Origin of the sequence: Sanguibacter massiliensis (assembly GCF_900240335.1) — a bacterium.
Lineage (GTDB): Bacteria > Actinomycetota > Actinomycetes > Actinomycetales > Cellulomonadaceae > Flavimobilis > Flavimobilis massiliensis.
Window position 1 is genome coordinate 1,517,371 of sequence record NZ_LT964979.1, and the last position, 112,280, is coordinate 1,629,650.

The following is a 112,280-nucleotide window of genomic DNA, read 5'->3' on the forward strand; positions in this document are numbered from 1 at the left end:
GCGACCGCGTCGACCTCCGCGAGGTCGACGTCCGCCTCCGCGAGCGCCCGGCGGATCGTCGGCACCATGGCCTCGAGGTGCGCGCGCGACGCGATCTCGGGGATGATCCCGCCGAAGCGCGCGTGCTCGTCCATCGACGACGCGACCGCGTCGAACAGCAGCTCGCGGCCCCTCACGAGGGCCACCCCCGTCTCGTCGCAGGACGTCTCGATACCAAGGACGAGGGGTTCGCTCATGCCCTCCAGGATACGGCGCGCACGCCAGTGACCTGCCTCACGACCGGGCACGTCCGGGAAGACCCCCTCCCCGCCCGAGCGTTCTTCCCAGCATGACCACGACGCTCGACACCGCCGCCGTACCCCTGACGATCGACGACGCGGCCGCGGACCTCCTGTTCCGCGAGGCGCGCACCGTCAAGCGCTTCACCGACGAGGAGGTCACGGACGAGCACATCGCCGCGGCCTACGACCTCATGCGCTGGGGCCCGACCAGCATGAACATCTCCCCGCTCCGCTACCTCGTCGTCCGCGGCACCGAGGCGAAGGACCGCCTCTGCGCCTACACGATGGAGGGCAACCACGCGGGGATCCACGCGGCGCCGCTGACGCTCGTCCTCGCCGCGGACCTCGACTTCCACGTCCACATGGACCGACTCACACCGCACGCCCCCGGCATCGGTGACCACTTCGCGTCCCAGCCCGCGCTCGCCGACAGCATGGGCCGTATGAACGCAACCCTCCAGGCCGGATACTTCATCACGGCGCTGCGTGCCGCAGGACTCCAGGTCGGCCCCATGGGCATCTCCGACGCCGAGGGCCTCGACGCCGACCTTTTCGCGGGCACCGCGTGGAAGTCGCTCTTCATCGTCAACGTCGGCCACGCGGTCGCCGACGTCGAGGGCGCGACGCACCCCCGTGCCGCCCGTCTCGAGGCGCACGAGGTCTCGCGCGTCCTCTGACGCTCCCGCACGCACGAGCGCCCGGCACCCCGTGAGGTGCCGGGCGCTCGTCGTCGGAGGCTCAGGCTCCCGTCGCGACCTCGCGGTCAGGGTCGTTCGACCACTGCGACCACGAGCCCGGGAAGAGCGTCGCGGTGACGCCGACGCTCGCGAGGGCCGCGGCCTGGTGCGCGGCCGTCACGCCCGAGCCGCAGTAAACGACGACGGGAAGGTTGGGCCGCGGATCGCCCGGCTGCCACGCGCCGACGTCGACGCCGAGGCCCTCGAAGCGTGCCCGCAGTGCCGCGTCGTCGAGGAAGCGCCCGTCGGGACCGAGGTTCTCCGCCGTCGGGGCGCTCACCGCACCCGGCACGTGGCCCGCCCGTGGGTCGACCGGCTCGACCTCGCCGCGGAAGCGTTCGCCCGCACGCGCGTCGAGGACGATGCCCGCCGAGCGGTCCGCCGCGAGCGCGCCCGTGCCGTCGGCGTCGGTCACGGGCATCTGCCCGCTGCGCAGGACGATCGTGCCGGGCTCCGGGATGCGCTCCCCTGCCTCAAGGCCTCCGCCTGACGCGGTCCACGCCGCGAGCCCCCCGTCGAGGAGGCGCACGTCCTCGACGCCGGCCCACCGCAGCAGCCACCAGGCTCGCGCCGCGCTCATGCCGCCCGCGTCGTCGTACACGACGACGGTGACGTCCTCCGACACGCCCCAGCGGCGCGCGGACGCCTCGAGGTCGTCGAGGGCCGGCAGCGGATGCCGGCCCTCGGCGGCCGACGGCGGTGACGCGAGCTCGGTGTCGAGATCGACGTACACAGCGCCTGGCACGTGCCCCGCAACGTACTGCTCGTGCCCGTCGGTGCGACCGAGCGCCCATCGGACGTCGAGCAGCACGACCGGCCGCGCGGAGTCGAGCAGGCCGCGCAGGGCCGCAGGACCGACAAGAACCTCGTCACGTACCGACATCTGGACCTCCGTCAGGAACCGGCCGCCCCCTCGCGGAGCGGAAGCTGCATCGTGTAGGCGTCGACGTCCTCGGGCTGGTAGTAACGCTTGCGCAACCCGATCGTCGTGAAGCCTCGCGACGTGTACATGGCGATCGCACGCTCGTTGTCGACGGCGACCTCGAGCAGGAGTGAGATCGCGTCGATCTCCCGGGCGCGCTCGATGAGCGCGTCGAGCATGGCACCGCCGAGACCGTGGCCCGCGACGCGCGGGTCGACACCGATCGTCATGAGGTGGCAGCTGTCGCCGTCGAACCACAGCCCCGCGTAGCCGACGAGTGGTGCGGGCACGCCCTCGCCGTCCGGCTGGGCTGCGATGTACCAGCGGCCGCGGCCGCGGAGCTCCTCGGTGAGCATGCCCATCGTCCAGGCGCTCGCGCCGAAGAGCTCGACCTCGAGCGCGGCGACGCGCGTGATGTCCGCCCAGGCGAGCGGACGCAGATGGTAGCCGGCCGCGATGGGGCTGTCGTCGGCGACGGCGGGGCGGGCGCGTCGCGGGGTGACCTCGAGCGTCTCCTCGGGGACCGTGCCAGCCGCATCGTGCTCCGCGTACGCCGCCTCGACGACTTCGCGGCGCGCGCCGAGGTCGATCGTCATCTCGAGGTCGTCGGGGGGCGTGACCTCGCTCATCCGGTCGCCCGCTTGCTCGCGCCCGGCACCTGCGCGTCAGGTCGGCGTAGGTAGAGAGGGGCAGGATCGAGGTCGTCGCCGCGTGCGGCGGCGGCCGACGCGAGGCGCACGAGCACCGCGGGGTCGGGCTGCGTCACGGCGTCCGCGTGGACGGCGGCGCTGCTCGGCGCGAGGACGTCGCCGTAAAGGGAAGCCCCCGGGCCGACGACGACCGCGCCGGCGGTCGTGCCGTCCTCCACGAGCGCCGCGGGCAGGGCGACGCCCGGCCCGGCCGTGCGGACGAGCGTCGCAGCGTCGACGCCGACGGAGTACCGGCCCCAGTAGACCTCGCGCCGCTTCGCGTCCGTGACGACGAGCACGGACGTGCCGGGCTCGAGGCCGAGCGTCGACGCGGCCTGCAGCGCGAGCGCGTCGAGGGAGCACACGCCGTGCACGGGGGCGTCGATCGCGAGGGCGAACGTCTGCGCGGACACGAGCCCGACGCGCAGGCCCGTGAAGGGTGCGGGACCCGTGCCGACGACGACCTTCGCGACGTCCTGCGGGACGGCGCCTGCCTCCGCGAGGACCTCCGCGAGCAGCGGAGCGAGCCGCTCCGCCTGGAGGCGAGCGGCGTCAGACGATCGCTCGGCGAGGACGGTGCCGTCGGTGCGCGTGAGCGCGACTGCGACGGCGACCGACGTGTCGATGCTGAGGACGAGCTGCGCGGGCATGGTGCTCAGCCTACGTGGGGACGCGGGACGACGACGCCGGACCACCGTTCCCCGACCGCCCGGACGCTCACGTGCCGGACACCTGCCGACGCGTCGGCGTTCTCGTCGAAATCGCCGCGCGGGCGTGCGAGCGTCACCTCGAGGCGGTCGTCGGCGAGCCCTTCGACGAGCCCCTCGCCCCACTCCACGATCGTCACGGAGTCCTCGAGCGACGTGTCGAGGTCGAGCGCGTCGACGTCGTCGAGGGACCCGAGCCGGTACGCGTCGACGTGGACGAGCGCGGGTCCGTCGTGCAGCGGCGGGTGGACGCGCGCGATGACGAAAGTCGGGGACGCGACCTGGCCGCGGACGTCGAGGCCCGCGCCGATGCCCTGCGTGAGCGTCGTCTTGCCGGCACCGAGGTCGCCGGTGAGGACGACGAGGTCACCCGCGCGCAGGAGGCCCGCGAGCGCGGTCCCCCACGCGCGCGTCGCGGCGGCGTCGGGCAGGTCGAAGGTCGTCGTGGTCGTCGCGGTCACGCGGGGTTCTCCTCGGCGTGGAGGTGGACGCGCGGCACGCGCGCGCCCAGGCGGGTGGTGATCTCGTAGCTGATGGTGCCGCACGCGTCGGCCCAGTTCTGCGCCGTCGGGGCGCCCGTGGCTCCGTCGCCGAAGAGGACGACGGTGTCGCCCGCGCGCTCGGTCGCGTCGGGCCCAAGGTCGACCATGAACTGGTCCATGCAGACGCGCCCCGTGACGTGGAGCGTGCGCGCGGCAGGTCCTGACCCGACACGGAGGGGCGCTCCGGGGACGTCCTGTGTGCCCGACGCGTGGCGCGGGATGCCGTCGCCGTAGCCGAGCGGGACGTCGCCGAGCACGGTGCCGCGCGGCGTCCGGAAGGCGTGACCGTAGGAGACGCCCTGCCCCGCGGGAACCGCCTTGACGGTCGCGAGCCGCGCCTCGAGGGTCATCGCGGGCCGCAGCCCGAAGGCGTCGGGGCCGCCGAGCTGCGGCACGGGCGAGAGACCGTAGACAGCGAGGCCTGGTCGCACGAGCTCGTGGTGGACGTGCGGCGTCGTGAGGGTCGCGGCCGAGTTCGCAAGGTGCCGCACCTCGAGGTGCGCGCCCGCACGCTCGGCGACCTCGACGGCGCGGTCGAAGACGTCGGCCTGCCCACGAACCGTCGGGTGGTCGGGCTCGTCCGCGAACGCGAGGTGCGACCACACGCCGACGAACTCGAGCAGCCCGTCGCCCTGGAGCGCGACGAGGCGGGCGACGACCTCGGGGAGCTGGTCGGGCATGACGCCCGAGCGGCCGAGCCCCGTGTCGACCTTGAGGTGAACGCGGGCAGGCCGCCCGGCCGCGCGGGCCGCGGCCGCGACCTCCTCGACGGCCCAGGGAGCGTGCACGGACACGTCGACGTCAGCCGACACGAGCTCGGCGAGCGGCGCGCCGGGCGCGTAGAGCCACGTGAACGTTCGTGCCGTGATGCCGGCCGCGCGCAGCGCGAGCGCCTCGGCGGGCTGGGCGACGCCGAGCCACGTCGCACCCGCCGCGAGCGCTGCGCGTGCGACGGGGAGAAGTCCGTGACCGTAGGCGTCAGCCTTGACGACAGCCATGACGGCTGCTCCCGGGGCGGCGTCGCGGAGCGCTCGGACGTTGCCGCGGACCGCGTCGAGGTCGACGACGGCCCGCGCGGGGTACCAGGGCTCGTTCACCCAGTCATTCTCCCACTACGCGGGGAGGGCGAGCAGCCGGGCGACGGTCCGGGGCAGCTGCGCGAGGACGGCTGACGCGCTCACGGGCCCGCCCGGGTTGGCGTCGTGCGCTGCGCGTCCGTGGACGAGCGCGGCAAGCGCCGCGAGCCGTGCGACGAGCGCAGGGTCCCGCACCGCGTCCGCAGCGCGCCCCGCGAGCAACGTGCCGAGCAGCCCGGCGAGGACGTCTCCGGCACCCGCGGTCGCGAGCCACGCTGGGGCGTCGGCCTGCGCGAGCACGCCGCCGCGTCCGACGACGACGGTCGTCGCGCCCTTGAGGAGGATCGTCGCTCCGGTGAGCCGGGCTGCCTCCGCGGCATGCTCGGCCGGCGCGGCCTCGACCGCGGACCGGGAGACGGGTCGACCGCGGGACGTGAGGAGCCGCGCGAGCTCGCCCGCGTGCGGGGTGAGGACGACCCACGGCGCACAACGCGTCGGCAGGAGCGCGAGCGCTCCCGCGTCGACGATGACAGGGACGACGCCGCCGTCAGTGGCACCGGCTCCCGAGCCCCACACGCCGGTCGCGGCGAAGTGGGCCTCTGAGCCCGCCCCCGCGCGCCCGAGCGCCGCGCGCACGAGCCGCTCGGCGTCCTCGTCGTCGGGTTCGAGCCCCGGCCCGACCACCCACGCCTGGGCGCGTCCGTCGCCCGGCACGACCTCGGGGTGCGCGGCGAGCACGAGGTCCTCCGCGCGACGCGGGCCGACGTACCTCACCATGCCGGCGCCCGACGCGACGGCAGCGCCCGCGCACAGCACGCCCGCGCCCGGGTACGTGCGAGATCCGGCGACGATCGCGACGACGCCCCGCGCGTACTTGTCGTCGGTCGCGTGCGGGACGGGCCACAGCGCTCGGACGTCCGCGTCCTCGAGACGCCTGACAACCTGCTCGCCGGGGTCGGGCACGTCGACGCCGAGGTCGAGGACCTCGACGACGGGCGCGAGGCGCGCAGCGGGAGGAAGGAGGAGCCCTGCGACGGGACCGCCGCACGCGAGGACGAGGTCCGCGGCGAGCACGGGGCCGGGGACGACGCCGTCGTCGACCCCGATGCCGCTCGGCACGTCGACCGCGACGACGAACGTGCCCGAGCCGTCCCGACCTCGGTTGATCTCCCGCACGACGCGCGCGGCCGAGCCCCGGAGCGCGCCCCGTGCGCCGATGCCGCACAGCGCGTCGACGACGACGTGCGCGGCGAGCGACTCGCGCGCGACCGCGACCTGCGCGGCCCGCGGCACGTCCGGCACCGCAGACGGACGGTCCTTGCCCGGGGAGGCGACGAGCCGCACCCCGGCAGCGCGTGCCGCGGCGACCCCGCCCGCGTGCGCTCGCTCGGCGAGAAGAGCGGCCGTGACCCGCGCGCCGCGGCGCGCGAGGAGCGCGGCCGCGTGCAGCCCGTCGCCGCCGTTGTTGCCGGCTCCGGCGAGGACGACAACGCGCGCACCAGCGACCGCACCGGCACGGGCCCGGAGGACGTCCGCGACCCGGCGCGCCACCTGGTGGGCCGCACGTTCCATGAGAGGCGTGCCCGCAGCGAGCAGCGGTTCCTCGGCTGCACGGATCCTGTCGCTCGTCACTGCCTCGATCATGCGTCCATCCTCACCCACGACGACCCGGCGCGCGCGGGCGGTCCGCCGCGGGGCGCGCGGCTACGGTGTGACCATGGACTTCGGACTCTTCATCCCCCAGGGCTGGCGCCAGGACCTCACGGGCATCGCGCCGGCCGACCACTGGTCGGTCATGTCGGGCCTCGCCCGCCGTGCCGACGAGGGCGACCTCTTCTCCTCGATCTGGGTGTACGACCACGTGCACACCGTTCCTGAGCCGGTCGAGGAGGCAACGCACGAGGCGTGGTCGCTCATGGCCGCGTTCGCCGCGTCGACGTCGCGCGTGCGCCTCGGCCAGATGTGCACGTGCATGGGCTACCGCAACCCCGCCTACCTCGCGAAGGTCGCGGCGACGGTCGACGTCGTCTCGGGCGGACGCGTCGACATGGGGATCGGCGCGGGCTGGTACGAGCACGAGTGGCGCGCGTACGGCTACGGCTTCCCGCGTGCGGGCGAGCGTCTCACGATGCTCGACGAGGGCGTCGAGATCATGAAGCAGATGTGGGAGACGGGCTCGGCGACGTTCGCGGGCGAGCACTACACGGTCGACGGTGCGATGTGCTACCCGCAGCCCCTCGCGGGCCGCCTGCCGACGTGGGTCGCGGGCGGCGGCGAGAAGCGCACGCTGCGCACTGCGGCGAAGTATGCGGACTACACGAACTTCGCGGGCGAGCCCGAGGCGTTCGCGCACAAGAGCACCGTGCTCGAGGGCCACTGCCGTGACCTCGGCCGCGACTACGCCGAGATCACGCGCTCGGCGAACTTCAACGTCGTCCTCGGCGAGACCGACGGCGAGGTCGAGGAGACGATCACGCGCTACGAGGAGCACCTGCGCCGCACGGTCTCTCCCGAGGCCGCGGCCCAGGAGATCGCCAGCCTCCGGGACACGCCGGGCGTCGGGACGCCCGAGCAGGTCGTCGAGAAGCTCGGCGCGATGGGCGCGCTCGGGATGGGCTACGCAATCTTCTACGTGCCGCTCATCTCCTACGAGACGCGTTCGCTTGACCTCCTCGAGCAGCAGGTCCTACCGGCGCTGCGCTGAGCGCTCCCTGACGACGGCCGCGCTCCCCGACCGGGGTGCGCGGCCGTCGCGCGTCACGACCTCACTCGACGGTGACGGACTTCGCGAGATTGCGCGGCTGGTCGACGTCGAGGCCCTTCGCGGTCGCGAGTTCGCACGCGAAGATCTGCAGCGGCACGACCGCGAGCAGCGGCGAGAGGAGCGTCGGTGACGCCGGGATGCGGAACACCTCGTCGGCGAACGGCAGGACGTCGTCGTCGCCGTCCTCCGCGACGACGAGCGTGCGGGCGCCGCGCGCCCGCACCTCCTGGATGTTCGAGACGACCTTCGAGTGCAGCGAGTCCCGGCCCTTCGGCGAGGGGACGACGACGATGACGGGCTGCCCCTCGTCGATGAGCGCGATCGGGCCGTGCTTGAGCTCACCCGCGGCGAAGCCCTCAGCGTGGATGTACGCGAGCTCCTTGAGCTTGAGCGCACCTTCCATCGCGACGGGGTAGCCGACGTGGCGGCCGAGGAAGAGCACGCTCTTCTCGTCCGCCATCGACCGTGCGACGTCACGCACCTTCTGTGCGCGGTCGAGGATGATCTGGATCTTCGCGGGCATCTCGCGCAGCTCGGCGAGCGTCTGGCGGATCTCGTCGGGGAACTTGTTGCCCCGCAGCTGTGCGAAGTAGAGGCCGAGGACGTAGGCGGCGGTGATCTGCGAGAGGAACGCCTTCGTCGACGCGACGGCGATCTCGGGGCCCGCATGCGTGTAGAGGACGGCGTCGGACTCGCGCGGGATGGTCGAGCCGTGCGTGTTGACGATCGCGACGACCTTCGCGCCCTGCTCGCGGGCGTGCCGCACGGCCATGAGCGTGTCCATCGTCTCGCCCGACTGTGAGACGGCGACGACGAGCGTGCGCGGGGTAACGATCGGGTCGCGGTAGCGGAACTCGTGCGCGAGCTCGACCTCGACGGGGATGCGGCACCAGTGCTCGATCGCGTACTTAGCGACGTGGCCCGCGTAGGCTGCGGTCCCGCACGCGATGACGATGATCTTGTCGACGGACCGCAGCGTCGCCTCGTCGATGCGCAGGTCGTCGAGTTGGAGCCGGCCTCGCTCGTCGAGGCGGCCGAGGAGCGTGTCCGCGACCGCCTTGGGCTGGTCGTGGATCTCCTTGTCCATGAAGGACCCGAAGCCGCCCTTCTCGGCGGCGGACGCGTCCCAGTCGACCGTGTACCGGCGCGCCTCAGCGGGGTTGCCATCGAAGTCGGTGACGGTGACGGCGTCGGGCGTGATGGTGACGACCTGGTCCTGGCCGAGCTCGAGCGCCTCGCGCGTGAAGGCGATGAACGCGGCGACGTCGGAGCCGAGGAAGTTCTCACCCTCGCCGAGCCCGACGACGAGCGGAGAGTCGTGACGCGCACCCACGACGACGTCAGGGTGGTCGGCGTGCACCGCGAGGAGGGTGAACGTACCTTCGAGGCGTCGTGCGACACCCCGCAGCGCGGCCGTGAGGTCCCCCGACGCCGCATACTCGCGCGCGAGGAGGTGGGCCGCGACCTCGGTGTCGGTCTCGGACGCGAACTCGACGCCCTCAGCGAGGAGCTCGGCCTTGAGCGGCACGAAGTTCTCGACGATCCCGTTGTGGATGAGCGCGAGGCGGCCGCCGTCGGCGACGTGCGGGTGCGCGTTGACGTCGGTCGGCGCACCGTGCGTCGCCCACCGGGTGTGACCGATGCCCGCGGTCGCTGCGGGGAGCGGGTGCTGCTCGAGCGCGGCGCGCAGGTTCGCGAGCTTGCCGGCACGTTTGGCGGTCGCGACCTTGGGTGAGTCCGGGACCGCGAGCGCGACGCCCGCGGAGTCGTACCCGCGGTACTCGAGACGGCCGAGGCCTTCGAGGAGCACCTCGAGGGTCCGGCCGGAAGGCTGCTGGGACGTAACGTGTCCGACGATTCCGCACATGGGTCAAGATTTTAGGGGCTGCGCTCCCATGCTGCGCGTGCGTTTCGCGTCACAGCCCTCCGGGGTGGACAATCGCACGGTGACTCCGACCCCTCCGGTACCACGGTCCCCCTACGTGGAGATGGACCGCACCGCCTGGAGCCGACTCGCCGCATCGACGCCGCTGCCGCTCACCGCTGCCGACCTCGACGGCCTGCGCGGCCTCGGCGACCCCATCGGGCTTCCCGAAGTCGAGGCGATCTACCACCCCATCTCGCGTCTGCTCAACCTCTACGTCACGGCAACGCGCGGCCTGCACGCCGCGACGTCGACGTTCCTCCACGAGGACGCACCACCGACGCCGTACGTCATCGGCGTCGCGGGCTCAGTCGCGGTCGGCAAGTCCACGACGTCCCGTGTCCTGCGCCACCTCCTGGCCCGCTGGCCCGAGACGCCCAACGTCCAGCTCGTGACGACCGACGGCTTCCTCCTGCCCAACGCCGAGCTCGAGCGTCGCGGACTCATGGAGCGCAAGGGCTTCCCCGAGTCGTTCGACCGGCGCGCTCTCGTGCGGTTCCTCACGAAGGTCAAGGCGGGCCACGCGGAGGTCCGCGCTCCCGTCTACTCGCACCTCACCTACGACATCGTCCCGGACGAGCACGTCGTGGTGCGCCGCCCCGACGTCCTCATCGTCGAGGGGCTCAACGTCCTCCAGCCGGCGCGGCCCTCGGTCGACAGCGCGTCGAGCCTCGCGGTGAGCGACTTCTTCGACTTCTCGATCTACGTCGACGGACGCACGTCGGACGTCAAGCAGTGGTACATCGACCGCTTCCTCTCGCTGCGGGAGACAGCGTTCGCGCGGCCCGAGTCGTACTTCCGCCGCTACGCCGAGCTCACGGACGACGAGGCGATCGCGAAGGCGGAGTCGATCTGGGACACGATCAACGCGCCCAACCTCGTCGAGAACATCCTGCCGACGCGCTCACGCGCGACGCTCGTGCTCACGAAGGGACCGAACCACTCGATCCAACGGGTGCGGCTGCGGAAGTTGTGACGGGCTCACGCGCACCGGCACGTCCCGCCCGCCGGCGTGCGACCCTCGCCATGACCCGGTCGATGGCGAAGCCCGTGAGGACACCGCCGACGACACCGACGCCCATCGCGAGGAGCGTCGAGTGCCCGAGCCACGTCGCCGCGGCGAGCCCGATGAGCACCGAGTAGACCGCCCACATGATCGCGGCGACGGTCGTCACCGCAACGAAGCGCTCTCGGCGGTACCCGACCGCTCCCGCCGTCATGTTGACCGCGACGCGGCCGATTGGCACGTAGCGCGCACCGAGGATGAACGACGCCCCGCGGTGCGCGATGGCCCGCTCGGCACGCTCGACAGCTCTGCGGCCGCGCTGGGTGCGGAGCCACGGGATGCGGTCAGTGCTGATCCAGCGGCCCAGTGAGAACGCGATCTGGTCGCCGCACCATGCCCCCGCCATCGCGACGACGAGCACGAGCCAGATGTTCGGCATTCCGGTCGTGTGCGCGGTGACGGCCAGCGTGATGACGATTGACTCGCTCGGCACCGGCGGGAAGAACCCGTCGATCGTGCACAGCGCGAACAGCGCGACGAAGACCCACCACGACGATGTGAGGGCGAGGATCCATGCCTCGACGTCGGCGGCGATCTGCGTGACGAGCTCGATCATGAGGTCCTGTCGTCCGGCGGGATGGTGCCCTCCACGCTAGGCGCGGCGAGCGGGGCGCGGCACGGGGAAAGGTCCTCGCCGTCCGAGTGCCACGACCATCGTCGGCGACACTGCCACGCCACACATCATCCCACGGACGGAATCGCGCTCCGTCGCTCGTCGGACGCGACCTCGAGCGGGAAACCGAGCTCGCGGGCGGCCCTGGCGGGGACGGCCTCGTCGGCCCACAGTGACGCGTACGTCGCCGTCGCGCAGAGCGAGCGCGTTTCGGCGCGGTCGACGTAGAGGGTGCCGTGGAGATGGTCGGTCTCGTGCTGGATGATGCGCGCGGGCCAGCCGCGGACGACCTCGTCGACGGTCGTGCCGGTCGCGTCGAGACCGCGCACGCGGACGCTCCGGTGCCGGGCCACGGCCGCCTGATAGCCCTCGACGCTCAGGCAGCCCTCGTAGAACGTCACACGCTCGTCGTCGACGGGCTCGTAGACCGGGTTGACGAGGACGCGCAGCGGCAGGGTCGCACGCTCGCGGGCGTCCGCGGCGGCCTCGTACCCGGCGGGGAGGCCGGGATCCTCGAGCACGGCGATCGCGAGGCCCACGCCGATCTGCGGCGCGGCCAGCCCGACGCCGGGCGCGGCGCGCATCGTCGCGACCATCGCGGCGAGGAGGTCGTCGAGCACGTCACCGAGCTGCCCGGTGTAGGGCGCTGCTTCCTGCCGCAGGACGGAATGCCCCGCCTGGACGATCGGCAGGACCCCGTCGGGGTGGGCGTCGAGGAGCGCGCGGACCGCGTCACGGACGTCGGGGACGACGGTGCCGGGGAAAGCAGTCACAGAGTGAGCCTGTCACGCACGACGTCGGCGAGCCGAGCCGCGACGCCGTCGGCCTGCTGCTGGGTCGCGGCCTCGACCATGACGCGGACGAGCGCCTCGGTGCCCGACGGCCGCAGGACGACGCGCCCCGTCCCACCGAGGAGCTTCTCGGCGTCGTGGACGGCCGAGAGCAGACCCTCGTCCGTCGCGGCGCGTGCCTTGTCGACGCCCGGCACGTTGAGGAGCGCCTGCGGCAGGCGCGGGATCGCCGCGGCAAGCTCGTCGAGCGGCCGGCCGGTCGCCATGACACGGTGCGCGAGCGTGAGCGCCGTGAGCACCCCGTCCCCCGTCGACGCGTTCTCGGCGAGGATAATGTGCCCCGACTGCTCGCCGCCGAGAGAGTAGCCGCCCTCGCGCATCGCCTCGAGGACGTAGCGGTCGCCGACACCTGTCTGCACCGTGGCGATGCCCGCGTCTCGCATGGCAAGGATGAGCCCGAGGTTGCTCATGATCGTCACGACGAGCGTGTCCTGCGCGAGACGCCCCTCGTCCTTGAGCGCGAGGGCGAGGACGCCCATGATCGCGTCGCCGTCGACGAGGTTGCCGCGGCGGTCGACCGCGAGGCAACGGTCCGCGTCGCCGTCGAACGCGACGCCGAAGTCGGCGCCTGACGCGACGACGACAGCCTGGAGCTGCTCCGGGTGCGTCGAGCCGCAGAGCTCGTTGATGTTCCGCCCGTCGGGGCTCGCGTTGATGACGACGACATCCGCTCCTGCGGCACGCAACGCCGCGGGGCCGACCTCGCTCGCTGCGCCATTGGCGCAGTCGACCGCGATGCGCAGGCCCTCGAGCGGGGTGTTGTCGCCGTCGGCGCCGATCGCGGCGATGAGGTGCTCGACGTAGGACTCGAGCGCCGTCCCACGGTCCGTGGTGATGTACCCGACGCCGGCGCCCGTCGGACGCTCCCACTCCTCGTGGAGCCTGGCCTCGATCGCGTCCTCGACGTCGTCGGCGAGCTTGAGCCCGCCGCGCGCGAAGAACTTGATGCCGTTGTCCGGCATGGCGTTGTGCGACGCGGAGATGACGACGCCGAGGTCGACGTTCCCGGTCGCGGTGAGGTACGCGACCCCCGGCGTCGGCAGGACGCCGAGGTTGACGACGTCGACCCCCGCGCTCGCGAGGCCCGCGCACAGCGCGGAGGAGAGGAACTCGCCCGAGATCCGCGGGTCACGTCCGACGACAGCGCGGGGTCGAGATCCCTTGAAACTACCCGACGTGCCGAGGACATGCGCTGCGGCCGCCCCGAGGTCGAGCGCGAGCTCTGCGGTGATGTCCCGGTTGGCGAGCCCTCGCACGCCGTCGGTCCCGAACAGCCGACCCATGGGTCGCTCCTTGCCCCGCGGGCCCTCGGAGGACCGCGTGTGTCGCTGGTGGCCCGGTCGTCCGGGTTCTGACGGCGCCATCGTGCGCGGTATCCCTCCGCGCACCACCCCGTCCCGCTCCTCGTGGGACGACATGGCCGGGCGCCGCCCACCAGCGTACCGCCCGAGGTTGCGCTCCCATGCGGCGCTCCACGCTGCTGGGCCCTGGTCGCTAGCCCAGATGAAGCCCGAAGGGCCCGACGGAAACCGTCGGGCCCTTCGAACGATGCAGCGCGGGGCTGGCTCAGCGCTTGGAGTACTGAGGAGCCTTGCGGGCCTTCTTGAGACCGGCCTTCTTGCGCTCGACGGCGCGGGCGTCACGCGTGAGCAGCCCGGCCTTCTTGAGCGCGGGGCGGTTGGCCTCACGGTCGATCTCGTTGAGCGCACGGGCGATGCCGAGGCGCAGCGCGCCGGCCTGGCCCGAGGTGCCGCCACCCGCGATGCGGGCGATGACGTCGAAACGGCCCTCGACGTCAACGGTCGTGAACGGCGAGCTCACGAGCTGCTGGTGCACCTTGTTGGGGAAGTAGTCCTCCAGGGTGCGGCCGTTGATCTTCCACTGACCCGTGCCGGGGACGAGGCGCACGCGCGCGATCGCCTGCTTGCGGCGACCGAGGGCCTGACCAGGAGCAGTGATGCTCTGGCCGCGGCCCTGCTGCGCAGCGGGGGTCTCGGAGGTGTAGCTGCTGGGCACGTCCTCGCCCAGGGTGTCGTTGTCGACGGTGGTGTCGGCCACTGTAGGTGTCCTCGCGTCCTTGGATGCGTCCGATCAGCAGGCGGGAGCCTACTGAGCGACCTGGGTGATCTCGTACGGCTTGGGCTGCTGCGCGGCGTGCGGGTGCTCGGCACCCGCATAGACCTTGAGCTTGCCGAGCTGCTGACGGCCAAGCGTCGTCTTGGGGAGCATGCCGCGGACGGCCTTCTCCACGGCGCGCTCGGGGTTCTTCTCGAGCAGCTCGGAGTAAGAGGTGGCCGAGAGGCCACCCGGGAACCCGGAGTGACGGTAAGCCAGCTTCTGCTCCCGCTTGTTGCCCGTGAGGGCAACCTTCTCGGCGTTGATGATGACGACGAAGTCGCCGCCATCGACGTGCGGGGCGAAGGTGGGCTTGTGCTTGCCACGCAGCAGGGTTGCCACCTGGCTGGCGAGACGGCCCAGGACGACGTCGGTCGCGTCGATGACGTACCAGTCGCGCTGGACGTCGCCGGGCTTCGGGGTGTACGTACGCACGGTCGTAGCCTTCGTTTCGGTTGCTGTGTCTTCTCCGGCACATCAGAACGTGCCGGCGAGGTCGGTTGAAGGCTTCTCTCACGACCTGGCGAGTGGGAGGCACCGGTCACGGCTGGAAGCACAACGACTTGCAAGGATACCTGCCGCCACGGGGCGGGGTCAAAGCGTGAGGGGAGACACGTGCGTCACACCCGCGCGCGCCGAGCAGCACCACCGTCCCGGCACGCCGCCCGGGCTCACCGAACCCCGACACCCTCCCGGGCGACCCACCCCGTGGGGCGCTCCACCACGCACGTCGGGCAGCGCTCCCCCGCCGTCACGGCCGCGCAGCCCTCGCACACGAGCCGCTCCGTGCGACACCCGGCGTCCGCGCAGTTCTCGAATCGCGCCGTCGACGCCCCGCACCGCTCGCACGTCCCAAGAGAACGGGCGCCCGCCGCCTCGACGTGCCCGCGGCCGTCAAACACGTAGAGCGACCCATCCCACAACCCCGAGGCACCCCGCGCCTCGACGTAGCGGACAATGCCGCCGTCCATCTGGTAGACCTCGGCGAATCCCCGGTCCTTGAGCAGCACCGAGAGGACCTCGCAGCGCACGCCACCCGTGCAGTACGTGACGACCGCACGGTCCTTGAGGTGGTCCCAGCGCCCGGCCTCGATCTCGCCGAGGAAGTCGCGGCTCGTCGTGACGTCGGGCACGAAGGCCCCACGGAAGCGCCCGATGCTCGCCTCGTACGCGTTGCGGCCGTCAAGCATGACGACGTCCCCGCCCCTCTCGGCGACGAGCGCGTCGAGCCCGTCGGCGTCGAGGCGCGTCCCGCCGCCCTCGATCCCGTCGGGCCCCAGCCGCACCGCGTCGGGAGCGCCGAACGCCACGAGCTCGGGCCGCACCTTGACGCTGAGCCGCGGGAAGTCCTCGCCAGTGCCCGCCGCCCACTTGACGTCGAGCCGCTCGAACCCCGGGTACTGCCGCGTCCCTTTGACGTACTGCTTGAGGTCCTCGACGCGCCCGCCGAGCGTCGCGTTGATGCCGTGCGGCGCGACGATGACACGTCCCGTGAGGTTCCAGCGGCCGGCGAGCTCACGCTGCCAGAGTCTCACCGCCGCCGGGTCGGCAACAGGGGCGAACGCGTAGAAGAGAACGGTGCGGAAGGTGGCCACACGACCAGACTAGGCCGTGCGCGTGACGTTCAGCGTGCGCGCTCGACCCGCCCGGAGTCCCACACCGGCACGTCGGACTCGAGCACAACCCCGTCGGCCCCGAAGACGAGGAACCTGTCGAAGCCGCGGGCGAACCAGCGGTCGTGCGTCACCGCGAGCACCGTGCCGTCGAACGCCGCAAGACCACGCTCGAGGGCCTCGGCCGAGTGGAGGTCGAGGTTGTCGGTCGGCTCGTCGAGGAGGAGGAGCGTCGCGCCGCCGAGCTCGAGCAGGAGGATCTGCAGGCGGGCCTGCTGCCCGCCCGAGAGCGTCTCGTAACGTTGCTCGGCCTGCTCGACGAGTTCGTACCGGTCGAGTGCCTTCGACGCCTGCTCACGCCCCATGCCCGCACGATGCCCCTCACCGCGGTGGAGGATGTCGAGAAGCGTCGTGCCGACGAGCTCCGGGTGCGGGTCGTTCTGCGCGAAGAACCCGGGCCTCACGCGCGAGCCGAGCGTCGCGCGTCCCGTGTGCTCGACGCGGGCGACGCGCCCCTGCTCGACGGGCGCCTGATCGGGCCCGGGATCCGTGCCACCGCCCGCGAGCAGCCGCATGAAGTGCGACTTGCCCGAGCCGTTCGACCCGAGCACCGCGACGCGCTCGCCGTACCAGACCTCGGTCGAGAACGGCCGCATGAGCCCCGCAAGCTCGAGGTCCTCGCACACGACCGCTCGCTTGGCGGTACGCCCTCCGACGAGCCGCACCCGCACGTCCTGCTCGCGTGCGACGAGCTGCGGCGGCCCCGCCTCCTCGAACTTCCGCAGGCGCGTCTGAGCTGCCTGGTAACGGCTCGCGAGCCCGTCGTTGAACGCCGAGCGCGTCTTGAGCGTCATGACGAGGGTGCGGAGCTTCGCATGCTCCTCCTCCCACCGCCGCCGCAACTCCTCGAGCCGCGCGGTCCGGTCCTTGCGCGCCTCGAGGTACGTGTCGAAGCCCCCGCCGTGCACCCACACGTCGCCGCCGAGCGACGTCTGCTCGATCGTCGCAACCGCCGTCGCGGTCCGCGCGAGGAGCTCACGGTCGTGCGTGACGTAGAGGATCGTCTTCGGGGACGCGACGATTTGCTCCTCGAGCCAGAGCTTCGTCGGGACGTCGAGGTAGTTGTCCGGCTCGTCGAGCAGCAGGACCTCGTCGGGACCGCGCAGCAGCGCCGTGAGGACGAGCCTCTTCTGCTCGCCTCCCGACAGCGTCCGCAGCTCGCGGTGCTGCGCCCTTTCGAACGGGATCGAGAGGACCTCGTCCGTCACCTCGTCCCACGTAGCCTCGGCCTCGTAGCCGCCGACGTCCGCCCAGTCGGCGATCGCCTGGGCATAGCGCATCTGCGTCGGCTCGTCGTCGTGCTCCATCATGAGCGTCTCGGCCGCGTCGAGCTCCCTCGACGCGGCCCGGATCGCGTCGTGCGCAAGCTCCGCGAGGACGTCGCGCACGGTGCGCGCGTCGTCGACCCGCCCGATCATCTGGTCCATGACCCCGAGCCCGCCCGAGCGCGACACCTTGCCCGCGTGGGGTGCGAGCTCCCCCGTGACGAGGCGCAGCAGGGTGGTCTTGCCGGCACCGTTGGGCCCGACGAGCGCGACCTTGGCGCCGTCACCCACGCGGAACGAGACGTCCGCGAGCAGTTCGCGGCCGTCGGGAAGCGTGTAGGAGACCCCGGAGACGTCGACATGACCCATGAGTGACATCCTCCCACCCGGCCGGCGCACGGCCGTGCGCTGGCCGGGCCCGCTCCGCCGTGGCACCGTGGGAAGGGACACGAAGGAGGCCATCATGACGGACTCGATCGTCCCCGAGGGCGCCGAGAAGGGCGCGGAGCAGCCCGCGCCCGAGGACATGCTGCTCGACGAGAGCGCCGACGTCGCCGAGGCGAGCTACGACCCTCCCCTCACCGACACGACACGACGCTGGGGCTCCTCGGAGTGGGAGACGGCCCACGACGAACCGCTCGACCGGCGGCTCGCCCAGGAGGTCCCCGAGGATGCGCGGGAGAGTTCCCGCGACGAGAACCTCGCAGGTCGGCTCGTCGCCGACGACGGCGGCATGCCGGAGCGTGAGAACGACGTCTACGCGACCGCTGCCGGCGTCGACGGTGGCGCTCCCACGGAGGAGGAGCTCGCGGTGCACGTCGTCACCGGGGACGGCCTCGAGGCGGACGACGCCCGCACGGCGGGCGAACCCGTCGCCGACCCCGATGACGATGCCGCGCTCGACGGGCGCGACGAGGGCGCCTGACCGGCTACCGGGTCAGTCGCCGGTCGGTGCGCCCGGCACGACGTTCCCGGCCGCGTCGAGGACCTCCTCGTCGAGCCGGCGCGCTCGGACGCGCTCGGCGCGCGCCGCGAGCTCGGCGTCCGGCGGGTAGACGACCTCCTCGAGGACGAGCCCGTGGGGCGCGACGACCGTCGGACCACCGACGCGTGAGCGTGCCTCGAGCACCTCGAGCGGCCACGACTCCGGGCGCCGCCCCTCCCCCACGGCGAGGGACGCGCCGACGAGCGCACGCACCATGTTGTGGCAGAAGGCGTCCGCCCGGACCGACGCGAGAAGAAGGCCGGCCTCAGGGCCGGACGTCTCGCGACGCCACGTGAGCTCCTGGAGCTCCCGGATCGTCGTCGCGCCCGGACGCGGCTTGCAGTACGACGCGAAGTCACGCAGCCCGATGAGCGGCGCCATCGCCCGGTCCATCGCCTCGACGTCGAGCGGTCTGCGGTGCCACAGGACGTGGTCGCGCGCGAGGGGGTCGAAACGCGCGGCGTCGTCCGCGACCCGGTACGTGTAGCGACGGGCGAGCGCCCCGAAGCGCGCGTCGAAGCCATCCGGCGCTCGCGCGGCCCTGCGGACGACGACGTCGTTCGGCAGGACGCCAGCAAGACGCGCGACGAGAGCGTCTCCGGGCGGGCGTCCCGAACGTCCGGGCAGCGCGTCCCATGCGGCGTCTGGCACGTCGAGGTGCGCGACCTGACCGCGCGCGTGGACGCCGGCATCGGTGCGGCCCGCGACGGTGAGGCGCACGTCGTCGAGCCGGAGCACCCGCACCAGCCCCTCCTCGAGCGTGCCCTGCACGGTGCGGAGCGCAGGCTGGCGAGCCCAGCCCGCGAAGTCGGTGCCACGGTAGGCGAGGTCGAGTCGGACGCGGATCACGCCGTCCATCATCGCGCACCGCGCTGCCTCGCCCCACCGCCGCACTACCGTGAACCCATGGCGCACAACCACGGACCGCTCACCCTCACCGTCGACTGCGGGGGCGGCGGGCTCAAGGCCGCGGTCCTCGACGACGCCGGCACCCAGCACGCACCGGCGACACGGGTCCCGACCTCCTACCCGCTGCCCCCCGCGCTGCTCGTCCGCACGATCGTCGAGATCGCCGCATCACTCCCTGCGGCCGACAGGCTCTCTGTCGGGCTCCCCGGCATGATCCGGCGCGGGGTCGTCGTCGCGACACCCCACTACGTCACCGTCGACGGCCCCCGCACGCGCGTCGACCCGCGACTCGTCCAGGCGTGGGACGGCCACGACCTGCGGGCTGCCCTCGCGGATGCGACAGGGCTGCCGACGCTTGTCGTCAACGACGCGGAGCTCCACGGCGCGGGCGTCGTCGCCGGTGTCGGCCTCGAGCTCGTCCTCACGCTCGGTACCGGGCTCGGCTCGGCGCACTTCGACGGCGGTGTCCTTGCGCCGCACCTCGAGTTCTCGCACGCGCCGGTGAGGCGCGGGACGACCTACGACCAGTACCTCGGCGAGCAGGAACGCCGTCGCCTGGGCGACGGCCTGTGGTCACGCCGCGTCCTGCGGGCCGTCGAGGGGCTCGCACCCGTCTTCCGCTGGGACCGGCTCCACCTGGGCGGCGGCAACGCACGTCGCCTCACGCCGACCGTGCTCGAGCGGCTCGGCCCCGAGGTCGTCGTCGTCCCGAACTCCGCGGCCCTCGTCGGAGGTGTCCGCGCGTGGCAGCTCTGGGGCTCGGCGGGCGCCTGAGCAGGGCTCTTGCCGAACGGACGTGGCGGGCGCCCCGGCGGAAATCGCGTCGGTCGGGCACGCGGGCGACTGAGCGGGCGGCACCGAACTTGCCGGGCACGAGACTGGCCGCGACCACTCACCTCGTTACCTGACCCGGTCCCGCCCCCAGACGCACGAGAGCCCGTGCACCTTCCGGTGCACGGGCTCTCGACGACGGGACTCAGGCTCAGGCCTTCGTCTCCTCCGCGGTCTCCTCGGCCGAGGCAGCCGACGGCGCCGAGTCGGGCGAGTCCGCCGACTCGGGCGAGTCAGCCGACTTCGCGGACGCCGGGGTCGGAACCTTGGCGGCCTTCTCAGCAGCCTTGGTCGCCTCACGGACGACGGCCTGCTTCGGCGACACGGGCTCGGTCACGAGCTCGATGACGGCCATGGGGGCGTTGTCGCCCTTGCGCGGCGCGATCTTGATGATGCGGGTGTAGCCGCCCTGACGCTCCGCCATCTGCGGTGCCACCTCGGTGAAGAGGATGTGGACGACGGTCTTGTCCGTGAGCGTCCGCAGCACGCGACGACGTGCGGCGAGGTCGCCACGCTTCGCGAACGTGATGTGACGCTCAACGACGGGACGCAGGCGGCGGGCACGCGACTCGGTCGTCGTGATCTGGCCGTGCGTGATGAGCTGCGAGGCGAGGTTCGCGAGGATCTTGCGCTCGTGCGACGGGCTGCCACCGAGCCGTGCGCCCTTGCTGGGGGTAGGCATTGAAGTTGCTCCTAGAGATGGGTTCGGTCGCCGCGGCGCGCGTCAGGCACCGGGCGGACCACGTCAGTACTGCGCGGAGTCGTAGTCGCCCGCGTCACCGTCGCCGTAGACGCCGGTCTGGTCGAAGTCGACAATCGAGTCCTTGAGAGCGAGGCCGAGACCGGCCAGCTTCTCCTTGACCTCGGTGATCGACTTCGAGCCGAAGTTGCGGATGTCGAGGAGGTCAGCCTCGCTGCGCGACACGAGCTCGCCCACGGTGTGGACGCCCTCACGCTTGAGGCAGTTGTACGAGCGGATCGTCAGCTGGAGCTCCTCGATGGGCAGCGCGAGGTCCTGCGCGAGCGCGGCGTCCGTCGGGGACGGGCCGATCTCGATGCCCTCGGCCTCGACGTTGAGCTCACGGGCGAGGCCGAAGAGCTCGACCAGCGTCTTGCCGGCGGACGCGAGGGCGTCACGCGGCGAGATCGCGGGCTTCGTCTCGACGTCGACGATGAGCTTGTCGAAGTCCGTGCGCTGCTCGACACGCGTCGCCTCGACCTTGTAGGTCACCTTGAGGACGGGCGAGTAGATCGAGTCGACGGGGATACGACCGATCTCGGCGTCGAACGACTTGTTCTGCGCTGCCGAGACGTAGCCACGGCCACGCTCGACGGTGAGCTCGATCTCGAGCTTGCCCTTCTCGTTGAGGGTCGCGATGTGGAGGTCGGGGTTGTGCACCTCGACGCCCGCCGGCGGGACGATGTCCGCAGCGGTCACCGCACCGGAGCCCTGCTTGCGCAGATACATGACGACGGGCTCGTCGTTCTCGGACGAGACGACGAGACCCTTGATGTTGAGGATGATCTCGGTGACGTCCTCCTTGACCCCCGGCACCGTGGTGAACTCGTGGAGCACACCGTCGATGCGGATGGAGGTCACGGACGCGCCCGGGATCGACGACAGGAGCGTACGGCGCAGCGAGTTGCCGAGCGTGTATCCGAAGCCGGGCTCGAGCGGCTCGATGGAGAAGCGCGAACGGTTCTCCGAGATGACCTCTTCGGTCAGCGTGGGGCGCTGTGCGATCAGCACTGGTTCTGTCCTTTCAGTGAGCGTCCGCCATATGACGTCTCACGGATGAAGAGCTGCCTGACGGGTGGACCCGCGAGACAAACGACGTGGTAAGTCGTGTGCCGCACCATGGTGCGGCGCTGCTCCGCCGGGCCGGTCGAGCGACCGGCCCGGCGGTGCGTTGCGCGGATCAGACGCGGCGGCGCTTCGGGGGACGGCACCCGTTGTGAGCCTGGGGCGTGACGTCCTGGATCGAGCCCACCTCGAGGCCAGCGGCCTGGAGCGAGCGGATCGCGGTCTCACGGCCGGAGCCGGGACCCTTGACGAAGACGTCGACCTTCTTCATGCCGTGCTCCTGGGCACGGCGCGCGGCGGCCTCAGCGGCGAGCTGCGCGGCGAAGGGCGTCGACTTGCGGGAGCCCTTGAAGCCGACCTGGCCCGAGGACGCCCACGAGATGACGGCGCCGGTGGGGTCGGTGATCGAGACGATCGTGTTGTTGAACGTCGACTTGATGTGGGCCTGGCCCACCGCGATGTTCTTCTTGTCCTTGCGACGAGGCTTGCGCGCGGCGGACGCGGCACGAGTCTTGGGAGGCATATCCTAAATCTCTCCTGGTTGAGGTCGTCGAACCACGCTGCGAACCGGGGGTCGCTGCGTGGACTGCTGCTAGCGCGTCAGCGGGCCTTCTTCTTGCCGGCCACGGTGCGCTTGGGGCCCTTGCGGGTACGCGCGTTGGTCTTCGTGCGCTGTCCACGCACGGGAAGGCCACGGCGGTGACGCAGGCCCTCGTAGCAGCCGATCTCGACCTTGCGGCGGATGTCGGCAGCCACCTCACGACGGAGGTCACCCTCGAGCTTGAAGTTGCCCTCGAGGTAGTCACGCAGAGCAACGAGCTCTGCCTCGCCGAGGTCCTTAACGCGAACCTCGGGGCTGATGCCGGTCGCGGCGACAGCCTGCTGGGCGCGGGTGCGACCCACGCCGTAGATGTAGGTGAGCGCGATCTCGACCCGCTTCTCGCGGGGGAGGTCGACGCCAACAAGACGTGCCATGTGTCGTGGCTCCTGAAGTGCGTTCGGAGGTCTGCCGCACCACCTCCCCGCCTTCTGCGGGCCCCGGCCTCCGAGCCGAGGGTTCCGTCGGTCCGTGGACCTCAGGTGGTGGTGCGCTGATGCCCCGTGCGGGGCGGGTCTGCTCGTACCTACACGTGCAGGCTGGTGCTGATCGTCAGATCAGCCCTGGCGCTGCTTGTGCCGCACGTTCTCGCAGATGACCTGGACGCGGCCGTGGCGACGGATCACCTTGCACTTGTCGCAGATCTTCTTGACGCTGGGCTTGACCTTCATCGTGGTTCCTCCGCCCTCGCCCGGCCGCCCGCACCCCGCAGGGTGCGCACGTCCGTCCGACGGCAGTGTCTCGGGGACGGGTTACTTGTAGCGGTAGACGATCCGGCCGCGGGACAGGTCGTACGGGCTCAGCTCGACCACCACACGGTCCTCGGGGAGGATCCGGATGTAGTGCTGTCGCATCTTGCCCGAGATGTGCGCGAGGACCTTGTGGCCGTTGGCCAGCTCCACGCGGAACATCGCGTTCGGCAGGGCTTCGACAACGCTGCCCTCGATCTCGATGACGCCGTCCTTCTTCGCCATGTCCTCCGCTGCTCCTGGTTGTACGTCCCATCCGGACCGGCACCCGGTCGGATGCCTCCAGGCACGGCCCGACCGACGACGTAGCGTCAGGAGGTCCGCACCAGGGATGGTCGGCATGCATGACACATGCCAACGCACCATCCTACGCGATACAGCAAGGATGAGAAAGCCCGGATGTCGTGGGTGCCGTCACACCTCGGGGCGGGCCCCGTCGAGGGCCCGCCCCGAGGCGGTGGAGCACGATCGAGCGTGCCGCGCCTCAGTCCTGGGGCGGCTCGATGAGGCCGCACTCGACGGCCCGCTGCACGGTCTCGGCCGCGGAGTGCGTCCCCAGCTTGCGATAGATCGAGCGGAGGTGCGTCTTCACGGTGTTCGTCGTGAGATACAGCCTGCGGGCGACGGCGCCGAGCGAGTCCGAGGTCGCGAGCGTCTCGAGAACCTCACGCTCACGCTCCGACAGTTCCGCGACGACTCGCGGCGCGGGCAGGATGTCGCCGACACCCCGACTCTCGAGGTCGTCGAGCGCGTCAGCCAGCCCCGGCACGTCCGCGCTCAGCCCGCGCAGGACCTCACGAGGCGTGTACGCGAGGTACTGGACGAGCCCCGACGCCGTGCACGCGGCAAGCGCGTCCCGGGCTGCAGCAGTGGCCTCCGCCTCGTGACCGCGGGCGGACTCCGCCGCGGCGAGGACGAGGAGCATCCCCGTCTGCAGGCGTGGCACGGACGGCTCGATGGCAAGGCCCTGACGCGCGAGCACGACGGCGCGGGCGAAGTCGCCGCCGTGGTAGGCCGTGCGCGCCCGGGTGAGGATGAACGACGGCCCCGGCCCTGCCGCCCGCGCGAGCAGCGATCGCGCCTGGAAGATCCTCCCCTGTGCGAGCAGCAGATCGATCCGTGCTGACGTCGCGATCGTCCCGACGAGATCGTCCGGGTCGCCTGGGACGTGCCGGGCCGACGGTGGCTCGTCGCCCTCGGCGACGGAGTCGCGCTCACCTCGCACCAAGCTCGCGAGGAGGCGCACCGTTTCGACGAGACCCCGGGCCTCGTCGACCACGGCCTCCGCACCGAGGAGACCCTCGAGGTCGGGCGACCGCAGGTCGAGCCGGCCGATCGCGACGAGCGCACGCGTCGCTGCCGCGAACGTCGCGAGCGCGGGCTCGGCGTCGAGGACCGTGCGCGCATCGGCGTCGAGCGTCTCCAGCCACCGCGCCGCCGAGAGGATCTCGCCGTGGACGACGTCCACGAGCGCGGCGCCGACCGCGGCACGCGTCCGCAGCCGCACGTCGCCGAGCTCGTCGGCAAGGAGGTGCGCGTCCGCGAACGCGACGTGCGCGACCGACGAGTCGCCAGCGACGAGGCGGTCGGTCGCCCACTCGCACAGGACGAGCGCCAGCCCTCGACGCACGGTGGGAGCAAGGTCCCGGTAACGCACTGTCGGGTCCTGCGCCCAGACGGTGGGCTCGGCGCCAGAGACTTCGTAGATGCGGCGGAGCAGTGGCGCGAGCGAGCCCGGGGAGCTCGGCGCAGCACCGGGGACATCCGGACTGGAGCTCCGCACCGCGACGTAGTCACGCAGGACGACGAGACGTGCGCTGCGCGCGACGACCTCGGCAGGCAGCCGCTCGAGGAGCCCGAGAAGCTCGTGCTCCCCATACCCGACGAGGGCGCGCCAGCCGGTCTCCACGCTCTCGACGAGCTCGTCCCACAGGCGAGCCCGGACGAGGTGGACGACGGCGGCGCCTGTGCGGCCGTCCGCTAGGAGCTCGCGCGCGACCGTACGCGACAGCTCACCGAAGAGGTCGGGCTGCTCCGTGCGGAGCCGCTGCACGCACTCGCGACGCACCGCCGTGAGGTGCGAGTGGACCGCCGTGCCGGCGACGAGCCGGGTTCGAACGAGCCCCGCACCTTGGAGTGCCGAGATACCTGCCTTGACGTCGATTCCCGGGCAGAGCGCCCCAGCCTGCTCGGCGGTGAACTCCGCGAGGAGTGAGGTGCGGAGCACGAGGTCAGGTAGACCGGGAGTCGCGAACTCGTCCCACGCGGCGCGAAGGAACCAGCGACCTGCGTCGAGGTCGATCGTCACCTCGTCGCCACCGTGGTGGGCGACAGCTGTGCCGGCCAGGACGACGCGCACGAGCGCGGGCCAGCCGCCGGTGTCCTCGACGAGCTGCGCGGCAGCCTCCCTGCCGAGCGGGAGCCCCTGCTGCGCCGCGAGTGCGGCGACGTCCTCCGCCGTAAGCGCCAGGTCCGCAGGCCGCAGCACGCGTGCGTCGACGGTGGCCGACCCTACGACCTCGAGCAGACCGACCTCACGGGCGCACACGATGAGGTGGAGCTGCTCGGCAGCCTTGACGAGGTCGAGAAGCGCGCTCTCGAGCGCGTGCCCGGCACCGGGCACCTGCTCGAGCCGGTCGACGACGACGACGACGGCTCGGTCGCGGGACAGCAGCAGACGCAGCGCATCGTCCGGGCCCACAGGGCCGTGCGGCGTGGCACTGCCGGGCGTGACCTCGACAAGACGCGCGACGAACTGCGTCCAGAAGGCCGCGACCGGCTCCTCGTGAAGGACGGGGACGATGTCCGCACCCAGCCACACGACGTCGGGGCCCTCCTCCTGGAGCGCGCGCAGCCACTGCGCGGCAAGGGTCGACTTCCCGAACCCGTGCGGCGCCCGGACGATGGTGAGCGGTTCTGGTCCGCCGACGCCGGAGAGGGCTCTGGCCTGGGGGATCCTGGACGACTGCGTCCGAGGAAGCCCCCGATAGTTGGATCGTGCGGCCGGGTGGTGCGCGGTGTCGGCGCGCACAGGTACTCCGATGGTCATTTCAACACGCTCCCCCGAGACGTGACAGGCGTGGCCCGCCCGGCGGGGCGGCTGCGATCACGTTATGCGGGGCACCCCGGGGTGAGCCTGAGTGCGGGCACCCAGAAAGGGGGCAAGACGTGATCACGGGTCTCGTGGGCCATTTGACCCACCTAGCACGACAGGCTAGATGCCACACACATGACGTGCATGTCGAGAGAACCCCGGGAGAGAGTTTCTGGGGGATTTCACCCACTGGGCCTCAGGTGAAGGCGATCGAGGCGAGCGGGACGCCCGCGGCGGCGAGCTGCTCCGCTCCCCCGTCGGCCGCGGTGAGCACCCAGAGGCCGTCCTCGAGGACCGCGACGGTGTGCTCCCAGTGGGCGGCACGCGAGCCGTCATCCGTCACGACGGTCCAGTCGTCCTCGCACACCTGGGTGAAGCGCTCGCCGCGGCTCAGCATCGGCTCGATCGCCACGCACAGCCCAGGTCGCACGCGTGCGCCGCGGTCGCGCGAACGAAAGTTCGGCACGTCCGGCGCCTGGTGCATCGCCGTGCCGATGCCATGCCCGACGTACTCCTCAACGATGCCGTAGACGACGCCGTCCGCCTCGCCTGCTGCGGTGATCGCGTCATCGATCGCGGCGCTCACCTCACCGATGCGCGACGCGCCGTGCAGCGCCGCGACACCGGCCCACATCGCGTCGCGTGCGGCCCCGCTCAGCGCGACGTCGGCAGGATCGGCGTCGTCGAGGACGATCGTCACGGCGGCGTCCCCGTGCCAGCCGCGCACGATGGCCCCGCAGTCGATCGAGACGACGTCGCCGGGCTCGAGGATCCGCGCTCCTGGGATGCCATGCACGACCTCGTCGTTCACCGAGATGCAGGTGCTCGCAGGAAAACGCTGGTAGCCGAGGAACGACGGTACGGCGCCAGCCTCGGCGATGACGGACGCGGCCACAGCGTCCAGCTCCGCCGTCGTGGTGCCCGCTCGCGCGGCCTCGCGAACCGCTGCGAGTGCACGTGCGACGACGAGGCCCGCCTCACGCATGAGACGGACCTCGTCCGAGTCTTTGAGCTCGACACGCTCGATGCCGAACATCGATGTTCCCTGGTCGGTTCAGCCGACGAGAGGCGTGATCGCAGCGACGAGCCGCTCGGTGACCTCGTCGAGCTCGCCGATGCCGTCGACCGCGACGAGCGCGCCCCGCTCGGCGTAGAGACCGGCCACCGGCGCGGTCTGCTCGGCGTACACCGCGAGACGCGTGCGGATGACGTCCTCCGTGTCGTCGACCCGTCCCTCGATCTCTGCCCGCTTGAGAAGGCGCGCCGTGACGATCTCGGGATCGGCGGTGAGCTCGACCGCCCCGTCGAGCGCGACACCGAGCTCACCGAGGATGACGTCGAGCTCGGCGACCTGCGCGGTATTCCGCGGGTAGCCGTCGAGCAGGAACCCCTCGGTCGCGTCGGCCTCCGCGAGACGAGCACGCACCATGTCGTTCGTCACCGAGTCGGGGACGAGCTCGCCCTTGTCCGTGTACGACTGCGCGAGCCGGCCCAGCTCGGTCCCGCCCTTGATGTTGGCGCGGAAGATGTCCCCGGTCGAGATCGCGGGGACGCCGAGACGCTCGGAGAGGCGGGCAGCCTGAGTGCCCTTGCCTGCACCCGGTGCGCCGAGGAGGACGAGACGTGCGCTCATCGGAGGAACCCTTCGTAGTGACGCTGCTGGAGCTGAGCGTCGACCTGCTTGACCGTGTCGAGGCCGACGCCGACGATGATGATGATCGACGTGCCGCCGAACGGGATGTTCTCGATGCCCAGGAGGATGAAGACGAACGTCGGGATGAGCGACACGAGCGCGAGGTAGAGCGCGCCGACCGTCGTCACACGGGTGATGACGTAGTCGAGGAACTCCGCCGTCGGGCGGCCCGCACGGATCCCGGGGATGAAGCCACCGTACTTCTTCATGTTGTCCGCGACCTCGTCCGGGTTGAACGTGATCGCGGTGTAGAAGAACGCGAAGAAGATGATCATCACGCTGAAGAGCACGAGGTGGAGAGGTGCGCTGGTCGTCGCGAGGTTGGCGCTCACCCAGCGGACCCAGCCGGCGTCCTGAGGGCCGAACTGACCGAGCATCGTCGGCAGCTGGAGGATCGAGGACGCGAAGATCACGGGGATGACACCCGCGATGTTGATCTTCACGGGGATGTACGTGCTCGTGCCTCCGTACATGCGCCGGCCCACCATCCGCTTGGCGTACTGGACGTTGATCCGACGCTGCGACTGCTCGACGAAGACGATGATGGCGACGACCGCAACGACCATGACGATGAAGATCAGGGTGTTGCGCACGCCGTTGTTGCCACCGGCCACGGAGCTGAGCACGCTCGGGAAGCTCGCTGCGATGGACGTGAAGATGAGGAGCGACATGCCGTTGCCGACGCCGCGCTCGGTGATGAGCTCACCCATCCACATGATGACGCCGGTTCCCGCGGTGAGGGTGAGGATCATGAGTCCCGCGGTCACCCAGGAGTCGTCGACGAGGAGGCTCTCCCTCGTGCCGAAGAGCTGACCTGTCCGCGCGAGCGTGACGATCGTCGTCGCCTGGAGGATACCGAGGCCGATCGTCAGGTAGCGCGTGTACTGGGTGAGCTTCGTCTGCCCGGACTGGCCCTCCTTGTGCAGAGCCTCGAAGCGCGGGATGACCACGCGCAGCAGCTGGATGATGATGCTCGCGGTGATGTACGGCATGATGCCGAGCGCGAGGATCGACAGCTGGACGAGGGCGCCACCGCTGAAGAGGTTGATCATGTCGAGAAGTGCGTTCTCGCCGGAGGTGAAGGACTGGACCTTCGCGTAGTCGACGCCCGGCGCCGGGATGAACGACCCGACGCGGTAGAGCACCATCATCGCGATCGTGAAGAGCAGCTTCTTCCGCAGGTCGGGTGTGCGGAATGCCCGTCCGAATGCGCCAAACACGAGTTCCTCCTGCCCCGCCGAGCGACGGGAGTCGTGGCACCGCACAGCGATGCTGTCCAGGGCGACCGCGCGGTCGCCCTCGGCACTCTAGCGTGGATCACGCCGGTGCGTTGTCCACGACCGGTCGGGGATTCCCTGCGGGATCACCCGAACGGGTCTGGACGCGGACGAGGCCGGGGGTGCAGCTGCACCACCCGGCCTCGTCGTGAGTTCTCAGGCCTCGGTCACCGAGCCACCCGCGGCAAGGATCTTCTCCTTGGCCGAGGCAGACACGGCGTCGACCGCGACGTTGAGCTTGACCGTGATCTCGCCGGTGCCGAGCACCTTGACGAGCTGCCCCTTGCGGACCGCGCCCTTGGCGACGAGGTCCTCCGCGGTGACGACGCCACCGGCGGGGTAGAGAGCAGCGAGCTTGTCCAGGTTGACAACCTGGTACTCGACACGGAACGGGTTCTTGAAGCCGCGCAGCTTCGGGAGACGCATGTGGAGGGGCATCTGCCCGCCCTCAAAGCGCTCCGGAACCTGGTAGCGGGCCTTCGTGCCCTTGGTACCGCGGCCTGCGGTCTTACCCTTGGACGCCTCACCACGACCCACACGGGTCTTGGCGGTCTTGGCGCCCGGGGCGGGACGCAGGTGGTGGACCTTGAGAGCCGCGCCCTGCGCGGTCTCCTCGGTCTTCTTGGCCTCAGCCATGATCAGTCGACCTCCTCGACGGTGACGAGGTGCGCCACCGTGGCGACCATGCCGCGGATCTCCGGGCGGTCCTCCTTCACGGCGCTGTCGCCGATCCGCTTGAGGCCCAGAGTACGCAGCGTGTCACGCTGGTTCTGCTTGCCGCCGATGGCGGACTTCTTCTGGGTCACCTTGAGTCGAGCCATCATGCACCAACCTCAGCAGCCTGGGCCGCCTTGCCGGCGGCCTGTGCACGGAGCAGCGCCGCCGGGGCGACGTGCTCGAGCGGCAGACCACGACGCGCCGCAACAGCCTCAGGCTGCTCGAGCGCGCGCAGACCGGCCACGGTCGCGTGCACGATGTTGATCGCGTTGGAGGACCCGAGCGACTTCGAGAGCACGTCGTGAATACCCGCGCACTCGAGGACCGCACGCACCGGACCACCGGCGATAACACCGGTACCCGGGGCAGCGGGACGCAGGAACACCACGCCCGCCGCAGCCTCGCCGGTCACCGCGTGAGGGATCGTGCCCTGGATGCGGGGGACGCTGAAGAAGTTCTTCTTCGCCTCCTCGACACCCTTGGCGATCGCCGCGGGGACCTCCTTGGCCTTGCCGTAGCCGACGCCGACCGTGCCGTTGCCGTCACCGACGACCACGAGGGCGGTGAAGCTGAAGCGACGACCGCCCTTCACGACCTTGGAGACGCGGTTGATGGTGACGACGCGCTCGACGAAGGCGCTCTTCTCGGCCGCGTCGCCGCGGCGGTCGTTGCGACGGCCGTCGCGGTCGCCGCGACGGCGATCGCCCTGCTCGTTGCTGGCGCCGCCCGCAGGGGCGCCCGTGTTGCGCTGCCCAGCAGCCATCAGATCGTCCTCTTCTTCTCGGAGTGGGTACGCGCCGTCACAGGGACAGACCGCCCTCGCGGGCGCCGTCGGCGACCGCTGCGACCCGACCGTGGTACTTGTTGCCACCGCGGTCGAAGACCACGACGTCGATGCCGGCAGCCTTGGCACGCTCGGCGACGAGCTCGCCGACCTTGCGGGCCTTCGCCGACTTGTCGCCGTCGAGCGCGCGCACGTCGGCCTCGAGCGTCGAGGCGGACGCGACCGTGCGGCCCAGAGCGTCGTCGACGACCTGAGCCGTCATGTGGCGCGACGAGCGCGTCACGACGAGACGGGGGCGAGCAGCGGTGCCCGAGATCTTCTTGCGGAGGCGCAGGTGACGACGCTTGCGCGCCACCGCCGTGCCCTTGCCCAGAACCTTGATCGCCATGGTCACTTACCAGCCTTTCCGGCCTTGCGGCGGACGTTCTCGCCCGCGTAGCGCACACCCTTGCCCTTGTACGGCTCAGGCTTGCGGATCTTGCGGATGTTCGCCGCGACCTCGCCGACCTGCTGCTTCGAGATGCCCGAGACCGAGAACTTCGTGGGGCTCTCGACCGCGAACGTGATGCCCTCGGGCGCCGAGACGACGACCGGGTGGCTGAACCCGAGAGCGAACTCGAGGTCCGAGCCCTTGGCCGCGACGCGGTAACCCGTGCCGACGATCTCGAGCTTCTTCTCGTAACCCTCGGTCACGCCGACGACGACGTTCGAGATGAGCGTGCGGGTGAGCCCGTGCAGCGCACGCGACTCACGGTCGTCCTCACGACGGGTGACGACGATCGCGCCGTCCTCGTCGCGCGCGACCTCGAGCTGGGCGGGGACGACGTGCTCGAGGGAGCCCTTGGGGCCCTTGACGGTCACGAGGGCACCGCTGATGGTGACGTCCACTCCGGCCGGGACCGGGACGGGGATCTTACCGATGCGAGACATGGTTTTCTCTCCTCTCCCGATTACCAGACGTAGGCGAGGACTTCCCCACCCACGCCCTTCTCTGCGGCCTGCTTGTCCGTGAGGAGGCCCGAGGACGTGGAGAGGATCGCCACGCCCAGACCGCCGAGGACCTTCGGCAGGTTGGTGGACTTCGCGTAGACGCGGAGGCCGGGCTTGGAGACCCGGCGGACGCCCGAGAGGGCGCGCTCGCGCGACTGCGAGTACTTCAGCTCGATCGTCAGGGTCTGGCCGACTGCGGCCGCCTCGACGTTCCAGCCCGAGATGTAGCCCTCGCGCTTGAGGATCTCGGCAATGTTTGACTTCAGCTTCGAGTACGGCATGGAGACCGTGTCGTGCTGAGCCCGGTTTGCGTTACGCAGACGCGTCAGCATGTCTGCGATGGGGTCAGTCATCGTCATTGGGCTGTAGCCCTTCCTCGTCGGGGTATCCGAGCCGCCGCGCGTTGGCGCCGGCACGGACCTGCGACGTAGTTGTTACCAGCTGCTCTTCGTGACGCCCGGGAGCTCGCCACGGTGGGCCATCTCACGGACGCACACGCGGCAGAGACCGAACTTGCGGTACACCGAGCGCGGACGACCGCACTTCTGGCACCGGGTGTAGGCGCGGACACCGAACTTGGGCTTGGCGGCCGCCTTGTTGATGAGGGCCTTCTTAGCCATGTCAGTTCTCCTTGAACGGGAAGCCGAGCTGACGGAGGAGCGCACGGCCCTCGTCGTCGGTCTTCGCGGTCGTCACGACGGTGATGTCCATGCCACGGACGCGGTCGATCGCGTCCGGGTCGATCTCGTAGAACATCGACTGCTCGGTGAGGCCGAACGTGTAGTTGCCGTTGCCGTCGAACTGCTTCGGCGAGAGGCCGCGGAAGTCACGGATGCGCGGGAGCGCAACCGAGAGCAGGCGGTCGGCAAACTCCCACATGCGGTCGCCGCGGAGCGTCGCGTGCGCACCGATCGGCATGCCCTCACGGAGCTTGAACTGCGCGATCGACTTGCGCGCCTTCGTCACCTGGGGCTTCTGACCCGTGATGAGCGTGAGATCGCGGATGGCGCCCTCGATGAGCTTCGAGTCCTTCGCAGCGTCGCCGACACCCATGTTGACCACGATCTTGGTCAGACGCGGGACCTCGTTGACGTTGCCGTAGGAGAACTGCTCCTGCAGCGCAGGGACGATCTCGGCGGCGTAGCGCGCCTTGAGGCGCGGCTTCGTGGTGGTCTCGGTGCTCATCAGATGTCCTTCTCAGCGTCGCCGTGGCCACGGGTCACGCGGACGCGGACGGTCTTGGTGCGACCGTCTCGCTCGACCTGCTCCGTACGGCTGCCCAGGCGCTTGCCGCGCTTGGCGTCAGCGTCGTAGTACTGCACGTTCGAGATGTGGATCGGGGCCTCGACACGCTCGATGCCGCCCGTCGACGCACCGCGCTGGCTCTGGCCGGCCTTGGTGTGCTTCGTGACGACGCCGACGCCCTCGACGATGACGCGGTCAGCGTCCTTGAGGACCTCGAGGACGCGGCCCGTGAGGCCCTTGTCCTTGCCGGCGATGACGACGACCTGGTCGCCCTTCTTGATCTGCGCCATGTCAGATCACCTCCGGTGCGAGCGAGATGATCTTCATGAAGCGCTTGTCGCGCAGCTCACGCCCGACGGGACCGAAGATGCGCGTGCCGCGCGGCTCCCCGTCGTTCTTGAGGATCACGGCCGCGTTCTCGTCGAACTTGATGTATGAACCGTCGGCGCGGCGGCGCTCCTTGACGGTACGGACGACGACGGCCTTGACCACGTCACCCTTCTTGACGTTGCCGCCAGGGATCGCGTCCTTGACGGTTGCGACGATAGTGTCGCCGATTCCGGCGTAGCGACGGCCCGAACCACCGAGAACACGGATGCAAAGGATCTCCTTGGCGCCCGTGTTGTCGGCGACACGAAGTCGCGACTCCTGCTGGATCATGTAGTGAACTCCTGTCGTCGAGCTGGTTCTCGCGCTGCGAGCCTTGCCGAACGGATACTTTCCAATGCTGCGGCGAAGCGGAGTCTACCTCCTTGCGGAGGCAGACTCCGCTTCGCCGTCAGACGTGCTACTTGGCCTTCTCCACGATCTCGACCAGACGCCACCTCTTCGAGGCGGACAGCGGACGAGTCTCCATGATGACGACCAGGTCGCCGATGCCCGCCGAGTTCTGCTCGTCGTGGGCCTTGACCTTGCTCGAACGGCGGATGACCTTGCCGTAGAGCGGGTGCTTGACGCGGTCCTCGACCTCAACGACGACGGTCTTGTCCATCTTGTCGGACACGACGTAGCCGCGACGGGTCTTGCGCTGGTTGCGCGCGTCGGTGGTGTTCTCGCTCATCTCAGCCTTCACTCACTCACGCTCGGGGCGGTACGGATGCCGAGCTCACGCTCACGGAGGATCGTGTAGATCCGAGCGATGTCACGGCGGACCGCCTTGAGGCGGCCGTGGGACTCGAGCTGCCCCGTTGCGGACTGGAACCGCAGGTTGAAGAGCTCCTGCTTCGCCTTGTCCAGCTCGGCGGCGAGCGCCTCGTCGGTCATAGCGTCCAGCTCGGTCGTGGCCAGGTCCTTGCTACCGACAGCCATCAGTTGACACCACCCTCGCGCACCACGAAACGGCACTTCATCGGGAGCTTGTGCATCGCACGGCGCATGGCCTCGCGGGCCAGCTCCTCGTCGACGCCGGCCAGCTCGAAGACGATGCGGCCGGGCTTGACGTTGGCGATCCACCACTCGGGCGAACCCTTACCGGAACCCATGCGGGTCTCGGCGGGCTTCTTCGTCAGCGGGCGGTCGGGGTAGATGTTGATCCACACCTTTCCACCACGCTTGATGTGACGCGTCATCGCGATACGAGCGGACTCGATCTGACGGTTGGTCACGTAGGCGGGCTCCAGGGCCTGGATGCCGTACTCGCCGAACGCGATCTGGGTACCGCCCTTGGCAGCACCCGAACGGCTCGGGTGGTGCTGCTTGCGGTGCTTGAGCCTGCGCGGGATCAGCATGCTCAGGCCTCCGTTCCGGACTCAGCGGCCGCGGGCGCCTCCTGGGCGGGGGCCTCGGCCGAGACGGGGGCGTCGGCGACAGCCGGACGCTCCTGACGACGACCACCACGGGCGGGACGCTCGCCACGACCACCACGGCCGCGCGGGGCCTGGGAGGCCTGCTCGCGAGCGAACTCCTTCTCCGTCATGTCGCCCTTGTAGATCCACACCTTGACGCCGATGCGACCAAAGGTGGTGCGGGCCTCGAAGAAGCCGTAGTCGATGTTCGCGCGCAGCGTGTGCAGCGGCACACGGCCCTCGCGGTAGAACTCCGAACGGCTCATCTCGGCGCCGCCGAGGCGGCCGGAGCACTGGACACGGATGCCCTTGGCGCCGGCGCGCTGCGCGGACTGCATGCCCTTGCGCATCGCACGACGGAAGGAGACGCGAGAAGCGAGCTGCTCCGCGATGCCCTGAGCGACGAGCTGAGCGTCGATCTCGGCGTTCTTCACCTCGAGGATGTTGAGCTGGACCTGCTTGCCCGTGAGCTTCTCGAGCTCGCCGCGGATGCGGTCGGCCTCGGCGCCACGGCGACCGATGACGATGCCCGGGCGAGCCGTGTGGATGTCCACGCGGACGCGGTCACGGGTGCGCTCGATCTCGACCTTGGAGATACCCGCGCGCTCGAGTCCCTCGGACATGAGCTTGCGGATCTGGACGTCCTCGCGGACGTAGTCGCGGTACCGCTGACCGGGCTTCGTCGAGTCGGCGAACCAGCGCGACCGGTGGTCGGTGGTGATGCCGAGTCGGTACCCCAGCGGGTGAATCTTCTGTCCCACTAGCGGGCACTTCCCTTCAGGTCACGCGGCTCGACGACCACGGTGATGTGGCTCGTCCGCTTGAGGATGCGGCCGGCACGTCCCTGCGCACGGGGGCGGAAACGCTTGAGCGTCGGGCCCTCGTCGACGAGGATCTGCGTGACGACGAGCGACTCGCGAACGAGACCGCCGTTGTTGACCGCGTTGGCGGCAGCAGACTGGACGACCTTGAGCACGTCGTCCGCAGCGGCCTGCGGGGCGTAGGTCAGCGTGAGGACCGCGTCGGCCACGGACTGGCCGCGGACGAGGTCGGCAACACGACGGACCTTCTGGGGGGTGGCGCGAACGAACCGGGCGATCGCGAAGTCTCCCGCGGCATCGCCGAGCAGGTTGTCCCGCCGGGTGCGCTTGTCAGCGACTGCGCTCATCGCCTTCTACCCTTCTTGTCATCCTTCACGTGCCCCTTGAAGGTGCGCGTGGGGGCGAACTCGCCCAGCTTGTGGCCGACCATCGACTCGGTGACGAACACCGGGACGTGCTTGCGACCGTCGTGAACGGCGAAGGTGTGACCGAGGAAGTCGGGCGTGATGACCGACCGGCGGGACCACGTCTTGATGACGTTCTTCGTCCCGGCCTCGTTCTGGACATCGACCTTCTTCTGAAGGTGTCCGTCGACGAAAGGACCCTTCTTCAGGCTGCGTGGCATCTGTCAGGCTCCTATCAGCGCTTCTTGCCAGTACGACGGCGACGCACGATGAGCTTGTCGCTCGCCTTGTTCGGACGGCGGGTGCGGCCCTCCGGCTGGCCCCAGGGGCTCACCGGGTGACGACCACCGGACGTACGACCCTCACCACCACCGTGGGGGTGGTCGATCGGGTTCATGACCACGCCGCGGACGGTCGGGCGAACGCCCTTCCATCGCATACGGCCGGCCTTGCCCCAGTTGATGTTCGACTGCTCGGCATTGCCGACCTCGCCGATGGTCGCGCGGCAGCGCGCATCGACGTTGCGGATCTCGCCGGACGGCATGCGCAGCTGCGCGTACGGGCCGTCCTTCGCGACGAGCTGCACCGAGGTGCCGGCCGAACGCGCGATCTTCGCGCCGCCACCAGGACGGAGCTCGATGGCGTGGATGACCGTACCGGTCGGGATGTTGCGCAGCGGCAGGTTGTTGCCCGGCTTGATGTCGGCCGACGGACCGGCCTCGACCGTGTCGCCCTGCGACAGCTTGTTCGGCGCGATGATGTAGCGCTTCTCGCCGTCCGCGTAGTGAAGGAGCGCGATGCGCGCGGTGCGGTTGGGGTCGTACTCGATGTGAGCGACCTTGGCCGGCACGCCGTCCTTGTCGTGGCGACGGAAGTCGATGACGCGGTAGGCACGCTTGTGGCCACCGCCCTTGTGACGCGTCGTGATGCGACCGGTGTTGTTACGGCCACCGGTCTTCGTCAGCGGGCGGACCAGCGACTTCTCCGGCTCCGATCGCGTGATCTCGACGAAGTCCGCGACGCTCGCGCCGCGACGACCCGGCGTCGTCGGCTTGTACTTACGGATTCCCATGGGAACTTGTCCTCAATCTGCTGTTCGACCGGCGTCAGCCGACCGGGCCGCCGAAGATGTCGATCGAGCCCTCACGGAGGGTGACGATCGCGCGCTTCGTGTCCTTGCGCTTACCGATGCCGAAGCGGGTGCGACGCGACTTCCCCTTGCGGTTGATCGTGTTGACCGACTCGACCTTGACCCCGAAGACCTTCTCGATGGCGATCTTGATCTCGGCACGGTTGGCGTCGGGAGCCACGACGAAGGTGTACTTACCCTCGTCGAGGAGCCCGTAGCTCTTCTCGGAGACGACCGGCGCGATCAGGATGTCGCGCGGGTTCTTCTGCAGAGCGCTCACTTGGCGTCCTCCTCGGCGATCTCGGCGGACGAGGCCACAGCCGTGGCGGAACGTCCGGTGGTCGGCCCGGCCAGGAATGCCTCGAGTGCGCCCTGGGTGAAGACGATGTCGTCCGAGATGAGCACGTCGTAGGTGTTGAGCTGGTCAGCGACCAGGAGGTGCACCTGCGCGGCGTTCCGGAGCGACTTCACCGTGAGCTCGTCGCCACGCTCGAGCACGACGAGGACGTTCTTGCGCTCGGAGAAGCCCGCGAGGACCTTGAGCGCCGAGCTCGTCGACGGCGCGCCGTCGATGCCAAAGCCGGTGACAACGTGGACGCGACCGTGACGGGCGCGGTCCGAAAGGGCGCCACGGAGAGCGGCGGCCTTCATCTTCTTGGGGGTGCGCTGCGTGTAGTCACGCGGCGTCGGGCCGTGGACGACGCCACCGCCGGCGAACTGCGGCGCGCGGGTCGATCCCTGGCGGGCACGACCGGTGCCCTTCTGCTTGTACGGCTTGCGCCCACCACCGGAGACCTCAGCACGGGTCTTGGTGTCGGCCGTACCCTGGCGCGCAGCAGCGCGCTGGGCGACGACGACCTGGTGGATGAGCGGGACGTTCGTCTGGACGTCGAACACCTCGGCAGGAAGCTCGGCGGTGCCGGCCTTCTTGCCCGTCGGGTCGATGACGTCGACGGTCAGCGTGTCAGCCATGATTGCGGTCACGCTCCCTTCACGGCGCTACGCACGAGGACGACGCCGCCCTTGGGGCCGGGAACTGCGCCCTTGACGAGCAGCAGACCCTTCTCAGCGTCGACCGCGAAGACGGTCAGGTTCTGGGTGGTCTGGCGCTCGTTACCCATGCGGCCGGCCATCCGCTGGCCGCGGAAGACGCGACCGGGCGTCGAGGCGCCACCGATGGAGCCGGGCTTGCGGTGGTTGCGGTGAGCACCGTGCGAGGCGCTCACGCCGGCGAAGCCGTGGCGCTTCATGACACCGGCAAAGCCCTTGCCCTTGGTCGTGCCGACGACGTCGACCTTCGCGCCGGCCTCGAAGGCCTCCGCGTTGATCTCCTGGCCGAGCGCGTACTCGGCAGCGTCGGACGTGCGGACCTCGACGAGGTGACGGCGCGGCGTGACGCCCGCCTTCTCGAAGTGGCCCTTGAGGGGCTTGGTGACCTTGCGCGGGTCGATCTGGCCCGTGGCGAGCTGGACGGCCGTGTAGCCATCGTTCTCGATCGAGCGGATCTGCGTCACGACGTTGGCACCGACGCGCACGACGGTGACGGGCACGACTCGGCCCGACTCGTCCCACACCTGGGTCATGCCGAGCTTCGTGCCGAGCACCGCCTTCACGGGGCGGTCGTTCTGAGCGGTCATAGTCTGTCTCCCTCCGCTCAGAGCTTGATCTCGATGTTCACGTCCGCAGGCAGGTCGAGACGCATGAGCGAGTCGACGGCCTTCGGCGTGGGATCGATGATGTCGATAAGGCGCTTGTGCGTGCGCATCTCGAAGTGCTCGCGGCTGTCCTTGTACTTGTGAGGCGACCGGATGACGCAGAAAACGTTCTTCTCCGTCGGCAGCGGCACCGGACCCACGACCGTTGCACCAGCGCGGACCACCGTGTCGACGATCTTGCGCGCCGAGCTGTCGATGACCTCGTGGTCGTAGGACTTGAGCCGGATGCGGATCTTCTGTCCCGCCATGGCGTCGTCTGACTCTCTCTCTAGAACTGCAGGATGTCCGACCCACGCGCTCGGGCGTGTCGCTAGGTGCGGCACACACGGTCACGCTCTCCCCAGAGGGATCGGGCCGGTGGGTGTGTCGTTCCGGTTCTCGCCAGGCGATTACCGAAACGTCACGACGTTCGGCAGCCTGTCGGGCGCTCACCGTGAGGGGCATTCGATCTGTGCGCACAGAGAGTCCACCTCACGGGACGGACCCGCGGATCAACACACTGTTCGACACTTGAATGAGCGCGCCCGTGACAGGCAACTTGACCATCCTGCCACGAGACCCCTCGCCGACACAAACCCTGGCGCCCGTGACCTGCATCCCACCGCTCCCCCGCCGGCGTCCGGAGCTGGCCGGACCAAGCATCGAGCGAGACGCAGCAAGGCCCGGCCCCCTGCGAACGGGAACCGGGCCTTGCTGAGGTTGCAGCTCACGCGAGCCGCGGACCGAGGATCAGATGATCACTTGAGGATCTTCGTGACCTGGCCCGAGCCGACCGTGCGGCCACCCTCGCGGATGGCGAAGCCGAGGCCCTCGTCCATCGCGATGGGCTGGATGAGCGTGACCGTCATCTCGGTGTTGTCACCGGGCATGACCATCTCGGTGCCCTCGGGCAGCGTGATGACACCCGTGACGTCCGTGGTGCGGAAGTAGAACTGCGGGCGGTAGTTCGAGTAGAACGGGTTGTGACGGCCACCCTCGTCCTTGGCGAGGATGTAGACACGCGCCTCGAACTCGGTGTGCGGCGTGATCGAGCCCGGCTTGACGACGACCTGGCCGCGCTCGACGTCCTCACGCTTGATGCCACGCAGAAGGAGACCAGTGTTGTCACCGGCCTGCGCCTGGTCCATCTGCTTGTGGAACGTCTCGATGCCCGTGACCGTGGTCTTCTGGACCGGACGGATACCGACGATCTCGACCTCGGTGTTGACGTCGAGCGTGCCGCGGTCAACCTTGCCGGTGACGACGGTGCCACGACCGGTGATCGTGAAGACGTCCTCGATCGGCATGAGGAAGGGCTTGTCGAGGTCACGGACGGGGTCGGGGACGTTCTCGTCCACAGCCTCCATGAGCTCGACGATCTTCGCCGCCCACTCGGGGTCGCCCTCGAGAGCCTTGAGGCCCGAGACGCGGACGACGGGAGCGTCGTCGCCGGGGAAGCCCTGCGACGAAAGGAGCTCACGCACCTCCATCTCGACGAGCTCGAGGATCTCCTCGTCGTCGACCATGTCGGACTTGTTGAGCGCGACGAGGAGGTAGGGAACGCCGACCTGGCGCGCGAGCAGAACGTGCTCACGCGTCTGGGCCATCGGACCGTCGGTCGCGGCGACGACGAGGATCGCGCCGTCCATCTGCGCCGCACCCGTGATCATGTTCTTGATGTAGTCAGCGTGACCCGGCGCGTCGACGTGCGCGTAGTGACGCTTGGGCGTCTCGTACTCGATGTGCGAGATGTTGATCGTGATGCCGCGCTGCTTCTCTTCGGGAGCCTTGTCGATCTCGTCGAAGTTCCGCTGGGTGTTCGCGGGCAGGTCGGGGAACGTGTCCGCGAGCGTCTTCGAGATCGCAGCCGTCAGCGTCGTCTTGCCGTGGTCGACGTGACCGATGGTGCCGATGTTGACGTGCGGCTTGCTCCGCTCGAACTTGGCCTTCGCCACTGGGGTCCTCCTGGGACTTGGGTAGTTGTGCCGAACGATGCAGGTCCTCGCCCCTCGCGGGGCGAGCATCTGCCGGGCGTGCGGGTCGCTACAGGTTGATTGGTTGGAACTTGCTGGTCGACCTGTGGGGACTCACTCGCCCCGGGTCTTCTTGATGATCTCTTCGGCAACGTTCCGAGGGACCTCGGAGTAGCTGTCGAACTGCATCGAGTACACGGCGCGACCCTGCGTCTTGGAACGCAGGTCACCGATGTACCCGAACATCTCGGAGAGCGGCACCTGGGCACGCACCACCTTAACGCCGGTGGCGTCCTCCATGGACTGGATCATGCCACGGCGCGAGTTGATGTCGCCGATGACGTCGCCCATGTACTCCTCAGGAGTACGGACCTCGACCGCCATGACGGGCTCAAGGATGACGGGGTCCGCCTTGCGAACGCCCTCCTTGAGAACCATCGAGCCCGCGATCTTGAACGCCATCTCCGAGGAGTCGACGTCGTGGTAGGCACCGTCGACGAGGGTCGCCTTGACCCCGACGAGCGGGAAGCCGGCGAGGACACCGAGCTGCATCGCCGACTGGATACCGGCGTCGACCGACGGGATGTACTCACGCGGGATACGGCCACCCGTGACGGCGTTGACGAACTCGTAGAGCTGGCCGTCCGTCGTCTCGAGCGGCTCGAAGGTCACCTGGACCTTCGCGAACTGGCCCGAACCACCGGTCTGCTTCTTGTGCGTGTAGTCGACCTTCTCCGCCGTGCGACGGATGGTCTCCCGGTACGCGACCTGCGGCTTGCCGACGTTCGCCTCGACCTTGAACTCGCGGCGCATGCGGTCCACGAGGATGTCGAGGTGGAGCTCGCCCATGCCGCCGATGACGGTCTGGCCGGTCTCCTCGTCGAGCTTGACGCGGAACGTCGGGTCCTCCTCGGCGAGCTTCTGGATCGCGACGCCGAGCTTCTCCTGGTCGGCCTTCGTCTTCGGCTCGATCGCCACGTCGATGACGGGCTCGGGGAAGGTCATCGACTCGAGGACCACAGGGCTCGCGGGGTCGCAGAGCGTGTCACCCGTGGTGACGTCCTTGAGACCGATGAACGCGAAGATGTGGCCCGCGGTCGCCGAGTCGACCGGGTTCTCCTTGTTGGAGTGCATCTGGAAGAGCTTGCCGACGCGCTCCTTCTTGCCCTTGGTCGCGTTGAGGATCTGCGCCCCCTGGTCGACCTTGCCCGAGTAGACACGGACGTAGGTGAGCTTGCCGAAGAACGGGTGCGCGGCGACCTTGAACGCGAGTGCCGAGAACGGCTCGTCGGCGCTCGGGTGACGCTCGATCTTGATGTCCTCGTCCTTGGGGCTCGTGCCCTCGATCGCGGGGACGTCGAGCGGCGACGGCAGGTAGTCGACGACCGCGTCGAGCATGGGCTGGACGCCCTTGTTCTTGAACGCCGAGCCGCAGAGGACCGGGAAGGCCTCGCCAGCGATGACGAGCTTGCGGATACCAGACTTGATTTCGGCGACCGTGAGCTCCTCGCCACCGAGGTACTTCTCGAGAAGAGCCTCGTCGGCCTCCGCGACGTCCTCGATGAGCTGGGCGCGGTACTGCTCCGCCTTCTCCTGAAGGTCCGCAGGGATCTCCTCGACGTCGTAGTGCTCGCCGAGCTTGGTCTCGCCGCGCCAGACCATGGCCTTCATCTCGAGGAGGTCGACCATGCCGATGAAGTCGTTCTCAGCCCCGATGGGGAGCTGGACGACAAGCGGCTTCGCCTTGAGCCGCTCGACGATCGTCTTCACGGTGAAGTAGAAGTCCGCGCCGAGCTTGTCCATCTTGTTGACGAAGCAGATGCGGGGCACGTTGTACTTGTCGGCCTGGCGCCAGACGGTCTCGGACTGGGGCTCGACGCCCTCCTTGCCGTCGAACACCGCGACAGCACCGTCGAGGACGCGCAGCGAACGCTCGACCTCGACCGTGAAGTCGACGTGCCCGGGGGTGTCGATGATGTTGATCTGGTTGTCGTGCCAGTAGCAGGTCGTCGCGGCCGACGTGATCGTGATGCCGCGCTCCTGCTCCTGCTCCATCCAGTCCATCGTCGAGGCACCATCGTGCGTCTCGCCGAGCTTGTAGTTGACACCCGTGTAGAACAGGATGCGCTCGGTGGTGGTGGTCTTGCCGGCATCGATGTGGGCCATGATGCCGATGTTGCGGACCTTGTTCAGGTCGGTCAGCACGTCAAGTGCCACGAGATTTCCCCTTAGTGGTGGGAGGACGACGTCGGACGGGCGCGAGCCCGCGTGCCGGAGGCGCCCCGGGTTGTCCGGGGCGCCTCACGGGAATCACCAGCGGTAGTGCGCGAACGCCCTGTTGGACTCCGCCATCTTGTGCATGTCCTCGCGTCGCTTGACCGCGGCGCCGAGGCCGTTCGAGGCGTCGAGGATCTCGTTCATGAGGCGCTCGGTCATCGTCTTCTCGCGACGGGCGCGCGAAAAGTCGGTGAGCCAACGGAGCGCGAGCGTCGTCTGACGCGTCGGGCGGACCTCGACGGGGACCTGGTAGGTCGCACCACCGACGCGGCGCGAGCGGACCTCGAGCGCCGGGCGGATGTTCTCGAGCGCGCGCTTGAGCACGACGACGGGGTCGCCGTCGACCTTCGCGCGGACACCCTCGAGCGCGCCGTAGACGATGGCCTCGGCCGTCGTCTTCTTGCCGTCGAGGAGAACCTTGTTGATGAGCTGCGTGACGACGGGCGATCCGTAGACCGGGTCGACGATGATCGGCCGCTTCGGGGCCGGACCCTTACGAGGCATCAGGCCTTCTCCTTCTTCGCGCCGTAGCGGCTGCGCGCCTGCTTACGGTTCTTGACGCCCTGGGTGTCGAGCGCGCCACGGACGATCTTGTAGCGAACACCGGGAAGGTCCTTCACACGACCGCCACGCACGAGCACGATCGAGTGCTCCTGGAGGTTGTGGCCGACACCGGGGATGTACGCGGTGACCTCGATCTGGCTCGAGAGGCGCACACGGGCGACCTTCCGGAGCGCCGAGTTCGGCTTCTTGGGGGTGGTGGTGTACACGCGGGTGCACACGCCACGCCGCTGCGGGGAGCCCTTGAGCGCGGGAGTCTTCGACTTCCCGGCCTTGGAGGTCCGCCCCTTGCGGACGAGCTGCTGGATCGTAGGCACTACGTCTCCGTGTCTTCTCGAGCTGAGCGGGGCCGTGCCCCGCCGGGTGTGGTCTGTGTCGCGCCGGCAGCACGGCGCACACCCGTCCCCACTCCGTGGGGACGGAACGCCAACTACCACCGGCTCGATGGTCCGTCAGGCGGGGCGGTGAAGCCCTGCTGTCCGGAATGCCTGCATGACCGTCGGGAACATCCGTGCGTGGCACGGCGTCGATCCCCCGGGAGGCCGGCGTGGCACCAGGTGTCACGCCCACTTCGCGGGGCATCGCCTCCGCCGCGTCCGCCGGACGAGCCGGCCGTGCGCATGCGGATGCCCGACGGCGCGGGCACAGTGTCCAACACTAACGACGGCGATCCCGCACTGTCAAAGGACGAGCGCACGCGAGAACTGTGATCCCGCGCACCGGCCCCCGACGGCCAAGAGGCCCGCCGCGCGTGCGACGGGCCTCTCGGTCATGACGGTCGGTCAACGACTCACTGGTAGTCGCCGAAGTCGATCTCGTCGAGCGGGATCGCATCCCCCGAGCCCAAGCCGAGCGTCGGGAAGTCGATCTCGTCGTAGCCGAAGCTCGGGTAGAGCTCCGCCTTAGCCGCCTCGGTCGGCTCGACCTTGACGTCGCGGTAGCGGGGCATGCCCGTCCCGGCGGGGATGAGCTTACCGAGGATGACGTTCTCCTTGAGGCCGAGCAGCGGGTCACGACGACCGCTCATCGCAGCCTCCGTGAGCACACGCGTCGTCTCCTGGAAGGACGCTGCCGACAGCCACGACTCCGTCGCGAGCGACGCCTTCGTGATGCCCATGAGCTCGGGACGGCCCGAGGCCGGACGGCCGCCCTCGGCGACCGCTGCCCGGTTGGCGTCCTCGAAGCGCGAACGCTCCGCGAGCTCGCCCGGGAGAAGGGTCGTGTCGCCCGACTCGAGCACCGTCACGCGACGGAGCATCTGCCGGACGATGACCTCGATGTGCTTGTCGTGGATGTCCACACCCTGCGAGCGGTAGACCTCCTGGACCTCGTCGACAAGGTGCTTCTGCGTCTGGCGCGGGCCGAGGATGCGCAGGACCTTCTTGGGGTCCACCGCACCCTGGACGAGCTGCGCACCGACCTCGACGTGCTCGCCGTCTGAGACGAGCAGACGGGCGCGCTTGGTCACCGGGTACGCAATCTCCTCGCCGCCGTCGTCCGGCGTGAGGACGAGGCGACGCGAACGGTCGGACTCGTCGATCGTGATGCGTCCCGAGAACTCCGCGATGGGCGCCTCACCCTTGGGGGTGCGGGCCTCGAAGAGCTCCGTGACACGCGGCAGACCCTGCGTGATGTCGTCGGCCGACGCCACACCACCGGTGTGGAACGTACGCATCGTCAGCTGCGTGCCGGGCTCACCGATCGACTGCGCCGCGATGATACCGACGGCCTCACCGATGTCGACGAGCTTGCCGGTCGCGAGCGAGCGGCCGTAGCACTTCGCGCACGTCCCGACCCGCGACTCGCACGTGAGGACCGAACGCACCTTGAGGTCCGGCACGCCGGCCTCGACGAGGGCGTCGATGAGGACGTCGCCGACGTCCTCGCCCGCCTCGCCGATGACCTTGCCATCGACCTCGACCGCGGTCGCGAGGGTCCGCGAGTAGATCGAGGTCTCGACCTTGCTGTGGCGCGTGAACGAGCCGTCACGGCGCTTCTCCGAGACCGGGAGCGTGAGGCCGCGCTCCGTGCCGCAGTCCTCCTCGCGGACGATGACGTCCTGCGAGACGTCGACGAGACGACGCGTGAGGTAACCCGAGTCGGCCGTACGGAGAGCCGTGTCGGCCAGACCCTTGCGGGCACCGTGCGTCGCGATGAAGTACTCGACGACCGAGAGGCCCTCGCGGTAGTTGGACTTGATCGGGCGCGGGATGATCTCGCCCTTCGGGTTCGCCACGAGACCACGCATACCGGCGATCTGACGCACCTGCATCCAGTTACCACGCGCACCCGAACCGACCATGCGGTAGACGGTGTTGCGTGCGCGACCCTCGAAGTTCGAGCGCATCGCGGACGCGACCTTGTCCGTTGCCTGGGTCCAGATCTCGATGAGCTCCTGACGACGCTCGTCGTCCGTGATGAGGCCCTTCTCGTACTGGCCCTGGACGCGGAGCGCGCGCTCCTCGTGAGCGTCGAGAATCTCGCGCTTGTCGTCCGGCGTCGTGACGTCGGAGATGGCGATCGTCACGCCCGAGCGCGTCGCCCAGCGGAAGCCCGCGGACTTGAGCGCGTCGAGCGACTCGGCGACCTCGGCCTTGGGGTACTTCTCGGCGAGCTCGTTGACGATCGACGAGAGCTGCTTCTTGTCGACGACACCGTTGAAGTACGGGTAGTCGATCGGCAGCGTCTCGTTGAAGAGCGCACGGCCGAGCGTCGTCTCGACGAGGAGCGGCTGACCGGTCTCCCAGCCCTCGGGCGCCTCGAAGTCCGCGCCGGCGACGAAGTCGCTCATCCGGATCTTCACGACCGCGTTGAGGTCGAGCGTCCCCTGGTCGAACGCCATGATCGCCTCGGCGACCGACGCGAACGCGCGTCCCTCGCCCTCGGCGTCCTCACGGTCCGACGTCAGGTGGAACAGACCGATGATCATGTCCTGCGAGGGCATGGTCACCGGACGGCCGTCCGACGGCTTGAGGATGTTGTTGCTCGAGAGCATGAGGATGCGCGCCTCGGCCTGGGCCTCGGCGGACAGCGGCAGGTGGACAGCCATCTGGTCGCCGTCGAAGTCGGCGTTGAACGCCGCGCAGACGAGCGGGTGCAGGTGGATGGCCTTGCCCTCGACGAGCTGCGGCTCGAACGCCTGGATGCCCAGACGGTGCAGCGTGGGAGCACGGTTGAGGAGCACCGGGTGCTCCGTGATGACCTCTTCGAGGACGTCCCACACGACCGGGCGCGCACGCTCGACCATCCGCTTGGCGGACTTGATGTTCTGCGCGTGGTTGAGGTCGACGAGCCGCTTCATGACGAACGGCTTGAAGAGCTCGAGCGCCATCTGCTTGGGCAGGCCGCACTGATGGAGCTTGAGCTGCGGGCCGACGACGATGACCGAACGGCCCGAGTAGTCGACGCGCTTGCCGAGGAGGTTCTGGCGGAAGCGCCCCTGCTTGCCCTTGAGCATGTCCGAGATGGACTTGAGCGGACGGTTGCCGGGGCCCGTCACCGGGCGGCCACGACGGCCGTTGTCGAAGAGCGAGTCGACGGCCTCCTGAAGCATGCGCTTCTCGTTGTTGACGATAATCTCGGGCGCGCCGAGATCGAGGAGCCGCTTGAGACGGTTGTTGCGGTTGATGACGCGGCGGTACAGGTCGTTGAGGTCCGACGTCGCGAATCGTCCACCGTCGAGCTGCACCATCGGGCGCAGGTCCGGCGGGATGACCGGAACGGCGTCGAGGACCATCGCCGACGGCGAGTTCGTCGTCGTGAGGAATGCGTTGACGACCTTGAGGCGCTTGAGGGCGCGGGTCTTCTTCTGGCCCTTGCCCGTCGCGATGATCTCGCGGAGCAGCTCGGACTCGGCCACGAGGTCGAAGTCCTGCAGCCGCTTCTGGATCGCCGCGGCGCCCATCGAGCCCTCGAAGTAGTTGCCGTACCGGTCGGCGAGCGAGCGGTAGAGCATCTCGTCACCGAGGAGGTCGCCGACCTTGAGGTTCTTGAACTTGTCCCAGACCTCCTCGAGGCGGTCGAGCTCGGCGTCCGCGCGCTTGCGCAGCTGCGCCATCTCGCGCTCGGCGGAGTCGCGCACCTTGCGGCGCGCGTCGGCGCGAGCGCCCTCGGCCTCGAGCGTCGCGAGGTCGTCCTCGAGGCGCTTGGCACGCGTCTCGATCTCGTTGTCGCGACGGTCGGTGATCTCCTTCTTCTCCAGGTCGATCTCGTTCTGGAGGTTGGGGAGGTCCTCGTGGCGGCCGTCGGCGTCGACCGACGTGATCATGTACGCCGCGAAGTAGATGACCTTCTCGAGGTCCTTCGGGGCAATGTCGAGCAGGTAGCCAAGGCGCGAGGGCACGCCCTTGAAGAACCAGATGTGCGTGACGGGCGCAGCGAGCTCGATGTGGCCCATGCGCTCACGACGGACCTTCGAGCGCGTCACCTCGACGCCGCAGCGCTCGCAGATGATGCCCTTGAAGCGCACGCGCTTGTACTTGCCGCAGTAGCACTCCCAGTCCCGGGTGGGACCGAAGATCTTCTCGCAGAAGAGTCCGTCCTTCTCAGGCTTGAGGGTGCGGTAGTTGATGGTCTCGGGCTTCTTGACCTCACCGTGCGACCAGGCGCGGATGTCGTCCGCGGTCGCCAGTCCGATACGCAGCTCGTCGAAGACGTTGACGTCGAGCAATGTGTCCTACTTCCGTGGTCCGCCGGGGGCGGGGCCCCCGCCCCGGCGTCATTCTCGAAAAAGTGGTGTCAGGCTCGCGCGGCCCGCATCGTATGCGGAGCGGGCCGAGCGCCCGAGGTCAGATCTCGTCGATCGTGGCGGCCGCATTGGGACGGCGGGACAGGTCGATGCCCAGCTCCTCCGCAGCGCGGTACACCTCGTCGTCGGACTCCCGCATCTCGATCGAGACGCCGTCGGACGACAGCACCTCGACGTTGAGGCAGAGCGACTGCATCTCCTTGAGGAGGACCTTGAAGGACTCCGGGATGCCCGAGTCGGGGATGTTCTCGCCCTTGACGATCGCCTCGTAGACCTTGACACGGCCGGGGACGTCGTCCGACTTGATGGTGAGGAGCTCCTGGAGCGTGTAGGCCGCGCCGTACGCCTCGAGGGCCCACACCTCCATCTCGCCGAAGCGCTGTCCACCGAACTGCGCCTTACCACCGAGCGGCTGCTGCGTGATCATCGAGTAGGGACCCGTCGACCGCGCGTGGATCTTGTCGTCCACGAGGTGGTGCAGCTTGAGGATGTACATGTAGCCAACCGAGACGGGCTCGGGGAACGGCTCACCGGAGCGACCGTCGAAGAGCCGCGCCTTGCCGTCGGCGCCGACGAGCCGGTCGCCGTCACGCGTCGGCAGGGTCGAACCGAGGAGACCGGTGAGGCCCTCCTCCTCGAGCCCGTCGAACACCGGGGTCGCGAGCGGGCGGCCCGGCTCGGACGCGAGCGCCGTCTCCGGGAGCGTCTTGATCCACTCGAGGTCGCCCTCGGCGAGCTTGACGTCGTAACCCTGCGACGCGATCCAGCCGAGGTGGACCTCGAGGACCTGGCCGACGTTCATACGACCGGGGACGCCCATGGGGTTGAGGATGATGTCGACCGGCGTGCCGTCGGGAAGGAACGGCATGTCCTCGACGGGGAGGATCGTTGAGATGACGCCCTTGTTGCCGTGACGGCCGGCAAGCTTGTCACCCGCGGTGATCTTGCGGCGCTGCGCGATGTACACGCGCACGAGCTCGTTGACGCCGGCGGGGAGCTCGTCGCCGTCCTCGCGGCGGAACTCCTTGACACCGATGACCGTGCCGGACTCGCCGTGGGGAACCTTGAGCGACGTGTCGCGGACCTCGCGCGCCTTCTCACCGAAGATCGCACGGAGAAGGCGCTCCTCCGGGGTGAGCTCGGTCTCGCCCTTGGGCGTGACCTTGCCGACGAGCACGTCGCCGGCGCCCACCTCGGCACCGATGCGGATGATGCCGCGCTCGTCAAGGTCCGCGAGGACCTCCTCGGAGACGTTCGGGATGTCCCGCGTGATCTCCTCCGGGCCGAGCTTCGTGTCACGCGCGTCGATCTCGTGCTCCTCGATGTGGATCGAGGAGAGGACGTCGTCCTGGACGAGGCGCTGCGACAGGATGATCGCGTCCTCGTAGTTGTGGCCCTCCCACGACATGAACGCGACGAGGAGGTTGCGGCCGAGCGCGAGCTCGCCGCCGTCGGTCGCGGGGCCGTCGGCGAGGACGGAACCGACCTCGACACGCTGGCCCTCGTCGACGAGGACACGCTGGTTGTACGACGTGCCCTGGTTCGAGCGGCGGAACTTCGACGCGCGGTAGCTCGTCTTCGTGCCGTCGTCGTTGGCGACGGTCACCAGGTCAGCCGAGACCTCGGTGACGACGCCCGGACGCGTCGCGACGATGACGTCGCCAGCGTCGACCGCGGCGCGCCACTCCATGCCGGTGCCGACGAGCGGCGCTTCGGAGCGGACGAGCGGCACGGCCTGACGCTGCATGTTCGCGCCCATGAGCGCGCGGTTGGCGTCGTCGTGCTCGAGGAACGGGATGAGCGCGGTCGCCACCGAGACCATCTGGCGGGGGGAGACGTCCATGTAGTCGACGTCGCCGCGGGGGGCGAGGTCGACCTCGCCACCCTTCATGCGGACGGTGACGCGGGCGTCGACGAAGGCACCCTCCGCGGTGAGCGGCTGGTTGGCCTGCGCGATGATGTGGCGGTCCTCGTCGTCGGCCGTGAGGTACTCGACCTCGTCGGTGACGCGGCCGTCGACGACCTTGCGGTACGGCGTCTCGATGAAGCCGAACGGGTTGATGCGGCCGAACGACGCGAGCGAGCCGATGAGGCCGATGTTCGGGCCTTCAGGCGTCTCGATGGGGCACATGCGGCCGTAGTGCGACGGGTGGACGTCACGGACCTCCATGCCGGCGCGGTCGCGCGAGAGACCGCCCGGGCCGAGCGCCGAGAGACGACGCTTGTGGGTGAGACCCGCGAGCGGGTTGTTCTGGTCCATGAACTGCGACAGCTGCGACGTCCCGAAGAACTCCTTGATGGAGGCGACGACGGGACGGATGTTGATGAGCGTCTGCGGCGTGATGGCCTCGACGTCCTGCGTCGTCATGCGCTCGCGCACGACGCGCTCCATCCGCGACAGGCCCGTGCGGACCTGGTTCTGGATGAGCTCGCCGACGGCGCGGATACGACGGTTGCCGAAGTGGTCGATGTCGTCGGTCTCGACGCGCACCTCGATGGGCTCGCCGTCACGCAGGCCCGCCATCGTCGGCTTGTCCGCGTGGAGCGACGCGAGGTACTTGATCGTCGCGACGACGTCCGCGACCTCGAGGACCGACGCCTCGAGCTCCGCGTCACGGCCGAGCTTCTTGTTGAGCTTGTAGCGGCCGACCTTCGCGAGGTCGTAGCGCTTGGAGTTGAAGTAGAAGTTGTCGAGCAGGCTGCGGCCTGCCTCGACCGTCGGCGGCTCGCCCGGGCGGATCTTGCGGTAGAGGTCGACGAGCGCCTCGTCCTGCGTCTGGACCGTGTCCTTGTCGAGCGTGTCGAGGACCGCGGGGAACTCCGCGAACTCCTCGCGGATCTCGGACTCCGTGAGGCCGAGGGCCTTGAGGAGGACCGTCACCGACTGCTTGCGCTTGCGGTCGACGCGCACGCCGACGGCGTCACGCTTGTCGATCTCGAACTCGAGCCATGCACCGCGGCTCGGGATGATCTTCGCGGAGAAGATGTCCTTGTCCGACGTCTTGTCGGGCGTGCGCTCGAAGTAGACGCCGGGCGAACGGACGAGCTGGGAGACGACGACACGCTCGGTGCCGTTGATGATGAACGTGCCGCGCTCGGTCATGAGCGGGAAGTCACCCATGAAGACCGTCTGGCTCTTGATCTCACCCGTGCTGGTGTTCGTGAACTCCGCCGTGACGAACAGCGGCGCCGCGTAGGTGAAGTCCTTCTCCTTGCACTCGTCGGCCGAGTGCTTCGGCGGCTCGAACCGGTGGTTCGAGAACGCGAGCTCCATGGTCTCACCGAAGTCCTGGATCGGGGAGATCTCCTCGAAGATCTCCTCGAGGCCCGACTTCGTCGGGACGTCGCGACGCCCCGACTCCTGCGCAGCGGCGACACGCGCCTGCCACTTCTCGTTGCCGAGGAGCCAGTCGAAGCTCTCGGTCTGAAGCCCCAGGAGGTCAGGGACCTCGAGAGGCTCATAAATCCTTGCGAAGGAGAGACGCGGCGACGCGGTGCGGTTCGCGATCGCGTCGGCGGACGGTGCAGAAGGGGTGCGCGAGGCAGCCAAGAGGGGTCCTTCCCTGCGGTTCGAGTGCACGCTGGGCGCCTCGGCGGACCCGACCGCCGGCCTCGCTCCGCGCACAGCTCCGGACCAGCGGTGGGATACCGTGGGCGGCGCGTGCAAGGATTCGATGGCGGGCAAGACGTCAGGACACACGTCAGCGCAAAGCGCTAGCATAATGCGAATGGCTACACAGGGCAACCATCCTGGTCAGGTGCGATGAGTCACACCTGTATCCCGGTCGCGCGAGACGATCGAAGAGCACCTCAGCCCGACCGAGAAACAACCCCGCGAGGGGTTCGATCTCGTCCTCACACGCCCGCCATCTGATGCATGAGGCTGCGACGCACCACAGGCACGCCAACTCACCACTATAGCAGGCCGCCGCAAGCCCCACACGTCGCGCGTTTCCGTAGGGCGACGAGGTCTGCGTGCAACGCGCTGATCAGCGGATAGGGACGTCGAGGAAGCGATAGCCTTCCGGGGCGTCGACCGTCACCGTCGTCGCCGACGGGTCCACGTCCGGCCACACGAGCACATACCGGAACGGACCGTTGACGTGCGGGAGCACCCAGTCCCCACTCGAGCCCAGGAGCCGGTGCTCGGACTTCCCCTGGACGTCGACCTTGAAGTCAGCCGGGAACACTCGCGTCGTCGGCGTGAGCAGCGAGACGTTCGCGATCGACGCGAACGAGAAGCCCCGTTCGCTGATGACGCCCGTCGTCTCCGACGAGTCCCCGAAGAGCATCGTGGTGCGCGCCTTCTCCGTCGGCGCGGCGATCTCCAGGACGCCGACCAACTGGCCGCCCACCCGACGCAACGACAGCATCCGGGCCTCAAGCTCAGGGTTCATCCCGTCCGACGGAAGGTGAGCTGTCTCCGTGCCCTGGACCACGACACCCGCCGTCGCCGGCAGCTCGGTCGGCACATCCTCCACGACGACGAGCTTGTTCGCCGAGCGGCCCGTGAACGTGATCTCGACACGGCGGTTCGCAGCCCGGGCCTCCTCGCTCGTGCCCTCGACCTTGGGTTCCCGCGAGCCCTTGCCCGCCGTCTTCACCGTGAACGAGGACCCGAGGACGGGACGCAGACGCGCGGCCACCGACTCAGCGCGCGCCTTCGAGAGCCTGTCGTTCGACGCGTCGTCGCCCTGGTCGTCCGTGTGCCCGACGACCGTGATCTCTCCCGACTCCGCGGCGGCCTCGGCGATCTTGTGGCCCGCCTTGTCGACGACCTTCTGCGCCTTCTTCGAGAGCTCGGACTTGTTGAACGCGAACAGCACGTCTGCGGGGAGCTCGACGAGCACCTGGTCACCCGCGACCTCGACCGTCGACTTCGTCACGAGACTCATCGCCCAGGACTCGATCGGCGCGAAGGAACCCGACTTCTCCGTCGACGCCGCCCAGGTCGCCGCCGAGCCCGGCATCTGAGCCACAGCCGCCTGCACGACCGGGACCTCGACGACGTCGAACCCCGGCACCATGACGAAGATCGAGGCTGCGCCCACCGGCGGGAAGCCCAGTGTCAGCGTCGTCGTTTGCCCCGGGAACAGCTCGAACTTGTCGCTCTCGGCCGCCCACGAATCGCCGATACCCAGCGGGTGTGCCGCGGTGCCCGTCGACGGGTCGAAGACCCTGAACCCGATCGGGAGCGTACCAGCCAAAGACCCCATGAAGACGCCCATGAACGCACTCGTGTTCTGAGCGAGGTCGGCAGGGCCCGCAAACTCCACCGTGAGCACCGACAGACCCTCCGACGCCGAGCTCTGCAACGGATGGACCACCGCCTTCACGGTGCCGCCGGTCTGCGTGTCGGAACGCAGCGGCAGCGTCGCCTCGAGCGACACCGACCCCTGAGGAGGCCCGGGCGTCGCGGGCTCCGTCGTCGGAGCCTCCGTGCCCGGCGTCACAGATGCGTCTCCTGTCGGCGCTGGGGCTGTCGTCGCCGGCAGCCCCGGGGACTCGTCGTCCGTCGTCGACGGCGTACATCCGGCCACCATCACTGCGACGAGAGTCAACGAGGCAACCCAACCCCAAGTTCTAGGCACGTCCACACCACTTCCACTCCAACCACGGCTCAACCTCGACGAAACTAGCAACGAGTCCCTCGACCCGCATGCCGAGACCTCGGCACGCACGGGTCGAACGAGATTGACTCGAGCGCCGCACCCGACGCGGACGCAAGCCACCGGGCGCGCGCGGCCGCACGTCCCACGAGGTCGACGAGCGGTCGACCTACGAACTACCGCCCTACCCGACGCGCGCGGGCTTGATTCTCCTGCTCGCCGCCGGTCAGAGGACGTGTTCGACAGGACTGAGGTTGTTCATGTCTCGCACCCTCCGCCTGCCTACCTGGCGTGGCACTCCAGTGCAGCCACGCGCCGACGCGATGAGATCAACTGATCGGGACGTCAAGGAAGCGGTAGGCGTCCGGGGCGTCGACCGTCACCGTCGTCGCCGACGGATCCACGTCCGGCCACACGATCACATACCGGTGCGGCCCACCCGGCACGGGAAGCATCTCTGGGATCTGCGACCCGAGGACCCGCCGCTCGTGCGGGTAGGTGTCCGCCTCGGGCCGGAAGTCGACGGGGAACACGCGTGTCGTCGGCGTGAGCAGCGTGACGTTCGCGATCGAGAAGGAACCCCAGCCACGCTTCGCCATGTTGCCAAGCGTGCGAGTCGCATCGCCGAAGAGGAGCCCGCTCGACGCACGCGTCGTCGGTGCCGCGATCTCGAGCACCCCGACGAGCTGCCCCCCGACCCGACGCAGCGACACGACCCGCGCATCGAGCTCGGGGTTGAGCACATGCGCATCGGTACGCGCGGTCTCCATACCCGTGACCACCGCGCCTAAGGTCTCGGGGAGCTCGGTCGGCACGTCGTCGACGACGACGAGCTTGTTCGCCGAGCGGCCGGTGAACGTGATCTCGACACGACGGTTGGCCGCTCGGGCATCCTCGCTCGTGCCCTGGACCTTCGGCTCCTTCGAGCCACGCCCCTCGGTCTTCACGACGAACGTCGACCCGAGGATGGGACGCAGTCGATCGGCCACGGACTCGGCACGCGCCTTCGACAAGGTCATGTTGGACGATGCGTCACCCTGATCGTCGGTATGACCGACGACCGTGATCTCGCCCGACGCCGCCGCGGCCTCCGCGATCTTGCGGCCCGCCTTGTCGACAACCTTCTGCGCCTTGGACGAGAGGTTCGACTTGTTGAACGCGAACAGCACATCGGCCGGCAGCTCGACGAGTACCTGGTCTCCAGCGACCTCGACCGTCGATTGCGTCACCAAGCTCACCGCCGAGGATTCCGCCCCGACGAAGGCGCCAACCTTCTCGGGAGCCGCCGCCCACTCCTTGGCGATGTCCGGCCACGCGGTCGAGGCCTCCTGCGTGACCGGCACCTCGACCATGTCGAAGCCAGGCACCGTCACGAACACCGACGCCGCGGTCAGCGGCGGGAACGCGACGGAGATCGTCAAGGATCCACCCGCCTCGATGACGTCGACATCGCTCGTGGCCGCCCAACCGTCCGTGAGCTTCAGGGGCTGGGCGACGGTCCCACTCGCCGCATCAAAGAGGTTGAACCCGCTGGGCGCGGTCGACCCCCCCGTGCTGGTGAAGTTGATCATGAAGCCTGAGCTGGGCGCACCGCCGTCGGCGGGGCGCTCGAGCTCGACCGTCAGCAGCGAGAGTCCGTCTGCGGCCGAGCTCTGCACCGGGTGCACCCAGGCCTTAAGGGTGCCACCAAGATCCGTGCTCCAGTCCAACGGCATCGGAGCCTCGACCGACACCGCCCCAGCGGGACGCGCCGGCATCGTCGGCAACGTCTCACCGTCGGGCGTCTGCGTCGAGGTCGTCGGATCTCCAGTCTGCGTCCCAGACTCTGTCAGCCCGGTCGGCACCACATTGCGATCGGGTCCCGACGGCGAGCACCCAGCCACGGCGACCATCACGATTGCCAACGACGCACCCCAGACCCAGCCTCTACGCACGAGCGCCCCTCATCCTGCTTGTCGAACTGTTGACCTCGCCAAAATTAACAACAACCCTGGGTCCTCGCATGCCGAGACGGCGCTGGCTCACCACGTCTCGCACCTGAGATCTTCACCGAACAAGGGTGACGACCGCGCCGAACGCAGAGATATCTGCGGTCGTCAGGTCCATCGCGATCGCGTCGATGGGAGATGTCACGCATCCCGCCACCAGAAGGCCGAGCGTAGCCCCCTCGCGGCATGCACCTGTCCGCATCTCGATACGCGCGACCGCGCTAGCCCGATACTCGCGCAGGGCACCGGCGAACTCATCAGTGGACAACGTCGTCACCTTGACCTCTGCGCGCTCGGCGTCGAACGACAACGATTCCACGATGGCGCCGTTGGCGAGAGCAAGGTGGCGTGCGCGCACCTCAGCGTCGGCTCGCAGGTCGGCGAGCCGACGCCCAGCGAAATCGGGAATTGTGCCGTCCGTGCTTGTGTCGCTCTCGTACTGGCGTTTGATCTCGTCCCGCCACTGCTGAGCAGCAGCGAGCGCGGCCGCGTCCGCAGCTGTGGTCGCACCACGCCGCTCCTGGCTCGCACCGCCGACCCCGGCGATGAGCAGAAGAGTCAGTGCGAGGGCGGCCAAGACGACAGGTATTGCGACAACTGCGGCAGCTCCACGGTCGTCGCGCGCGAGCCAGTGCTTCACCACGAGAGGCTCCTTCTCCAGACACACGTTGCTGCTGGCCTGCGCACAGGCGCAGGCCAGCAGCAAGAGATGTCAAGCCTTGGCAGAGTTGATCGCGTTGACGATCTGGGTCTTGATTGCGTTGCCGATCTCGGTCTGCGCCATTCCGACGACACCGATGATCGCGACGACGACGAGAATGATGCCCATGTACTCGGCCGAGCCCTGGCCGCGGTCATCCTTCTTGAGGCGGTCGAACGCGCCGGCGATGTACATCGTCGTGGCGACCTGGGCGGCGACGAGGCGGTTGTTGAACTTCTCCATGGTGTTCCTCCTGATATGTGCGCCTTCGCAGAGAAGGTCGCTTCCGTCTTTCAACACCTCAAATCTATGAGGTGCTTCAGGAGACCGCCATCGCCCCGGGACCCATCGCGGACCCATCCTCAACTGGGCCCTGCGACCCATCGGCCTTCCCGAGCCACAGCGCGATCGCGTGCGCACGATTAGTCGCCTGAAGCTTGGAGAAGATCGAGTTGATGTGGTTCTTCACGGTCTTCTCGCTGAGGAATAGCTGCCGCGCGATGCGGTAGTTCGGTGCACCCGTGGCAACGATCTCCATGACCTCAGCTTCGCGGGGCGAGAGCTTCTCCGCGAGCGGCGTCTTGGGCCGCTGCGCCGAGACGAGCGTCGCCCACGGCGCGAGGCCTGCCGTCACTGACCCGCCGGCCCGGCATGCCCGCAGCGCCGCGACGATCGCCTCGGGCTCGAGCGAACCGTGCACGATGAAACCTGACGCCCCCTGGTTCATGGCCTCCGCCACGACGTCCGCACTGTCGGAGTGCGTAAGCATGACGACGGTGGCGAGCGACGCGAGACGCGGCAGCGCCGCGAGCCCATCAGTTCCCGGCATCCGCACGTCGAGGAGGACAACGTCCACCTCGCCGCCCTGAGCGATCTCGATCGCCTCGGAACCGTCCCCAGCAACGACAACCGACGTCACGCCGTCGAGCCCTTCGAGCGCGGCTCGGAGACCGATCCTGATGAGCGCGTTGTCGTCCGCAACAAGAATCCTCATGACCCCACCCTCTCGGCTGCGCCCGCGCGCAGCATCACAGTGATCTCGGTACGGCCAGGCCGGGACCCGACCTCGACGGAACCATCCATCTCCTCGGCACGCTCCCTCAGCCCACACAGGCCGTAGTGGCCCTCCGCCGCACCGGGAGCGTCGGCGTCCAGACCCACGCCATCGTCGATGACCGTGAGACGCGCGTGATCGCTCCCGAGCAGCAGCCGCACCTCGACCCGCTGCGCGCGCGCATGCTTGCGGACGTTCTCCAGCAGCTCGGTGAGGATCGCCTTGAACGCCACCCCGAGCGCCCCGTCGAGCGGCGCGTCCCCCTCGGTCGCGAACTCCGTCGCGACTCCGCCGGTGAGCGACCAGCGCCGACACACCTGCTCGAGCGTCGCCACGGGATCGGGGTCGAGCTGCCGGAGCTGCGCGAGCACCGCCCGCGTGTCCACGTGCGCGATGCGGCTCGCGTCACGCACCTGCCGGGCGAGCAGCAGCGTCGCGTCATCGACAGCCTCGTGCAGAACCTTGCGGTGCAGCGCCTCCGTCATGAGCGTGAGCCCCGCGAGGCTTCCAGCGACCGAGTCGTGGACGTCGCGGGCGACGCTCAACCTCTCGAGGTCCGTCGTGCGCGTCGCACGCTCCGTGGCGAGGAGCCCAGCCGTATGCGCTTGCCTGCGCAGCGCCGTACCCAACGCGTCCCCGGCGATCGCCAGCGCCGCGCAACCGAGCCCGGCAGCGATCATCACCGGGATGTCCGCCGCCGAATCCGCCTGCCCGACGGAGACGCCCACCATCGCGCTCCCGAGAAGCGCAGCGCCCATGAGCGCAATGACTCTGCCCGCCACCACACCGAGCAACGTCACCGTCGCCCCGCCGTAGAGCAGCGCGGACTCCGCACCGTCGAACGCGACGATGACCGTGATCGCAACGACCGAGTCGAGTCCGAGATAGATCCCCGAGGACGCGATGCGTCCGCCCTGCTCAGCCCAGTGACGTGCGGGAAGGTAGGAACACGGTGCCGCCACCACGGCCAGCCCCACCTGCCACCAGGTCGAGAAGGCGGGGCTCGCAGAGACGACCGCGAGGACGAGGACGACGAGCCGCACCTCGCACAGGAGCCTCACGACCGGGGCGATCGCCTCGAGCCTCTGAGAGCGCGCGGCATCAGCCTCGAAGGCCATCAAAAGAGACTCCCCAGGCTGTCGTTGCCGATGAACATTCCAGCGAAGATGAGGATCATCGAGCCTGGGACGATGAGCGTCGTCACGACGAGCGAAACCTTCGTGCCAGCCTTCGCCGCCGCCTGACGAACCTCCTGGGCGCGCTCACGTCGGACGTCCTCCGCGATGTCCGTCACGGCCGTCCCGAGCGAGACCCCGAGCTCCTCCGCCTGGAGGAGTGCCGTGACGAACGCGCTCATCCCCGGAGACGCCACGCGGTCGCGCATCGCAATGAGCGCGTTGCGCCGCGAAACCCCCATGCCCATCTCCTGGAGCGCGGTCCGCACCTCTTCGGCAATCGGACCGGCATGGAACGCAGCGACCCGCTCCATCGACTGACGAAACCCGAGACCCGCCGCGATGGTCACCGCGAGAACGTCGAGAAAGTCCGGCAAGTCCCTGCTCACCTGAGTCCGACGCGCCTTCACCGTGGCGGCGAGCCACCAGGGCATCCAGGCCGCATGCACGAGGAGCACGAGCATGCCGATGAGCGGCTGATCCAGGACGAAGAGGACGACGAAGAAGACGAAGCCCATGACGACGAACCCGGTCTGTCGTCTGAGGTACATCAGCACCGTCAGCCCGTGGGGACGCCCGGCTGCGCGGATACGCTGGTCGAGCGACTTGAGGCGGTCAGGGCCGTAGAGCCTCAGCGTCATCCCGAGGAAGCGGCCACCGACCGCCTCCATGCGTGCGCCGAGGTCCTTGCGCTCGATCTCTGCCTCCCGCGACTCAGGCAGGTCGATATCCTCGAGGCCGGTCGTCCGCAGCATGCGCACGCTCAGAACGCCGACGAGGAAAAGCGCCGCGGCCGCCGCCCCGTAGTAGACCGACTCCATCAGAGGTCCACCTTCGTCAGACGCTGGATCGCCACGTAGCCGATCCCGAAGAGCACCGCGGCGACGGCGAGAGCCGCGACACCCATCGGGTGCGTCGTCATCTTGTCGAGCGCCCCCGGCGACATCGCGTTGAGGAGGAGCACCGAGCCCCCGCCCATCACCATGACGATGTAACCCGTGAACACCATGCCCGTGCTTGCCGTCTTTGCCTCGCGGGCGAGCTGACGGCGCTCGTCGAGCGTCGTCGCGATGTGACCGAGCGCCGTCGCGAGAGCGCCGCCAGCCCGCGCCTGGATGACGAGCGTCTGGACAAGCACCGCGAGTTCCTTCGACGGGAGCCGCTCGTTGAGGTGCGCGAGGGCCGAGTCGAGCGACCGCCCGACCGCGAGCTCCGAGCTCACCTGCCCGAGCTCGCTCGCCGCCGGGTCCTCGAGCTCACGTGCCGCGAGCTCGACCGAACGACGCATGCCGAGACCTGCCTGCGCACCGTTCGCTAGGAGGCGCGCAAGTTCAGGAAGCTGAGCGATGAAGCGCTCCGTGCGCGCACGCCGACGTCCCTCGAGCCACCGGTGCGCGCCGAGCGCGACGACGACGACCGCAATGACCGCTGTCACGGTGCCGAAGAGCTCGTCGACCAGCACCAGGACGACCACCTCGACGGCGACCAGACCCAGCACCGTAGTGACCGAGGACCACTGACCGAGGCCCGCGCCCGCGAGCAGCGCGGCAACCTTGCGCCCCGTCGCGGTCTTCTCGAACGCCGCGTCGAGATGCGACGCGCGGCTCTCCCGCCACCGCGGCGCGGCATCGGCCGCGACGAGGATCTCGCGCCGCTGCTCGCGCGCGCCCCACACCTGCAGGAGCGCGACGATGCCGAGGCTCAACGTCGCGAAGAGGAGGACCGCGATCTGGATCGGCGTCACGCGGCACCGTCCACGACGACCGGCGCGGTCTCGCCCGCGGCGAAGAGCCGCTCGGCGATCGCTGGAGTCAACGGGTGACGGCGGAAGCGCCCTGTGATCCGACGCTCGGGACCGATGGGGTCCTGGACGAACGTCATGAGAGGCACCGTCGCGTAGTCCTCACGACGCGTCGAGACGACCGCCGCGATCTCACCCACGCGCCGCGAGCCGTCGAGTCCGCGGGAGAGGTGCACGACGACGTCGACCGCGCCGTTGATCTGGTCACGGATCGTCGTCACGGGAAGCTCGAGCTCGCTCATCGTCGCGAGCGTCTCGAGCCTGCTCAGCGCGTCGAGCGCACCGTTCGCATGCACCGTCGCGAGCGACCCCTCGTGACCGGTGTTCATCGCCTGAAGCATGTCCATCGTCTCGCCGCCTCGTACCTCGCCGACGACGATCCGGTCGGGACGCATGCGCAGCGCGTTGCGCACGAGGTCGCGGATCGAGACCTCGCCCTTGCCCTCGACGTTCGCCGGACGCGACTCGAGACGCACGACGTGCTCCTGCTGGAGCGAAAGCTCGGCTGCGTCCTCGATCGTCACGATGCGCTCATGCGCGGGCAGCAGACCAGACAGGGCGTTGAGGAACGTCGTCTTGCCCGTGCCCGTACCACCGGAGACGACGATGTTGAGACGCGCACGCACGAACGCCCCAAGCAGGAGCGCCGACTCTTCGTCGAGCGCCCCCATGCCGACGAGCTGGCCCAGCCGGAACGGCTTCGGGAAGCGACGGATCGTCAGGGTGGGACCGTCGAGAGCGAGCGGCGGCAGGATGACGTTGACGCGCTCGCCCGTGGGCAGTCGCGCGTCGACCATCGGGGACGACTCGTCGACACGACGGTTGACGGTCGAGACGATGCGGTCGATCGCCTGCATGAGGTGCTCACTCGACGCGAACGTCACCGGGTGGCGCTCAAGACGGCCTCGGCGCTCGACGAAGACGTCGTCAGGGCCGTTGACCATGATCTCGGTGATCGACTCATCCGCGAGGAGCGGCTCGAGCACCCCGAGCCCCAGCGCCTCGTCGACGACGCGCTGGATGAGCGACGACCGCTCCCGCTGGGCAAGCACCGGCCCGTCGATCGAGATGAGCGTCGAGAGCACACGCTCGAGGCGAGCGCGTCGCTGCGTCGCGTTGAGCCGCGCAAGGTCGTCGAGGTCCACCTCCTCGAGCAGCCGCTCGCGGTACTGCGAGACGACGTCGATCTCAGTGCGCTTGCGCTCGTCCTGCTGGACGCGATCCAGGAGCCCCATCGTCAGGACCTCGGCATGACGGCGTCGCGCGACACCGTGAACGACTGGTTGGTGAAGCCCGGCACAAGGATCGGCACACGGAGCTCGACCTCGACGCGCGCGTCGGCGCTCGTGGGGAACCGGACGTCCTCGAGCGTCGCCCACGACGGAAGGTCGTCGTGGACCTGCTGGGCGACCGACGCGGAACCTTGCCCGACCGCGTACGAGCGCGCCGCGTCACGGGCGAGCTTCTGCGACGTCGACACCGACTGCGCGAGGAAGACGCCCTGCACGCAGACGAACGTCACGAGCGTGAGGACGAAGAAGAAACCGATCGACTCGACCGCGACCGAGCCTCGGTCGTCGCGCGCGCCGCGTCGCAGGGCACGGCTCAACGCCCGGCTCACGACTCGACCTCCGTGTAGACCTGCTCCGTCACCGTCGACCGCAGGGAGAATCCCGGCACGATCCGCGGCGTCGGGACGTCGACCGTCACCTCACGGGCGAGCGCGTCGAACGTTACCTTCGCGTCCGAGCGCCACGGCCCCGCGAGACGGTCCAACGCGTCCTCCCGCGCCCGCTGCTGGACGGCCACCGAGTAGTCGCCCACACCGACCGTGCGTGCGGCCTCTTGCGCCGCCGTCCGCGCCATGAGGAAGCCGGAGCCCCAGAGGATGAGCTGGAAGCACAGGAGCGCCACCCCGAGCAGCAGCGCGAACATGCCGACGAGCTCGACCGACGCCTGTCCGGCGTCCGCCGTCACCGCCCGCCTGCCGCGACGCCGGTTCTGCTGCTCTGCGATGAGCTCCGTCACCTCGTCGGTCTCGTCCGCACGGTGCGCGAGTACCTTCGCCGCGAGCCGCGCGACCGCGTCCCCCACGACGGTGCGGGTCCGCACGACGCTCGCCGTGTTCATCGCGGTCTCGAAGACCGGGCCGCCCTCGGGGATCGTCGCGGTCACCGGGAGCTCGACGATCCGCGCGGCGAGCTCGTCCGTCACCTCGTTGCGCCGCGAACGGCGGTTGAGCACGAGGTGGACCTGGGCCCCGCCCCGGATCGAGAGTCGCTCCCAGAGGCTCAGCCGCCGCCGGGCCGCACGCAGCGCCGGGACGTCGGGCGTCGCGAGGAGGATGACCTCGTCCGCCTGCTCGACGACCGTCGCCGTGCCGTCGTCCATGTGCGTGCCCACGTCGATGACCGAGAGGTCGAACTGGAACCGGAGCGCGTCGACGATCGCGCGTGCGGCGCGCTCCGTCATCATCTCCGACTGCTCACCCTCCGCGGGTGCCGAGAGCAGGCGCAGACCGCCATCCACGTCGTACGTCGTCTCACGCAGGAGTCTGCCCGAGAGCTCGTCCGCGACGTGCGTAAGGTCCGCAAGCGAGCGCCGCGTATGCACGCCCAGGTAGGAGGCAAGATCCCCGTGCTGCAGGTCGAAGTCGACGATCGCGACCGAGTCCGTCGAGGTCGCCGCCTGCGCGAGGAGCAGCGCGACCGAACTCGTCCCGACCCCGCCCTTGCCGCCTGCGACGACAACGACCCTGCCGGCACGCCCCGCCGGGGCGTCGAGCGACACCGCGCCCCGCGCGGCGGCGGACCACGCCGCGGCCGAGCGGAGGCGCGAGGCGATGTCGTCAAGCGAGGACGTCGGGCCGACGACCGAACGCGCCCCGGCCTCGACGGCCGTCTGGAACTGCTGGGCGTCGGGCTCGGGCGTGTACATGACGATCGCAAGCAGCGGGTGGCCGGCCGCAAGGGTCCTCGCGTGCGCCAGACCGTGCCCACCGTCGATCGCCACGTCGACGAGCGCGACATCGATGAGAGCACCGCGCTCGAGGAGATCCGCGACGGCCTCGACCGAACCGACGACCTGGAGGAGATCGAGACCCTCGACCTCCGACAGCGCTGACCGAACATGCTCGATCGTCACGCTCGACGCCGAGACAAGCATCACTGAGCTCACGGCTGTGCCTCCCCCTTGTAGACCAGACCCGAGGGCGGCAGCACCTCAGAGTCGCCGGCGCCGCGCAGCGCGAGCCGAAGCTTGACCGAGAAACTCTCGACGTAGGCCAGACGGAGCGCCTCCTCAGCCGGGAGAGCGAACGTCACAGGGACGCCGCTCGTCGACTCGAAGTTGCCCTGCGCGTCCGCGCCCTCTGTCGCCCGGGGCAGGCCCACCTCGAGCACGAGCGCGTTCGAGACCCACACCTGCGCGCTCTGCGGCACGCCCGACTCCTTGTCGCCCTGCGCCGTCGCAATGATGTCGACACGGTCGCCGGAACGTACCTTTCCCGCGACACCGGTCTCCGCGTCGACGATGATCGCGACCTCCCGATATCCGGGCTGGATACCCGGCCGCGGCACGAGCATGCCCTGCTGGACGACCGAGCCGGCGGCATAGTCCGTCGCTGCGACGAGCCCGACGACGTCGGCCACCGACCGCACCGTCGTCTGCGAAACCCACCGCTCCGGAACCTCGACGGTCTCGAGCATCTCCGGGGTGATCGGGGTGTATGCAGGGACGTCGCCCTTGAGCCGGACCGCCGACGTCAACGGGCCGACCTTCGACGTCACGTCCCCGACGTACGAGAGGACCGCGAAGAACACGACGAGCGCTCCGACGACGGTGAGCGAGAGGAAGACTGCCCCTCGGCGCTGACGCGGGTTCACTGGATCCCTCCGATGGTCTGAACAGCAAGGTCGTCCCGCACGAGCAGCGGGACCTGGCAGAAGATGCAACGTTCGCCCCACGCGATGCGTCCGCAGACGGCGCACGTCGAGTAGTAGGCGTACGACGACGGCTGCAACGCGTGGTGCACGACGTCCTCGACCTGGCGCGTGAGCACCGTGGCCTCGGTCCAGCGCCGGGCACGCCAGCCATCGGAGCCGAGGTCGAGGTCGTAGCGGTATGCGCCGCCCGCCGTGAGATCGATCCGTGAATCTGGGCGAGTCGCGGGCGCCGAGCTCGCGGTGAGGACGATGACGCCCTGAGGAGCGACGAGCTCCTTCGTCGGCTCGACGACGCCCGAGACCGGATCAACGACGAAGCGCGCACCCGGGAAGGCGCCACGCAGACGCTGGCTGAACGTGGGCACCGGGGTCCCCGGCTCGCCGAGCCGGCTGAGAACCACCCGTGTCCACATCGTCGACGACAGGATTGACGCGACAACCCCGCCGAGCCCCAGGCACTCCTGCGGCAGGAGCCGCACCGCCCCGATCGACGCGAAGAATGCCGTCGCTGTCGACGGCACGTGGAGGAGCCCTACCGATCTCTCGCCACACGCGAGCCGGGCCGCGCGCGCGAGCGCCTCACCCCGCTCCGTGTGCGAGACGAGCACGGAGTCCACCCCTGGACGGACCGCCCTCAGATGAGCGACAAGCCCCTCGAGATCCGTCGCGCACGCGGTCCCGTCAGGGACCCTCGACGCATCCGTCACGGCGACGATCGGCATCGACGCTCCCCCTCCACATTTCTGGCGCTACCCCCTCGGCGGCCACGGGCCATCATGCTATGGACGCCCTAGGCTCGCTACCGGAGCAACGCATGTCACCCGCCCGCCCCCTGACGCTATGGGTCCGCGCCGCCCCCCACCGTCCGGCCAGGACCCAGGCAGGGCCCAGCGAGGGCACACACCTCGGCCCACCCTGGGCCCACGGTCCCAGGGCGGGCCTCCCGGCTGGGCCCTGGCCGGGTCCGCCTCGACCCGCGCGGTCGACCGGACGCCGCTAGGTTGGGCGTCATGGATCCCAAGTACTTCCCCGCGCGCAGGATCGCGTGGGGCTGCGTCGCGTTCTTCGTCGTCCTCGAAGCCGTCGTCAAGACGATCGTCGACTTCTTCGTCACGCCGGCAGTGAGCGACATCACGCGCTCCCTCGACGTCGCGATCGCGCTCGGGATCACGCTCATCGGCACAGCGTTCCGCGCGTCGTTCATCGGATGGGTCGTCGCGCGTCGCTTCGCCGAACGGCGCGGGTACCACGAACGCTCCGAGCTGTGGCCGACGCTGCTGCTCGGCTCTCTCGGCGGGATCCTCCTCAACTACGTCGGGGGCCCTCTCGTCTCCGTCGCCACCGGCATGCTGGGCTGGGACCACGTCCTCCAGATGGGCTGGCTCATCGGCACCGAGGCTGCGACCTTCGCAGCCTTCGCCCTCATCCCAATCGCCCTCATGCCTGCCCAGGCAGTGGCCGGAAGGCGCGAGACACCGCGCGTGCCCGGCTCGCTCGGCCGCGGCTGAGCCGCCCCACGCCCTCGTCCCCGACCCGGAGAAGCCAATGACACGCAGCACGCGTCACCTCACCCTCGCCCTCGCGGGCGTCCTCGCTCTCGCTCTCGCGGCATGCGGCGGAAGCGGCTCGAACTCCGAGGCCGACGCCGTCGCCTCCGCGACGAAGATCGTCGTGCCGCCCCTCTCGTCCGTCGACGGCGGGAGCACGCACACGATCGGCAAGATCACCTACCAGCTCCCGGCCGGGTACGACGTCGCGGAGAGCAGCCTCGGCGACGGTGCGACCCTCCACACCATCACGCGCACCGGTGAGGCGACCCCCGCCGTGACCGTGGCCGTCGAGGAGCGCTCGACCTCCGACCACGACCTCGCGGGGCTCATCGTCATGACGCGGCTGCGCTACCTGGACCCGAAGGACACCACGCGCGAGATCACCGTCGTCCCGGACGTCGAGTGGTCTTCCGTCGAGGGCGCCGCCGCGTTCTACGGCTCAGGCACGTCGACGAGCACCGACGGAACGACGTCGCTGCGGGAGTTCGCCGCCGTCGCGGGCCGCGACAAGAGCTCGACGACCCGCGTCCTCGTCTCGCTCAACAGCGACCCTGGCAAGCTCACCGAGTCGGCGGGCTTTACCGTGCTGCGTACGCTCCGCATCGACTGAGGCCGACCCGAGCCAGGCCCGATGTCTGGGCCCTCCCTGGGCCCAGAACGGGCCCCACAGCCGGCGCGCACGGCGGCCGCCGCACCTACCGTCATACCAAGATGACCGGAGGACTCCGGCTGCGCCACAATCAGCACGATCACAAGGGGACCACCATGATGCACCTGATCCGACGTCGGCTCGGGGTCGCTGACGACAAGGGCGCGGGCGCCGTCGAGTACCTCGGTGCGATCCTCCTCGTCGCCGCCGTCGTCGCCTCGCTCCTCATGAGCGCCACGCCCATCGGGCAGAGCATCGCCGCAAAGATCTGCGAGGCCATCGGCGCCACCTGCGGGGCCACGGCAGGCACCGGGGACGACGCATCCGGCCCCAAGCCCCAGCCCACGGACCCTTGCACCGTGTCGTCCAGCTCACAGACGGCTGCGGGGGGTATCGAGATCGCCTTCGTCGATCTGGGCGCCGGAGGCACGCTGGTCGTCGAGAAGCTCAGCGACGGCACGTGGAACGTCACCCGGATCAACGCGGGCAAGGCGGGCGTCAAAGCCGACCTCGTCGCCGCGAAGGGCAAGATCACGATCGGCGGCAAGGAGTTCGGCGTCGGCGGCGAGGTCGGGGTCAGCGCAGCCCTTGCAGGCGAGGGCGGAGAGACCTACAGCTTCAAGAACGAGCAGTCGCGCGACGAGTTCGTCTCGTGGGCAGAGCGCGAGTGGGGACGCCAGGCCCTCAAGTCGCAGGGCGTGCTCGGGTGGGGTGCGGCTCTCGCGAGCGGCTGGTTCGACAAGTACTCGCCCCCCGCCCCGACAAAGACGTACTTCCAAGGAGGGCTCGAGGCGTCGGGCAGCGCCGAGGCCAGCGCCGGCATCGCGATCGCCGAGGCTTCGCTCGGCGTCACCCTCGACTCGGGCCGGTACCTCGGCGCCAGCTTCGACGACAAGGGGTCGACGACGGTCTACAGCAAGGTCGACGTCGGTGCCGCGCTGGAGGGCAAGATCGGCATCGGCTTCGGCGACATGGATACCAAGCCCGAGGACGGAGCCGCCGGAGGCGGCGTGGGCGGCACGCTCAAGACGAACCTTGAGTCGACGCTCGGCACCGAGTTCGACAAGAACGGCAACCTCACCAACGTCGAGTTGTCGATGGCCGCAGGACCCGGCGCTGCCACACTCCTCTCTAAGGCGCTCGGCGGTGCCGACGTCACGCTCACCGACAGCATGACCGCAACCGCGAAGATCCCCGTGACGGACGCGAACCGTGCTCACATCCTCGCTCTCGTCGCAGGCGCCGGAATCTCCTCGGCCACGAGCAACGGTGGAACGCAGACCGCGTCCGTGCTGGGCCTCATCGAGTACGCGAAGGGCCAGGGCGGCGACCTCACCTCCCAGACCACCTCGACCGGCGCGACGACCGGCGCTGGCCTTGACCTCAAGCTCAAGGTCGCGACGATCGGCATCGGCCTCAACGGCAAGTACGAGGGCGTGTCGACGTCGAACACCGGCGCCCAGTACTGGGACGGCACGTCGTGGCAGGACTGGACCGCGTGCGCCGGCGGATGATCGACACGCCGACCCCGCAGGACGGGGTGGTCCCCATGCCGGCCCGCGGGCCGGTATGGGGACCACCCTGTCCGCAGCACGCCCTCGTCCTCGACGGCAACGACGTCCTCGACTGCTGGCTCGCCGAGACTCGTGCCGAGCGCAACCAGGGACTGCTCGGCACCGATTCCCTCGAAGGGGCGTTGTGGATACGTCGTTGCTCCAACGTCCACACCTTCCGCATGCGGTACGCGATCGACGTCGTGCTCGTCCGACGCGACGGGCGCGTCCACGCGGTGGAGACGCTCGCCCCCGGCCGGTTCTCGCGCCCTCGCCTCTACGGCCTCGACACGGTTGAGCTGCCCGCCGGGCTGGCCCGGACGCTCGGCATCGTCCCAGGCCGCGTCCTCACGTGCCGACGGCTGCCCGACGCCGACGCATGCGGACTGTGAGCACCACGTCGCCAGATCCGACCCCGGAGCAGAGGTGGAGGACGAGCTGAGCCACGCCCTTACCCTGGGACTCGAGGCCCTTGAGGAAGACGGCCGCCCCAAGGGGTAGCCCATGTCGACCGGTTCCTCGAGCAGCACCGCACGGTGGTCGGTGCTTACCTTGACCGTCGCGTCCGCGCCTTCGCCCGAGACAGGCCCCACGGTGCGTCCGCATCGAAGTAGTCAGGGAGGACCGGGTCGGTCGAGACGTCGAGCACGGAGATCTCGTGCTCCATGCCGATCATTCTCATGTTCGTCGGCGTGCTCATCATTGTCCTCGCCCCGACGTTCGCGGGGATCTGAGCACGTCGGCCATGGGCGCTAGAGGGGCCGGTCCGCTCGCGCGGACCGGCCCCTCCACCGTCAACCTCGACACACTGGGAGACTCACCTACTCCATGGTGTCACTGGAACTCGGTCGGCTGGTAGGAGACGACCTCGAACTTCTCGATGCGGTCAAGGACGTCCGTGCGCGTGAACGACGTGACGCGGTGCTTCGAGTCGCTGACCTGGACTCCCATCGACAGCGGCACGTCATAGGACGCCGTGGTGCCGTCGTCGGGCGTGTTGATCCACAGGACGTAGGAGCCGAGCGCCTCGCCCGAGGCGTCGAGGCCCTGGATGAAGATCGCCGTCGTCCCGAACGACGGCGCGCGCTTCGGCTCGGTGAGCAACGTGCCGCGCTGGTTGATCGTCACTGGCAGGACGGCCTCGGCCCCCGAGCCAGTCACCTCGCCCAGCGTGACGTCGGCGTCGTAGTAGCCCGGGTACGCGGGGTCGAGCCCAAACACCTGCACGGAAAATGAGTAGCCGCCCTCGGCTAGGACCGCGTCATCAAGAGTGATCGAGCCGTCGATCACGTGAACCGTAAGGGTCTGGTTGCCCTTGAGCATGAAGGAGCCCGTGCCGTAGCGCTGGCTCGTCTCGCCGTGGTGGATACGCAGCGCAGCGCTGAAGCGGCAGGTCTCCGGCGACGGGTTGGTCACCGTGATCGGGACGGCATAGGCATCGGGGATGTCCCCCTCGCCGATCTTTGTGAGTTCACCAATCTTCACGTAGGGCGCGGCGGCGTCGCCCTCGAAGGTCTGCTCCGCGCAGACGTCCGCGGCAGGCGCGGCGCCTGGCTCCTCGGCGGTGGGCACGTCGCCCCCCGCCCGTCGTCGTCGCGCCGGGCGTCGGTGAGCCACCGCACCCCGCAAGGACTCCAAGGGCAAGGATCGCGGCGGCAGCCGCAGTGAGACGACGACGATGGCCGATCCGCATATGAGTTCTCCCGTACAGTCCAGACGATTGATGATCCCGGCGACAATTCCGTTGCTGTGCCAGCCGGGCAGCCCGAGCGGTCCGCGCCGTGGGATGAGGGCCGCGGCCGTGCTCATGCTCCCGATGATGCTCATGTTCGTGGGCGCCCCATCATCGTCGTCGTCCCGATGGTCTCCCGACTTAGCGGCTGAGCCCCCGCGCCTGCGCCGCCGCCGTACGACGAAGGGTCGTGCACCACCGCAGGTGGTGCACGACCCTTCGTCGACCCGGGTGCGGACGGAGCTACATCGTGACGACAGGCTGGTAGCCGCCCACCACGAACTTCTCGACCGAGGGGAGCGCATCGAGCGCGAACGGCACCGACACTCCGGCGCCCGTGACGAACTCGTAATCCGCGTCAGGCGACAGGGGCACGTCGAACTCGAGCTTCGTGCCGTCCTCCGGCGTCGAGAGGTCGAGGACGAGCGGAGCCACGACGTTACCCTGGGCGTCGAGGCCCTGGAGGAAGACGGACGTCCCCAAGGGGTAGCCCATGTCGACCGGTTCCTCGAGCAGCACCGCACGGTGGTCGATGCTGACCTTGACCGTCGCATCCGCGCCTTCGCCCGAGACAGGCCCCACGGTGACGTCCGCATCGAAGTAGTCAGGGAGGACCGGGTCGGTCGAGACGTCGAGCACGGAGATCTCATGCTCCTTCGGCGGAACGGGGTCCGTCGCGTCGTCGTCATAGATGAAGTACGGGCGAAGGCTGTTCACCTCGAGGTCGACCGAGGCCCCCGCCGGGATCAGGACCTGAGGGTCGACGGTTCCCGACTCGTCGCCCTCCTCGGCGAAGTAGATCGTCGGCGAGATGATGCAGGGCACGTCGAACGGGTTCGTCACCGTGTACGGAAGCGACAGCCGCGCCGTGCCGTCGTCACCGGGGACCGCGGTGGGGCTGCCCAGCGTGATGAACTTCGCGGCACCTTCGCCCTCGACCTCGGTCGCCTCGCACGACGCCGCGCCACCCGCGGACGGCCTGTCGTCCCCGTCCACCCCCGCAGTGGACCCGGCCAGGGAGTTCTGCGGCGACACAGGGTCGTCGCCCTGGCCGCATTCAACAAGGACGAGGGCCAGGGCCGACATGGCCACGAATGGTCGGTACGAACGCCGCAAAGAGCGCATGCTCATAGTTCTCCCGTTTCGGATCGCGTACAGGTGCCCCGTGCGAGTACCCCCGACCTGCGTTCGCTCTCCATGGGAACGCACGCCCCGTGGATCGCACTCCCTCGGTCCACGTCGCGCTCGCGTCCGGGATCTACGCGGACCGCGTCAGCCCGCGAGGCGCCCGAGAGCGCTCAGGAGCCACCCGACGACGAACGGAGCAGCGACGACGGCTGCGGCGACGAGCCCGACGACGAGACGCTGCTTCTTCCTGTCAACCGGGTAGTCCCCGGTTGCGACGCCTTCCACCCCGTCGACTCGGATGCGCCACGGCTTGCCCTCGTACATGAACGTCAGCACCCACACCGGGACGAGCACGAGACGGAAGCGCGCGCGCTCGTACGTCGTCTCGGCCGAGGAGATCTCGTTCCTGTCGCCTCCGATCGCGTCCTCGATCTCGGAGCGCACGTCGGCGGCGAACGAGTCGGCCCGGCTCGCGAACGCGGCCTCCGGTGACAGCGTCACCGGCAAGGTCGTGAAGCCCACGAGGAACTCCCGACGGAACGGCACGACGCCGTCCCTCGTCCCGGAGCGAACGCTCCGTGCAAGCTCGTCGTCGACCCCCCCCGCCGGCACGCGTGCCGAGTGCTTGACCCGGACCGTGCCCGTGACGTCCGTCCAGTCGACGACGGTCCGCCGTGTCTCCTGGGAACCGACCCTCCGCTCGTCACCGCGACGCCCTGAGTAGGCGGACGTCGACCGCGCGTCAAGAACCCACACCGGGTAGTACGCCGGGACGAAGGACTCGGCCACCTGGTCGGGGGTGAAGCCACGCTGAGCGAAGAGACGGCTCATCCGCGACCAGTCGAGCAACGCCTGAGCGGCACCCGCACGGTCGACCCGGAACGGCACGACCCCGTCCGGCTCGAGATCGAACGCCGCCCCCGGCGCCGCCGTCAGATGCGAGCCGCAGAAGACGCACGCGTCCGAGAGTCCACGTGAAGCGGTCTCGCCACCGCATGCCTCGCATCGGAGGACGGCAGACGTCCCCGAGCCGACGAGCCCGTCACGCCAGGTCGCGACGTCGTGGCGCGGCAGCTTGGTCTTCAGGTCGGGCCCGAACTCCACCGTCGCACCGCACGAGACACAACGCAGCGCCCGTGTTCCCGGCAGGTAAGCGAGCTGGGACCCGCACGCGGTGCAGGACGTCTGGACGACGGGCAGGGACATGAGGCTCCTCGGCGACGGAAGATGACGGGGTTTCGAAGCGTAGTGCCCACGCTGCGGCCCCGCACGGGCCCGAGCGGCGGAGCCGCTGCGGAGACGCTGCGGAGACGCTGCGGAGACGCTGCGGAGACGCGGACGAGGCCCGCGCCACCGTGGTGGTGCGGGCCTCGTCCGCGTTCAGCGTGTGCCCCGAGGGGCACGGATCACTTGAGGGTGACCGTGGCGCCGGCGCCCTCGAGGGCAGCCTTGGCCTTCTCGGCCTGCTCCTTGTTGACCGGCGACTCGAAGACGGCCTTGGGGGCGCCGTCGACGAGGTCCTTGGCCTCCTTGAGGCCGAGCGACGTGAGCGCGCGGATCTCCTTGATGACCTGGATCTTCTTGTCGCCAGCGGCCTCGAGGATGACCTCGAACTCGTCCTTCTCCTCAGCGGCCTCAGCGGCGCCGCCCGCGGCGGGGGCAGCAACGGCGACGGCGGCCGGAGCGGCAGCGGTGACCTCGAAGACGTCCTCGAAGGCCTTGACGAACTCGGAGAGCTCGATGAGCGTGAGCTCCTTGAAGGCCTCGATGAGCTGCTCGGTGGTGAGCTTCGCCATGATCGGCGTTCCTTTCGGTAGTTCTGCGTGAAGCAGGGGGTGGGGTGGTGATGCCGCGATCTGACCCGGGTGGGGTCAGGCCGCGGTCGACTCCTGCTTCTCGCGCAGAGCGTCGATGGTGCGCACGGCCTGCGAGGCAGGTGCCGTGAACAGGTACGCGGCCTGGTACAGCTTCGCCTTCATAGCGCCTGCTGCCTTGGCCAGGAGAACCTCGCGGGACTCGAGGTCCGCGAGCTTCGTGATGTCCTCAGCCGACAGGGCGCGTCCGTCGAGGACACCGCCCTTGATGACGAGCTGAGGGTTCGCCTTGGCGAAGTCACGCAGGCCCTTGGCCGCCTCGACCGGGTCACCGGTCACGAAGGCGATCGCCGACGGACCGACGAGGGCGTCGGTGTCGAACTCGACACCGGCCTCCTTGGCCGCGATGGCGGTCAGCGTGTTCTTCACCACGGCGTAGCTTGCGTTGCCGCCGAGCGACCGACGCAGCGTCTTGAGCTGCGCGACGGTGAGCCCGCGGTACTCGGTCAGCATGGCAGCGCTCGACTCGCGGAACAGGTCCGTGAGCTCTGCGACAGCGGCTGCCTTGTCCGGCTTCGCCATGGCAATCCTTCCGATGGTGGTGACCGCCGTCGGTCCCGCCCCGGGAAAGAGAAAGAGCCCCGCGCAGGGCGCGAGGCTCAACGGCGGTGTGACGCCGTAGTGCTCGTTCCTGCGCTGGCCCCCGCCTCTGCGGAGCTTCGGCCCACCGTGCCAGAGCACGACGGACGACCTGCGGTCTTGGGTAACGAGAGAAACGTACCGTTGCGGCGCCAGCCGACGCAAGTCCGGCGACGCACGTCACACCCGCCGCACCGAGGTCGTTGACCGGCACCTGCTCGAGCACCTCGCCGGAGCGGCGCGTGGGTCCGCGCCGACGAACGCGTCGACGGTCTATGTCGGCGGCGCCACCGCGCTCGTCGACGGCGTCGTGTGGACCGCACGCTGGTGGACGCTCGGCGACAAGCAGTGGGGTCCGTCGACCGCAGGCCTCTCCTGCGCCTGACGCACCACCCGTGAGGCCGTGCGAACCCGCCGGCCCTCTCGCCACCTCGTCCACGGACCGCAGCGCCTCCGTGACCGCGCCGCACGTCGCGTCCCGCCCGACGAGCAGCTCGGCGCCCGGCCAGCGCTCCGCGACCTCGGCCGCCTCCCGCTCGCCGGCGACGAGGTCGGGCCTCGCGACGACGACGACCGTCGCGAGAAGGGCCTCGTCGTCCGCCGCAAGGTGGAGCCGGGCCCGCAGCTCGACGAGCCGGGCACGCTCGACCCACGTGGCGCCGCCGCGCGCACCGAACCGCTCGCGCGGAGGTCCTGCGTGAGACCACGCGCCTCGATGCTCTGGGCCGCATGCTCGAAGAGCACGTCCGGTGAGGGCGACGTCGTGGCTGCCCGACGACGTCGCGAGATCGAGCGTCCGCGCGAGCCATCGCTCGCTCAGCGACTCGTCGGGGGCGAGCTCGTCGCCCTGCGCGTCAACGAGATGAGGATGCGTGCGGTGATCCGGGCCGCGCCCATCCCGACACCGTGCTCACGAACGCCGAAGGCCGGCACCCCGTGGGGTACCGGCCTTCGGTGAGGGACGTGGCGGCTCAGGCCTCCTCGTTCTCCTCGAGGAGCTTCGTCGTGCGTGTCTGGTCGAGCGGGATGCCCGGGCCGTTCGTCGTCGCGAGCGTCGCCTTCGTGATGTAGCGGCCCTTCGAGGCGGACGGCTTGAGACGAAGGACCTCGTCGATCGCGGCAGCGTAGTTCTCGACGAGCTGCTCGACCGTGAAGGACGCCTTGCCGATGATGAAGTGGAGGTTCGCGTGCTTGTCGACGCGGAACTCGATCTTGCCGCCCTTGATGTCCGCGACAGCCTTGGCGACGTCCATGGTCACTGTGCCCGTCTTCGGGTTCGGCATGAGGCCACGGGGGCCGAGCACCTTACCGAGACGACCGACCTTGCCCATGAGGTCCGGGGTCGCAACGGCCGAGTCGAAGTCGGTCCAGCCGGCCGCGACCTTCTCGATGAGCTCGTCGCCGCCGACCTCGTCAGCACCCGCGGCGCGGGCCTGCTCGGCCTTCTCACCGTTGGCGAAGACGATGACGCGGGCGGTCTTGCCCGTGCCGTGGGGGAGGTTGACCGTGCCACGGACCATCTGGTCCGCCTTGCGCGGGTCGACGCCGAGGCGGAAGGCGACCTCGACGGTCGAGTCGAACTTCGTGGCCACCGTCTCCTTAGCGAGGCGAACGGCCTCGAGCGGGGTGTAAAGACGCTCGCGGTCGATCTTCTCCGCGGCGGCACGGTAGGCCTTGCTGCGCGTTGCCATCTGCTTCTCCTTGATATGAGCAGTCGTGGTGCGGGTCCGCGCGGACCCTGCCACTGGGGGTGGGGTACGCCGCCCGGCGGTGCCGGGCGGCGTGGTGGGCGTCAGCCCTCGACGGTGATGCCCATCGAACGAGCCGTGCCCGCGATGATCTTCGACGCGGCCTCGAGGTCGTTCGCGTTGAGGTCCTCGAGCTTCGTCTGGGCAATCTCACGCACCTGGTCGGCCGTGATCTTCGCGACCTTCACCGTGTGCGGGGTCGCGGAGCCCTTGTCGATGCCCGCAGCCTTCTTGATGAGCTGGGCCGCCGGCGGCGTCTTGAGGATGAACGTGAACGAACGGTCCTCGTAGACGGTGATCTCGACGGGGATGACGTTGCCGCGCTGCGACTCAGTCGCCGCGTTGTACGCCTTGCAGAACTCCATGATGTTGACGCCGTGCTGACCGAGCGCGGGGCCGATCGGCGGCGCGGGGTTAGCCGCACCGGCGTTGATCTGGAGCTTGATGAGGCCGGAGACCTTCTTCTTGGGAGGCATGAGCCTTCCTTCCTTCGTTGTGGACCGACGCCGTGGGCGATGACCCGGTTGCAGTGCCCTCGGGCACGACTCAGATCTTGGCGACCTGGTCGAACGAGAGCTCGACCGGGGTCTCCCGGCCGAAGATGGAGACGAGGACCTTGAGCTTCTGCGCCTCCGCGTTGATCTCGGAGATCGTCGCGGGCAGGGTCTCGAAGGGACCGTCGGTGACGGTGACCGACTCGCCGACCGTGAAGTCGACGAGGATCGTACCGCCGGCCGCCTTCGCGGCAGGCTTCGCGGCCTCCGCCTTGGGGGCGATGGTCGGCGCGAGCATCGAGAAGACCTCGTCGTGGGTGAGCGGGACGGGCTGGTGCGTGTGACCGACGAAGCCCGTGACGCCCGGCGTGTGACGCACGGCGCCCCACGACTCGTCGGTGAGCTCCATGCGGACGAGGACGTAGCCGGGGATGCGGACGCGACGGACAAGCTTCTTCTGCGCGTTCTTGATCTCCGTCACCTCCTCCATGGGCACCTCGACCTGGAAGATGTAGTCCTCCATGTTGAGGGACTGGGTGCGGTTCTCGAGGTTCGCCTTGACGCGGTTCTCGTAGCCTGCATAGGAGTGGATGACGTACCAGTCACCCTCCTGGCGGCGGAGCTCCGCGCGGAACGCCTCGAGCGGATCGGCCTCCTCGTAGCCGTCGGGCGTCTCCTCTGTGAGGTCGACCTCGACCTCGGCGGAGGCGTCGTCCGTGGCCTCGACGGCCTCGATGTTCTCGGTCGCGGGCTCGACGACTTCGGGCGTCGGCTCCTGCTGTTCCTGGGACACGTACGGACCTGCTTCCTTGAGACTGCTACGAGCTGGGGGCGTGGCGTCGGCGGTCAGCCGAAGAGCCAGGCTGCGGCCGCGCCGAGCCCGAGGTCCAGCACGAAGACGACCGCGGTAAAGACGGTGACGAAGATGAGGACGACCGTCACGAGCTTGCCGAGCTCGGCGCGCGTCGGGGTCGTGACCTTCTTGATCTCGGCGACGACCTGGCGAACGAAGAGCGCGATCCGCTCGAAGAAGCCCGAGATCCGGCCGAAGAAACCACGCTTGGCCTTCGGGGCTGCGGCCGGGGCACGCTCGACGGCTGCGGCGTCTGCCCCCTGGGCCTCTGCGGCCGATTCGCTCACGATGATGTCCCTCGGTCGGCGCGCTCGTCAGCGCGTGCGTCGTCGATGTCGGCACCGCCGGACGCCGACGGCGTGACGACTGCACCTGCACCCGCGTCGTCACGATGACGAGCGATGCGCAGGGTAGACAGGACTCGAACCTGCAACCTGCGGTTTTGGAGACCGCTGCGCTACCAATTGCGCCACTACCCTTCGGGGCCTGCCCGCCCCGGCGACCGGCTCCCTCACGGAGGGCACGGCCTATCGGGGTGGTTCGAACCACCGACAGCACACTGTACCCGCTCCGGCGCCGGCATCCCAATCCGACCGCGTCACACCCCCGCCACCTCCCGCGGGGCCGTCCGGCCCCGCCCGCGACCGATCCTTGCGACACTGGGACCGTGCGCGACCTCGCCAGCCTGCCCAAGGCGCACCTGCATCTGCACTTCACCGGGTCCATGCGCCCGACGACGCTCGTCGACCTCGCGCGCCGCCACGGCATCCGGCTCCCCGCCGCGCTCACGAGCGGCGATCCCCTGCGCCTCGAGCCGTCCGAACGTGGCTGGTTCCGTTTTCAGCGTCTCTACGACGCGGCGCGCGCGTGCATCCGCAGCGAAGCGGACATGCGTCGCCTCGTCCGCGAGGCAGCCGAGGACGACGCCGCAGAGGGTTCGGGACGGCTCGAGATCCAGGTCGACCCCACCTCCTACGCACCCTTCGTCGGCGGTCTCACCCCCGCGCTCGAGATCGTCCTCGACGAGGCTCGGTCCGCGAGCGCCGAGACCGGGACGGAGGTCGGCGTCGTCGTCGCCGCGTCCCGCACCCGCCACCCGCTCGACGCGCGCACCCTCGCCCGGCTCGCCGCCCGCCACGCGGGCGACCACCCCGGCGGCGTCGTCGGCTTCGGGCTCAGCAACGACGAGCGCCGCGGCCTCACCTCCGAGTTCGCCGCGGCGTTCCGCATCGCCCGGCGCGCCGGCCTCGCGAGCCTCCCACACGGAGGCGAGCTGCTCGGCCCCGACCACCTGCGCGTCGTCCTCGACGAGCTCGCACCCGACCGCCTCGGCCACGGCGTGCGCACCGCCGAGGACCCGTACCTGCTCGACGAGGTCGTGCGGCGCGGCATCGCCCTCGAGGTGTGCCCCGACTCCAACGTGTCCCTCGGCGTCTACCCGGGGCTCGCAGAGCTCCCACTGCGCACGCTCGTCGACTCCGGCGCCCGCATCGCTCTCGGCGCGGACGATCCCCTCCTCTTCGGCCCGCGGCTCACCGCGCAGTACGAGCACGCCCGCACCGTCCACGGTCTCACCGACGACGAGCTCGCCGGGCTCGCACGTTCGAGCGTCGCCGCGTCTTACGCCTCCCCTGCGGCGCGAGCCCGGATGCTCGACGGGATCGACGCGTGGCTGAGGTCCCCCGCATGAGCGCGACGACGCCACGACGCGGGCTGCGCGCACGGTTCGCCGCGACGAGCGTCCGGGCACGGATCCTCTCCGTCGTCGTCGTGCTCGCCGCGCTCAGCCTCGCCGCCGCAGGCCTCACCGCCCACTCCCTTCAGATGCGCGTCGTCGACGCCCGGATCTCCGCCGACCTCCGCGCGAGCTACTCCGAGTTCCAGCACCTCGCGACCGACGGCCGCGACCCCGCGACCGGCGACGCCTTCACGAGCCCGCGCGCGCTCGTCCGCGCGACCATGCAGCTCAAGGTGCCCGCCCGCAACGAGGGCATGATCGGCTTCGTCAACGACAGGCTCGCCTTCACGGCCGCCGAGACCACGGCGCTGCGCCTCGAGGACGACGCCGAACTCCTCGCGGCCCTCACCGCCCCCGGCCACGAGACGCAGTCCCGCGTGAAGAGCCTCACGACCGACCGCACGACCTACACGTACCTCGTCATCCCCGTCGTCCTCAGCGCGTCGCAGGAGACCGGCGCGATCATCCGCGCGTACGACAGGAACGCCGAGCTCGCGACGCTCCGCCGCACCTACGGCACGTTCGCGCTCGTCGGGCTTGGGTCCCTCCTCGGCGTCGCAGCCGTCGGCTGGATCCTCGCGGGCCGGCTCCTGCGTCCCGTCCGCGAGCTCGACGAGGCCGCCCGCGCGATCGGCGACGGGACCGAGCTCGCGCGGCGCATCCCCGTGACGAGCGGCGACGACCTCGGCCGGCTCACCGTCACCGTCAACGGCATGCTCGACCGCCTCGAGGAGGCGTTCGCGTCGCAGCGCCAGCTGCTCGACGACGTCGGGCACGAGCTGCGCACTCCCGTGACGATCGTCCGCGGGCACCTCGAGCTCATGGACCCCGACGACCCGGACGACGTCCGCGCCGCGCGCGACGTCGCGCTCGCCGAGCTCGCTCGCTCGTCACGCCTCCTCGACGACCTCATGGTCCTCGCCACGTCCTCACGCCCCGACTTCGTCACGCCCGAGCCCGTCGACCTCGGCCGTCTCACCGACGACCTCCACGACACGCTCCGCGGGCTCGCCGACCGCCGCTGGCGCGTCGACGCACGCGCCGACGCGGTCGTCGCGCTCGACGCCCAGCGCGTCACCCAGGCCGTCGCCCAGCTCGCTGCGAACGCGGTCCGCCACACGGCCGACGGCGACGAGATCGCCCTCGGCAGCCGCCTCACGACCGACGACGACGGCATGACGGTCGCCGAGGTCTTCGTCCGCGACACCGGCCCCGGGATCCCCGCCGAGGAGCGCGCCCGCGTCCTCGAACGCTTCGCACGCGGCCCGGGCGCGCACAAGCACCGCGACGGCGCAGGTCTCGGCCTCGCGATCGTCCAGGCGATCGCGCACGCCCACGGCGGCACCCTCGTCGTCGACGACGCGCCCGGCGGCGGCGCCCTTCTCACGCTGCGGCTGCCAGCACCCGGAGCCGCGACGCACCCCACCGACCCCGACACCCCAGGGAGCTGACGTGCCGTCCATCCTTGTCGTCGAGGACGAGCCGCGGATCGCCGCGTTCGTCGTCAAGGGCCTGTCCGCCGCAGGCTTCGCCTGCACGACCGTGAGCACCGGACACGAGGCCGTCGCCGAGATCCTCACCGACGGTCACGACCTCGTCATCCTCGACCTCGGGCTGCCCGACATCGACGGGTTCACCGTCCTCGAACGCGTCCGCGGGTCCGGCTCGACCGTGCCCGTCATCATCCTCACCGCCCGCAGCTCCGCGGCCGACGTCGTCACCGGCCTCGAGAACGGCGCCGACGACTACATGGCCAAGCCCTTCGGGTTCGACGAGCTGCTCGCCCGGGTGCGCCTACGACTCAGGACCGAGGCGTCCACGACGACGACCACGCTCGCGCACGGCGACCTGTCGCTCGACCTCCGCTCCCGCCGCGCGACTGTCGCCGGGACCGAGGTCGACCTCTCCGCACGCGAGTTCGCGCTGCTCGAGACGTTCCTCCGCCACGCAGGGCAGGTCCTCTCCCGCGAGCAGCTCCTCTCCCGCGTCTGGGGCTACGACTTCGACCCGGGCTCGAACGTCGTCGACGTCTACGTGCGCTACCTGCGCCAGAAGATCGGCGCCGACCGCGTCGTCACCGTGCGCGGCATGGGCTACCGACTCGCGGCGCCCGGGCAGCAGCACGCCTGACACAACGATGCCCGGCCCACCGGGACGGTGGGCCGGGCATCGTCGGCGCGGCAGACGGCAGGGGGCGTCGACCGCGACGGCGCCGCTCAGCAGCGGCAGCTCAGGTCAGTCCTCAGCGGACGGGACCGACGGCACCGAGACGGGCGACGCAGCCGTCCTCGGGGAGACCGGCGAGGCCGGAGTCTTCGGCGACGCCGGCGACGCGACCGACTTCGCCGAGACCGTCGAGCGCGGCGTCACGGGCGACGCGACCGAGACGGGGGACTTCACCGACACCGGGGAGACGACGGTCTGCGGCGTCACCGGCGAGACGACCGACTGCGGCGTCACGGGCGAGACGACCGAGACCGGGCTCACGGGGGACACCGGCGACGGCGAGGTGATCGCGGACGGGACTGCGGTCGCACCCGCCGTCGGCTCGACCGTGGGGGCCGCCGTCGCCGTCGTGCCCTCGGTCGAGCGCAGTTCGACGCCCGGGCCGACGATGTCGTCACGGCTGTCACCTGCGAACGCCGCGTCGAGACCTGCGCCGACACCGAGGATGCCCACCGCACCCGTGACGATCCATGCACCCGTGTTCATCGTTCTGCCCTCCGGTCAGTCCCGGGACGCCAGTCTGGCGTCCCGTCCTGGAACCATCCTGCGACCCCTGCATGAGAGGTCGAGGAAGCACACATGAGAACCCTCTCATGTGCGGCGGGCCGCGCATGCGACGAGCCCGCCGTCCGGGGGAAACGGCGGGCCCGCGCGAGCACCCGTGGCGCTCCGCCCGGTCTGCGGTCAGGGTTCCGCGCCGGACATCTCGATCTTCTCTCCGCACACTTCGGGTCGCGAGGTGAGAGGACCGAGGTTCACGTCCGCCCGCCCCCGAGGTCGCCCTCGTCACCCGACGGCCTCACCCCGCAGCTGCCGTCGTCACCCGGCCTCGCCCGCGTCGCCCCACCGCCGGGCGCTCAGAAGCGCGCGGCGTCGGCGAGCAGCGCCTCCGCCGCCTCGAGCCGGCCGACCGCGTCCCGTCGGGCCGCGTCGTCCCGATGGTTCGCCGGCATGCTCGCGAGCAGCGACAGCACGACGCCCGCCGCACGCGCCCGCAACGACCCCGGGTGCACCGCACGGTCGAACACCGACAGCCAGCGCGCGACCGTCGTCGGCACGTGGACGTACGTCTGCGGCGCGAGGCACGGCAGCACCGTGAGGTGCCCGACGAGGCACGCGAGATCGTCGACGCGCTGCCCCGGGCCGATCGTGTCGACATCGAGGAGCGCCGTGATCGCCACACCCGTCATGAGAATGTTCGCCGCGTGGAAGTCACCGTGCGTCGGCACGAGCGGCCCCTGGCCGAAGCGCTCGATCTCCGACGCGACCCCGTGCTGGAGCGCCATGATCCGCTCCACATGCTCGGGCAGCACGTTGCACGCCGCGTCCGCGTAGTGCCGCGACCGCTCCGCCCACGGCCGCCGCAGCGGCAGATCCATCGCCTCCGGCGCGATCGCGTCGAGGCACGCGAGAAGGTCCCGCGGATCGACACCCGCCGCGCCGTCGCGCGCGAGGAGCTCGGGAAGCGGCTCCCCCTGCGCCTGCGGGAACACGAGCACGGCCTCGGGCCACACGTCCTGGACCGGCGGCGCGCCCGCCGGCTCCGCGCACCGGTTGCGCACGAGCAGACCCTCGAGCTGGTCCCGCCGGACCACCTTGAGGAAGACCCGCCGACGGTTCGTCGTGAGACTCAGCACCGCACGACGCATCGGCCGGTAGCCGATGAGCTCGAGGACGGCCGCGCCGGGATCACCGTCAAGCCCCGTCCGTGCGGCCGCGCTCGTCACGTCCGACGCCGCGACCAGGCCCGGCAGCAGCGGATCGTCCGGGTGACGCCACGCGTGCACGACACGGTCGCCGTTCGCAAGACGCATGACGTGCGCGAGACCTGCCGGGTCCGCGTCGTCGACCGATCCCGTCGTGAGGAGCACGTAGTCGGGCCGCGACTCGGCGTCACCGGAGACCCGCACCCGGACGTCGTACCCGACGGTCACCCCGGCCCCGGGCCGGTGGTGGACCTCGTGGACCTCCGCGCTCACGAGCGACCCGCCCGCCGCAGCGACGAACGCCCCGACGGCGTCGAGCGCCTCAGGGCCCGTGAGCCACGCGATGTCCTGCGTCTCGCGCAACGCGCGCGCGTCGCGCGCCGTCGGCCGTGACGGCACCGAGGAGGAGGGCATCATGCTCCCAGTAGACAACGGAAGACCACCTTCGCGCAGGCCGACGGGCTCCCCGGCGCGTCGCCAGGACCCGTCGCCGGGTGCGGCCCGGCGAGGCTCAGAGTGCGAGCCCGACGAGCACGGGCTCCGGCTCGAGCCGCACGCCGAAACGCTCGAGAACCCCGTCACGCACCGTCCGTGCAAGCTCGACGACATCCGCCGCCGTCGCACCGCCGCGGTTCGTGAGCGCAAGCGTGTGCCGTGTCGAGAGCCGTGCCGCGCTCGCCTCGCCGTCGAGGCCGAAGCCCTTGCCGAAGCCCGCGTGCTCGATGAGCCACGCGGCCGACGTCTTGACGAGACCTGGGTCGACCGCACCGAGGCTCGGCCCCGTCGTCGCCGCAGGCAACGCCGAACGCACCTCGAAACGCGGCGCGCCCTCGGGCAGCCCGCCCGCGAGCGCGACCGGCAGGACCGGGTTCGTGAAGAACGAGCCTGCGCTCCACCTGTCGTGGTCCGCAGCGTGCTCGCCCACCCCGGCCGCGAGCATGCCCTTCGCTCCGCGCAGCTCGAGGACCGCCGCACGGACGTCGGCCGTCGGGACGCGCTCCCCGACCTCGACACCGAGGCGGCGCGCGAGCTCCGCGTACGCGACGCCCGGGGAGAGCGTGCCGAGCCGCGTCTGGAAGCCGACCTCGAGGACGACCCAGCGCGGCGAGGGGCGCCAGGAGCGCCCCTCGGCGTCCGCGACCGTCGACCGCTTGAAGACCGACGTGCGGTAGCCGAGCCCGAGCTCGCCCACCGCGAGTGTCCGCACGCGCTGCTCCGCACGGTCCCACACGCGCACGGTCGACAGGACCCCCGCGACCTCCTGGCCGTACGCGCCGATGTTCTGCACGGGCGCCGCACCGACAGTGCCGGGGATGCCCGAGAGCGCCTCGAGCCCGATCCACTGCTCCGCGACGGCCTGCTCGACGAGCGCGTCCCACCCGTGCCCGGCCGGCACGCGGAAGCTGCCGCCGCCGCACGAGTCGACCATGTCGACCGTCACGCCCTCGCGCACGTCCTGGATGACGACACCGTCGAACCCTTCGTCCGCGACGACGAGGTTCGAGCCGCCGCCGAGGACGAGGACAGGCACCCCGTCCGCGTCGGCCGCCCGGACCGCGTCGACGAGCTCGGCCTCGGACGACGCCCGCACGAGCGAGCGCGCTGGGCCGCCGACGCGCAGCGTCGTGAGGTCGGAGAGCAGGGGTGCGTGGGGGGTGGCGTCGGTCGAGGTCACCCAACCACGGTACGCCTCGCACACCCGCGCAGCCCGCCGGTCCGCAGGGGCACCCGGCCGCAGTGGCGTCAGCGCGCCGCGGCGCGCTGGGCCTCCGGGCTGTCCGGGAGCGGCTTCGCGACGCCGGCGAGCACGAGCCCGAGCGCGATCGGCGCAAGGATGACGAGGAGCGCCGACCGGTAGCCGACGTGCTCCGCGAGCATGCCGATGAGCGGCGGGCCCATGAAGAACGCGGTGTAGCCGATCGTCGAGACGACAGAGACGCGGCCCGCAGCGCGCACGGGGTCGTCGGCCGCCGCGCTCATGCCGACAGGGAAGCCGAGTGCCGCACCCATGCCCCACAGCACGACACCGACGAACGCGAGCGGCAGCCACGGCACGAGCGCGAAGACCGCGAGGCCCGCGAACGCGAGAGCGCTCGCGAGCCGCAGGACCGTGACGCGCCCGAAGCGGTCGAGGAGCGGCGTCCCGAGCAGCCGCATGGCCGTCATCGCGGTGAGGAAGACGCTGAGCGTCGCCGCGCCGACCGCGTCGGTCTGCGTGAACCCGTCGACGACCGCGAGCCCGACCCAGTCGTTCGCCGACCCCTCCGTGAGCGCCGCCGCGAGCACCACGAGACCGATGAGCAACGTGCGCGGCTCGAGCCACGCGCCGAAGACGTTGTGGCGGGGCGCGTCGGGCGTTGTGCGGGCGCTCGCGAGGGCGTCGTCGGGCAGGAGCCCGCGGACCGCGACGAGCACGACGACGAACGAGAACGAGATCGCGATCGTCAGGTGCCACGGCACCGGGAGCCCCGCGAGCGCCGCGAGCGCGCCGAGACCCGAGCCGATGATCGTGCCGAACGAGAAGCCGGCGTGCAGGCGCGGCATGAGCGTCCGACCAAGCCGCTGCTCGACGACCGCACCCTCGAGATTCATCGCGGCGTCCCACACCCCCGTGCCGACGCCGACGAGGACGAGCGCCGCACGCAGGAGCATCGCCTCGTCGACCGCGAGCGCAAGCGCGGCGAGCAGCATGCCCGTGGTGTTGATGAGCGCGAAGACGACGATCGTCCGGCGTGCGCCGAGACGTGATGTGATCCATCCCGACAGCGGCAGCGCGGCGACCGAACCGAGCGCCGCCATGAGGAGCAACACGCCCATCTGCGCCTCGGAGAACCCGAGCATCGTCCGGGTCGTCGGCAGCCGCGACGCCCACGAGGCGAAGTTGAAGCCGTTGAGGACGAAGATCGCAAAGACGGCCCAGGCAGCGACCGTGACGTCGCGGCCGGGATGCGGGTGCGTGGAGGTCACGAGAGCGGTTCCTTGGGGTCGTGCGTGCCCGCGGGCGCGGGGACCGGGGTGCGGCGGTCGTCGTCCTCAGGGGACGACGGCGGAGCGGGGACGAGCGGAGCGGGGGCAGGCTCCGGCACGAGCGGCCGTGCGCGGCCCGCAGCGAGGAGGGCGGCGACGAGCGGGACGAGCACGAGCATGAGGGCCGCGCGCGTCGTGAGGTGCTCCGCAACGAAGCCGAGCAGCGGCGGAGCTGCGATCGACGCGATCGACGCGAAGGCGGAGACGACCGAGACGCGGCCGGCAGCGCGAACCGGGTCGTCGGAGGCTGCGGCGATGACGAGCGGGTACGCGAGCGCCGCCCCGAAACCCCAGAGCGCGACGCCAACTGCCGCGACCGCGATCCCGGGTGCGAGCCCGAACGTCGTGAGGCCGAGGATCGAGACGAGCGCGGACCCGCGAAGCACCGCGACCCGTCCCCAGCGGTCGACGAGACCTGCTCCCGCGAGCCGGAACGCGGTCATCGAGCCGAGAAAGACGCCGAAGACGACGGCGCCCACGGCCTCGCTCCCGCCAAGGTCGTCGACGACCGCGATCGAGAGCCAGTCGTTCGCGGACCCCTCGGACATCGACGCGGCGAGCACGACGACGCCGAGGAGCAGCGTGCGGGGCTCGCGCCACGCGGCGAGGCCCGTGCGCGCGGCACGCTTGTCGCCCACCCGTCCGGCGACGGGAACGCTCGCGCGGGCGACGACGGGGGGCAGGGCGAGCACGCGCCATGCGACGACGACGAGGACGGACGCGCCGAGCTGCGCGGCCGCGGGGACGCCGAGCGCCGAGCACGCGGCGCCCACGCCCGTGCCGGCGAGCGCGCCGACGGAGAAGAACGCGTGGAACTGCGGGAGGATCGTGCGTCCGACCGCCCGCTCGATCGCGGCCGACTCAAGGTTGAACGGCACGTTGTTGAGGGCCCAGGTCGCGCCGTTGAGGAAGATCCCGGCGGCGACGAGCGGGACGGAGCCGAGCTGGACGCCGAGCGCGAGGAGCGTGAGGGCGGTCCCGAACCCGACGGTCGAGACGTGGAGGATGCGGGCGCTCCCGAAGCGTTCGACGAGCGGGCCTGCGGCCGCGACGACGAGGAGCGACCCGACGGACCCGACGACGAGGACGAGCCCGAGCAGACCCTCCGTGAGTCCGAGGCCCGCACGGATCGAGGGGAGGCGCGAGAGCCAGCTCGACATCATGAGCCCGAGGAGTGCGAAGAGGCTCACGAGGGCCCAGCGGGCGCGTGAGGTCTGGGCGGCGATCGTGGCGTCGGGGGCGTGCGTCATGGAGCTCTCGAGTCGGGGGCGCGGGGCTGCGCAGGGTGGGTGCGTGCGGCTGGATGCACATGGCGGGGGCCGGCACTGCGACCCATGCCTCTCGAAACGTTTCGAGCGATCTCCAGTGTCCGACGCGACCACACCCGGGGTCAACGCGCCCCACGTAAAATCTTGGCCAAGCGCGCGTCGTGGCACCGTTCGCCGTCCGACCCTCCCCTCAGGGATACTGGACACGACGCACACCACCGCCCGACCGAGGAGCACCCATGTCCCACGCGCGACCGACGCTCACCGACGTCGCCCGCGCCGCCGGTGTGTCCGTCTCCACCGCGTCCCTCGCGTTCTCGGCCTCCGGACCCATCGCCGACAGCACCCGCGCCAAGGTGCTCGACGCGGCCACCGAACTCGGCTACGGCGGCCCCAACCCCGCCGGCCGCCAGCTTCGCTCCGGGCGCTACGACATCGTCGGCGTCGTCATCGGTGACAAGCTCAAACGGTCATTCCGCGACCCGGTCTCCGTCCAGGTCCTCGACGGCCTCACCTCAGCCCTCGGCGAGGCCGACCTCGGCGTCCTCCTCGTTCCCGGCGTCGAGTCGTACGTCGACGGTGAGATCGGCGTCGACCCACTCCTCACGACCGCCGGGATGGACGTCGCCGTCCTCATCTGGGGCGCCCACACGTCCGACCCGCGCGTCGAGACCCTCCGCAGGCGCGGCATCCCCATCGTCGTCGGCGAGGGCAACGAGGTCGAAGGTTCCTCGCTCGTCGAGATCGACGACCACGGCGGGGTCGTCGCGACGATCGAGCACCTCACCGGGCTCGGCCACGAGCGCTTCGTCACCATCACGCTGCCGTTCCGTATGGGACGGCGCGAAGGCTGGGTCGACGACGCCCGGCGCGAGCTCGTCGACTGGACGCCGACCCGGCACCGGCTCGACGCCGTCATCGGCTCGGGCGTCGACCTCGTCGGCATCTACGAGACCGAGGCCTCGCTCGTCGAGAACGGCGCCGCCGCGATGCGCGCAATCCTCGAGCGCTTCCCCGACCCCGCAACCCGCCCCACCGCGGTCGTCGCCCAGTCCGACCTCCTCGCCGCCGGGGCCGTCCTCGCCCTGCACGAGGCCGGGCTGCGCGTCCCGGAGGACGTGTCCGTCGCCGGTTTCGACGGGCTCGACCTGCCGTGGTTTTCGGGCGAGCTCACGACGGTCATCCAGCCCCTCGAGGCCAAGGGCCGCGAGATGGGCCTCGCCGTACGCGCGCTCCTCGCCGACGGCACCGTGACGCGCACGACGATGCCCGTCGAGCTGCGCATCGGCACGACGACGGGCCCGCCTCCGGGCGCCGCGGCGCCGCGCGACGCGTAGGGCCGCAGCACCGTAGGACGGCCCCGGGGACGTCCGGGTCGACCTTTGGGGCGAGCAGCCCCGCGGTCAGAGGCGGACGACCGCCTGGGCCTTCGCTAGGACTCGCGCGCCCTCGAAGACGACGGTGAGATCGATACGCACCGTGCCTGCCTCGGCGTCGATCGCGCCGACGACGCCCGTGACCTCGACCGTCGCGGTGCCGGGGTCCGGCACGACGACGGGACGCGCGAACCGCGTCTGGTAGTCGACGACCCGGCCCGGATCGCCCACCCACTCGCTCACGACCGTTACCGCAAGCCCCATGGTGAGCATGCCGTGCGCGATGACGCCGGGCAGCCCGACCTCGGTCGCGAACCGCTCGTTCCAGTGGATGGGGTTGAAGTCCCCGCTCGCACCCGCGTAACGGACGAGGCGCGCTCGATCGACGTCGATCGAGCGCGAGCCGATCTCCTGGCCGACGGCCAGGTCGGCGAGCACCGGAGTCGTCATGCGTTCTCCCCACGGACGGCGAGCGTCGAGCGGACCGTCGCGACGTGGTCGGAAAGCGTGGCGTCGCCGTAGAGCTCGCAGCGCGTCGTCACCATGGCGAGCCCGGCGCGCTCGGTGATCGAGTCGACGTGGAGCACCGTCGTGATCTCGTCGCCCGCGACGATGGGGCGCGTGTGCGTGAAGCGCTCGTCGGCGTGGACGACGCGGCTGAAGTCGATGCCGGCGTCAGGGTCCTCGATGAGCTGAGCCTCGGCGGCCTGCGCGATGATCACCGCGAACGTCGGGGATGCGACGAGGTCCGTATAGCCAGCAGCCCGTGCTGCCACGAGGTCGTGGTGCACGGGCTGGGTCGCGGCCGTGGCCGCTGCAAGCTCCCTGACCTTCGCCCGGCCCACCTGATAGGGGTCGGTGGGCGCGTACTCACGGCCAGCGTAGGACGCGTTGATAGCCACTCGAGGTCCAGGAGATGCGTGCTGACCGAGGGTCAGCGAGTCTCGCGGTGCGCGGTGTGCTTGCCGCAGCGCGGGCAGAACTTCGCCAGCTCGAGCCGGTCAGGGTTGTTGCGGCGGTTCTTCTTCGTGATGTAGTTGCGCTCCTTGCAGTCCACGCAGGCGAGCGTGATCTTCGGGCGAACGTCAGCGGACTTGCTAGCCACGGTCTTGCCACCTCTCGCACCCTGAGGTGCTTGTCTGATGCTCGGCACGCCGCCGGCCGGCGCGCTGAAGGTCGTTCTTGGTAGCGGAGGCGGGGCTCGAACCCGCGACCTCACGATTATGAGTCGTGCGCTCTGACCAGCTGAGCTACCCCGCCTCGAACGATGTCGTGAGACATCACGTCGGCGATCGACGCCGCGCGCGGGAGCAATCCTCCCACGCGACAGCCTCGCGCACCAACAGAGCCCCCGATGGGAATCGGACCCATGACCTCAGTCTTACCAAGACTGCGCTCTACCACTGAGCTACGGGGGCAGCGCGAAGAACGATACCTGAGGGCCAGCCTGAAACGAAATCCGCAGGTCAGAGGCCATTCCTGGCCCCGGCCCGGCACCTGTCGGCCGCCGCGGACGGCACCCGGGGGCGCCATGGACGACTCCCCCGGGTGCCGCACCTCACACCCTCCTCACGCCTCCCCGCGAGTCACGTCCCCGCGAGTCACGGCTCCTCGAGCGCGAGCTCGAGGAGCCGCAGCGCGCCCTCGCGCGAGCGCGCGGCCCCGATGAATCCCGCCTTGTGGCAGAACACCGCGTCCTCGACGCCCGTCACCGCCGCGAGCTCGGCGTCGTTGAGCCCCCGCCAGGCCGCGGGAAGGTGCTTGCGGGAGCCGAACTCCGACCCCTCGGGACGCACCGTCTGGATCGTCCAGTTGCCCGTCGCCCCGGGGAAGACGGTGAAGAGCAGCTCGGGCTGCGCGGTCGCGACCGAGCCGTGCGGCATGAACTTCTCGAGCACGACGAACCGCTTGTCGGGCGAAGCCGCGTAGAGCTCCTCGAACTCGTCCTCGGCGGCGAACGCCGAGACGTACTGCTGGCGCAGCCGCGCAAGCAGCGTGCGCGCCAAGTCGACCGCGACCCGGAACTGCCCGTCGAACGACTCGTCGTCGCCGAGCGGGTTGAAGAGACCGAGCGTCGAGGAGATGTCGAACGGCGGCGTGCCGAAGTCAGAGACCGCGTAGAGGTCCTGCCCGTTGTCGACCGCGTCGATGGCGGTGACGAGGCGGCGATCGATCTTGCCGTGCACCCGCGCGTCACCACCGCAGTACTCGAGGCCGTAGTGCTGCCAGAGCAACCCGAAGGCCGAGTAGAGGATGCCGCTCGGGCGGGCACCGGAGCTCTTCTGGTGGTGGTCGAAGCGCAGCGTCCGGACGTCGTAGACGCCGCCGACGTCGAGGACGACGTCGGCCTGCGCGAGCCGCTCAGGGTCACGCGTGCGCACGACCTCGGCGTCCGGGTGGAGGGAGGTGAGGAGTGCGACGCCGAAGACGTCGTCGGCATGGAACTTGCCGTCATGGGTGGCGATGATCACCCGTCCAGGCTAGGCCACGGCTCCCGCCGTCCGGCTGCGGGCGGTGGTCCCACCGCGCGGGTACCGGTTTCTGGACGTATGGCCGCGTGCTGGGAGTCCTCGAGGGATACACGATCATCGCCGTCGTCCGCGGCTGGTGGCGCAGACCCGTCGGCGAGACGACGATCGGCGCCCTCGGCGCCGGCTATGTCAACGCCAACAACATCGGCCTGCCCGTCGCGACCTACATCCTCGGTGAGCCCGCCGCCGTCGCCCCCGTGATCCTCGCGCAGCTGCTCCTGCTTGCGCCCGCAGCACTCGCCGTCCTCGACGCCGCGTCGTCCGGGACCGTCTCCTGGCGGCGCGTCCTCACCCAGCCCGTCCGCAACCCCATCATCCTCGGCTCCGCCGCCGGGCTCGCCGCCGCCCTCACCGGCGTCACCGTGCCCGACGTCGTCATGGAACCCCTGCGGATCCTCGGCGGTGGCGCCGTGCCCCTCATGCTCGTCGCCTTCGGCATCTCGCTCGCCGGAACCCGCCTCCTTAAGGCCGGCACCGACCGCCGCAACGTCACCCTCGCCACAGCACTCAAGCTCATCGGCATGCCGCTCGCCGCGTGGGCGATCGGCACTGCGCTCGGGCTCGACGGGCACGACCTCTACGTCGTCGTCGTGCTCGCCGCCCTGCCCACCGCGCAGAACGTCCTCAACTACGCGGACCGGTACCGCACCGGCCAGGTCGTCGCCCGCGACACGATCGCTCTCACGACGCTCGGCGCACCTCCCGTCATGGCCGTCGTCGCGCTCCTGCTGCACTGACACCTCGCACCGTGACACGACTCACAGCACGACTATTCTCATGCGCATGACCGACGATGTCCTCATCATCGGCGCGGGACTCGCCGGCCTCGTCACCGCCGCGACCCTCACAGCGCACGGACGGCGCGTGACGATCCTCGAGCAGGAACCCCGCGCCTCGCTCGGCGGACAGGCCTTCTGATCGTTCGGCGGACTCTTCCTCGTCGACTCCCCCGAGCAACGACGTCTCGGCGTCAAGGACTCCGTCACGGCATCCGCATCCTCCCCGGGGCCGTCGTCCCTCTGGCTTGACGCCGACGGGAACCGCCTCCCGCACCCGCTCTACCCCGGCTTCGACGCGCTCGGCGCCCTGCAGCATGTGACGAACCGCGGCGACGACCACTCCTGGTTCGTTCTCAACCGCACGATCATGGAGAAGGAGTTCGCGCTCTCCGGCCCCGACCAGAACCCCGACCTCACCGGCAAGGACATACGGCTCCTCCTCGAACGCGTCCGCAAGGGCGCCGTCGGGCCCGTCACTCGCTTCGCCGACGAGTCCCCCGAGTTCGTCTGGGCGCCCACCGTCGCCGAGCTCGCAGCCGGCATGAACGCCCTCTCGGGCGAGCAGCGCATCGACGCCGCCGCGCTCGCGCGACTCGTCGCGCTGCGCGACGCCCAGGTGACGTCAGGCCTCGGCAAGGACCCGCAGGTCGTCGCGACCGCGGCTGCCTCTTCTCCGGACGCACCGCGGGCGAGGCGATCGGCTGACCGCCGCGGCTCACACGCAGATCTGCTCGCCCAGGTCGATCTTCTCGCCGTCGAGCGTCACGTAACCGACCGCGCACAGGCGCGTCGCCCGCGTCGGACGCACGACGAGCGTCGTGTACGCGCCCTGCGCGTCAGGCTCGTGCGTGTCCTGGCGGTCCGTCGCGTCCGGCGCGATCTGCCGGAAGATGCTCGCACCCACCGCGTTGCCAGCCGCCTTGTCGTCGTACCGCGTCACCCGCGCCCACGCGGCCTGGCACGCAGTCGAGAAGATGATCTGCAGCTGCGTGTCCCGCGCACGCGTGACGCTCGCGACGACCTTCGCGTCGTCGACGCACGACGTCGTCGCCGGGTCCGTGCCCGCTTCGACGAGAATCGCCGGGGGCAGCTCCGTCGGCGTCGCCGCCCCCGCAGGACCGCCCCTGCCCGACGCCTCCGGCACCTCGTCCGGCAGGACCACCGCGACCGCCATCGTCCCCACGACACCGAGCACGAACGCCGCAGCTGCCGCGAGCAGCGCCGAACGCCGACGCACGACCGGGAACTCAGGCCCCTGAGGGACCTCCACCGGCCGCGGCCTCATCGAGTCCTCGAGCTCACGCCGCCGACGCGTCCACTCCGCGACGTCCGCGTCGAGCGCCGACGCGATCGCCTCGACCGTCCGCTCCGTCGGCAGCCGCCTCCCCGCGAACGCGTCCGACAGGACCGTCTTCGACACCCCCGTGCGGCGCTCGAGCGCGACGAGCGTCGGGCGCCCCGCAGCGGCCCTCAACTCCGAGAGCTCAGCTGCGAACCCCTCGACGGACGACGGCCCGGCCCCGTCCTCGACCGATGTCACGTCGTCAGCGTGGGTCTCATCCATCGTCCTGCTCCTCGTGCGTCATCGACGCCGGGGACCGCAGGACCGCACGGCGCGCGACAGCACCAGCGGACGCGCGTTCCCTGGACGCCGTCCCTGTGCGCCCGATCGTAACGAAGAGTCCGGGTGACGACGTAGGACGTCGAGCACCCGGACTCCCGAGGAGGTCTACGGCATCCCGAGCCGCGCGGACCTCACCGCAGCGCCGCCCCCGAAACGGCACCCCGAGCAGCACCAACGTAGGCGGAGCGGACCGTTCCGGGGGCCGGACGGCCGCCGGACGGAAAACCCGGACCAGATTCCAGCCGATGCGGCGACTCCCCTCCAGGCCGGAGGCGGCCGACCATCGGCGGACCTCGACCGCAAGCTCCGGCACGAGCGGGCGCGAGGATCACCCGTCGGCGAGCACCGTGGCCGTGATGTCGTGGGCGGCGTCGAGCCTGCGCGCGACACCCGCGCCACCGTGCTCGACGACAAGGTCCCGCGGTCCGACGACGACGAGCAGCGACCGCGCACGGCTCAGCCCCGCGTAGAGCATCTCGCGTGCCCGCGCCACGCCGCGCAGCCCGTAACCCGCCAGCACGACCGCCGACCGCTCGAGCCCCTTGAAGCCGAGGACGTGCCCGTAGAAGACGTCGTCGCCCGCGAGGAACTCACCCCAGTAGCCCGGGTAGCCCACCGACTCCACGCGCTCCACCTGCACTGGGTGGCGCCGGCCCGTCGTGAGGAGCGCGACCCTCCCGGGTTCGTAGCCCGCGTCGAGCAGCTGGTCGACGACCGTGTCCGCATGCCCCACGGCGTCCTCCGCGGGCACGTCGACGATCCGCACCGGCGGACCGTCCGCACCGCGCGCCTTGAGGACGGTGCCCGACAACGACCCGAAGAGCTGCGCGATCTGCTTCGTCGAGCGGAGGTTCTCGTCGAGCTCGACAGGCGGCAGGTCGATCGGCGCGGACCCGTCGCGCGGGAACACGCGCTGGTTGTCGTCCATGAACACGTAGAGGCGGCCACGCTCCGGGTCGCGCAGGCAGCGTAGGACGCCCGGCCACCACAGCTCGCCGAAGTCCTGACCCTCGTCGACGACGATCGTGTCGAACCGCTCGCTCGTCGGCTGCGCGTCCGCGAGCTCCGCGAGACGCAGCGGCAGGCGCCTCTCCCAGTAGTCGCCGTCGTCGTCCGTCCCGGGTTCCGCGCCCCAGCGCAGCGGCAGATCGTGGAAGAGGCCGACGTACGCGGGGCGCTCGCGCGCCGGCCAGCCGGCCGTGAACTGCTGGAGGTACGCGGCAAGCCCGCGCGAGTAGCAGAGGAGGGCGACGCGGTCACCCTCGCGGGTCCGCCTGCGTGCCTGCGCGAGCGCGAGATACGTCTTGCCCGTGCCTGCGCCCCCGACGACCCGGAGACGCGGGAAGGCGCGCAGCTTGTCGAGCATCGCCGCCTGGTCCTTCGTCAGTTGGTCCGAGCGCAGCTCGTGCGCCGTCGCCGCCTCCGGACTGTCAGCCTCCCCCGTGAGCACGGGGTCGAGCACGCGCAGCACCCCCTCGACGCTCGCGAGCGGCGTGCGACCCTGCCCGTGCTCGAGGATCGCCCGGCGCACGCGCGCGACGACCGCCGGGCCGTCCTCGACGTCCGCCCGGTCGACGACGAGCGCGCGCGGCAGGTCGAGCGCGTCCCAGGTCGCCGGGACGTACGTGTGCGGGAACGCGACGAGGTGCGCGGATCGCGCGTGCGCGCCCTCGACACGGCGCGCACCGAGCAGGTCCTGGAGCGCGTGCCGGCCGCGCTGGGCCTGCCCGACGGGGTCGACGCGGTGCCGAGCGTCGCCCGAGCCCTGCCACCACGCGCCCTCCTCACGCGTGACGATGCCGCCCTTGACCTCGAGCACCGCGACACCGACGCCGGGCCATGCGACGACGAGATCGAGCTCGCATTCGGTCTCGCCGTCCTGGATGCGCTGACCGGCGACGAGCAGCGCGTCGTCGGGCAGGTGCGTGCGCAGCGTCTCCCACACGGCACGCTCGGCGCCGCCGTCGTCGGGGAACTCGGGCTCGTTCGGCAGAAGGATGGGCACGGGCCCATCCAACCAGTCACGCAGCGCGACTCGTAGGCCCTCAGCACCGTCGAACGGTGCTGAGGGCCTACGAGTCGGACGGGAAGAGGGAGGCGGGCCGCGTCAGGAGAGGAGCTCGCGGACGTCCGCCGCGCTCAGCCCCGCACCGCCCGCCGCGCCTCCGTCGAGCACGGACGCGAACAACGCGGACTTGCCCTCCTTGAGGCGCATGACCTTCTCCTCGATCGTGTCCGACGCGACCATGCGGTAGACCATGACCTGCTTCGTCTGACCGATGCGGTGCGCACGATCGACCGCCTGCGCCTCCGCCGCCGGGTTCCACCACGGGTCGAGGAGGATGCAGTAGTCGGCCGCCGTGAGGTTGAGACCGAACCCGCCCGCCTTGAGCGAGATGAGGAACACCTGGGTCTCGCCGCGCGTGAACGCGTCGATCTGCTCCTGCCTGCGGCGCGTACGTCCGTCGAGGTACGAATGCGCGACCGACCGCGCCTCAAGGCCGTCACGCACGCGGCCGAGGAACTGCGTGAACTGGCTGAAGATCAGCACCGAGTGCCCCTCGGCGAGGATGTCGTCGAGCATCTCGAAGAGCACCTCGAGCTTCGACGACGGCACGGGCCGCGACGTCCCGCCGGGCGGCGTCGCCGTCGTCGCCGGCTCGTCCGCACCGACGAGCGACACGTCGAGCGCCGCCTGCCGCAGCACCGTGAGCGACCGCAGCACCTCGAACCGGTGCCCGTCGAGGTTCTCGACGAGGCCGAGCACGCGCGCACGCTCGCGCGCGAGGAGCCTGTCGTACACCGCGCGGTGGCGTGGCAGCAGCTCGACGTCGAGCACCTGCTCGACCTTCTCGGGAAGGTCAGCCGCGACCGACTCCTTCGTGCGACGCACCATGAACGGCGCGACCCGTCGGCGCAGCAGCGCGAGCCGCTCCGAGTCGCCGTCGCGCTCGACGGGCTTCTGGTAGAACTCCGAGAACCGCCCCGGGTGCCCGAGGAGGCCCGGACAGACGATCGAGAGGATCGACCACAGCTCCATGAGGTTGTTCTCGAGGGGCGTGCCCGTGAGCGCGATCTTCGTCGGCGCGTCGATCTCCCGCACCGCCCGGTAGCCGACCGACTTGTGGTTCTTGACGAACTGGGCTTCGTCGAGGACGAGAGCCGACCACGAGCGTTCCGCGAACGCCTCCGTGTCAAGACGCAGGACGGCGTACGACGTCACGACGATCTCCGCGTCGCCGATCTCCGCGGCCAACGGCGTGCCGCGGCCCGACGATGTGCGCCCCACGACCGCGCAGCGCAGGTCCGTGAACCGCGCGACCTCGGCAGCCCAGTTGCCGACGACCGACGTCGGCGCGACGACGAGCATCGGCGCGGGCTGCTCGCCCGACGGCGTCGGGCGGCGCAGTACGTGGAGCGCGAACGCGAGCGCCTGCACCGTCTTGCCGAGACCCATGTCGTCCGCGAGGACACCGCCGAGCCCGTGCCGCTCGAGGAAGCACAGCCAGTCGACGCCCTCCTGCTGGTACGGCCGCAGCTCCGCCCGCAGGCCCGCGGGCGGGCCCACCGGCTCGGGACGCGCACCGTCCGCGAGCGCCGCGAGCGACGAGCGCCACGCCGTCGCCTGCACGCCGTCGACGTCGAGCCCCTCGAGGTCGTCGAACAGCCCGGACTGGTAGCGGGAGACGCGCAGGCCGCCGCCACGCGTGTCCTGCATGGCGCGCGCCTCCGCGATGAGCTCGCGCAGGCGGGCGAAACGCGGGTCGTCGAGCGCGAAGTACGTGCCGTCGTCGAGCAGCAGGTAGTCGTCGCCCGCCGCGATCGCACGGAACACCTGCTCGTACGGGACGGTGCGACCACCGACCTCGACCGTCACCGCGAGGTCAAACCAGTCGCGGTCGCCGTCGCGCGCAGACGTCGACAGGGCGACGCGCACGTCATCCTCGAGGTGGTACGTCACCGTGCGGCCGTGCTCGTCGACGGCGAAGCCATCGACCTCGTCGGCGAGCTCCCGCAGGCGCGGGATCTCCGCCGTGAGCAAGCGCGCCGCCTCGATGCCGTGGACGACGCGCGCCCCGACGGGACCAGCCTCAGGGTCGCGCGCGAGGTCACCGCCCGCGGCCTCGTGCGCACGCAGCGCGGCGTCGAGCGCCGTGACGTGCGGGCGCACGCGGGCCAGCAGTGCACGCTCGGCCTCGCGGTCGCGCAGCGGGCTCCGCGACGGCGTGCCGAGCGGAACCGTGAGCGCGGGAACACCGTCGGCCTCGAGCCCGGGCGACAGGTAGCGCCACTCCCAGCGCAGCACGACCTCGTGCCCGCCGCGGTGCTCGACGTCGCACACGAGCGTCGGCGCAGGAGCCTCGGGCAGGTCGACGCCCGACGCACGCACCTCGTCGACACGTCCCCGCAGGCCCGGCAGCACGCGTCCGAGGAACAGCGGAACGTCGGCCGCGGGCACGGCGAGCGGCTCGGACCGCTCGAGGAGGTCCCGCACCGTCGCGTCGAGCGCACGCGTGAAGACGGCGAGGCGCAGACGGTCGTCGCGCGCCGGCCGCTCCCCGCCCGTCCTCGCCAGGACGCCTGCGGCGGGCGAGCCGAGCGGCAGCTGGACGTCGTGACCGTCCCAGCCGCCGTCGGGCTCGATCGTCACACGCACGCGCAACGACCCGCCACGCACCCTGTCGAGGTGGAGGACGACGAGCGCGGGCTGCTCGTCGAACGGCACGGGTGCGCGGTCCGGGTGGAGGAACGGGACGCCGAGCGCGTGGGCGTCGCGCAGCGCCGCCCACAGTGCGGGCCCGGGCAGCGTGTCGAGGTACACGCCCATCGCCGACGAGTGCCGCGCGTCGGTCTCCCCGAGCGCGCCGAGCGCCCGCAGCGCCGCGAGCTGCGGCGTCGGCAGGGCGACGGGCGGGAAGCCGTGCCGGAAGTCCGTCCACGACACGCCCTGACGCACCCACGCCCCCGTGCGCCCACGCACGAGGGGGCGCAACGTCACGGACTCGGGCGCGCCCCCGTCACGACGCTGGGACGCGAGGACCTCGACCATGAGCGCCACCTCGGCCGGTGCCTCGGTGACGGGTGCGGGAGCGTCGTCGACTTCGAGCGTGTCGAGGCCCGCGTCCGTGAGCATGCCCTCGAACGTGCGCTGCCACTCGGGGGTGCGCGTGTAGTCCTTCGCGCGGCGCGGCTCTGTGCGTGGCGCGGGCGCGAGCGACGTCCGCGCCGCACGCTCGTCACGTTCGACGAGTGCGAGCAGCGTCGCCGCGCAGTGCTTGCACGCGAGACGGACGGGGCACGTGCAGCGGCCGAGCGTCGGCCTCGCGTCGGGCGACGCGGAGCTCATCGTGATGGTGACGACGTAGTTCTCGTCGCGGGTGCCGAGGACGTGCCCGACGACCTTCGCGCCGTTGCGCGCGACCGACACGACACGCTCGGCCTCGAGGACCTGCTCACCGCGCGCGTAGACGGTGCGGCCGACGAACGTCGAGACCTGTGCGCGGGTGAGCATCCGATCATTCTCCCACCGTCGGCCGCCTGGTGGCGACGGCCTGAGCGTCACCCAGGCGCGCAGCAGCGCCTCACATCTCTTCGTACACCGCCGGGTCCTGGCCCTTGAGGCGGCCGTCGGGCCGGCCGAGCGCCGTGATCGCCGCCACCTCGTCGTCGCTCAGCGTGAAGCCGAACACGTCGAGGTTCTCGTGCTGGCGGCCCGGGTTCGACGAGCGCGGCAGGGGCACGACGCCCCGCTGCGTGTGCCAGCGGAGGACGACCTGCACGGGCGTGACGCCGTGCGCGGCAGCTGCGGCTTGGACCGCGGGCTCCGCGAGGCATGCGTTCGCTCGACCGATGGGGCTCCACGCCTCGGTGAGGACGCCAAGGCGTGCGTGCGCCTCGAGCGCGTCGGTCTGCGGGAAGTACGGGTGGAGTTCGATCTGGTTGACCGCGGGCATGACGCCCGTCGCCTCCGCGACGGCCTCGAGGTGCTCGGGCAGGAAGTTGCTCACACCGACTGTCCTGATGAGCCCGTCCTTCTGGAGGTCGACGAGCGCCTGGAAGCACTCGACGAAGAGGCCGCGACCCGGGTTGGGCCAGTGGACGAGGTAGAGGTCCCAGCGGTCGAGACCCGCCCGGTAGAGGCCCTCGTGGACGGTCCGGATGGTCGCCTCGTACTCCTGGTGACGACCCGGCACCTTCGACGTGAGGACGAGCTCGTCGCGCGGGACGCCGCTGTCGCGGACGGCGCGTCCGACGGCTCCCTCGTTTTCGTAGCTGAACGCGGTGTCGAGGAGCCGGTAGCCCTGGCGGATCGCCGACGTCATCGCGCTCACGCCGTCGGGGCCGTTGAGCTTGTACGTGCCGAGCGCGATCGCAGGCAGGTCGGTGCCGTCGTTGAGCGGGAGCAGCGGTGCGGTCGTCATGCGGTGATCGTAGGCATCGGGCACGCTCGGCGGCCATCCCCCGGCGGTGGCCGCGCTAGCGTGACGGCATGAGCCTGTCGGCACCTCCTGACCTCATCGCGCTCCGTCTCCTCGTCGATATCGCGGACGGCGCGAGCCTCACCGTCGCTGCGCGCCGGCAGGGCTTCACGCAGCAGGCGGCGTCGTCGCGTGTCGCGGCGCTCGAGCGTCGGCTCGGCGTGACGCTCCTCGAGCGGTCGACGCGTGGCGCGACGCCGACGGCGTCGGGGCGGGTCGTCGCCGGGTGGGCGCTCGACGTCCTCGACGCGGCCGACCGGCTCGCGGTGTCGCTCGGGACGTTGCGGGCCGACGCGCAGCTGGCGGTGCGCATCGCGGCGAGCATGACGGTCGCGGAGCACCTCGTGCCGCGCTGGCTCACGTCGTGGCGGGCGGAGCGTGCCGCGGCGGGCGGGGCGGCGCCCGACGTCACGCTCACGGCGACGAACTCGGCGGGTGTCGTCGACGCGGTGCGGCGAGGCGACGCGGCTCTCGGGGTCCTCGAGACGCCGCGTGTGCCCGCGGACCTCGAGGCGCGGACGGTCGGGCACGACGAGCTCGTGCTCGTCGTCGCGCCGGGGCATCCGTGGGCGTCGCTGCGGGGGCCGCTGCCGGCGGCCGAGCTTGCGGCGACGCCGCTGACGTCCCGTGAGCGTGGTTCGGGGACACGGCTCGCGTACGAGCAGGCGCTCGAGCGCCTGGATCCGCCGCTCGTGGCGAGCGCACCAGCGGCCGAACTGCCGACCGCGGCGGCGATTCGGGTCACGGTGGCGACAGGCGGGGCACCTGCGGTGATGAGCCGGATCGCGACGGCCGACGATCTGGCGGCGGGGCGTCTTGTCGAGGTGGCGGTCACCGACGTCGATCTCGTGCGGCCGCTGACGCTCGTCAAGCGACGCGGGACGGTGCTCACGGGGGCTGCGCGGGAGTGGGCGCTCCACGTCATGACTGTCCAGGGGACGTTGCCGGGCGTGTGAGCCCGTCGGTGTGCTCTAGCGGGCAGGTGCGACCCGGGTGAGGAATGCGGTGACGTCAGCGAGCATCTCGGCGCTGACGCCGTGCGCGAGCCCCGGGTACGTGTGCTCGGTGAGGTCGACGTGCGCGCGGAGCCACGTGGCGGTGCGCTCGACGGTCGTGGGCGTGATGATGTCGTCGGCGTCGCCGCGCGCGTAGAGGACGGGCGTGGCCGCGAGCGCGTCGTCGCCGGGAAGCTCGGCCGCGAGGGTGAATCCGGCGAGGACGACGCCTGCGGGGAAGCGTCCGGGCTGCGTGCGGAGGAGCTGGGTGACCATGAGGCCGCCCTGCGAGAAGCCGACGGGGACGATGGTGCGCCCGGGGAGCTCGGCGTCGATCCACGCGAGGAGTGCCTCGGTCGCGTCGATGACGGCGGTGGGGTCGGGGAGGCCGGGAGCNGACGTCCCGGCGCTGGCTCGGCGGCGGCTTCGGTTGTGTATAAGGGCCAGGGTCCGCTCGTGGTGCGGACGGCGGTCGTGAGGCGCATGAGGCTCCTTCGTCAGTTGTACCTACAACTGTACGCGCACGTCGCCGTCCGCACCGGGCCGTCACCGGGCGTCGTGCCCTCGCGGCCCGAGACCGCGGACGAGGCCACCGCCGTCCTCGAAGGGGTCGGCGGCCTCCTCCGTCGGCTCCGCACTCTCGTCGGCGGCCTCGCCGCGGCCGTCACCGCCGTCGCGCGACGCCTTCGACGGCGCGTCCGAGCCCGGGGCGACCGACACGCACGACCCCGACGCACCCGCGCCACAAGATCTGTGGATCACTCCGGACGACCAGCCTCAGCCTCTGTCGCCCGACGCGCCGACGTGCCACTGTGGTCCCACGATCGCAGCGAAGGGATCACCATGACCGTGCACGACCACCTCATCGTCGACGCGCTCGCCGACGACGCCGTCCGCCGCCTCGCCCGCGCCTACGGCGAACGCGCCCGCGCGCGCGACACCGACGCGTTCTGCGCGCTCTACGACCGCGACGTCGTTCTCTTCGACGCGTTCGCCGAGCAGCCGATCGCCGGCCTCGACGCCTGGCGCGCCCAGGTGACCGAGTGGTTCGGCGGCGTCGCGGAGTCCGACACGAACGTCGCCGACGTCACCGACCTCGTCGTCATCGGCGACGGCGTCCACGCCGCCGCCCACGCCCTCGTCCGCTACGCCGTCGTCGAGCCCGACGGGTCCGAGCGGTACGGCATGACGAACCGCCTCTCGTGGATCGTGCGCCGCGACGACCGTGACGTGTGGCGTGTCGTCCACGAGCACACATCGCTGTCGGTCGACGAGCAGACGGGCAGCGCCCGCCTAGGCTGAGCGGGTGGCACGACGACGGACGACACTGACGGCGCTCTCACTCGTCGCCGCGCTCGCCCTCGGCACGGCGCTCGGCGCGCTCGTCGGCCGGACGACCGCGCGCGAGGCGACGCCGCCGACTCCGTCGGTCACCGCTCCCTCGTCGCCTGCCCCGACGCCGTCGGTCCCACCGTCGTCAGGGACTCCGTCCGCCGACGCGGCCGCGCGCCCGCGCAACGTCGTCCTCGTCGTCGGCGACGGCACGGGCGACTCCGAGATCACCGCCGCACGCGCCTACGCGTACGGCGCGGCCGGGCGACTGCCCGGGATCGACGCCATCGACCGGACCGCGTCGGTGACGACATGGTCGCGGCTGCCCGGCTCTGGCCTGCCCGACCTCGTCCCCGACTCCGCCGCGACGGCGACCGCGTGGGCCACAGGCGTGCGCACGTACGACGGCGCGATCGGCGTCGACCTCGACGGTACGGCCAGGCCGAGCCTCCTCGAGCTCGCGCAGGCCGACGGCCTGCGCACAGGCATCGTCACGACAGCCCGAATCCAGGACGCGACGCCCGCCGCGCAGCTCGCCCACGTCGCACGCCGCGCATGCCGCGGGCCCAAGGCGACGAGCCGGACATGCCCCGGAGACGCCCTCGAGAACGGTGGTGCCGGATCGATCACCGAGCAGATCCTCGGGCGCCGCGCCGACGTCGTCCTCGGCGGAGGCGGCGCGCACCTCGACGAGCGGGCGAAGGCCGGTCCCCACAAGGGCACGACGCTGCGGGACCGCGCGCGCGAGGAGGGCTTCCAGATCGTCACCGACGCCGACGGGCTCGCCACCGTCGAGACGGGGGCCCCTGTCCTCGGGCTGTTCGCCGACGACAACCTCGCCACCCGGTGGACCGGCCCGCCCGCAACCCGCACGGGCGGCGCCGCCACGCCCGTCCGCTGCACGCCGAACGACGCCCGGCCGGACGACCAGCCGAGCCTGCGCGACATGACGGCGGCCGCGCTGCGGCTGCTCGACGTGCCCGGGGCCACCGACGGCTTCTTCCTCCAGGTCGAGGGAGCGAGCATCGACAAGGCCGCGCACGAGGCCGACCCGTGTGGGCAGATCGGCGAGACGCTCGACCTCGACGAGGCCGTCCGTGAGGTCCTCGACTTCGCGGCGCGCGACGGCTCGACGCTCGTCGTCCTCACGGCCGACCACGGCCAGTCGGGACAGATCGTCGAGGCCGGCGCGACGACCCCGGGCCTCACGCGGTCCCTCCTCACGGAGGACGGAGCGGTCCTCACCCTCTCCTACGGCACGACCCTGCCCGACGGCACGCAGTGGCACACCGGCACGCAAGTGCCGCTCGCCGCGACGGGGCCGGGCGCCGGGCGCCTCACCGGGGTCCTCGACCAGACAGAGATCTTCACGGTCCTGCGCGACGCGCTCGAACTGCCGTCGTCGGTGCGCTGACCCCTCCGCACCGAACGTCGGTGGCACCTGCCACACTCTGCGCATGCGGATCCTCGACGGTGCCCTCGTGCTCAGCGCGAGCGACGTGACGCTCGGTGCGACATGCGAACTCGCGCTGTGCGACCTGCTCGACCGGCGGCTCGGGCGTGCGCCCGCGCTGCCCGGCATGGAGCCCGCGGACCCGGACGCGATGCTCGCGCGCGCGGCCGTGCTCGGCGAGGCCCACGAGCAGCGTCACCTCGCGCGGCTGCGCGCGGAGCACGGGACCTACGACGCCGCGACAGGGCGGGGCGTCGTCGAGCTGCCCGGGACGCCCGGGCGCACGGCCGCGGAGCTCGTCGAGCGCCGCGAGGCGTCGTTCGCGGCGCTCGCCGGGGGCGCGGACGTCGTCTTCCAGGCCGAGATGTTCGACGGCACGTTCTCGGGCCGCGCCGACTTCCTCGTCGCGTCCCCCGACGGCTGGGTCGTCGTCGACACGAAGCTCGCACGACGCGCGAAGGTCACGGCGGTCCTCCAGCTCGCGGCGTACGCGCACGCGCTGCGCACGGCCGGCGTCCGCGTCGCCCCCGAGGCCGTGCTCCTGCTCGGCGACGGCACCGAGTCACGGCACCGCGTCGACGACGTCGTGCCCGTCTACCTGCGGCGCCGCACGCGCGTCGAAGCGCTGCTCGCGGCGCACCGCGCGGGCGGAGCCGCCGTGACGTGGCAGTCACCCGGCCTCACGCGCTGCGGCACGTGCGACGTGTGCGAGGCGTGGGTCGCCCACGAGCGCGACCTCCTGCTCGTCGCGGGCCTGCGCCCGACGCAGCGCACGCGGCTCCACGCCGCAGGGATCACGACGATCGACGAGCTCGCGGCCGCGGAAGGCCCCGTGCCCGGGCTCGCGGCGGGCGTCGTCGCGACGCCCCGCGCGCAGGCGCGGCTGCAGGGGCGCCAGTCGCCGCCCGACGGCCCCGGGCCGCTGCTCCCCGACGGACGACCCGCCGTCGAGGCCGAGGTCTTCGATCCCGCCGTGCTCGCGCAGCTGCCGCCGCGCTCGGCGGGCGGCCTCTACTTCGACTTCGAGGGCGACCCGCTGTGGGTCGGTGACGAGCCCGACGACGGGGGCCTCGAGTCCCTCGGGGGCATGGTCGCCGAGCCCGCCGCAGACGACGAGGCACCGCCCTTCACGGCCCTGTGGGCGCACGACCGTGCGAGCGAGAAGCAGGTGCTCGTCGACTTCCTCGAGCTCGTCACGGCCCGCCGGAAGCAGTTCCCCGACATGCACGTCTACCACTACGCGCCCTACGAGCCCGCCGCCCTCAAGCGCCTCGCGGGCCGCCACGGCGTCGGCGAGGACATGCTCGACGACCTCCTGCGCGCGGGCGTCCTCGTCGACCTCTACGCAACCGTGCGCGGTGCGCTGCGCATCTCGCAGCCGTCGTACTCGATCAAGAAACTCGAGCCCCTCTACTCCCCCGAGAGCCGCGAGGGCGTGACGAACGCCGCGGACTCGATCGTCGAGTACGCCGAGGCCTGCGCGCTGCGCGAGGCGGGCGACACCGAGGCGTACGCGCACCGGCTCGACGCGATCGCCGAGTACAACGCGGACGACTGCATCTCGACGCGCGACCTGCGCCTCTGGCTCGACGCGCGGGCCGCCGAGCACGGCGTCGTGCCCTCCGGCGGGCAGGTCGCGGCGCACGAGGGCGCCGAGCCCGTCGAACCCACGCCCGAGGCCCTCCACCTCGCGGAGGTCGAGGCGACGCTCCTCGCCGCCGCGGGCGACGACCCCGTGCATCGCACGGCCGACGAGCAGGCGCTCGCGATGCTCGCCGCAGGCCTGCGCTTCCACCGGCGCGAGGTACGTCCCGCGTGGTGGGAGCACTTCGACCGCCTGCTCACCCCCGTCGACGAGTGGACGTCCCGCTCCGTCGTGCGACCCGGCACGTACGACGGCGTCCCCGCCGTCATGCCCGAGCCGTGGATCCCGCCCGAGGGCCGCAAGCGCACGTCGACACGCCAGGTCGTGCTGCGTGCCGAGCTCGAGCCGGGCTCGGACGTCCGGCCCGGCACGTCCCTGTGGGCCGTCTACCCGCCCGGCGTCGACGACTCGTTCGGCACCGCGGGCGACGGCGCGCTCACATGGCACACCAAGGTCGCCGTCGACGAGGTCGAGACGCACGGCGCGATCTCGACGATCACCGTGACCGAGACGACGAAGGCCGGCGTCGAGGGCTGGTCCGCCGCACCGCTCGCGCTCGTGCCCGCTGTCGTCGACCTCGGCAAGCAACCCGCCGCCGCGATCCTCCGGCTCGCCGACCGCGTCATCGCAGGCCTCGGTGAGGCCGGCGACGCCCCGACCCTCCCCCGGCTCGCGGTGCTCGACCTCCTGCGGCGCGTCCCGCCGCGCCTGCGCGCGGGGGCGGCCTTCCCGAGCGCGGCCGAGCGCACCGACGACCTCGTCGGCGCGATCACGCGCACGGTCCTCGCTCTCGACGACTCCTACCTCGCCGTCCAGGGACCGCCCGGGACGGGCAAGACGTTCACCGGCTCCCGCGTCGTCGCGCGGCTCGTCGCCGAGGGCTGGAAGGTCGGCGTCGTCGGCCAGTCGCACGCCGTCGTCGAGAACATGCTCGCGGGCATCGTCAACGCTGGCGTCGCGCGCGAGGACGTCGGGAAGAAGAACGCGACCGGCGACACGGACGAGCACCCGTGGACGCGGCTCACCGACGCGGCATCGTCGTCCGTCGAGGCGTTCCTCGCCGACCACGCGGGACGCGGCTGCGTCGTCGGCGGCACGCAGTGGACGTTCTGCGCCGAGAAGAACGTGCCGCCGGGCGGCTACGACCTGCTCGTCGTCGACGAGGCCGGGCAGTTCGCGCTCGCCGGGACGCTCGCCGTGGCGAGCGCCGCACGCAACGTCATGCTCCTCGGCGACCCGCAGCAACTGCCGCAGGTCACGCAGGGCACGCACCCCGAACCCGTCGACACCTCGGCGCTCGGCTGGCTCATGGACGGGCACGCGACGCTCCCCGACCACCTCGGATTCTTCCTCGCGGAGTCGTGGCGCATGCACCCGGCCGTGTGCGGTCCCTTCTCGCGCCTCTCGTACGAGCGGCGACTGCGCTCGCGCCCGGGCGTGCCCGAGCACCGTGAGCTCGTCGGCACAGCACCCGGCATCCACCTCGTCGAGGTCGAGCATGCGGGGCGCGCGACCGCGAGCCCCGAGGAGGCCGCGGCCGTCGTCGACGTCGTGCGCGACGTCGTCGGCTCCACGTGGATCCCGGGCAAAGACGAGCCGGGCCGGGTCGCGACCGACAAGGACGTCATCGTCGTCGCCGCGTACAACGCCCAGGTGCAGCTCGTGCGCGAGGCCCTCGACCGCGCCGGGTTCGAGGGGACGCGTGTCGGCACCGTCGACAGGTTCCAGGGCCAGGAGGCTCCGGTCGCCGTCGTCACGTTCGCGACGTCGAGCGTCGAGGAAGCCGCGCGCGGCATGACATTCCTCCTCGACCGGCACCGCGTCAACGTCGCGGTGTCCCGCGCGCAGCACCACGCGGTGCTCGTCCGGTCGACACACCTCGTCGACCACCTGCCCACCACACCCGCGGCGCTCGCCGACCTCGGCGCGTTCCTCGGCCTCACCGACCCACTCTGAGCGCGCCCGGGACGCCCCGGCCCTTCCACGGCACCCCTGACCTCGCCTTATTCCCGTCGCACGCCGTCCGAACCGGGACCAACGTCCGGGGTCGCGCAGCGTCGCCGATGGCTACGGTGGAGGTGACGTCCTGCCCCCCCCTCCGGGGCGTCACCGCGTCGCACGACGCCACGGACGCGCGCGGTCCCTGGTTGCCATCCCCTCGGCGACCCAGGACCGCGCGCTTCCCTGTCCGTCCCTCCCGCACCACGGCCACGCATCTCGGCAACGCACCCGGGCGCGACGCCAAGCCCGCGACGATCGGCCGGACGACACGTCAGCGCCAGGGTGCCGCCACAAGATGGTGCCGGCAGCGTGCGACGTACGACTCCGCACCACCGACGAGCTCCGCCCGTGCGTCCTCGACACGCCCCGCCGCCGAAGGCGTCGCAACGACCCGCTCGTGGAACGCGGCGTCCGCGCCGCACACCCCGCACACCGCGGTGAGCCGTGTGACCCGCTCCGCGAGCGCGCACAGGCTCGGCAGCGGCTCGAACGGCCGCCCCTCGAAGGTCACGTCAAGCCCTGCGACGAGCACGACGAGCCCGTCGCCCGCGAGCCCCTGCACGGCATCGACGAGATCGGGCCCGAAGAACTGGGCCTCGTCGATCGCCACGACGTCAAGCCCCCCTGCCGCGCGCCGGCCACGCACGTGCGCCTCGAGCGCCGCAACGTCACCGACCGCGGCCGCCGGGACCGCGAGCCCCGAGTGCGACGACACCGTGCCAGCACCGCGCCGGTCGTCGACGGCGTGGCTCATGACCTCGACCGCGAACCCCGCGAAACGGGCGCGTCGCACACGGCGCAGCAGCTCCTCGGACTTGCCCGCGAACATCGGCCCGCAGACGACCTCGACGTGCCCCGGGTGCTGCGGGGCACGCGGGCCCGTCGTCGTGCTCATGCCTCCCATCCAAGCACCGCGCTGCGGGGACCGTCCGCTGCGGCGGCCCGTAGGCCCAGGGGCCCACCAGGGCCCAGCGCGGTTCGGCCCGGGACGGGCCCGGGAGCGGGTGCGGGCCGACGAGGCCTCCCCTAGCGTGGCAGTGGCCCCGGACGCCTCTCCGGGACGCACGCCACGCCCGCGACGAGGAGACCCCGATGTTCCGACGACTGGCCGTCGCGAGGGACCGCGGCAACGACCACGGCGCCGGTTCCGCCGAGTACCTCGGAGTCATCCTCCTCGTCGTCGCCATCGTGGGCTCGCTGCTGCTCTCGGCGACGCCGATCGGCAGCGCGATCGCGGCACGGCTCTGCGAGGCCTTCGGAACCACGTGCGGGACCGCGTCAGAGGATCCGACGGCGAGCCGCAAGCCCGAGGGCCCATGCGTCGTCGACACCTCGACGGAGACCCGCTCGCTCGGCGTCACCGCGGTCATTGACCTTGACGCCGGCGGTCAGCTCATCACGGAGAAGCTCTCGGACGGAACGACGAGGGTGACGCTCCAGGGAGAGGGCAGCGCCGGCATCGGGGTCGGCGTGGGCGGCAGCATCGAGGTCACGGTCGACGACTTCGTCTACGGGGGGAGCGCCCAGGCGAGCGCAAGTGCGGCGGCCCTCGTTGCGGGCGGCACAACCTGGGAGTTCCCGCGCGGCCAGGAGGGTGACGCGTCGAAGCTCACGTCGTTCCTCCAGCGACAGCTCGACAACTCGACGACCCCCGTCGTCGGGCCGATCCGCGGCGCGTGGGACGCAGTCTTTGGCGACAGGTACGTGCCGCCGGCCCCGACGTCGTACTTCGGGCAGGTCGGGGTCGACGGGTCGGCCTCGGCCTCAGCATCGGCGCTCTCCACCGGGCCGACGAGCGCGGGCGCCGAGGCCGAGGCCGCCGTGGCGCTCGGCGCGAAGGTCGACGTCCGCACGGGGGCGACGACCCTCTACTACTCTGCGACCCTGGAGGGCTCCGCCCAGGCCGGTAGCAAGCAGCTCACGAGCTCGGGGGACGCGAGCGCCTCGGGGGAACTGCACACGATCATCGCGGTGACACTCGACCCCTCCGGTGCCTACATGACGAACGTGTCCATCGAGGGGACGGCGTTCGGCGAGGCCGACGCCAGCTGGTCGAACGTCTTCGGGGCGAACCACGACCCGAGCGCGCGGGGCGGCGTGCAGTACACGGCCGGGGTCAACCTCACGGACCGGGAGAGCGCCTCGATCGCCGCGGACGTCCTGCGGTCGCAGGGGATCCCGGTCCCAGACACGGAGTGGACGCCACGAGGCAACACGGGGGTTGGACAGATCGACGCCTTCACGACGTTCGTCGACGCCGCCAAGGAGCGCGGGACGGTCAGCCGCCTCACGCAGACGGGCGACTCGTCAACCCCGTTCGCGATCAACGCGTCCGGCAAGGTCGGGATCGAGGCGGGTCTCCGGTACGAGAACTCCTCGACGCGCCGCACGACGGACGGCGCCGAGTACTTTGACGGGACCCAGTGGGTGCCGTGGACGGAGTGCGTCGGATGAGGCCGCCGACGCGGCGGGCAGACGTACCGCGGACCCAGCACCGCAGGAACGCCGCTGCGCGGGCGGTCGCCGCTGTCGCCGTCGGCGTCCTCACGGTGACGCTCACGGCGTGCGTGCCGTCGCCCGACCCGCTCGACGCGCCCTGGGCACCGTCCGGGACGGACCACCCCATGGCGCCGACCGGCACCCCTCTCGGGATCGCCCCCGTGCCGTCGGCGGGCACCCGCACGGAGGTGCTCCCCGGGCTCACGGTGACGTTGCCGGAGTCCGCGCACGAGGACTCGGCCTTCGTCCCGAGCGGCCCTGCGCCGAGCCGCCGCTTCCTGTTCGGCACGGCCGGGGAGGATCTGCCCGCGTTCCAGGTCACCGCGATCCGCCCCGAGCTAGGTTCCCTCAGGGACCTCTCATGGACCGACGAAGCCTTCATGAAGGCTGATCCGGCGATCTCCAACGTCCACCGGTCCGTCGAGCGCTGGCCTGGCGCCGCGGAGGTCATCGCCATGACGTGGACACAGGAGGTCACCCGCGGCGACAGGTCCACGACGTTCGACGCGCTCGTCCTCTGGATGCGGGCGCGATCCGGGGCGGCGTTCCAGATCCTGGCCTTCGCGGAGCCGGGGCAGCTCGAGAGCTCTCCCGCACGGGCCGTCGTCCTCTCGAGCGACCTCGACTGACGTGGTCGGCCGATTCGCGGCCGACCACGCCCGCGGCCGACCACGCCCGCGGCCGACCACGCCCGCGGCCGACCGCGCCCGCGGCATGCCACGCCCGCGGCATGCCGCCCCCCGGGGAGGGACGCCGCCCGCGACTGCGCCGCCTGGGCCCGGGGTCCCACGCGGACCCAGGCACCCCCCGTGACAGAAGGACCAGAACGGGCCCCGGGGGCGTCGCGCCCCAGAAGGTTCATCCCTAGCGTGAAGGACGGTCGAGCGTGCACACGCACGCTCCCACCGTCCCGCACCAAGGAGACCTTCCGATGATTCGACGCACGGCCGCCGCCCGACGCGGTGACGACCGCGGAGCCGGGTCGGTCGAGTATCTCGGTGCGATCCTTCTCGTCGTCGCGGTCGTGGGATCGCTCCTCATCGCGGCGACCCCGATCGGCTCGGCGATCGCAGCACGGCTCTGCGAGGCCTTCGGCACGGCCTGCGCAGCGACCGAGGACGCTGTCGACGCGCGCCGCCCCGAAGGACCGTGCGTCACCGACGCGGTGACGACGGCGCGCTCGATCGGGGCGACGGTGATCGTCGATGTCGACGGCGGCGGCACCCTCATCACCGAGAACCTCTCCGACGGGACGACCCGGGTGACGTTCAGGGCGGCGGGCAACGCCGGCATCGGGGTTGCAGCCGGCGCGAAGATCTCCCTCACGGTCGACGACTTCACCATGGCCAAGGGCGCGCACGCCGCGGCAGGGGCTGCGGCCGTCGTCGCCGGAGGTTCGACGTGGGACTTCCCGCCCGGCCAGGAGAAGGCGGCGGCGCAGCTGACGGAGCACTTCCAGCGACACGTCGAGAACGCGACGACGCCCATCGCCGGGCCGTTGCGTGCGCTCTGGGACGGGGCTTCCGCCGCCGTGGACCGGATCACCGGCAACGGCTACCGGGTTCCTACGCCGACGTCGTACTTCGCCCAGGTCGACGCGCAGCTCGCGGCGTCGGGGGCCTGGACCGACTTCACCCCCCTGGGCCCCGCGGACGGCGACGTCCGAGCGAGCGGGGCGACCGCGCTCGGGGGTCGCGTCGACACCGCGACCGGCGCGACGACGCTCTACTTCGGGGCGTCGCTCGACTCGACCGCCTGGGGTCGCGTCGGATACCTCCACGAGAACGTCGAGGGGAGCTTTGACGGTGACGTCCAGACGGTCGTCGCCGTGACGCTCGACCCGACGAGCACGCACATGACCAACGTCTCGATCGAGCTCACGACGGCGCAGGAGGGCAGCATCCACCTCTCGCGGCTCCTCGGGACGCAGTACTCCGACGCGCACGCGCGCGGCAGCCAGGCACACCTCTCCGTCGATCTCACCAACCCGGAGGCGACGTCGGTCGCCGGCGATCTCCTGCGTGCTGTCGGCGTCCCGGTCCCCCCGACGGCGTGGACGCCCGCGGGCGGAACCGGATCGCCGGGCGAGGACGCGCTTGCGACGTTCGTCCGTGCAGCCATGGAGCGCGGCGAGGCGACGGTGCTCGCACGGACCAGCGGGTCCTCGACCCCGTTCGCGTTCGACGCTGCGGTCGACGGCTGGAAGGTCGGCGTCGGAGTCCGGTACGAGAACTCGTCGACGACCACGACGACGACCGAGGCCTCCTACTTCGACGGGAGCCGTTGGGTCCCGTGGACCGAGTGCGTCGCAGGTTGATCCGCACGAGGTCCCGGGTGCCGCCTGCCTCGCTGCGGTACCCGGGCCCACACCCGGCCTCGCCGCGCCGAACCGTGCAAGGTGCGGAATACTCGGGCGGGCGCGTGCGGTCCCTTGGCGAGGCACGGCGCACGACGCGAGCACACGACCTCAGCAGAACGACGAAGGAGACTGCGATGCGCGGATCCAGGAGGACCTCAACGGCGGCCGTGGCTGCGGCACTCACGGTCGGGACGCTCGCCGTACTGCTCACCGCCTGCGGGGCGACGGGCGGCACGGGCACGCCGACCGCCGGCCAGGCGGGCACCGGGTCGGTGCCGTCGTCGGGCTCGCCGGAGGACGTCACGGTGCCGACCGGCGCGTCTCTCGGGCTCGTGTTCACGCCGTCCGAGGGCTCCCGGACCGAGGTGTTCCCGGGGCTCACGCTCACGCTACCGGCCACCGCACGGGAGGACACCGGCTACCAGGCCCAGGGCACCGCCCCGGGGCGTGCGTTCCGTCTCGGTGCTGCCGGGCAGAACCTCCCTGCGGTCGAAGTCGTCTCGCTCGGCGCGGGTGCGGG

General features: G+C 70.7%; 116 protein-coding genes, 3 tRNA genes and 1 pseudogene (2 of these 120 only partly in view). 25 read left to right on the plus strand and 95 right to left on the minus strand.

Annotated elements, in window-relative coordinates:
- Nucleotides 1-236 carry the 5' end (the start) of a tRNA (adenosine(37)-N6)-threonylcarbamoyltransferase complex transferase subunit TsaD gene (tsaD, locus tag C1729_RS07035; RefSeq protein ID WP_102509310.1) on the minus strand. It extends 808 nt beyond the left edge of the window, so only the first 236 of its 1,044 coding nucleotides appear in the window; the start codon lies at nucleotides 234-236; the stop codon falls past the left edge of the window.
- 92 nt (nucleotides 237-328) lie between these two features.
- On the opposite strand from tsaD, the gene C1729_RS07040 reads away from it, so the two are divergent.
- Complete coding sequence (locus C1729_RS07040; RefSeq protein WP_102509311.1) at nucleotides 329-958, plus strand: malonic semialdehyde reductase; 630 nt, start codon at nucleotides 329-331, stop codon at nucleotides 956-958.
- Nucleotides 959-1,019: 61 nt separating this feature from the next.
- Here the strand turns inward: C1729_RS07040 and C1729_RS07045 are convergent, their stop codons facing one another.
- Genes C1729_RS07045 through C1729_RS07070 form a run of 6 tightly spaced genes read right to left on the minus strand, consistent with a single transcriptional unit; the run spans nucleotide 1,020 to nucleotide 6,598 of the window.
- On the minus strand, nucleotides 1,020-1,901 hold the full coding sequence (locus C1729_RS07045; RefSeq protein WP_102509312.1) for a sulfurtransferase: 882 nt from the start codon (nucleotides 1,899-1,901) through the stop codon (nucleotides 1,020-1,022).
- A gap of 11 nt (nucleotides 1,902-1,912) precedes the next feature.
- Nucleotides 1,913-2,569 (minus strand): ribosomal protein S18-alanine N-acetyltransferase, encoded by a 657-nt coding sequence (gene rimI / locus C1729_RS07050; RefSeq protein WP_242493751.1) that lies wholly within the window; start codon nucleotides 2,567-2,569, stop codon nucleotides 1,913-1,915.
- Nucleotides 2,566-3,279, minus strand: coding sequence for a tRNA (adenosine(37)-N6)-threonylcarbamoyltransferase complex dimerization subunit type 1 TsaB (gene tsaB / locus C1729_RS07055; protein WP_102509313.1), 714 nt, complete (start codon nucleotides 3,277-3,279; stop codon nucleotides 2,566-2,568). The genes rimI and tsaB overlap by 4 nt, the downstream gene beginning before the upstream one ends.
- Before the next feature lie 5 nt (nucleotides 3,280-3,284).
- Nucleotides 3,285-3,797, minus strand: a complete 513-nt coding sequence (gene tsaE, locus C1729_RS07060; protein ID WP_102509314.1) for a tRNA (adenosine(37)-N6)-threonylcarbamoyltransferase complex ATPase subunit type 1 TsaE — start codon at nucleotides 3,795-3,797, stop codon at nucleotides 3,285-3,287.
- Complete coding sequence (gene alr / locus C1729_RS07065) at nucleotides 3,794-4,975, minus strand: alanine racemase (protein WP_102509315.1); 1,182 nt, start codon at nucleotides 4,973-4,975, stop codon at nucleotides 3,794-3,796. The genes tsaE and alr overlap by 4 nt, the downstream gene beginning before the upstream one ends.
- 15 nt (nucleotides 4,976-4,990) lie before the next feature.
- Nucleotides 4,991-6,598 carry an NAD(P)H-hydrate epimerase gene (locus C1729_RS07070; RefSeq protein WP_102509316.1) on the minus strand — a complete coding sequence of 536 codons (1,608 nt, stop codon included), beginning with the start codon at nucleotides 6,596-6,598 and terminating at the stop codon, nucleotides 4,991-4,993.
- 73 nt (nucleotides 6,599-6,671) lie between these two features.
- On the opposite strand from C1729_RS07070, the gene C1729_RS07075 reads away from it, so the two are divergent.
- Nucleotides 6,672-7,658 carry an LLM class F420-dependent oxidoreductase gene (locus C1729_RS07075; RefSeq protein WP_102509317.1) on the plus strand — a complete coding sequence of 329 codons (987 nt, stop codon included), beginning with the start codon at nucleotides 6,672-6,674 and terminating at the stop codon, nucleotides 7,656-7,658.
- 61 nt (nucleotides 7,659-7,719) lie between these two features.
- Here C1729_RS07075 and glmS read toward each other — a convergent pair whose 3' ends face one another.
- Nucleotides 7,720-9,585: a glutamine--fructose-6-phosphate transaminase (isomerizing) gene (glmS, locus tag C1729_RS07080; RefSeq protein WP_102509318.1), complete on the minus strand. Its 1,866-nt coding sequence runs from the start codon at nucleotides 9,583-9,585 to the stop codon at nucleotides 7,720-7,722.
- Nucleotides 9,586-9,706: 121 nt separating this feature from the next.
- Here glmS and coaA point away from each other — a divergent pair, with 121 nt between their 5' ends.
- Complete coding sequence (gene coaA, locus C1729_RS07085) at nucleotides 9,707-10,618, plus strand: type I pantothenate kinase (protein ID WP_242493752.1); 912 nt, start codon at nucleotides 9,707-9,709, stop codon at nucleotides 10,616-10,618.
- Here the strand turns inward: coaA and C1729_RS07090 are convergent.
- From C1729_RS07090 to C1729_RS07120, 7 genes are all read right to left on the minus strand, one after another.
- The gene (locus C1729_RS07090; protein WP_102509320.1) at nucleotides 10,566-11,264 is read right to left on the minus strand and encodes a DedA family protein; all 699 of its coding nucleotides are present in this window, start codon (nucleotides 11,262-11,264) and stop codon (nucleotides 10,566-10,568) included. The genes coaA and C1729_RS07090 overlap by 53 nt on opposite strands.
- A gap of 125 nt (nucleotides 11,265-11,389) precedes the next feature.
- The gene (locus C1729_RS07095) at nucleotides 11,390-12,094 is read right to left on the minus strand and encodes a peptide deformylase (RefSeq protein WP_102509321.1); all 705 of its coding nucleotides are present in this window, start codon (nucleotides 12,092-12,094) and stop codon (nucleotides 11,390-11,392) included.
- Nucleotides 12,091-13,455, minus strand: a complete 1,365-nt coding sequence (gene glmM / locus C1729_RS07100) for a phosphoglucosamine mutase (protein ID WP_102509322.1) — start codon at nucleotides 13,453-13,455, stop codon at nucleotides 12,091-12,093. The genes C1729_RS07095 and glmM overlap by 4 nt, the downstream gene beginning before the upstream one ends.
- 283 nt (nucleotides 13,456-13,738) lie before the next feature.
- Nucleotides 13,739-14,230, minus strand: a complete 492-nt coding sequence (rpsI, locus tag C1729_RS07105) for a 30S ribosomal protein S9 (protein ID WP_102509323.1) — start codon at nucleotides 14,228-14,230, stop codon at nucleotides 13,739-13,741.
- Between the two features lie 48 nt (nucleotides 14,231-14,278).
- Nucleotides 14,279-14,722 carry a 50S ribosomal protein L13 gene (rplM, locus tag C1729_RS07110; RefSeq protein WP_102509324.1) on the minus strand — a complete coding sequence of 148 codons (444 nt, stop codon included), beginning with the start codon at nucleotides 14,720-14,722 and terminating at the stop codon, nucleotides 14,279-14,281.
- A 236-nt stretch (nucleotides 14,723-14,958) separates the two neighbouring features.
- The gene (gene trhO / locus C1729_RS07115) at nucleotides 14,959-15,882 is read right to left on the minus strand and encodes an oxygen-dependent tRNA uridine(34) hydroxylase TrhO (protein ID WP_102509325.1); all 924 of its coding nucleotides are present in this window, start codon (nucleotides 15,880-15,882) and stop codon (nucleotides 14,959-14,961) included.
- Between the two features lie 29 nt (nucleotides 15,883-15,911).
- Complete coding sequence (locus tag C1729_RS07120; protein WP_102509326.1) at nucleotides 15,912-17,594, minus strand: ABC-F family ATP-binding cassette domain-containing protein; 1,683 nt, start codon at nucleotides 17,592-17,594, stop codon at nucleotides 15,912-15,914.
- 94 nt (nucleotides 17,595-17,688) lie between these two features.
- Here C1729_RS07120 and C1729_RS07125 point away from each other — a divergent pair, with 94 nt between their 5' ends.
- A complete protein-coding gene (locus tag C1729_RS07125) occupies nucleotides 17,689-18,150 on the plus strand; it encodes a DUF5709 domain-containing protein (protein ID WP_129590687.1) in 462 nt (153 codons plus the stop codon).
- A gap of 12 nt (nucleotides 18,151-18,162) precedes the next feature.
- On the opposite strand, the gene truA is transcribed toward C1729_RS07125, so the two are convergent.
- Entirely contained in the window at nucleotides 18,163-19,068 is a 906-nt protein-coding gene (gene truA / locus C1729_RS07130; protein ID WP_102509328.1) for a tRNA pseudouridine(38-40) synthase TruA, read from the minus strand.
- A gap of 48 nt (nucleotides 19,069-19,116) precedes the next feature.
- Here truA and C1729_RS07135 point away from each other — a divergent pair, with 48 nt between their 5' ends.
- Nucleotides 19,117-19,893: an ROK family protein gene (locus tag C1729_RS07135; RefSeq protein ID WP_102509329.1), complete on the plus strand. Its 777-nt coding sequence runs from the start codon at nucleotides 19,117-19,119 to the stop codon at nucleotides 19,891-19,893.
- Nucleotides 19,894-20,101: 208 nt separating this feature from the next.
- Here C1729_RS07135 and rplQ read toward each other — a convergent pair whose 3' ends face one another.
- The 50 genes from rplQ to C1729_RS14575 form a co-directional block, all read right to left on the minus strand.
- On the minus strand, nucleotides 20,102-20,632 hold the full coding sequence (rplQ, locus tag C1729_RS07140; protein WP_102509330.1) for a 50S ribosomal protein L17: 531 nt from the start codon (nucleotides 20,630-20,632) through the stop codon (nucleotides 20,102-20,104).
- 63 nt (nucleotides 20,633-20,695) lie between these two features.
- Complete coding sequence (locus C1729_RS07145) at nucleotides 20,696-21,700, minus strand: DNA-directed RNA polymerase subunit alpha (RefSeq protein WP_102509331.1); 1,005 nt, start codon at nucleotides 21,698-21,700, stop codon at nucleotides 20,696-20,698.
- Between the two features lie 169 nt (nucleotides 21,701-21,869).
- Nucleotides 21,870-22,277, minus strand: coding sequence for a 30S ribosomal protein S11 (gene rpsK, locus C1729_RS07150; protein WP_102509332.1), 408 nt, complete (start codon nucleotides 22,275-22,277; stop codon nucleotides 21,870-21,872).
- Between the two features lie 77 nt (nucleotides 22,278-22,354).
- Complete coding sequence (gene rpsM, locus C1729_RS07155) at nucleotides 22,355-22,729, minus strand: 30S ribosomal protein S13 (RefSeq protein ID WP_102509333.1); 375 nt, start codon at nucleotides 22,727-22,729, stop codon at nucleotides 22,355-22,357.
- 180 nt (nucleotides 22,730-22,909) lie between these two features.
- Nucleotides 22,910-23,023, minus strand: coding sequence for a 50S ribosomal protein L36 (rpmJ, locus tag C1729_RS07160; protein ID WP_098457534.1), 114 nt, complete (start codon nucleotides 23,021-23,023; stop codon nucleotides 22,910-22,912).
- Nucleotides 23,024-23,104: 81 nt separating this feature from the next.
- On the minus strand, nucleotides 23,105-23,326 hold the full coding sequence (gene infA, locus C1729_RS07165; protein ID WP_012867920.1) for a translation initiation factor IF-1: 222 nt from the start codon (nucleotides 23,324-23,326) through the stop codon (nucleotides 23,105-23,107).
- 259 nt (nucleotides 23,327-23,585) lie between these two features.
- Nucleotides 23,586-26,150: a LuxR C-terminal-related transcriptional regulator gene (locus C1729_RS07170; RefSeq protein ID WP_129590688.1), complete on the minus strand. Its 2,565-nt coding sequence runs from the start codon at nucleotides 26,148-26,150 to the stop codon at nucleotides 23,586-23,588.
- Between the two features lie 241 nt (nucleotides 26,151-26,391).
- Entirely contained in the window at nucleotides 26,392-27,231 is an 840-nt protein-coding gene (gene map / locus C1729_RS07175; protein ID WP_102509335.1) for a type I methionyl aminopeptidase, read from the minus strand.
- A gap of 18 nt (nucleotides 27,232-27,249) precedes the next feature.
- Nucleotides 27,250-27,828: an adenylate kinase gene (locus C1729_RS07180; protein WP_102509336.1), complete on the minus strand. Its 579-nt coding sequence runs from the start codon at nucleotides 27,826-27,828 to the stop codon at nucleotides 27,250-27,252.
- Complete coding sequence (gene secY, locus C1729_RS07185) at nucleotides 27,825-29,108, minus strand: preprotein translocase subunit SecY (RefSeq protein WP_102509337.1); 1,284 nt, start codon at nucleotides 29,106-29,108, stop codon at nucleotides 27,825-27,827. Before secY ends, C1729_RS07180 begins: the two co-directional genes overlap by 4 nt.
- Before the next feature lie 213 nt (nucleotides 29,109-29,321).
- Nucleotides 29,322-29,801, minus strand: a complete 480-nt coding sequence (gene rplO / locus C1729_RS07190) for a 50S ribosomal protein L15 (protein ID WP_102509338.1) — start codon at nucleotides 29,799-29,801, stop codon at nucleotides 29,322-29,324.
- A 2-nt stretch (nucleotides 29,802-29,803) separates the two neighbouring features.
- Nucleotides 29,804-29,986, minus strand: a complete 183-nt coding sequence (gene rpmD / locus C1729_RS07195) for a 50S ribosomal protein L30 (RefSeq protein ID WP_102509339.1) — start codon at nucleotides 29,984-29,986, stop codon at nucleotides 29,804-29,806.
- Nucleotides 29,986-30,645 (minus strand): 30S ribosomal protein S5, encoded by a 660-nt coding sequence (gene rpsE, locus C1729_RS07200; protein ID WP_102509340.1) that lies wholly within the window; start codon nucleotides 30,643-30,645, stop codon nucleotides 29,986-29,988. The genes rpmD and rpsE overlap by 1 nt, the downstream gene beginning before the upstream one ends.
- Before the next feature lie 37 nt (nucleotides 30,646-30,682).
- Nucleotides 30,683-31,054 carry a 50S ribosomal protein L18 gene (gene rplR, locus C1729_RS07205; RefSeq protein ID WP_102509341.1) on the minus strand — a complete coding sequence of 124 codons (372 nt, stop codon included), beginning with the start codon at nucleotides 31,052-31,054 and terminating at the stop codon, nucleotides 30,683-30,685.
- A gap of 2 nt (nucleotides 31,055-31,056) precedes the next feature.
- On the minus strand, nucleotides 31,057-31,596 hold the full coding sequence (gene rplF / locus C1729_RS07210) for a 50S ribosomal protein L6 (RefSeq protein ID WP_102509342.1): 540 nt from the start codon (nucleotides 31,594-31,596) through the stop codon (nucleotides 31,057-31,059).
- A 20-nt stretch (nucleotides 31,597-31,616) separates the two neighbouring features.
- The gene (gene rpsH, locus C1729_RS07215) at nucleotides 31,617-32,015 is read right to left on the minus strand and encodes a 30S ribosomal protein S8 (RefSeq protein ID WP_102509343.1); all 399 of its coding nucleotides are present in this window, start codon (nucleotides 32,013-32,015) and stop codon (nucleotides 31,617-31,619) included.
- Nucleotides 32,016-32,090: 75 nt separating this feature from the next.
- The gene (locus C1729_RS07220) at nucleotides 32,091-32,276 is read right to left on the minus strand and encodes a type Z 30S ribosomal protein S14 (protein ID WP_102509344.1); all 186 of its coding nucleotides are present in this window, start codon (nucleotides 32,274-32,276) and stop codon (nucleotides 32,091-32,093) included.
- A gap of 1 nt (nucleotide 32,277) precedes the next feature.
- Complete coding sequence (gene rplE, locus C1729_RS07225) at nucleotides 32,278-32,841, minus strand: 50S ribosomal protein L5 (RefSeq protein ID WP_102509345.1); 564 nt, start codon at nucleotides 32,839-32,841, stop codon at nucleotides 32,278-32,280.
- Complete coding sequence (gene rplX, locus C1729_RS07230; RefSeq protein ID WP_102509346.1) at nucleotides 32,841-33,191, minus strand: 50S ribosomal protein L24; 351 nt, start codon at nucleotides 33,189-33,191, stop codon at nucleotides 32,841-32,843. The genes rplE and rplX overlap by 1 nt, the downstream gene beginning before the upstream one ends.
- Nucleotide 33,192: 1 nt before the next feature.
- The gene (rplN, locus tag C1729_RS07235; RefSeq protein ID WP_102509347.1) at nucleotides 33,193-33,561 is read right to left on the minus strand and encodes a 50S ribosomal protein L14; all 369 of its coding nucleotides are present in this window, start codon (nucleotides 33,559-33,561) and stop codon (nucleotides 33,193-33,195) included.
- 127 nt (nucleotides 33,562-33,688) lie between these two features.
- The gene (gene rpsQ, locus C1729_RS07240; protein WP_102510575.1) at nucleotides 33,689-33,961 is read right to left on the minus strand and encodes a 30S ribosomal protein S17; all 273 of its coding nucleotides are present in this window, start codon (nucleotides 33,959-33,961) and stop codon (nucleotides 33,689-33,691) included.
- A gap of 8 nt (nucleotides 33,962-33,969) precedes the next feature.
- Nucleotides 33,970-34,209 carry a 50S ribosomal protein L29 gene (gene rpmC / locus C1729_RS07245; RefSeq protein ID WP_102509348.1) on the minus strand — a complete coding sequence of 80 codons (240 nt, stop codon included), beginning with the start codon at nucleotides 34,207-34,209 and terminating at the stop codon, nucleotides 33,970-33,972.
- On the minus strand, nucleotides 34,209-34,628 hold the full coding sequence (rplP, locus tag C1729_RS07250) for a 50S ribosomal protein L16 (protein ID WP_102509349.1): 420 nt from the start codon (nucleotides 34,626-34,628) through the stop codon (nucleotides 34,209-34,211). Before rplP ends, rpmC begins: the two co-directional genes overlap by 1 nt.
- A 2-nt stretch (nucleotides 34,629-34,630) precedes the next feature.
- Nucleotides 34,631-35,446 carry a 30S ribosomal protein S3 gene (rpsC, locus tag C1729_RS07255; RefSeq protein WP_102509350.1) on the minus strand — a complete coding sequence of 272 codons (816 nt, stop codon included), beginning with the start codon at nucleotides 35,444-35,446 and terminating at the stop codon, nucleotides 34,631-34,633.
- Entirely contained in the window at nucleotides 35,446-35,853 is a 408-nt protein-coding gene (gene rplV / locus C1729_RS07260; protein WP_102509351.1) for a 50S ribosomal protein L22, read from the minus strand. Before rplV ends, rpsC begins: the two co-directional genes overlap by 1 nt.
- Nucleotides 35,850-36,131: a 30S ribosomal protein S19 gene (rpsS, locus tag C1729_RS07265; RefSeq protein WP_102509352.1), complete on the minus strand. Its 282-nt coding sequence runs from the start codon at nucleotides 36,129-36,131 to the stop codon at nucleotides 35,850-35,852. Before rpsS ends, rplV begins: the two co-directional genes overlap by 4 nt.
- Before the next feature lie 14 nt (nucleotides 36,132-36,145).
- The gene (rplB, locus tag C1729_RS07270; RefSeq protein WP_102509353.1) at nucleotides 36,146-36,982 is read right to left on the minus strand and encodes a 50S ribosomal protein L2; all 837 of its coding nucleotides are present in this window, start codon (nucleotides 36,980-36,982) and stop codon (nucleotides 36,146-36,148) included.
- A 34-nt stretch (nucleotides 36,983-37,016) separates the two neighbouring features.
- Nucleotides 37,017-37,319 carry a 50S ribosomal protein L23 gene (gene rplW / locus C1729_RS07275; RefSeq protein WP_102509354.1) on the minus strand — a complete coding sequence of 101 codons (303 nt, stop codon included), beginning with the start codon at nucleotides 37,317-37,319 and terminating at the stop codon, nucleotides 37,017-37,019.
- Entirely contained in the window at nucleotides 37,316-38,011 is a 696-nt protein-coding gene (gene rplD / locus C1729_RS07280) for a 50S ribosomal protein L4 (RefSeq protein WP_102509355.1), read from the minus strand. The genes rplW and rplD overlap by 4 nt, the downstream gene beginning before the upstream one ends.
- Nucleotides 38,012-38,019: 8 nt before the next feature.
- Complete coding sequence (gene rplC, locus C1729_RS07285; RefSeq protein WP_102509356.1) at nucleotides 38,020-38,676, minus strand: 50S ribosomal protein L3; 657 nt, start codon at nucleotides 38,674-38,676, stop codon at nucleotides 38,020-38,022.
- A gap of 17 nt (nucleotides 38,677-38,693) precedes the next feature.
- The gene (rpsJ, locus tag C1729_RS07290) at nucleotides 38,694-39,002 is read right to left on the minus strand and encodes a 30S ribosomal protein S10 (RefSeq protein WP_102509357.1); all 309 of its coding nucleotides are present in this window, start codon (nucleotides 39,000-39,002) and stop codon (nucleotides 38,694-38,696) included.
- A 489-nt stretch (nucleotides 39,003-39,491) separates the two neighbouring features.
- Nucleotides 39,492-40,688, minus strand: a complete 1,197-nt coding sequence (gene tuf, locus C1729_RS07295) for an elongation factor Tu (RefSeq protein WP_102509358.1) — start codon at nucleotides 40,686-40,688, stop codon at nucleotides 39,492-39,494.
- Nucleotides 40,689-40,820: 132 nt separating this feature from the next.
- The gene (gene fusA, locus C1729_RS07300) at nucleotides 40,821-42,923 is read right to left on the minus strand and encodes an elongation factor G (RefSeq protein WP_102509359.1); all 2,103 of its coding nucleotides are present in this window, start codon (nucleotides 42,921-42,923) and stop codon (nucleotides 40,821-40,823) included.
- A gap of 93 nt (nucleotides 42,924-43,016) precedes the next feature.
- Entirely contained in the window at nucleotides 43,017-43,487 is a 471-nt protein-coding gene (gene rpsG, locus C1729_RS07305) for a 30S ribosomal protein S7 (protein ID WP_102509360.1), read from the minus strand.
- On the minus strand, nucleotides 43,487-43,861 hold the full coding sequence (gene rpsL / locus C1729_RS07310; protein WP_102509361.1) for a 30S ribosomal protein S12: 375 nt from the start codon (nucleotides 43,859-43,861) through the stop codon (nucleotides 43,487-43,489). The genes rpsG and rpsL overlap by 1 nt, the downstream gene beginning before the upstream one ends.
- A 473-nt stretch (nucleotides 43,862-44,334) precedes the next feature.
- On the minus strand, nucleotides 44,335-48,213 hold the full coding sequence (locus tag C1729_RS07315) for a DNA-directed RNA polymerase subunit beta' (RefSeq protein ID WP_102509362.1): 3,879 nt from the start codon (nucleotides 48,211-48,213) through the stop codon (nucleotides 44,335-44,337).
- A gap of 118 nt (nucleotides 48,214-48,331) precedes the next feature.
- Nucleotides 48,332-51,841: a DNA-directed RNA polymerase subunit beta gene (gene rpoB / locus C1729_RS07320; protein ID WP_102509363.1), complete on the minus strand. Its 3,510-nt coding sequence runs from the start codon at nucleotides 51,839-51,841 to the stop codon at nucleotides 48,332-48,334.
- 439 nt (nucleotides 51,842-52,280) lie between these two features.
- Nucleotides 52,281-53,744 carry an OmpA family protein gene (locus tag C1729_RS07325; protein ID WP_102509364.1) on the minus strand — a complete coding sequence of 488 codons (1,464 nt, stop codon included), beginning with the start codon at nucleotides 53,742-53,744 and terminating at the stop codon, nucleotides 52,281-52,283.
- A gap of 485 nt (nucleotides 53,745-54,229) precedes the next feature.
- Nucleotides 54,230-55,657: an OmpA family protein gene (locus tag C1729_RS07330; protein ID WP_165375445.1), complete on the minus strand. Its 1,428-nt coding sequence runs from the start codon at nucleotides 55,655-55,657 to the stop codon at nucleotides 54,230-54,232.
- A gap of 289 nt (nucleotides 55,658-55,946) precedes the next feature.
- Entirely contained in the window at nucleotides 55,947-56,531 is a 585-nt protein-coding gene (locus tag C1729_RS07335) for a hypothetical protein (RefSeq protein WP_102509366.1), read from the minus strand.
- Nucleotides 56,532-56,600: 69 nt separating this feature from the next.
- Entirely contained in the window at nucleotides 56,601-56,831 is a 231-nt protein-coding gene (locus C1729_RS07340) for a hypothetical protein (protein WP_207204574.1), read from the minus strand.
- Between the two features lie 76 nt (nucleotides 56,832-56,907).
- Entirely contained in the window at nucleotides 56,908-57,582 is a 675-nt protein-coding gene (locus C1729_RS07345) for a response regulator (RefSeq protein WP_102509367.1), read from the minus strand.
- Complete coding sequence (locus tag C1729_RS07350; protein WP_102509368.1) at nucleotides 57,579-58,760, minus strand: sensor histidine kinase; 1,182 nt, start codon at nucleotides 58,758-58,760, stop codon at nucleotides 57,579-57,581. The genes C1729_RS07345 and C1729_RS07350 overlap by 4 nt, the downstream gene beginning before the upstream one ends.
- On the minus strand, nucleotides 58,760-59,638 hold the full coding sequence (locus C1729_RS07355) for a type II secretion system F family protein (protein WP_102509369.1): 879 nt from the start codon (nucleotides 59,636-59,638) through the stop codon (nucleotides 58,760-58,762). Before C1729_RS07355 ends, C1729_RS07350 begins: the two co-directional genes overlap by 1 nt.
- Nucleotides 59,638-60,561, minus strand: coding sequence for a type II secretion system F family protein (locus C1729_RS07360; protein WP_102509370.1), 924 nt, complete (start codon nucleotides 60,559-60,561; stop codon nucleotides 59,638-59,640). The genes C1729_RS07355 and C1729_RS07360 overlap by 1 nt, the downstream gene beginning before the upstream one ends.
- Nucleotides 60,558-61,853, minus strand: coding sequence for a TadA family conjugal transfer-associated ATPase (locus C1729_RS07365; protein ID WP_102509371.1), 1,296 nt, complete (start codon nucleotides 61,851-61,853; stop codon nucleotides 60,558-60,560). Before C1729_RS07365 ends, C1729_RS07360 begins: the two co-directional genes overlap by 4 nt.
- A gap of 2 nt (nucleotides 61,854-61,855) precedes the next feature.
- Nucleotides 61,856-62,239 carry a TadE/TadG family type IV pilus assembly protein gene (locus C1729_RS07370; protein WP_102509372.1) on the minus strand — a complete coding sequence of 128 codons (384 nt, stop codon included), beginning with the start codon at nucleotides 62,237-62,239 and terminating at the stop codon, nucleotides 61,856-61,858.
- Nucleotides 62,236-63,795 carry a CpaE/TadZ family protein gene (locus tag C1729_RS07375; RefSeq protein WP_129590689.1) on the minus strand — a complete coding sequence of 520 codons (1,560 nt, stop codon included), beginning with the start codon at nucleotides 63,793-63,795 and terminating at the stop codon, nucleotides 62,236-62,238. Before C1729_RS07375 ends, C1729_RS07370 begins: the two co-directional genes overlap by 4 nt.
- The gene (gene cpaB, locus C1729_RS07380; protein ID WP_165375446.1) at nucleotides 63,792-64,502 is read right to left on the minus strand and encodes a Flp pilus assembly protein CpaB; all 711 of its coding nucleotides are present in this window, start codon (nucleotides 64,500-64,502) and stop codon (nucleotides 63,792-63,794) included. The genes C1729_RS07375 and cpaB overlap by 4 nt, the downstream gene beginning before the upstream one ends.
- A complete protein-coding gene (locus tag C1729_RS14575; protein ID WP_165375447.1) occupies nucleotides 64,499-65,284 on the minus strand; it encodes a hypothetical protein in 786 nt (261 codons plus the stop codon). Before C1729_RS14575 ends, cpaB begins: the two co-directional genes overlap by 4 nt.
- A gap of 288 nt (nucleotides 65,285-65,572) precedes the next feature.
- Between C1729_RS14575 and C1729_RS07385 the strand changes: the two genes are divergently transcribed.
- The 4 genes from C1729_RS07385 to C1729_RS07400 all read left to right on the plus strand — a co-directional run bounded on the left by C1729_RS07385 (nucleotide 65,573) and on the right by C1729_RS07400 (nucleotide 68,706).
- Nucleotides 65,573-66,070, plus strand: a complete 498-nt coding sequence (locus tag C1729_RS07385; RefSeq protein ID WP_102509375.1) for a hypothetical protein — start codon at nucleotides 65,573-65,575, stop codon at nucleotides 66,068-66,070.
- 37 nt (nucleotides 66,071-66,107) lie between these two features.
- Nucleotides 66,108-66,722, plus strand: a complete 615-nt coding sequence (locus C1729_RS07390; protein WP_102509376.1) for a hypothetical protein — start codon at nucleotides 66,108-66,110, stop codon at nucleotides 66,720-66,722.
- Between the two features lie 155 nt (nucleotides 66,723-66,877).
- A complete protein-coding gene (locus C1729_RS07395) occupies nucleotides 66,878-68,275 on the plus strand; it encodes a hypothetical protein (protein ID WP_102509377.1) in 1,398 nt (465 codons plus the stop codon).
- The gene (locus tag C1729_RS07400) at nucleotides 68,242-68,706 is read left to right on the plus strand and encodes a DUF192 domain-containing protein (protein WP_129590690.1); all 465 of its coding nucleotides are present in this window, start codon (nucleotides 68,242-68,244) and stop codon (nucleotides 68,704-68,706) included. The genes C1729_RS07395 and C1729_RS07400 overlap by 34 nt, the downstream gene beginning before the upstream one ends.
- 155 nt (nucleotides 68,707-68,861) lie before the next feature.
- Here C1729_RS07400 and C1729_RS14580 read toward each other — a convergent pair whose 3' ends face one another.
- From C1729_RS14580 to rplJ, 6 genes are all read right to left on the minus strand, one after another.
- On the minus strand, nucleotides 68,862-69,014 hold the full coding sequence (locus C1729_RS14580) for a hypothetical protein (protein ID WP_165375448.1): 153 nt from the start codon (nucleotides 69,012-69,014) through the stop codon (nucleotides 68,862-68,864).
- Between the two features lie 134 nt (nucleotides 69,015-69,148).
- On the minus strand, nucleotides 69,149-69,886 hold the full coding sequence (locus C1729_RS07405) for a hypothetical protein (RefSeq protein ID WP_102509379.1): 738 nt from the start codon (nucleotides 69,884-69,886) through the stop codon (nucleotides 69,149-69,151).
- A gap of 403 nt (nucleotides 69,887-70,289) precedes the next feature.
- The gene (locus C1729_RS07410) at nucleotides 70,290-71,132 is read right to left on the minus strand and encodes a hypothetical protein (protein WP_129590691.1); all 843 of its coding nucleotides are present in this window, start codon (nucleotides 71,130-71,132) and stop codon (nucleotides 70,290-70,292) included.
- Between the two features lie 186 nt (nucleotides 71,133-71,318).
- Nucleotides 71,319-72,380 (minus strand): TFIIB-type zinc ribbon-containing protein, encoded by a 1,062-nt coding sequence (locus tag C1729_RS07415; RefSeq protein WP_102509381.1) that lies wholly within the window; start codon nucleotides 72,378-72,380, stop codon nucleotides 71,319-71,321.
- A 200-nt stretch (nucleotides 72,381-72,580) separates the two neighbouring features.
- The gene (rplL, locus tag C1729_RS07420) at nucleotides 72,581-72,970 is read right to left on the minus strand and encodes a 50S ribosomal protein L7/L12 (RefSeq protein ID WP_102509382.1); all 390 of its coding nucleotides are present in this window, start codon (nucleotides 72,968-72,970) and stop codon (nucleotides 72,581-72,583) included.
- Between the two features lie 75 nt (nucleotides 72,971-73,045).
- On the minus strand, nucleotides 73,046-73,570 hold the full coding sequence (gene rplJ, locus C1729_RS07425; RefSeq protein WP_102509383.1) for a 50S ribosomal protein L10: 525 nt from the start codon (nucleotides 73,568-73,570) through the stop codon (nucleotides 73,046-73,048).
- A 460-nt stretch (nucleotides 73,571-74,030) separates the two neighbouring features.
- On the opposite strand from rplJ, the gene C1729_RS07435 reads away from it, so the two are divergent.
- The gene (locus C1729_RS07435; protein WP_102509384.1) at nucleotides 74,031-74,585 is read left to right on the plus strand and encodes a hypothetical protein; all 555 of its coding nucleotides are present in this window, start codon (nucleotides 74,031-74,033) and stop codon (nucleotides 74,583-74,585) included.
- Between the two features lie 13 nt (nucleotides 74,586-74,598).
- Here the strand turns inward: C1729_RS07435 and rplA are convergent, their stop codons facing one another.
- The 5 genes from rplA to C1729_RS07460 form a co-directional block, all read right to left on the minus strand.
- Entirely contained in the window at nucleotides 74,599-75,318 is a 720-nt protein-coding gene (gene rplA, locus C1729_RS07440; RefSeq protein ID WP_102509385.1) for a 50S ribosomal protein L1, read from the minus strand.
- Nucleotides 75,319-75,419: 101 nt separating this feature from the next.
- On the minus strand, nucleotides 75,420-75,851 hold the full coding sequence (gene rplK, locus C1729_RS07445; RefSeq protein ID WP_102509386.1) for a 50S ribosomal protein L11: 432 nt from the start codon (nucleotides 75,849-75,851) through the stop codon (nucleotides 75,420-75,422).
- A gap of 70 nt (nucleotides 75,852-75,921) precedes the next feature.
- A complete protein-coding gene (gene nusG, locus C1729_RS07450) occupies nucleotides 75,922-76,662 on the minus strand; it encodes a transcription termination/antitermination protein NusG (protein ID WP_102509387.1) in 741 nt (246 codons plus the stop codon).
- Between the two features lie 53 nt (nucleotides 76,663-76,715).
- The gene (gene secE, locus C1729_RS07455) at nucleotides 76,716-77,009 is read right to left on the minus strand and encodes a preprotein translocase subunit SecE (protein ID WP_102509388.1); all 294 of its coding nucleotides are present in this window, start codon (nucleotides 77,007-77,009) and stop codon (nucleotides 76,716-76,718) included.
- Nucleotides 77,010-77,128: 119 nt separating this feature from the next.
- A tRNA-Trp gene (locus tag C1729_RS07460) sits at nucleotides 77,129-77,201 on the minus strand.
- Nucleotides 77,202-77,389: 188 nt separating this feature from the next.
- Here C1729_RS07460 and C1729_RS07465 point away from each other — a divergent pair.
- The 3 genes from C1729_RS07465 to C1729_RS07475 are packed head-to-tail and all read left to right on the plus strand — an operon-like array spanning nucleotide 77,390 to nucleotide 80,590.
- Nucleotides 77,390-78,412, plus strand: a complete 1,023-nt coding sequence (locus C1729_RS07465) for an adenosine deaminase (RefSeq protein WP_102509389.1) — start codon at nucleotides 77,390-77,392, stop codon at nucleotides 78,410-78,412.
- Nucleotides 78,391-79,911 (plus strand): sensor histidine kinase, encoded by a 1,521-nt coding sequence (locus C1729_RS07470; protein WP_129590692.1) that lies wholly within the window; start codon nucleotides 78,391-78,393, stop codon nucleotides 79,909-79,911. Before C1729_RS07465 ends, C1729_RS07470 begins: the two co-directional genes overlap by 22 nt.
- A gap of 1 nt (nucleotide 79,912) precedes the next feature.
- A complete protein-coding gene (locus C1729_RS07475; RefSeq protein WP_102509391.1) occupies nucleotides 79,913-80,590 on the plus strand; it encodes a response regulator transcription factor in 678 nt (225 codons plus the stop codon).
- A gap of 105 nt (nucleotides 80,591-80,695) precedes the next feature.
- On the opposite strand, the gene C1729_RS07480 is transcribed toward C1729_RS07475, so the two are convergent.
- The 5 genes from C1729_RS07480 to C1729_RS07500 all read right to left on the minus strand — a co-directional run bounded on the left by C1729_RS07480 (nucleotide 80,696) and on the right by C1729_RS07500 (nucleotide 86,669).
- The gene (locus C1729_RS07480) at nucleotides 80,696-81,172 is read right to left on the minus strand and encodes a hypothetical protein (protein WP_102509392.1); all 477 of its coding nucleotides are present in this window, start codon (nucleotides 81,170-81,172) and stop codon (nucleotides 80,696-80,698) included.
- 371 nt (nucleotides 81,173-81,543) lie between these two features.
- Entirely contained in the window at nucleotides 81,544-82,809 is a 1,266-nt protein-coding gene (locus tag C1729_RS07485) for a phosphotransferase family protein (RefSeq protein WP_165375449.1), read from the minus strand.
- Between the two features lie 94 nt (nucleotides 82,810-82,903).
- The gene (locus C1729_RS07490) at nucleotides 82,904-84,067 is read right to left on the minus strand and encodes a UDP-N-acetylmuramate dehydrogenase (RefSeq protein ID WP_102509394.1); all 1,164 of its coding nucleotides are present in this window, start codon (nucleotides 84,065-84,067) and stop codon (nucleotides 82,904-82,906) included.
- A gap of 68 nt (nucleotides 84,068-84,135) precedes the next feature.
- Nucleotides 84,136-85,359, minus strand: coding sequence for an MFS transporter (locus C1729_RS15190; RefSeq protein ID WP_102509395.1), 1,224 nt, complete (start codon nucleotides 85,357-85,359; stop codon nucleotides 84,136-84,138).
- Complete coding sequence (locus tag C1729_RS07500; RefSeq protein WP_102509396.1) at nucleotides 85,356-86,669, minus strand: MFS transporter; 1,314 nt, start codon at nucleotides 86,667-86,669, stop codon at nucleotides 85,356-85,358. The genes C1729_RS15190 and C1729_RS07500 overlap by 4 nt, the downstream gene beginning before the upstream one ends.
- Before the next feature lie 257 nt (nucleotides 86,670-86,926).
- Here C1729_RS07500 and C1729_RS07505 point away from each other — a divergent pair, with 257 nt between their 5' ends.
- Nucleotides 86,927-88,024 carry a LacI family DNA-binding transcriptional regulator gene (locus tag C1729_RS07505; protein ID WP_102509397.1) on the plus strand — a complete coding sequence of 366 codons (1,098 nt, stop codon included), beginning with the start codon at nucleotides 86,927-86,929 and terminating at the stop codon, nucleotides 88,022-88,024.
- Between the two features lie 66 nt (nucleotides 88,025-88,090).
- Here C1729_RS07505 and C1729_RS07510 read toward each other — a convergent pair whose 3' ends face one another.
- The 6 genes from C1729_RS07510 to C1729_RS07535 all read right to left on the minus strand — a co-directional run bounded on the left by C1729_RS07510 (nucleotide 88,091) and on the right by C1729_RS07535 (nucleotide 90,534).
- Entirely contained in the window at nucleotides 88,091-88,513 is a 423-nt protein-coding gene (locus tag C1729_RS07510) for a MaoC family dehydratase (protein WP_102509398.1), read from the minus strand.
- Complete coding sequence (locus C1729_RS07515; RefSeq protein ID WP_102509399.1) at nucleotides 88,510-88,965, minus strand: FAS1-like dehydratase domain-containing protein; 456 nt, start codon at nucleotides 88,963-88,965, stop codon at nucleotides 88,510-88,512. The genes C1729_RS07510 and C1729_RS07515 overlap by 4 nt, the downstream gene beginning before the upstream one ends.
- Nucleotides 88,966-88,997: 32 nt before the next feature.
- On the minus strand, nucleotides 88,998-89,168 hold the full coding sequence (rpmG, locus tag C1729_RS07520) for a 50S ribosomal protein L33 (RefSeq protein WP_040594352.1): 171 nt from the start codon (nucleotides 89,166-89,168) through the stop codon (nucleotides 88,998-89,000).
- A gap of 78 nt (nucleotides 89,169-89,246) precedes the next feature.
- Nucleotides 89,247-89,323 (minus strand) — tRNA-Met (locus C1729_RS07525).
- A gap of 86 nt (nucleotides 89,324-89,409) precedes the next feature.
- A tRNA-Thr gene (locus C1729_RS07530) sits at nucleotides 89,410-89,481 on the minus strand.
- A gap of 183 nt (nucleotides 89,482-89,664) precedes the next feature.
- Entirely contained in the window at nucleotides 89,665-90,534 is an 870-nt protein-coding gene (locus C1729_RS07535) for an MYG1 family protein (RefSeq protein ID WP_102509400.1), read from the minus strand.
- Between the two features lie 86 nt (nucleotides 90,535-90,620).
- Between C1729_RS07535 and C1729_RS07540 the strand changes: the two genes are divergently transcribed.
- From C1729_RS07540 to C1729_RS07545, 3 genes and pseudogenes are all read left to right on the plus strand, one after another.
- Nucleotides 90,621-91,331, plus strand: coding sequence for an AEC family transporter (locus C1729_RS07540; protein ID WP_102509401.1), 711 nt, complete (start codon nucleotides 90,621-90,623; stop codon nucleotides 91,329-91,331).
- 46 nt (nucleotides 91,332-91,377) lie between these two features.
- A complete protein-coding gene (locus C1729_RS15340; protein WP_422917644.1) occupies nucleotides 91,378-91,512 on the plus strand; it encodes an FAD-dependent oxidoreductase in 135 nt (44 codons plus the stop codon).
- Between the two features lie 62 nt (nucleotides 91,513-91,574).
- Nucleotides 91,575-92,040: pseudogene (locus C1729_RS07545) on the plus strand (FAD-binding protein); the annotation flags it as partial.
- A gap of 48 nt (nucleotides 92,041-92,088) precedes the next feature.
- On the opposite strand, the gene C1729_RS07550 reads toward C1729_RS07545, so the two are convergent.
- From C1729_RS07550 to C1729_RS07565, 4 genes are all read right to left on the minus strand, one after another.
- Entirely contained in the window at nucleotides 92,089-92,937 is an 849-nt protein-coding gene (locus C1729_RS07550; protein WP_102509402.1) for a DUF2690 domain-containing protein, read from the minus strand.
- A 388-nt stretch (nucleotides 92,938-93,325) separates the two neighbouring features.
- Complete coding sequence (locus tag C1729_RS07555; protein ID WP_102509403.1) at nucleotides 93,326-95,002, minus strand: NERD domain-containing protein; 1,677 nt, start codon at nucleotides 95,000-95,002, stop codon at nucleotides 93,326-93,328.
- A gap of 102 nt (nucleotides 95,003-95,104) precedes the next feature.
- The gene (locus C1729_RS07560) at nucleotides 95,105-98,509 is read right to left on the minus strand and encodes a DEAD/DEAH box helicase (RefSeq protein ID WP_102509404.1); all 3,405 of its coding nucleotides are present in this window, start codon (nucleotides 98,507-98,509) and stop codon (nucleotides 95,105-95,107) included.
- Between the two features lie 70 nt (nucleotides 98,510-98,579).
- Nucleotides 98,580-99,419: an aldo/keto reductase gene (locus tag C1729_RS07565; RefSeq protein ID WP_102509405.1), complete on the minus strand. Its 840-nt coding sequence runs from the start codon at nucleotides 99,417-99,419 to the stop codon at nucleotides 98,580-98,582.
- 68 nt (nucleotides 99,420-99,487) lie between these two features.
- Here C1729_RS07565 and C1729_RS07570 point away from each other — a divergent pair, with 68 nt between their 5' ends.
- Nucleotides 99,488-100,432 carry a LysR family transcriptional regulator gene (locus C1729_RS07570; RefSeq protein WP_102509406.1) on the plus strand — a complete coding sequence of 315 codons (945 nt, stop codon included), beginning with the start codon at nucleotides 99,488-99,490 and terminating at the stop codon, nucleotides 100,430-100,432.
- A gap of 15 nt (nucleotides 100,433-100,447) precedes the next feature.
- Here C1729_RS07570 and C1729_RS07575 read toward each other — a convergent pair whose 3' ends face one another.
- Nucleotides 100,448-100,972 (minus strand): dienelactone hydrolase family protein, encoded by a 525-nt coding sequence (locus C1729_RS07575; protein ID WP_102509407.1) that lies wholly within the window; start codon nucleotides 100,970-100,972, stop codon nucleotides 100,448-100,450.
- Nucleotides 100,973-101,017: 45 nt separating this feature from the next.
- Nucleotides 101,018-101,191, minus strand: a complete 174-nt coding sequence (locus tag C1729_RS14585; protein WP_165375450.1) for a hypothetical protein — start codon at nucleotides 101,189-101,191, stop codon at nucleotides 101,018-101,020.
- A gap of 123 nt (nucleotides 101,192-101,314) precedes the next feature.
- Here C1729_RS14585 and C1729_RS14590 point away from each other — a divergent pair, with 123 nt between their 5' ends.
- From C1729_RS14590 to C1729_RS07590, 3 genes are read left to right on the plus strand one after another with little or no spacing between them, the layout of a single operon-like run.
- Nucleotides 101,315-101,773 (plus strand): YybH family protein, encoded by a 459-nt coding sequence (locus C1729_RS14590; protein ID WP_165375451.1) that lies wholly within the window; start codon nucleotides 101,315-101,317, stop codon nucleotides 101,771-101,773.
- Nucleotides 101,774-101,777: 4 nt separating this feature from the next.
- Nucleotides 101,778-103,217 carry an alkaline phosphatase gene (locus C1729_RS07585; protein WP_102509409.1) on the plus strand — a complete coding sequence of 480 codons (1,440 nt, stop codon included), beginning with the start codon at nucleotides 101,778-101,780 and terminating at the stop codon, nucleotides 103,215-103,217.
- Nucleotides 103,218-103,260: 43 nt separating this feature from the next.
- Nucleotides 103,261-106,857, plus strand: coding sequence for a TM0106 family RecB-like putative nuclease (locus tag C1729_RS07590; RefSeq protein ID WP_102509410.1), 3,597 nt, complete (start codon nucleotides 103,261-103,263; stop codon nucleotides 106,855-106,857).
- Nucleotides 106,858-107,173: 316 nt separating this feature from the next.
- On the opposite strand, the gene C1729_RS07595 is transcribed toward C1729_RS07590, so the two are convergent.
- Complete coding sequence (locus C1729_RS07595; protein WP_242493753.1) at nucleotides 107,174-107,797, minus strand: thymidine kinase; 624 nt, start codon at nucleotides 107,795-107,797, stop codon at nucleotides 107,174-107,176.
- Nucleotides 107,798-107,994: 197 nt separating this feature from the next.
- Here C1729_RS07595 and C1729_RS07600 point away from each other — a divergent pair, with 197 nt between their 5' ends.
- The 4 genes from C1729_RS07600 to C1729_RS07615 form a co-directional block, all read left to right on the plus strand.
- Complete coding sequence (locus C1729_RS07600) at nucleotides 107,995-109,356, plus strand: hypothetical protein (protein ID WP_102509412.1); 1,362 nt, start codon at nucleotides 107,995-107,997, stop codon at nucleotides 109,354-109,356.
- The gene (locus C1729_RS07605; RefSeq protein WP_102509413.1) at nucleotides 109,353-110,030 is read left to right on the plus strand and encodes a hypothetical protein; all 678 of its coding nucleotides are present in this window, start codon (nucleotides 109,353-109,355) and stop codon (nucleotides 110,028-110,030) included. Before C1729_RS07600 ends, C1729_RS07605 begins: the two co-directional genes overlap by 4 nt.
- Before the next feature lie 302 nt (nucleotides 110,031-110,332).
- On the plus strand, nucleotides 110,333-111,718 hold the full coding sequence (locus tag C1729_RS07610; protein WP_102509414.1) for a hypothetical protein: 1,386 nt from the start codon (nucleotides 110,333-110,335) through the stop codon (nucleotides 111,716-111,718).
- Nucleotides 111,719-111,894: 176 nt separating this feature from the next.
- Nucleotides 111,895-112,280: the 5' portion of a hypothetical protein gene (locus tag C1729_RS07615; protein WP_129590694.1), read on the plus strand. 301 nt of this gene lie beyond the right edge of the window; the window shows 386 of its 687 coding nt (coding positions 1-386); its start codon is at nucleotides 111,895-111,897; its stop codon lies off the right edge, out of view.

Coding starts and splice junctions, on each gene's coding strand:
- C1729_RS07395 (WP_102509377.1), top strand. CDS start 66,878: ATGATGCACCTGATCCGACGTCGGCTCGGGGTCGCTGACGACAAGGGC.
- glmS (WP_102509318.1), bottom strand. CDS start 9,585: ATGTGCGGAATCGTCGGACACGTTACGTCCCAGCAGCCTTCCGGCCGG.
- C1729_RS07510 (WP_102509398.1), bottom strand. CDS start 88,513: ATGACGACTCCGGTGCTCGCCGACCTGGCCGTCGGCCAGGAGATCGGC.
- rpsE (WP_102509340.1), bottom strand. CDS start 30,645: ATGGCTGCTGGGCAGCGCAACACGGGCGCCCCTGCGGGCGGCGCCAGC.
- C1729_RS07220 (WP_102509344.1), bottom strand. CDS start 32,276: ATGGCTAAGAAGGCCCTCATCAACAAGGCGGCCGCCAAGCCCAAGTTC.
- C1729_RS07345 (WP_102509367.1), bottom strand. CDS start 57,582: ATGAGGATTCTTGTTGCGGACGACAACGCGCTCATCAGGATCGGTCTC.
- C1729_RS14590 (WP_165375451.1), top strand. CDS start 101,315: ATGACCGTGCACGACCACCTCATCGTCGACGCGCTCGCCGACGACGCC.
- C1729_RS07350 (WP_102509368.1), bottom strand. CDS start 58,760: ATGGCCTTCGAGGCTGATGCCGCGCGCTCTCAGAGGCTCGAGGCGATC.
- C1729_RS07365 (WP_102509371.1), bottom strand. CDS start 61,853: ATGGGGCTCCTGGATCGCGTCCAGCAGGACGAGCGCAAGCGCACTGAG.
- C1729_RS07550 (WP_102509402.1), bottom strand. CDS start 92,937: ATGGATGAGACCCACGCTGACGACGTGACATCGGTCGAGGACGGGGCC.
- rpsK (WP_102509332.1), bottom strand. CDS start 22,277: ATGCCTCCCAAGACTCGTGCCGCGTCCGCCGCGCGCAAGCCTCGTCGC.
- C1729_RS14575 (WP_165375447.1), bottom strand. CDS start 65,284: ATGCCGATCGTCGCCGTGACGGATGCGTCGAGGGTCCCTGACGGGACC.
- rplE (WP_102509345.1), bottom strand. CDS start 32,841: ATGAGCACCGAGACCACCACGAAGCCGCGCCTCAAGGCGCGCTACGCC.
- rplR (WP_102509341.1), bottom strand. CDS start 31,054: ATGGCGATCAAGGTTCTGGGCAAGGGCACGGCGGTGGCGCGCAAGCGT.
- C1729_RS07600 (WP_102509412.1), top strand. CDS start 107,995: ATGTTCCGACGACTGGCCGTCGCGAGGGACCGCGGCAACGACCACGGC.
- rplC (WP_102509356.1), bottom strand. CDS start 38,676: ATGACCGCTCAGAACGACCGCCCCGTGAAGGCGGTGCTCGGCACGAAG.
- C1729_RS07595 (WP_242493753.1), bottom strand. CDS start 107,797: ATGAGCACGACGACGGGCCCGCGTGCCCCGCAGCACCCGGGGCACGTC.
- rpmD (WP_102509339.1), bottom strand. CDS start 29,986: ATGGCTCGACTCAAGGTGACCCAGAAGAAGTCCGCCATCGGCGGCAAG.
- C1729_RS07170 (WP_129590688.1), bottom strand. CDS start 26,150: ATGACCATCGGAGTACCTGTGCGCGCCGACACCGCGCACCACCCGGCC.
- rplQ (WP_102509330.1), bottom strand. CDS start 20,632: ATGCCTACCCCCAGCAAGGGCGCACGGCTCGGTGGCAGCCCGTCGCAC.
- C1729_RS07385 (WP_102509375.1), top strand. CDS start 65,573: ATGGATCCCAAGTACTTCCCCGCGCGCAGGATCGCGTGGGGCTGCGTC.
- C1729_RS07610 (WP_102509414.1), top strand. CDS start 110,333: ATGATTCGACGCACGGCCGCCGCCCGACGCGGTGACGACCGCGGAGCC.
- rplN (WP_102509347.1), bottom strand. CDS start 33,561: ATGATCCAGCAGGAGTCGCGACTTCGTGTCGCCGACAACACGGGCGCC.
- C1729_RS07075 (WP_102509317.1), top strand. CDS start 6,672: ATGGACTTCGGACTCTTCATCCCCCAGGGCTGGCGCCAGGACCTCACG.
- rplF (WP_102509342.1), bottom strand. CDS start 31,596: ATGTCTCGCATCGGTAAGATCCCCGTCCCGGTCCCGGCCGGAGTGGAC.
- C1729_RS07560 (WP_102509404.1), bottom strand. CDS start 98,509: ATGCTCACCCGCGCACAGGTCTCGACGTTCGTCGGCCGCACCGTCTAC.
- rpsG (WP_102509360.1), bottom strand. CDS start 43,487: ATGCCTCGTAAGGGTCCGGCCCCGAAGCGGCCGATCATCGTCGACCCG.
- rpsS (WP_102509352.1), bottom strand. CDS start 36,131: ATGCCACGCAGCCTGAAGAAGGGTCCTTTCGTCGACGGACACCTTCAG.
- rpsM (WP_102509333.1), bottom strand. CDS start 22,729: ATGGCACGTCTTGTTGGCGTCGACCTCCCCCGCGAGAAGCGGGTCGAG.
- C1729_RS07330 (WP_165375445.1), bottom strand. CDS start 55,657: ATGCCGGCGCGTCCCGCTGGGGCGGTGTCGGTCGAGGCTCCGATGCCG.
- C1729_RS07415 (WP_102509381.1), bottom strand. CDS start 72,380: ATGTCCCTGCCCGTCGTCCAGACGTCCTGCACCGCGTGCGGGTCCCAG.
- C1729_RS07565 (WP_102509405.1), bottom strand. CDS start 99,419: ATGACGACCGCACCGCTGCTCCCGCTCAACGACGGCACCGACCTGCCT.
- rpsQ (WP_102510575.1), bottom strand. CDS start 33,961: ATGAGCGAGAACACCACCGACGCGCGCAACCAGCGCAAGACCCGTCGC.
- rplX (WP_102509346.1), bottom strand. CDS start 33,191: ATGGCGCAGATCAAGAAGGGCGACCAGGTCGTCGTCATCGCCGGCAAG.
- C1729_RS07045 (WP_102509312.1), bottom strand. CDS start 1,901: ATGTCGGTACGTGACGAGGTTCTTGTCGGTCCTGCGGCCCTGCGCGGC.
- rplB (WP_102509353.1), bottom strand. CDS start 36,982: ATGGGAATCCGTAAGTACAAGCCGACGACGCCGGGTCGTCGCGGCGCG.
- infA (WP_012867920.1), bottom strand. CDS start 23,326: ATGGCGAAGAAGGACGGCGTCATCGAGATCGAGGGCAGCGTTGTCGAA.
- C1729_RS07410 (WP_129590691.1), bottom strand. CDS start 71,132: ATGTCGGCCCTGGCCCTCGTCCTTGTTGAATGCGGCCAGGGCGACGAC.
- C1729_RS07040 (WP_102509311.1), top strand. CDS start 329: ATGACCACGACGCTCGACACCGCCGCCGTACCCCTGACGATCGACGAC.
- C1729_RS07125 (WP_129590687.1), top strand. CDS start 17,689: ATGACGGACTCGATCGTCCCCGAGGGCGCCGAGAAGGGCGCGGAGCAG.
- C1729_RS07180 (WP_102509336.1), bottom strand. CDS start 27,828: ATGAGCGCACGTCTCGTCCTCCTCGGCGCACCGGGTGCAGGCAAGGGC.
- C1729_RS07120 (WP_102509326.1), bottom strand. CDS start 17,594: ATGGGTCATGTCGACGTCTCCGGGGTCTCCTACACGCTTCCCGACGGC.
- rimI (WP_242493751.1), bottom strand. CDS start 2,569: ATGAGCGAGGTCACGCCCCCCGACGACCTCGAGATGACGATCGACCTC.
- C1729_RS07605 (WP_102509413.1), top strand. CDS start 109,353: ATGAGGCCGCCGACGCGGCGGGCAGACGTACCGCGGACCCAGCACCGC.
- C1729_RS07505 (WP_102509397.1), top strand. CDS start 86,927: ATGTCCCACGCGCGACCGACGCTCACCGACGTCGCCCGCGCCGCCGGT.
- rplL (WP_102509382.1), bottom strand. CDS start 72,970: ATGGCGAAGCTCACCACCGAGCAGCTCATCGAGGCCTTCAAGGAGCTC.
- C1729_RS07390 (WP_102509376.1), top strand. CDS start 66,108: ATGACACGCAGCACGCGTCACCTCACCCTCGCCCTCGCGGGCGTCCTC.
- C1729_RS07480 (WP_102509392.1), bottom strand. CDS start 81,172: ATGAACACGGGTGCATGGATCGTCACGGGTGCGGTGGGCATCCTCGGT.
- rplK (WP_102509386.1), bottom strand. CDS start 75,851: ATGCCTCCCAAGAAGAAGGTCTCCGGCCTCATCAAGCTCCAGATCAAC.
- C1729_RS07590 (WP_102509410.1), top strand. CDS start 103,261: ATGCGGATCCTCGACGGTGCCCTCGTGCTCAGCGCGAGCGACGTGACG.
- C1729_RS07355 (WP_102509369.1), bottom strand. CDS start 59,638: ATGGAGTCGGTCTACTACGGGGCGGCGGCCGCGGCGCTTTTCCTCGTC.
- truA (WP_102509328.1), bottom strand. CDS start 19,068: ATGGACGGCGTGATCCGCGTCCGACTCGACCTCGCCTACCGTGGCACC.
- C1729_RS07570 (WP_102509406.1), top strand. CDS start 99,488: ATGAGCCTGTCGGCACCTCCTGACCTCATCGCGCTCCGTCTCCTCGTC.
- C1729_RS15340 (WP_422917644.1), top strand. CDS start 91,378: ATGACCGACGATGTCCTCATCATCGGCGCGGGACTCGCCGGCCTCGTC.
- C1729_RS07090 (WP_102509320.1), bottom strand. CDS start 11,264: ATGATCGAGCTCGTCACGCAGATCGCCGCCGACGTCGAGGCATGGATC.
- rpsJ (WP_102509357.1), bottom strand. CDS start 39,002: ATGGCGGGACAGAAGATCCGCATCCGGCTCAAGTCCTACGACCACGAG.
- tsaB (WP_102509313.1), bottom strand. CDS start 3,279: ATGCCCGCGCAGCTCGTCCTCAGCATCGACACGTCGGTCGCCGTCGCA.
- C1729_RS07135 (WP_102509329.1), top strand. CDS start 19,117: ATGGCGCACAACCACGGACCGCTCACCCTCACCGTCGACTGCGGGGGC.
- C1729_RS07500 (WP_102509396.1), bottom strand. CDS start 86,669: ATGACGCACGCCCCCGACGCCACGATCGCCGCCCAGACCTCACGCGCC.
- C1729_RS07340 (WP_207204574.1), bottom strand. CDS start 56,831: ATGGAGAAGTTCAACAACCGCCTCGTCGCCGCCCAGGTCGCCACGACG.
- rplJ (WP_102509383.1), bottom strand. CDS start 73,570: ATGGCGAAGCCGGACAAGGCAGCCGCTGTCGCAGAGCTCACGGACCTG.
- map (WP_102509335.1), bottom strand. CDS start 27,231: ATGTTCGGCATCGAGCGTGTCGAGCTCAAAGACTCGGACGAGGTCCGT.
- C1729_RS07070 (WP_102509316.1), bottom strand. CDS start 6,598: ATGATCGAGGCAGTGACGAGCGACAGGATCCGTGCAGCCGAGGAACCG.
- rplV (WP_102509351.1), bottom strand. CDS start 35,853: ATGAGCGCAGTCGCTGACAAGCGCACCCGGCGGGACAACCTGCTCGGC.
- C1729_RS14580 (WP_165375448.1), bottom strand. CDS start 69,014: ATGAGCACGCCGACGAACATGAGAATGATCGGCATGGAGCACGAGATC.
- rpmC (WP_102509348.1), bottom strand. CDS start 34,209: ATGGCTGTCGGTAGCAAGGACCTGGCCACGACCGAGCTGGACGCTATG.
- coaA (WP_242493752.1), top strand. CDS start 9,707: ATGGACCGCACCGCCTGGAGCCGACTCGCCGCATCGACGCCGCTGCCG.
- rpmJ (WP_098457534.1), bottom strand. CDS start 23,023: ATGAAGGTCAAGCCCAGCGTCAAGAAGATCTGCGACAAGTGCAAGGTG.
- rpsH (WP_102509343.1), bottom strand. CDS start 32,015: ATGACGATGACTGACCCCATCGCAGACATGCTGACGCGTCTGCGTAAC.
- rplA (WP_102509385.1), bottom strand. CDS start 75,318: ATGGCAACGCGCAGCAAGGCCTACCGTGCCGCCGCGGAGAAGATCGAC.
- rplP (WP_102509349.1), bottom strand. CDS start 34,628: ATGCTGATCCCGCGCAGGCTCAAGCACCGCAAGCAGCACCACCCGAGC.
- rplO (WP_102509338.1), bottom strand. CDS start 29,801: ATGGCTGAGGCCAAGAAGACCGAGGAGACCGCGCAGGGCGCGGCTCTC.
- C1729_RS07485 (WP_165375449.1), bottom strand. CDS start 82,809: ATGATGCCCTCCTCCTCGGTGCCGTCACGGCCGACGGCGCGCGACGCG.
- glmM (WP_102509322.1), bottom strand. CDS start 13,455: ATGGGTCGGCTGTTCGGGACCGACGGCGTGCGAGGGCTCGCCAACCGG.
- rplD (WP_102509355.1), bottom strand. CDS start 38,011: ATGGCTGACACGCTGACCGTCGACGTCATCGACCCGACGGGCAAGAAG.